At 73.1% G+C, this 115,343-nt stretch carries 91 protein-coding genes, 1 tRNA gene, 1 rRNA gene, 1 other RNA gene and 2 pseudogenes (1 of these 96 running past the window's edge); 34 read left to right on the top strand and 62 right to left on the bottom strand.

Annotation, left to right across the window (positions count from 1 at the left end; translation table 11 throughout):
- Positions 1 to 2,316, bottom strand: partial view of a transglycosylase domain-containing protein gene (locus BMW99_RS09165; RefSeq protein ID WP_075016588.1) — the 5' portion only. 51 nt of this gene lie to the left of the window's left edge; 2,316 of the gene's 2,367 nt are visible here — the first part of the coding sequence; the start codon lies at positions 2,314 to 2,316; the stop codon falls past the left edge of the window.
- A 358-nt stretch (positions 2,317 to 2,674) separates the two neighbouring features.
- Here BMW99_RS09165 and BMW99_RS09160 point away from each other — a divergent pair, with 358 nt between their 5' ends.
- From BMW99_RS09160 to BMW99_RS09150, 3 genes are all read left to right on the top strand, one after another.
- Positions 2,675 to 3,418: an ABC transporter permease gene (locus BMW99_RS09160; protein WP_075016623.1), complete on the top strand. Its 744-nt coding sequence runs from the start codon at positions 2,675 to 2,677 to the stop codon at positions 3,416 to 3,418.
- A 115-nt stretch (positions 3,419 to 3,533) separates the two neighbouring features.
- The gene (locus BMW99_RS09155) at positions 3,534 to 4,298 is read left to right on the top strand and encodes an ABC transporter permease (protein WP_079175999.1); all 765 of its coding nucleotides are present in this window, start codon (positions 3,534 to 3,536) and stop codon (positions 4,296 to 4,298) included.
- Positions 4,299 to 4,301: 3 nt separating this feature from the next.
- The gene (locus BMW99_RS09150; protein ID WP_069466458.1) at positions 4,302 to 5,297 is read left to right on the top strand and encodes an ABC transporter ATP-binding protein; all 996 of its coding nucleotides are present in this window, start codon (positions 4,302 to 4,304) and stop codon (positions 5,295 to 5,297) included.
- Positions 5,298 to 5,327: 30 nt separating this feature from the next.
- On the opposite strand, the gene rph is transcribed toward BMW99_RS09150, so the two are convergent.
- Together rph and BMW99_RS09140 are read right to left on the bottom strand one after the other, a co-directional pair.
- The gene (rph, locus tag BMW99_RS09145; RefSeq protein WP_075016587.1) at positions 5,328 to 6,053 is read right to left on the bottom strand and encodes a ribonuclease PH; all 726 of its coding nucleotides are present in this window, start codon (positions 6,051 to 6,053) and stop codon (positions 5,328 to 5,330) included.
- Positions 6,054 to 6,209: 156 nt separating this feature from the next.
- The gene (locus BMW99_RS09140; protein WP_075016586.1) at positions 6,210 to 6,443 is read right to left on the bottom strand and encodes a glucose PTS transporter subunit EIIB; all 234 of its coding nucleotides are present in this window, start codon (positions 6,441 to 6,443) and stop codon (positions 6,210 to 6,212) included.
- A 216-nt stretch (positions 6,444 to 6,659) separates the two neighbouring features.
- Between BMW99_RS09140 and BMW99_RS09135 the strand changes: the two genes are divergently transcribed.
- Complete coding sequence (locus tag BMW99_RS09135) at positions 6,660 to 7,970, top strand: PTS transporter subunit EIIC (protein ID WP_075016585.1); 1,311 nt, start codon at positions 6,660 to 6,662, stop codon at positions 7,968 to 7,970.
- Between the two features lie 175 nt (positions 7,971 to 8,145).
- The gene (locus BMW99_RS09130; protein ID WP_069464084.1) at positions 8,146 to 9,414 is read left to right on the top strand and encodes a PTS transporter subunit EIIC; all 1,269 of its coding nucleotides are present in this window, start codon (positions 8,146 to 8,148) and stop codon (positions 9,412 to 9,414) included.
- Between the two features lie 59 nt (positions 9,415 to 9,473).
- On the opposite strand, the gene BMW99_RS09125 is transcribed toward BMW99_RS09130, so the two are convergent.
- From BMW99_RS09125 to clpS, 7 genes are all read right to left on the bottom strand, one after another.
- Positions 9,474 to 10,226, bottom strand: coding sequence for an MBL fold metallo-hydrolase (locus BMW99_RS09125; protein WP_069464085.1), 753 nt, complete (start codon positions 10,224 to 10,226; stop codon positions 9,474 to 9,476).
- A 286-nt stretch (positions 10,227 to 10,512) separates the two neighbouring features.
- Entirely contained in the window at positions 10,513 to 11,463 is a 951-nt protein-coding gene (locus BMW99_RS09120) for a PLP-dependent cysteine synthase family protein (RefSeq protein ID WP_069464086.1), read from the bottom strand.
- Positions 11,463 to 11,741 carry a MoaD/ThiS family protein gene (locus BMW99_RS09115; protein ID WP_069464087.1) on the bottom strand — a complete coding sequence of 93 codons (279 nt, stop codon included), beginning with the start codon at positions 11,739 to 11,741 and terminating at the stop codon, positions 11,463 to 11,465. Before BMW99_RS09115 ends, BMW99_RS09120 begins: the two co-directional genes overlap by 1 nt.
- A gap of 365 nt (positions 11,742 to 12,106) precedes the next feature.
- Complete coding sequence (locus BMW99_RS09110) at positions 12,107 to 12,529, bottom strand: Mov34/MPN/PAD-1 family protein (protein WP_069464088.1); 423 nt, start codon at positions 12,527 to 12,529, stop codon at positions 12,107 to 12,109.
- 34 nt (positions 12,530 to 12,563) lie between these two features.
- Positions 12,564 to 14,012, bottom strand: a complete 1,449-nt coding sequence (locus BMW99_RS09105) for an amino acid permease (RefSeq protein WP_079138501.1) — start codon at positions 14,010 to 14,012, stop codon at positions 12,564 to 12,566.
- 130 nt (positions 14,013 to 14,142) lie between these two features.
- Positions 14,143 to 14,706, bottom strand: coding sequence for a DUF2017 domain-containing protein (locus BMW99_RS09100; RefSeq protein ID WP_069464089.1), 564 nt, complete (start codon positions 14,704 to 14,706; stop codon positions 14,143 to 14,145).
- A complete protein-coding gene (gene clpS, locus BMW99_RS09095; RefSeq protein ID WP_069464090.1) occupies positions 14,706 to 15,017 on the bottom strand; it encodes an ATP-dependent Clp protease adapter ClpS in 312 nt (103 codons plus the stop codon). The genes BMW99_RS09100 and clpS overlap by 1 nt, the downstream gene beginning before the upstream one ends.
- A gap of 108 nt (positions 15,018 to 15,125) precedes the next feature.
- Here clpS and BMW99_RS09090 point away from each other — a divergent pair, with 108 nt between their 5' ends.
- Both BMW99_RS09090 and BMW99_RS09085 read left to right on the top strand, forming a co-directional pair.
- Positions 15,126 to 16,460, top strand: coding sequence for a nicotinate phosphoribosyltransferase (locus tag BMW99_RS09090; RefSeq protein ID WP_075016584.1), 1,335 nt, complete (start codon positions 15,126 to 15,128; stop codon positions 16,458 to 16,460).
- A 157-nt stretch (positions 16,461 to 16,617) separates the two neighbouring features.
- The gene (locus BMW99_RS09085; protein ID WP_069464095.1) at positions 16,618 to 17,214 is read left to right on the top strand and encodes an isochorismatase family protein; all 597 of its coding nucleotides are present in this window, start codon (positions 16,618 to 16,620) and stop codon (positions 17,212 to 17,214) included.
- Between the two features lie 51 nt (positions 17,215 to 17,265).
- Here the strand turns inward: BMW99_RS09085 and BMW99_RS09080 are convergent, their stop codons facing one another.
- Together BMW99_RS09080 and BMW99_RS09075 are read right to left on the bottom strand one after the other, a co-directional pair.
- On the bottom strand, positions 17,266 to 17,583 hold the full coding sequence (locus BMW99_RS09080; protein WP_069464091.1) for a hypothetical protein: 318 nt from the start codon (positions 17,581 to 17,583) through the stop codon (positions 17,266 to 17,268).
- 99 nt (positions 17,584 to 17,682) lie between these two features.
- Positions 17,683 to 20,097, bottom strand: coding sequence for an immune inhibitor A domain-containing protein (locus tag BMW99_RS09075; RefSeq protein WP_245791314.1), 2,415 nt, complete (start codon positions 20,095 to 20,097; stop codon positions 17,683 to 17,685).
- 354 nt (positions 20,098 to 20,451) lie between these two features.
- Between BMW99_RS09075 and BMW99_RS09070 the strand changes: the two genes are divergently transcribed.
- Entirely contained in the window at positions 20,452 to 20,778 is a 327-nt protein-coding gene (locus BMW99_RS09070) for a hypothetical protein (RefSeq protein WP_069464092.1), read from the top strand.
- 62 nt (positions 20,779 to 20,840) lie between these two features.
- On the opposite strand, the gene BMW99_RS09065 is transcribed toward BMW99_RS09070, so the two are convergent.
- The 3 genes from BMW99_RS09065 to BMW99_RS09055 form a co-directional block, all read right to left on the bottom strand.
- Positions 20,841 to 21,314: an RDD family protein gene (locus BMW99_RS09065; protein WP_075016583.1), complete on the bottom strand. Its 474-nt coding sequence runs from the start codon at positions 21,312 to 21,314 to the stop codon at positions 20,841 to 20,843.
- 65 nt (positions 21,315 to 21,379) lie between these two features.
- Positions 21,380 to 22,093 carry an RDD family protein gene (locus BMW99_RS09060; RefSeq protein WP_075016582.1) on the bottom strand — a complete coding sequence of 238 codons (714 nt, stop codon included), beginning with the start codon at positions 22,091 to 22,093 and terminating at the stop codon, positions 21,380 to 21,382.
- A gap of 72 nt (positions 22,094 to 22,165) precedes the next feature.
- Positions 22,166 to 23,503 carry an RDD family protein gene (locus tag BMW99_RS09055; RefSeq protein WP_075016581.1) on the bottom strand — a complete coding sequence of 446 codons (1,338 nt, stop codon included), beginning with the start codon at positions 23,501 to 23,503 and terminating at the stop codon, positions 22,166 to 22,168.
- Between the two features lie 304 nt (positions 23,504 to 23,807).
- Between BMW99_RS09055 and BMW99_RS09050 the strand changes: the two genes are divergently transcribed.
- A complete protein-coding gene (locus BMW99_RS09050; protein ID WP_069463848.1) occupies positions 23,808 to 24,290 on the top strand; it encodes an SsgA family sporulation/cell division regulator in 483 nt (160 codons plus the stop codon).
- Positions 24,291 to 24,325: 35 nt separating this feature from the next.
- Here the strand turns inward: BMW99_RS09050 and BMW99_RS09045 are convergent, their stop codons facing one another.
- The gene (locus tag BMW99_RS09045; protein WP_069463849.1) at positions 24,326 to 25,693 is read right to left on the bottom strand and encodes an FAD-binding oxidoreductase; all 1,368 of its coding nucleotides are present in this window, start codon (positions 25,691 to 25,693) and stop codon (positions 24,326 to 24,328) included.
- A gap of 134 nt (positions 25,694 to 25,827) precedes the next feature.
- Positions 25,828 to 26,940 carry a 4-hydroxyphenylpyruvate dioxygenase gene (gene hppD, locus BMW99_RS09040; protein ID WP_069463850.1) on the bottom strand — a complete coding sequence of 371 codons (1,113 nt, stop codon included), beginning with the start codon at positions 26,938 to 26,940 and terminating at the stop codon, positions 25,828 to 25,830.
- A 122-nt stretch (positions 26,941 to 27,062) separates the two neighbouring features.
- Between hppD and BMW99_RS09035 the strand changes: the two genes are divergently transcribed.
- The 3 genes from BMW99_RS09035 (at position 27,063) to BMW99_RS09025 (ending at position 29,672) form a co-directional block, all read left to right on the top strand.
- On the top strand, positions 27,063 to 27,533 hold the full coding sequence (locus BMW99_RS09035) for an Lrp/AsnC family transcriptional regulator (protein ID WP_069463851.1): 471 nt from the start codon (positions 27,063 to 27,065) through the stop codon (positions 27,531 to 27,533).
- 164 nt (positions 27,534 to 27,697) lie between these two features.
- Positions 27,698 to 28,309: a winged helix-turn-helix domain-containing protein gene (locus tag BMW99_RS09030; protein ID WP_069463852.1), complete on the top strand. Its 612-nt coding sequence runs from the start codon at positions 27,698 to 27,700 to the stop codon at positions 28,307 to 28,309.
- A 64-nt stretch (positions 28,310 to 28,373) separates the two neighbouring features.
- Complete coding sequence (locus BMW99_RS09025; RefSeq protein ID WP_069463853.1) at positions 28,374 to 29,672, top strand: MFS transporter; 1,299 nt, start codon at positions 28,374 to 28,376, stop codon at positions 29,670 to 29,672.
- Positions 29,673 to 29,781: 109 nt separating this feature from the next.
- Here the strand turns inward: BMW99_RS09025 and BMW99_RS09020 are convergent, their stop codons facing one another.
- The 4 genes from BMW99_RS09020 to BMW99_RS09000 form a co-directional block, all read right to left on the bottom strand.
- Complete coding sequence (locus BMW99_RS09020; RefSeq protein WP_069463854.1) at positions 29,782 to 30,570, bottom strand: S16 family serine protease; 789 nt, start codon at positions 30,568 to 30,570, stop codon at positions 29,782 to 29,784.
- Between the two features lie 70 nt (positions 30,571 to 30,640).
- Entirely contained in the window at positions 30,641 to 31,477 is an 837-nt protein-coding gene (locus BMW99_RS42005) for an IclR family transcriptional regulator (RefSeq protein ID WP_245791313.1), read from the bottom strand.
- A gap of 257 nt (positions 31,478 to 31,734) precedes the next feature.
- Complete coding sequence (locus BMW99_RS09005) at positions 31,735 to 33,543, bottom strand: DEAD/DEAH box helicase (protein ID WP_407640277.1); 1,809 nt, start codon at positions 33,541 to 33,543, stop codon at positions 31,735 to 31,737.
- A 287-nt stretch (positions 33,544 to 33,830) separates the two neighbouring features.
- Positions 33,831 to 35,345: an MFS transporter gene (locus BMW99_RS09000; protein ID WP_245791312.1), complete on the bottom strand. Its 1,515-nt coding sequence runs from the start codon at positions 35,343 to 35,345 to the stop codon at positions 33,831 to 33,833.
- 198 nt (positions 35,346 to 35,543) lie between these two features.
- Here BMW99_RS09000 and BMW99_RS08995 point away from each other — a divergent pair.
- The 3 genes from BMW99_RS08995 (at position 35,544) to BMW99_RS08985 (ending at position 36,942) form a co-directional block, all read left to right on the top strand.
- Positions 35,544 to 35,618: transfer RNA gene (locus tag BMW99_RS08995), tRNA-Cys, on the top strand.
- A gap of 213 nt (positions 35,619 to 35,831) precedes the next feature.
- A complete protein-coding gene (locus BMW99_RS08990; protein ID WP_069466016.1) occupies positions 35,832 to 36,236 on the top strand; it encodes a nuclear transport factor 2 family protein in 405 nt (134 codons plus the stop codon).
- A gap of 157 nt (positions 36,237 to 36,393) precedes the next feature.
- Positions 36,394 to 36,942: an AAA family ATPase gene (locus BMW99_RS08985; RefSeq protein ID WP_069466015.1), complete on the top strand. Its 549-nt coding sequence runs from the start codon at positions 36,394 to 36,396 to the stop codon at positions 36,940 to 36,942.
- A gap of 26 nt (positions 36,943 to 36,968) precedes the next feature.
- Here BMW99_RS08985 and BMW99_RS08980 read toward each other — a convergent pair whose 3' ends face one another.
- Positions 36,969 to 37,502, bottom strand: a complete 534-nt coding sequence (locus BMW99_RS08980; protein WP_069466014.1) for a GNAT family N-acetyltransferase — start codon at positions 37,500 to 37,502, stop codon at positions 36,969 to 36,971.
- 139 nt (positions 37,503 to 37,641) lie between these two features.
- Here BMW99_RS08980 and BMW99_RS08975 point away from each other — a divergent pair, with 139 nt between their 5' ends.
- Entirely contained in the window at positions 37,642 to 38,382 is a 741-nt protein-coding gene (locus tag BMW99_RS08975; RefSeq protein ID WP_075016580.1) for an isocitrate lyase/PEP mutase family protein, read from the top strand.
- Between the two features lie 148 nt (positions 38,383 to 38,530).
- Here BMW99_RS08975 and BMW99_RS08970 read toward each other — a convergent pair whose 3' ends face one another.
- The 7 genes from BMW99_RS08970 to BMW99_RS08940 all read right to left on the bottom strand — a co-directional run bounded on the left by BMW99_RS08970 (position 38,531) and on the right by BMW99_RS08940 (position 48,400).
- Entirely contained in the window at positions 38,531 to 40,837 is a 2,307-nt protein-coding gene (locus tag BMW99_RS08970) for a xanthine dehydrogenase family protein molybdopterin-binding subunit (protein ID WP_075016579.1), read from the bottom strand.
- 73 nt (positions 40,838 to 40,910) lie between these two features.
- Positions 40,911 to 43,277, bottom strand: coding sequence for a (2Fe-2S)-binding protein (locus BMW99_RS42000; RefSeq protein WP_075016578.1), 2,367 nt, complete (start codon positions 43,275 to 43,277; stop codon positions 40,911 to 40,913).
- Entirely contained in the window at positions 43,274 to 44,146 is an 873-nt protein-coding gene (locus BMW99_RS08960) for an FAD binding domain-containing protein (protein ID WP_069464050.1), read from the bottom strand. Before BMW99_RS08960 ends, BMW99_RS42000 begins: the two co-directional genes overlap by 4 nt.
- A gap of 265 nt (positions 44,147 to 44,411) precedes the next feature.
- Positions 44,412 to 46,037, bottom strand: coding sequence for a beta-N-acetylhexosaminidase (locus tag BMW99_RS08955; protein ID WP_075016577.1), 1,626 nt, complete (start codon positions 46,035 to 46,037; stop codon positions 44,412 to 44,414).
- 128 nt (positions 46,038 to 46,165) lie between these two features.
- On the bottom strand, positions 46,166 to 47,491 hold the full coding sequence (locus tag BMW99_RS08950) for a hypothetical protein (protein WP_075016576.1): 1,326 nt from the start codon (positions 47,489 to 47,491) through the stop codon (positions 46,166 to 46,168).
- 25 nt (positions 47,492 to 47,516) lie between these two features.
- Positions 47,517 to 47,810 carry a DUF3039 domain-containing protein gene (locus BMW99_RS08945; protein WP_069466453.1) on the bottom strand — a complete coding sequence of 98 codons (294 nt, stop codon included), beginning with the start codon at positions 47,808 to 47,810 and terminating at the stop codon, positions 47,517 to 47,519.
- An 11-nt stretch (positions 47,811 to 47,821) separates the two neighbouring features.
- A complete protein-coding gene (locus BMW99_RS08940; protein WP_069466454.1) occupies positions 47,822 to 48,400 on the bottom strand; it encodes a YqgE/AlgH family protein in 579 nt (192 codons plus the stop codon).
- A gap of 170 nt (positions 48,401 to 48,570) precedes the next feature.
- Here BMW99_RS08940 and murA point away from each other — a divergent pair, with 170 nt between their 5' ends.
- Positions 48,571 to 49,959: a UDP-N-acetylglucosamine 1-carboxyvinyltransferase gene (gene murA / locus BMW99_RS08935; RefSeq protein WP_069466455.1), complete on the top strand. Its 1,389-nt coding sequence runs from the start codon at positions 48,571 to 48,573 to the stop codon at positions 49,957 to 49,959.
- Positions 49,960 to 50,054: 95 nt separating this feature from the next.
- Here murA and BMW99_RS08930 read toward each other — a convergent pair whose 3' ends face one another.
- The 6 genes from BMW99_RS08930 to BMW99_RS08905 form a co-directional block, all read right to left on the bottom strand.
- Entirely contained in the window at positions 50,055 to 50,336 is a 282-nt protein-coding gene (locus BMW99_RS08930; protein WP_069466456.1) for an HU family DNA-binding protein, read from the bottom strand.
- Between the two features lie 252 nt (positions 50,337 to 50,588).
- A complete protein-coding gene (locus BMW99_RS08925; RefSeq protein ID WP_069466457.1) occupies positions 50,589 to 52,034 on the bottom strand; it encodes an NAD-dependent malic enzyme in 1,446 nt (481 codons plus the stop codon).
- A 495-nt stretch (positions 52,035 to 52,529) separates the two neighbouring features.
- Positions 52,530 to 54,788 (bottom strand): HelD family protein, encoded by a 2,259-nt coding sequence (locus BMW99_RS08920; RefSeq protein WP_075016574.1) that lies wholly within the window; start codon positions 54,786 to 54,788, stop codon positions 52,530 to 52,532.
- 114 nt (positions 54,789 to 54,902) lie between these two features.
- Positions 54,903 to 55,481 carry a CGNR zinc finger domain-containing protein gene (locus BMW99_RS08915; RefSeq protein ID WP_075016573.1) on the bottom strand — a complete coding sequence of 193 codons (579 nt, stop codon included), beginning with the start codon at positions 55,479 to 55,481 and terminating at the stop codon, positions 54,903 to 54,905.
- A gap of 401 nt (positions 55,482 to 55,882) precedes the next feature.
- Positions 55,883 to 57,055 carry a uroporphyrinogen-III synthase gene (locus tag BMW99_RS08910; RefSeq protein ID WP_069463034.1) on the bottom strand — a complete coding sequence of 391 codons (1,173 nt, stop codon included), beginning with the start codon at positions 57,053 to 57,055 and terminating at the stop codon, positions 55,883 to 55,885.
- Between the two features lie 273 nt (positions 57,056 to 57,328).
- Positions 57,329 to 58,705 carry a nitrate/nitrite transporter gene (locus BMW99_RS08905; RefSeq protein ID WP_245791311.1) on the bottom strand — a complete coding sequence of 459 codons (1,377 nt, stop codon included), beginning with the start codon at positions 58,703 to 58,705 and terminating at the stop codon, positions 57,329 to 57,331.
- A 277-nt stretch (positions 58,706 to 58,982) separates the two neighbouring features.
- Here BMW99_RS08905 and BMW99_RS08900 point away from each other — a divergent pair.
- Positions 58,983 to 59,577 (top strand): annotated as a pseudogene (locus BMW99_RS08900) (alpha-xylosidase); the annotation flags it as partial.
- A 60-nt stretch (positions 59,578 to 59,637) separates the two neighbouring features.
- Here the strand turns inward: BMW99_RS08900 and BMW99_RS08895 are convergent.
- Positions 59,638 to 60,072 (bottom strand): ATP-binding protein, encoded by a 435-nt coding sequence (locus BMW99_RS08895; protein WP_075016572.1) that lies wholly within the window; start codon positions 60,070 to 60,072, stop codon positions 59,638 to 59,640.
- Positions 60,073 to 60,348: 276 nt separating this feature from the next.
- Between BMW99_RS08895 and BMW99_RS08890 the strand changes: the two genes are divergently transcribed.
- Positions 60,349 to 61,257: a helix-turn-helix domain-containing protein gene (locus BMW99_RS08890; protein WP_069466319.1), complete on the top strand. Its 909-nt coding sequence runs from the start codon at positions 60,349 to 60,351 to the stop codon at positions 61,255 to 61,257.
- Positions 61,176 to 61,385 carry a DUF397 domain-containing protein gene (locus BMW99_RS08885; protein ID WP_069466318.1) on the top strand — a complete coding sequence of 70 codons (210 nt, stop codon included), beginning with the start codon at positions 61,176 to 61,178 and terminating at the stop codon, positions 61,383 to 61,385. The genes BMW99_RS08890 and BMW99_RS08885 overlap by 82 nt, the downstream gene beginning before the upstream one ends.
- Positions 61,386 to 61,389: 4 nt before the next feature.
- On the opposite strand, the gene BMW99_RS08880 is transcribed toward BMW99_RS08885, so the two are convergent.
- The 7 genes from BMW99_RS08880 to ftsE form a co-directional block, all read right to left on the bottom strand.
- Positions 61,390 to 62,379 (bottom strand): hypothetical protein, encoded by a 990-nt coding sequence (locus BMW99_RS08880; RefSeq protein WP_141726390.1) that lies wholly within the window; start codon positions 62,377 to 62,379, stop codon positions 61,390 to 61,392.
- Entirely contained in the window at positions 62,376 to 63,035 is a 660-nt protein-coding gene (locus BMW99_RS08875; RefSeq protein ID WP_069466317.1) for a hypothetical protein, read from the bottom strand. Before BMW99_RS08875 ends, BMW99_RS08880 begins: the two co-directional genes overlap by 4 nt.
- Positions 63,036 to 63,358: 323 nt before the next feature.
- Positions 63,359 to 63,745: a transfer-messenger RNA gene (gene ssrA, locus BMW99_RS08870) on the bottom strand.
- A 184-nt stretch (positions 63,746 to 63,929) separates the two neighbouring features.
- Complete coding sequence (gene smpB / locus BMW99_RS08865; protein ID WP_069466316.1) at positions 63,930 to 64,409, bottom strand: SsrA-binding protein SmpB; 480 nt, start codon at positions 64,407 to 64,409, stop codon at positions 63,930 to 63,932.
- Between the two features lie 18 nt (positions 64,410 to 64,427).
- Entirely contained in the window at positions 64,428 to 65,708 is a 1,281-nt protein-coding gene (locus tag BMW99_RS08860) for a S41 family peptidase (RefSeq protein WP_069466315.1), read from the bottom strand.
- A gap of 236 nt (positions 65,709 to 65,944) precedes the next feature.
- Positions 65,945 to 66,862 (bottom strand): permease-like cell division protein FtsX, encoded by a 918-nt coding sequence (gene ftsX / locus BMW99_RS08855; RefSeq protein WP_069466314.1) that lies wholly within the window; start codon positions 66,860 to 66,862, stop codon positions 65,945 to 65,947.
- A 90-nt stretch (positions 66,863 to 66,952) separates the two neighbouring features.
- On the bottom strand, positions 66,953 to 67,642 hold the full coding sequence (gene ftsE, locus BMW99_RS08850) for a cell division ATP-binding protein FtsE (protein WP_069466313.1): 690 nt from the start codon (positions 67,640 to 67,642) through the stop codon (positions 66,953 to 66,955).
- Positions 67,643 to 67,943: 301 nt separating this feature from the next.
- Between ftsE and BMW99_RS08845 the strand changes: the two genes are divergently transcribed.
- A complete protein-coding gene (locus tag BMW99_RS08845; protein WP_075016571.1) occupies positions 67,944 to 68,144 on the top strand; it encodes a hypothetical protein in 201 nt (66 codons plus the stop codon).
- 136 nt (positions 68,145 to 68,280) lie between these two features.
- Here the strand turns inward: BMW99_RS08845 and BMW99_RS08840 are convergent, their stop codons facing one another.
- From BMW99_RS08840 to BMW99_RS08820, 5 genes and pseudogenes are all read right to left on the bottom strand, one after another.
- Complete coding sequence (locus BMW99_RS08840) at positions 68,281 to 68,466, bottom strand: hypothetical protein (RefSeq protein ID WP_075016570.1); 186 nt, start codon at positions 68,464 to 68,466, stop codon at positions 68,281 to 68,283.
- A gap of 176 nt (positions 68,467 to 68,642) precedes the next feature.
- Entirely contained in the window at positions 68,643 to 69,593 is a 951-nt protein-coding gene (locus tag BMW99_RS39985; protein ID WP_069467284.1) for an LPXTG cell wall anchor domain-containing protein, read from the bottom strand.
- A gap of 242 nt (positions 69,594 to 69,835) precedes the next feature.
- Positions 69,836 to 70,954 carry a peptide chain release factor 2 gene (gene prfB, locus BMW99_RS08830; RefSeq protein WP_069467285.1) on the bottom strand — a complete coding sequence of 373 codons (1,119 nt, stop codon included), beginning with the start codon at positions 70,952 to 70,954 and terminating at the stop codon, positions 69,836 to 69,838.
- Positions 70,955 to 72,098: 1,144 nt separating this feature from the next.
- A pseudogene (locus tag BMW99_RS41995) lies at positions 72,099 to 73,409 on the bottom strand (serine/threonine-protein kinase); the annotation flags it as partial.
- Positions 73,410 to 73,898: 489 nt separating this feature from the next.
- A complete protein-coding gene (locus tag BMW99_RS08820) occupies positions 73,899 to 75,563 on the bottom strand; it encodes a serine/threonine-protein kinase (protein WP_069466322.1) in 1,665 nt (554 codons plus the stop codon).
- 603 nt (positions 75,564 to 76,166) lie between these two features.
- Here BMW99_RS08820 and BMW99_RS08815 point away from each other — a divergent pair.
- The 8 genes from BMW99_RS08815 (at position 76,167) to BMW99_RS08780 (ending at position 90,655) form a co-directional block, all read left to right on the top strand.
- On the top strand, positions 76,167 to 79,901 hold the full coding sequence (locus tag BMW99_RS08815; protein WP_075016569.1) for an FtsK/SpoIIIE domain-containing protein: 3,735 nt from the start codon (positions 76,167 to 76,169) through the stop codon (positions 79,899 to 79,901).
- A gap of 85 nt (positions 79,902 to 79,986) precedes the next feature.
- Positions 79,987 to 80,418, top strand: coding sequence for a hypothetical protein (locus tag BMW99_RS08810; RefSeq protein WP_069465640.1), 432 nt, complete (start codon positions 79,987 to 79,989; stop codon positions 80,416 to 80,418).
- A gap of 148 nt (positions 80,419 to 80,566) precedes the next feature.
- Positions 80,567 to 82,000 (top strand): ABC transporter substrate-binding protein, encoded by a 1,434-nt coding sequence (locus BMW99_RS08805; RefSeq protein WP_079138756.1) that lies wholly within the window; start codon positions 80,567 to 80,569, stop codon positions 81,998 to 82,000.
- 6 nt (positions 82,001 to 82,006) lie between these two features.
- Positions 82,007 to 83,392 (top strand): carbohydrate ABC transporter permease, encoded by a 1,386-nt coding sequence (locus tag BMW99_RS08800; protein ID WP_079138757.1) that lies wholly within the window; start codon positions 82,007 to 82,009, stop codon positions 83,390 to 83,392.
- Positions 83,389 to 84,315 (top strand): carbohydrate ABC transporter permease, encoded by a 927-nt coding sequence (locus tag BMW99_RS08795; protein ID WP_069465642.1) that lies wholly within the window; start codon positions 83,389 to 83,391, stop codon positions 84,313 to 84,315. Before BMW99_RS08800 ends, BMW99_RS08795 begins: the two co-directional genes overlap by 4 nt.
- 300 nt (positions 84,316 to 84,615) lie before the next feature.
- Entirely contained in the window at positions 84,616 to 86,658 is a 2,043-nt protein-coding gene (locus BMW99_RS08790) for a hypothetical protein (protein WP_075016568.1), read from the top strand.
- The gene (locus BMW99_RS08785) at positions 86,646 to 88,238 is read left to right on the top strand and encodes a hypothetical protein (protein ID WP_107451609.1); all 1,593 of its coding nucleotides are present in this window, start codon (positions 86,646 to 86,648) and stop codon (positions 88,236 to 88,238) included. The genes BMW99_RS08790 and BMW99_RS08785 overlap by 13 nt, the downstream gene beginning before the upstream one ends.
- Before the next feature lie 263 nt (positions 88,239 to 88,501).
- Positions 88,502 to 90,655 carry a serine/threonine-protein kinase gene (locus BMW99_RS08780; protein WP_245791310.1) on the top strand — a complete coding sequence of 718 codons (2,154 nt, stop codon included), beginning with the start codon at positions 88,502 to 88,504 and terminating at the stop codon, positions 90,653 to 90,655.
- Positions 90,656 to 90,769: 114 nt separating this feature from the next.
- On the opposite strand, the gene BMW99_RS08775 is transcribed toward BMW99_RS08780, so the two are convergent.
- From BMW99_RS08775 to BMW99_RS08765, 3 genes are all read right to left on the bottom strand, one after another.
- On the bottom strand, positions 90,770 to 95,725 hold the full coding sequence (locus BMW99_RS08775) for an NAD-glutamate dehydrogenase (protein ID WP_069465451.1): 4,956 nt from the start codon (positions 95,723 to 95,725) through the stop codon (positions 90,770 to 90,772).
- A gap of 266 nt (positions 95,726 to 95,991) precedes the next feature.
- On the bottom strand, positions 95,992 to 96,645 hold the full coding sequence (locus BMW99_RS08770) for an HAD family hydrolase (protein ID WP_075016567.1): 654 nt from the start codon (positions 96,643 to 96,645) through the stop codon (positions 95,992 to 95,994).
- Positions 96,646 to 96,757: 112 nt separating this feature from the next.
- Positions 96,758 to 97,264, bottom strand: a complete 507-nt coding sequence (locus tag BMW99_RS08765; protein ID WP_075016621.1) for a DUF6912 family protein — start codon at positions 97,262 to 97,264, stop codon at positions 96,758 to 96,760.
- 337 nt (positions 97,265 to 97,601) lie between these two features.
- Here BMW99_RS08765 and BMW99_RS08760 point away from each other — a divergent pair, with 337 nt between their 5' ends.
- Positions 97,602 to 97,934, top strand: coding sequence for an Rv3235 family protein (locus tag BMW99_RS08760; protein ID WP_075016566.1), 333 nt, complete (start codon positions 97,602 to 97,604; stop codon positions 97,932 to 97,934).
- Positions 97,935 to 98,088: 154 nt separating this feature from the next.
- Here BMW99_RS08760 and secA read toward each other — a convergent pair whose 3' ends face one another.
- On the bottom strand, positions 98,089 to 100,890 hold the full coding sequence (gene secA / locus BMW99_RS08755) for a preprotein translocase subunit SecA (RefSeq protein ID WP_069464501.1): 2,802 nt from the start codon (positions 100,888 to 100,890) through the stop codon (positions 98,089 to 98,091).
- 172 nt (positions 100,891 to 101,062) lie between these two features.
- Here secA and BMW99_RS08750 point away from each other — a divergent pair, with 172 nt between their 5' ends.
- A complete protein-coding gene (locus tag BMW99_RS08750) occupies positions 101,063 to 101,650 on the top strand; it encodes a GNAT family N-acetyltransferase (protein WP_069464502.1) in 588 nt (195 codons plus the stop codon).
- Positions 101,651 to 101,686: 36 nt separating this feature from the next.
- Positions 101,687 to 102,904 (top strand): winged helix-turn-helix domain-containing protein, encoded by a 1,218-nt coding sequence (locus BMW99_RS08745; protein WP_079175991.1) that lies wholly within the window; start codon positions 101,687 to 101,689, stop codon positions 102,902 to 102,904.
- A 90-nt stretch (positions 102,905 to 102,994) separates the two neighbouring features.
- Here the strand turns inward: BMW99_RS08745 and BMW99_RS08740 are convergent, their stop codons facing one another.
- The 6 genes from BMW99_RS08740 to mtrA form a co-directional block, all read right to left on the bottom strand.
- A complete protein-coding gene (locus BMW99_RS08740; protein ID WP_075016564.1) occupies positions 102,995 to 103,732 on the bottom strand; it encodes a response regulator in 738 nt (245 codons plus the stop codon).
- A gap of 118 nt (positions 103,733 to 103,850) precedes the next feature.
- Complete coding sequence (gene hpf / locus BMW99_RS08735; protein ID WP_069464152.1) at positions 103,851 to 104,534, bottom strand: ribosome hibernation-promoting factor, HPF/YfiA family; 684 nt, start codon at positions 104,532 to 104,534, stop codon at positions 103,851 to 103,853.
- A 276-nt stretch (positions 104,535 to 104,810) separates the two neighbouring features.
- A complete protein-coding gene (locus BMW99_RS08730) occupies positions 104,811 to 105,521 on the bottom strand; it encodes a ComF family protein (protein WP_079138513.1) in 711 nt (236 codons plus the stop codon).
- A 182-nt stretch (positions 105,522 to 105,703) separates the two neighbouring features.
- Positions 105,704 to 107,569 (bottom strand): LpqB family beta-propeller domain-containing protein, encoded by a 1,866-nt coding sequence (locus tag BMW99_RS08725; RefSeq protein WP_245791309.1) that lies wholly within the window; start codon positions 107,567 to 107,569, stop codon positions 105,704 to 105,706.
- Complete coding sequence (mtrB, locus tag BMW99_RS08720; RefSeq protein ID WP_075016563.1) at positions 107,569 to 109,536, bottom strand: MtrAB system histidine kinase MtrB; 1,968 nt, start codon at positions 109,534 to 109,536, stop codon at positions 107,569 to 107,571. Before mtrB ends, BMW99_RS08725 begins: the two co-directional genes overlap by 1 nt.
- Before the next feature lies 1 nt (position 109,537).
- Positions 109,538 to 110,227, bottom strand: coding sequence for an MtrAB system response regulator MtrA (gene mtrA, locus BMW99_RS08715; RefSeq protein WP_069466955.1), 690 nt, complete (start codon positions 110,225 to 110,227; stop codon positions 109,538 to 109,540).
- Positions 110,228 to 110,602: 375 nt separating this feature from the next.
- Here mtrA and BMW99_RS08710 point away from each other — a divergent pair, with 375 nt between their 5' ends.
- Positions 110,603 to 110,890 (top strand): hypothetical protein, encoded by a 288-nt coding sequence (locus BMW99_RS08710; RefSeq protein ID WP_069466956.1) that lies wholly within the window; start codon positions 110,603 to 110,605, stop codon positions 110,888 to 110,890.
- Between the two features lie 85 nt (positions 110,891 to 110,975).
- On the opposite strand, the gene BMW99_RS08705 is transcribed toward BMW99_RS08710, so the two are convergent.
- From BMW99_RS08705 to mtnA, 3 genes are all read right to left on the bottom strand, one after another.
- Positions 110,976 to 111,716, bottom strand: coding sequence for a VOC family protein (locus tag BMW99_RS08705; protein WP_069466957.1), 741 nt, complete (start codon positions 111,714 to 111,716; stop codon positions 110,976 to 110,978).
- Positions 111,717 to 111,785: 69 nt separating this feature from the next.
- Positions 111,786 to 112,334 carry a GNAT family N-acetyltransferase gene (locus BMW99_RS08700; RefSeq protein WP_069466958.1) on the bottom strand — a complete coding sequence of 183 codons (549 nt, stop codon included), beginning with the start codon at positions 112,332 to 112,334 and terminating at the stop codon, positions 111,786 to 111,788.
- Between the two features lie 148 nt (positions 112,335 to 112,482).
- Positions 112,483 to 113,553 carry an S-methyl-5-thioribose-1-phosphate isomerase gene (mtnA, locus tag BMW99_RS08695; RefSeq protein ID WP_075016562.1) on the bottom strand — a complete coding sequence of 357 codons (1,071 nt, stop codon included), beginning with the start codon at positions 113,551 to 113,553 and terminating at the stop codon, positions 112,483 to 112,485.
- 92 nt (positions 113,554 to 113,645) lie between these two features.
- Here mtnA and BMW99_RS08690 point away from each other — a divergent pair, with 92 nt between their 5' ends.
- Entirely contained in the window at positions 113,646 to 115,145 is a 1,500-nt protein-coding gene (locus tag BMW99_RS08690; RefSeq protein ID WP_075016561.1) for a glycerophosphoryl diester phosphodiesterase membrane domain-containing protein, read from the top strand.
- 118 nt (positions 115,146 to 115,263) lie between these two features.
- Here the strand turns inward: BMW99_RS08690 and rrf are convergent.
- A 5S ribosomal RNA gene (gene rrf, locus BMW99_RS08685) occupies positions 115,264 to 115,343 on the bottom strand; the annotation flags it as partial.

The following is a 115,343-nucleotide window of genomic DNA, read 5'->3' as shown; positions in this document are numbered from 1 at the left end:
GGTGCCGGCGCCGCCGGAGGCGCCGGCGGCGGTCGCGTTGGGTGCGGGCGGGGCCTGGTTGCCGGTGCCGCCGCTGGTGGTGCCGGTGTCCGTGCCGCCGCTGGTGCCGCCGTTGGTTCCGGTGCCGCCGGTGCCGCCGCCCGTGCCGCCTCCGCCGGTGACGCCCCCGGCGGGCTGCAGGGTGTCGGTCGGGGTGGGGTCGCCGGTGGGCGGGGTGGTGCTGGGCGGCTGGCTGCTGGGCGGGGTGCTGCTGGGGGTCTGCGAGGTGGGCGGGCGGCTGGGGGTGGTGCCGGTGGCGGTGGGCGACTGGCCGGGCGAGCTGCTGTCCGGGGTGGTGGGTTCGTCGGTGGGCGGGGTGCCGTCGCCGTCGGTGTTCAGGGTGAAGTCCTGGACGGGGGTGCCGTTGAGTGCGGCCGCGGTGTACTGGGCCCAGACCTCGCCGGGCGGGCCGCCGCCGTTGATGCGCGACTGGTTCATGGCGTTGTAGAGCTTCTCCTGCGCGCCGGTGTCGGGGTTCATGCCGAGGATGGCGACGACGGTGGCGAGCTTGGGGGTGTAGCCGGCGAACCAGGCGGCGCGGTCCTCTTCGGCGGTGCCGGTCTTGGCGGCGGAGGGCCATCCGGAGTTCTGGGCGGCGACGGCGGTGCCCTGGGGGTCGTCGACGACGCTCCGCAGGACGGAGGTGGTGGTGTCGGCGGCGGCGCGGGGCACGGCCTGGACGGGGTCGCGCTGGGGCAGGCCGAGGTCGTTGCCGTCCTTGGTGACCTTGATCACCAGGGAGTAGGGGATCTCCCGGCCGTGGTCGGCGAGGGTGGCGTAGACCTGGGCCATGTCGAGGGGGCTGGCGCCGAACGCGCCGAGGGCCATGGCGGGGGTCTGGGGGATCTTGACGCTGTCGGGGAGGCCGAGGGAGCGCGCGGTGTCGGTGACCTTGCCGGTGCCGACGTCCTGGGCCATCTGCGCGTAGACCGCGTTGACGGACCTGTCCATCGCGTGGGTGACGTCGATGGTCGGGTAGGAGCGGTCGTCCTCGTTGGCGGGGTGGTAGCCGACGGGGCCGTCGGGGCCCTGGACCTGCCGCTTGTTGGTGCCGTCGTAGTCGGTGGACGGGGTGATGGGGTCGCCGTCCTGGGTCTGGGAATGGTGTTCGAAGGCGGAGGTGAGGACGACGGGCTTGAAGGTGGAGCCGGGCTGGTAGGTGCTGTTGGTGGCGCTGCTGACGTACTGCTTGGTGTAGTCGATGCCGCCGTAGAGGGCGACGACGTCGCCGGTGGCGGGGTCGATGGAGACGGCGCCCGCGCGGACGTAGGTGTCGGCGGTGCGGTGGCCGAGTTTGTCGTAGACGTTGTCCTGGGCGGCCTTGACGAGGGCGTCCTCCTTGGGCTTCTGGATGGTGGTGGTGATGGTGTAGCCGCCGCTGCGCAGGGAGTCGGCGTCGACGATGTGGTGGTCGGTGAGGTAGCGGTTGACGGCCTCGATGATGTAGCCGCGCTGGCCGGCCTTGCTGGCGATGGGCTTGGGTTTGCCGAGGGCGGGGAACGCGGTGGCGTGGCGTTCGGAGGCGGTGAGCCAGCCTTCCTTGACCATGCCGTCGAGGACGTAGTTCCAGCGGCCCTTGGCGGCGGCGGCGTTCTCGGGGTGGGCGGCGAGGTCGTACTCGCTGGGGGCGTTGAGGAGGGTGGCGAGGTAGGCGCCCTGGGCGGTGGTGAGGTGGGCGGCGTCCTTGCCGAAGTAGGCCTCGGCGGCGGCCTGGATGCCGTAGGCGTTGCGGCCGTAGTAGCTGGTGTTGAGGTAGCCCTCGAGGATCTGGTCCTTGGTCTCGTTGCGGTCCAGCTTGATCGCGATGAAGAACTCCTTGACCTTCCGCGACGCGGTCTGGTTCTGGTTGAGGTAGTAGTTCTTCACGTACTGCTGGGTGATGGTGGAGCCGGACTGGCGGCCCTTGCCGGTCGCGGTGTTCCAGATGGCGCGGACCATGGCCTTCGGGCTGACCGCGGACTCGTGGTAGAAGTTGCGGTCCTCCGCGGACAGGACGGCGTACTGGGCGGTCTTGGCGACGCCGCTGAGGGGGACGTTCTGCCGGTTGACGGCGCCGTCGCGGGACAGCTCGGTCTTGCCGTCGGCGTAGAGGTAGACGTTGTTCTGCGCGACGGCCGCGGCGTTCGCGTCGGGGATGGACACCAGGGCGTAGCCGACGAAGAACGCGCCGATGAGGAGCAGCAGGCCGGTGAGGACGAGGCCGGTCATCGTCCGCCAGGTGGGCAGGATGCGGCGCAGGCCGGTTCGGCCGCCTGACGGGTTCGGCGCAGCGTTCATGTCTTAGGGGACTCCTCGGCGGCCGCCGGGGTTGGCCGCGGCGGTACATGGTGGACTAATCGTTACGTACGACCGCGTACACCCACACAGTCCTCGGTCTCACCTTCTCGCATCGGGGGTCCGCCGCGGATCACCGGCGCGCATCCGTGACTCCCCTGTGACAGGTGCGCCAAACGTGCCGGGGGGAAATTCGTTGGCCGCCGGCGCGGGCCGCGCACTAGGCTGCTCGGCTCGTGTGCTCGGCGCCCTGGAGGGCCGTCCGGGCCTTCGGCGGTGGCGGCGGGAGGTGCGGGGCGAGGTGGGCGCGTTCTACGCGGCGGTGGCGGTCCGCGGTTTCCGCCGGTACGCCACGTACCGCATGGCGACGGCGGCGGGGGTGTTCACCAATTCCGTGTTCGGCCTGATCGTGTCGTACAGCTACATCGCGCTGTGGGACCAGCGGCCGCATCTGGGCGGTTACACGCAGGCGCAGGCGCTGACGTACGTGTGGGTCGGGCAGGCGCTGCTGATGACGATGGCGCTGATGGGCGGCGGGTTCGAGGACGAGCTGATGGAGCGGATCAGGTCGGGCGACATCGCGGTGGACCTGTACCGGCCGGCGGATCTGCAGGCGTGGTGGCTGTCGGCGGATCTGGGCCGGTCGGCGTTCCATCTGCTGGGGCGGGGGGTGCTGCCGATGGTGTGCGGGGCGCTGGTCTTCGATCTGGCGCTGCCGTCGGACGCGGTGACGTGGCTGCTGTTCCTGGTGGCGGTGGCGCTGGGCGCGGTGGTGAGTTTCGCGGTGCGGTTCCTGGTGGCGCTGAGCGCGTTCTGGCTGCTGGACGGGTCGGGGGTGACGCAGGTGGCGTGGCTGGCGGGCTTGTTCTTCTCGGGGATGCTGCTGCCGTTGACGGTGTTCCCGGGGTGGCTGGGGGTGGTGGCGCGGGCGCTGCCGTGGGCGGCGATGCTGCAGGTCCCGGCGGATGTGCTGCTGGGCCGGGACAGCGGGCCGTCGGCAGCGGGTGCGCTGGCGTTCCAGGCGGGCTGGGCGGTGGTGCTGCTGGGGGCGGGGCGGCTGCTGCAGACGGTGGCGGCGCGCCGGGTGGTGGTCCAGGGTGGCTGAGAGCGCGGAGCGGTGGGAGGCGGCGGACGCGGGCCCGCGCGGGGTGGGGCGGGTGCGGCGGCGGCCGGGTGCGGCGGCGTTCCAGGCGGGCTGGGCGTATCTGCTGATCGTCGGGATGTGGGTGCGCTCGACGATGGCGTACCGGTTGTCGTTCGTGATGACGGCGCTGGGGAACTTCGCGGCGACGGCGCTGGACTTCGTGACGATCGTGCTGATGTTCGCGCACGTGCGGGTGCTGGGCGGGTTCACGCTGCCGGAGGTGGCGTTCCTGTACGGCACGACGAGTACCGCGTTCGGGGTGGCGGACCTGCTGATGGGGTCGATGGACCGGCTGGGGCGGCGGGTGCGCGACGGCACGCTGGACACGTTGCTGCTGCGGCCGGTGCCGGTGCTGGCGCAGGTCGCGGCGGACCGGTTCGCGCTGCGCCGGCTGGGCCGGATCACGCAGGGTCTGCTGGTGCTGGGCTGGGCGCTGATGCGGGTGGACGTGGCGTGGACGCCGGTGAAGGTGGTGCTGCTGCCGGTGATGCTGGTGTCGGGTGCGGCGATCTTCTGTGCGGTGTTCGTGGCGGGCGGCGCGTTCCAGTTCTGGGCGTCGGACGCGTCGGAGGTGCAGAACTCGGTGACGTACGGCGGCAACACGATGCTGCAGTATCCGCCGGGGGTGTTCGCGCGGGAGCTGGTGCGGGGGGTGACGTTCGTGGTGCCGCTGGCGTTCGTGAACTGGCTGCCGGCGTTGCGCATCCTGGGTGAGCCGGATCCGCTGGGCCTGCCGGGCTGGGTGGACTTCCTGTCGCCGGTGGTGGCCTTCTGCTGCTGTGCGCTGGCCGGTGCGGCCTGGCGTGCGGGGCTTCGTTCGTATCGCAGTACAGGGAGCTGAGCGATGGGTGACGCGACGGGCGGCGCGGGGACCGTCATCGAGCTGGACGGCGTGGAGAAGGTGTTCGAGGTGCGCCGCCGGGCGGGGGCGTTGCGGCGTACCCGGCACGAGGTGCGGGCGGTGGACGGCATCTCGTTCTCGGTGCCGCGTGGCGAGGTGGTCGGCTACATCGGGCCGAACGGGGCGGGGAAGTCCACGACGATCAAGATGCTGACGGGCATCCTGAATCCGAGTGCGGGCCGGATCCGGATCGACGGGATCGATCCGACGCGGGAGCGGACGCGGCTGGCGCGGCGGATCGGGGTGGTGTTCGGGCAGCGCACGACGCTGTGGTGGGATCTGCCGCTGCGCGACTCGTACCACCTGGTGCGCCGGATGTACCGGATCGAGCCGGCGCGGTACGCCAGGAACCTGGAGGCGTGCGTGGAGCTGCTGGATCTGGGGCCGCTGCTGGACGTGCCGGTGCGGCAGCTGTCGCTGGGGCAGCGGATGCGCGGGGACATCGCGGCGGCGCTGCTGCACGATCCGGAGGTGCTGTACCTGGACGAGCCGACGATCGGCCTGGACGTGGTGAGCAAGACGAAGGTGCGGTCGTTCCTGAGGGAGGTCAACGCCGAGCGGGGTACGACGGTGCTGCTGACGACGCACGACCTGACGGACATCGAGACGCTGTGCCGTCGGGTGATGGTCATCGACCACGGGCGGCTGGTGTACGACGGGGATCTGGCGGGGCTGCACGCGGTGGGTGAGAGCGAGCGGACGCTGGTGGTGGACTTCGCCCGGGAGCTGCCGCCGGTGGAGCTGCCGGGTGCGCGCTGCGTGCGGTCGGAGGGGCCGCGGCAGTGGCTGGCGTTCCCGGCGTCGGCGAGCGCCGCGCCGCTGGTGGCCGCGCTGGCCGACCGTTTTCCGCTGGTGGACCTGTCGGTGCGGGAGCCGGCGATCGAGGACGTCATCGCCCGCATGTACGGCGCCGCGGAGGACCGCCGGTCCGGTGCGTGACCGGGCCGGCGGGTGGTGGTGGCCGGCGGGTCAGCCCTCCAGCGCCGCCTGCTGGATCGCGGTGAGGTCGGCGCAGCCCTGGACCGCGAGGTCGAGGAGGGTGTCGAGTTCGGCGCGGTCGAAGGGCTGGCCCTCGGCGGTGCCCTGGACCTCCACGAAGCGGCCGTCGCCGGTGCAGACGACGTTCATGTCGGTCTCGGCCTTGACGTCCTCCTCGTAGGCGAGGTCGAGGAGGGGCACGCCGCCGACGATGCCGACGCTGACGGCGGCGACGGTGCCGGTGAGCGGCTGGGCCTTGGCGCGGATGAGGTGGTTGTCGCGCATCCAGGCGACGGCGTCGGCCAGGGCCACGTAGGCGCCGGTGATCGCGGCGGTGCGGGTGCCGCCGTCGGCCTGCAGGACGTCGCAGTCGAGCACGATGGTGTTCTCGCCGAGCGTCTTGTAGTCGATGACGCCGCGCAGCGAGCGGCCGATGAGCCGGGAGATCTCGTGGGTGCGGCCGCCGATCTTGCCGCGGACGGATTCGCGGTCGCCGCGGTCGTTGGTGGCGCGCGGCAGCATCGCGTACTCGGCGGTGACCCAGCCCTCGCCGCTGCCCTTGCGCCATCGCGGTACGCCCTGGGTGGCGCTGGCGGTGCACAGCACGCGGGTGTCGCCGAACGACACCAGGACGGAGCCTTCGGCGTGCTTGCTCCAGCCGCGCTCGATGGTGACGGGGCGGAGCTGGTCGGGGGTGCGGCCGTCGAATCGTGACATGGGGCCGAGCCTATCCGGGTGAGGGCGGTGGCGGGCCCGGGCGGGGCGGCGGGACGCGCCGCCGGCGGGGGGAACGCGAACCGGCCGCCGTGCCCGGGGGGTGTCCCGGGTACGGCGGCCGGCTCGGAGGGTTCAGCGTGCGCTGCCCGCCGCCTCCTACATCAGGTCCTCGATGTCGGCGGCGATCGGGTCGGCGTCGGTGCCGATGACCACCTGGATCGCGTTGCCCATCTTGACGACGCCGTGGGCTCCGGCCGCCTTCAGCGCGGCCTCGTCGACGAGGCCGGGGTCCTTGACCTCGGTGCGGAGCCGGGTGATGCAGCCCTCGACCTCTTCGATGTTGTCGATTCCGCCGAGACCGGCGACGATCTTCTCAGCCTTGGTGGCCATCTGTGTGTCTCCCTGTTGCCCCTGACCCACCGGCGGGTCCGTATTGTCACGGTAACCCACGGTTGGCCCAGCTTCACGGGCGGTTGTCCGCCCGGGGGACCACCATGACGATCATGGGCGGTCCGGTCCGGGCGGGAGCGGCGGCGCCCACGCCGCCCTCAGTGGTTTAGACCACTGTAACGGACGCGGGAGCGGCCGCCACCAGGGAGGACAGCGATGAGCACGGACAGCGTGGTCGGCCCCAGCTCCGCGGCTCCCCGCAAGTCCCCGTGGTCGGTGTTCTTCCAGGGGCTGCAGAAGATGGGCCGCAGCCTCCAGCTCCCCATCGCGGTGCTGCCGGCCGCCGGCATCCTCAACCGGCTCGGCCAGGACGACGTCTTCGGCCCGACCGGGCTGGGCTGGGACCGGCTGGCGAAGGTCTTCGCGGGCGCGGGCGGCGCGCTGCTGGACGGCAGCCTCGGGCTTCCGCTGCTGTTCTGCGTGGGCGTGGCCATCGGCATGGCCAGGAAGTCCGACGGCTCGACCGCGCTGGCCGCGGTCGCCGGCTTCCTGGTCTACAACGGCGTGCTGCACGCCTTCCCCAAGGACTGCGCGGCCGGGAGCGCGTTCCAGGCGGGCGCCTGCATCGCCAAGGACAACACCGCGATCGTCGCCACGTACCAGAACCCGGGCGTCTTCGGCGGCATCGTGATGGGCCTGTCCACCGCCTACCTGTGGCAGCGCTTCCACCGCACCCGGCTCCCGGACTGGCTCGGGTTCTTCAACGGCCGCCGCCTGGTGCCGATCATCATGTCCGGGGTGGCGATCGTGTTCGCCGTGGTGTGCCTGTGGATCTGGCCCCCGATCGGCGACGGGCTGACCGCGTTCTCCAAGAAGCTGGTGGACCTCGGCTCGACCGGTTCGGGGATCTTCGGCATCGCCAACCGCGCGCTGCTCACCATCGGCCTGCACCAGTTCCTGAACACCTTCGTCTGGTTCCAGTTCGGCGACTTCACCAAGCCGGACGGCACCGTGGTGCACGGCGACATCCCGCGCTTCCTGGCCGGCGACCCCACGGCCGGCCAGTTCCAGACCGGCTTCTTCCCGATCATGATGTTCGCGCTGCCCGCCGCGGCCCTGGCCATCGCCCACACCGCCAAGCCGCACCGCCGCAAGGAGGTCTCCGGTCTGATGCTGTCGGTGGCCCTGACCTCGTTCGTCACCGGGATCACCGAGCCGATCGAGTACTCTTTCCTCTTCATCGCGCCTCTGCTGTACGCGATCCACGCGGTCCTGACCGGCGTCTCCATGGCGCTGTGCTGGGCGCTGGGGATCAAGGACGGCTTCAGCTTCTCGGCCGGGCTGATCGACTACGTCATCAACTGGAACCTGGCCACCAAGCCGTGGCTGATCCTGGTCGTGGGAGCCGGCTTCGCCGTCGTGTACTACGCGCTGTTCCGGTTCGTGATCACCGCCTTCGACCTGAAGACACCCGGGCGCGAGCCGGACGAGATCGGCGACGAGCTGGAGCGGGAGAACGTCAGGTAGTCGCCACCCGGTCCCGGTCGCGTCACGGCCGGATCACGAATCGCCACAAAGGTTGCCTGATCAGGCCGAATGTGGCGGAGGCCATACGGAATGACCCATTCCTTTACGCGGACCTGACGTGTTAAAAAGGTCTACACCACTGAGTGGTATAGACCACGGATTGGATTGTCATCTCATGAGTACGGCCACCGCCTCGGCGGCACCCGCGGCTCCCGCGAAGAAGCGGGGCTCCGGCCTGTTCCAGGGACTGCAGAAGGTCGGACGCAGCCTCCAGCTGCCGATCGCCGTCCTGCCCGCCGCAGGCATCATGGTCCGGCTCGGCGCCGACGACGTCTTCGGCAAGGACGGACTGGGCTGGGGCAAGGTCGCCACGGTCTTCGCCAACGCCGGCGGCGCCCTGACCGGCGCGCTCCCCATCCTCTTCTGCCTGGGCGTGGCCATCGGTTTCGCCAAGAAGTCGGACGGCTCCACCGCGCTCGCCGCGGTGGTCGGCTTCCTCGTCTACAGCAAGGTCCTGCAGGCGTTCCCGGTGCACGACGCGGTGATCAACACCACCGCCAACAACGGCGTCGACGTCGCGGCGGTCTACAACGACCCCGGCGTCCTCGGCGGCATCATCATGGGCCTGCTGTCGGCCGTGGTCTGGCAGCGCTTCCACCGCACCAAGCTCGTCGACTGGCTCGGCTTCTTCAACGGCCGCCGCCTGGTGCCGATCCTGATGGCCTTCGTCGGCCTGCTGGTCGGCGTCTTCTTCGGCCTGGTCTGGGAGCCGATCGGCAACGGCATCACGCACTTCGGTGACTGGATGACGGGCCTGGGCTCCGGCGGCGCGGCGATCTTCGGCGGCGTCAACCGGGCGCTGATCCCGGTCGGCATGCACCAGTTCGTCAACGCGGTGGCCTGGTTCCAGCTCGGCGACTACACCACCCCCGCCGGCACCGTGGTGCACGGCGACATCCCGCGCTTCCTGGCCGGCGACCACACCGCGGGCATGTTCCAGTCGGGCTTCTTCCCGATCATGATGTTCGGCCTGCCGGCCGCCGCCCTGGCCATGGCGCACACCGCGCGTCCCGAGCGCCGCAAGGCCGTCCTGGGCATGATGGTCTCCCTGGCGCTGACCTCGTTCGTCACCGGTGTCACCGAGCCGATCGAGTTCTCGTTCATGTTCATCGCGCCGATCCTGTACGTGATCCACGTGCTGCTGACCGCCGCGTCGATGGCCGTCACCACGGGCCTGGGCGTGCACGCCGGCTTCAACTTCTCCGCCGGCTTCATCGACTACGTGCTCAACTGGAACCACGCGACCAAGCCGTGGCTGATCATCCCGATCGGCCTGTGCTTCGCGGCGATCTACTACTTCGTGTTCCGGTTCGCGATCGTGAGGTTCAACCTCAAGACTCCCGGCCGGGAGCCCGAGGAGGAGATCGAGGACCTCACCAAGTAACGGGTGAACCAGAGAGCCCGGGACCGTCCCTGACGGTCCCGGGCTCTTCTGGCGTCCGCTCAGATCTCGTAGACCGCGCCGGCCTTGGCCAGTTCCACCGGGCCGTCGTACGCGCCCTGCGCGTCCCGCAGGCTGACCGACGGGTTGGTCCACGGCGGGATGTGGGTGAGGACCAGCCGGCCCGCCCCGGCGCGCGTCGCCGCCTGCCCGGCCTCGCGCCCGTTGAGGTGCAGGTCGGGGATGTCCTCCTTGCCGTGGGTGAAGGAGGCCTCGCACAGGAACAGGTCGGCGCCCTCGGCGAGGGTCTTCAGCGACGCGCAGGGGCCGGTGTCGCCGGAGTACGCCAGCACCGAACCGCCCTGCTCGACGCGGAAGCCGTACGCCTCCACGGGGTGGGCGACCAGGTCGGTGCTGACGGTGAACGGGCCGAGGGTGAACGACCCGGGCTTGAGGGTCCGGAAGTCGAAGACCTCGCTCATGCACTTCTCGTCCGGCACGTCGCCGTAGGCGATGCTCAGCCGCCGCTCGGTGCCGGCCGGGCCGTACACGGGGATGGCCGAGGCGGGTCCGCCGTCGTGGCGGTAGTAACGGGCCACGAAGTAGCCGCACATGTCGATGCAGTGGTCGGCGTGCAGGTGGCTGAGCAGGACGGCGTCCAGGTCGTACAGGCCGACGTGGCGCTGCAGTTCGCCGAGCGCGCCGTTGCCCATGTCGATCAGCATCCGGAAGCCGTCGGCCTCCACGAGGTAGCTGGAGCAGGCCGAGTCCGCCGACGGGAACGAACCCGAGCAGCCGACGACGGTGAGCTTCATGCCGGGAACCACCTCCGAGGGCGCGCCGCACCACCCCATTCCGGCTGGGGTGGGGGGTGGCGGGACCGTCCGCCTGTCCTGGAAGGGTAAGCGCCTCCTGTCGCCGCTGCTCCTCCGTCGTGCCCTGTTGTGGGCGGAATCACCAGGACGGGCGGGCGCCAGAACGCTCGCCCGCCCTCATTGAAACCCCGCGGCGACCGCGGCGCGAGCCGGGCCCCGATCGCGCCCGGGACCGGAGCCGGACCGGCGCCCGACCCCGACCCGGCCGCATCCGGTCAGGCCGGGTTCACGCCCACAGCTGGCCGTGCAGCGCGGCGACGGCAGCCTCGGTGGACTCCGCGGTGTAGATGCCGGTCGACAGGTACTTCCAGCCGCCGTCCGCGACGACGAACACCACGTCGGCGCGTTCCCCCGCGCGCAGCGCCTTGTTCGCCACGCCGAGCGCGGCGTGCAGCGCGGCGCCGGTCGAGATCCCGGCGAAGATGCCCTCCTGGGACAGCAGTTCACGGGTGCGGCGGACCGCGTCCTCGGAGCCGACGGAGAAGCGGGTGGTGAGCACCGTCGCGTCGTACAGCTCGGGCACGAAGCCCTCGTCGAGGTTGCGCAGCCCGTAGACGACGTCGTCGTAGCGGGGCTCGGCGGCCACGATCGCCACGCCGGGGGCCTTCTCGCGCAGGTAGCGGCCGACGCCCATGAGCGTGCCGGTGGTGCCCAGGCCCGCGACGAAGTGGGTGAGGGTCGGCAGGTCGGCGAGGATCTCCGGGCCGGTGGTGGCGTAGTGCGCGCCGGGGTTGGCGGCGTTGCCGTACTGGTAGAGCATCACCCAGTCCGGGTGTTCGGCGGCCAGTTCCTTGGCGACGCGCACCGCCGTGTTGGAGCCGCCGGCCGCCGGCGAGGAGATGATCTCGGCACCCCACATCGCGAGCAGCTCGCGCCGCTCGGAGGAGGTGTTCTCCGGCATCACGCACACGATCCGGTAGCCCTTGAGGCGGGCGGCCATCGCCAGCGAGATGCCGGTGTTGCCGGACGTGGGTTCGAGGATGGTGCAGCCGGGGGTGAGCACCCCGTCCGCCTCGGCCTGCTCGATCATGTGCAGGGCCGGGCGGTCCTTGACCGAGCCGGTGGGGTTGCGGTCCTCCAGCTTCGCCCAGACGCTCACCTCCGCGGACGGCGACAGGCGCGGGAGCCGGACCAGCGGGGTGTTGCCGACCGCGGCCAGCGGGCTGTCATAGCGCATCAGCGCGCGCCTCCGGCGACGGCGGGCAGGATCGTCACGCTGTCGCCGTCGGTGAGCTTGGTGGAGATGCCGTCGAGGAAGCGGACGTCCTCGTCGTTGAGGTAGACGTTCACGAAGCGGCGCAGCTCGCCGCCGTCGACGACGCGCTCACGCAGGCCGGCGTGCCGGCTGTCGAGGTCGGTGAAGAGCTCGTCGAGGGTGGCCCCGGCGCCCTCCACGGCCTTCTGGCCGTCGGTGTAGGTGCGGAGGATGGTCGGGATGCGGACCTCGATGGCCATGGCTGCGCTCCTGTGAGTGCGTGCGGGCGGGCGTGCGGGACGGGGTGCCGTGCGGCGGGGCGGGATGCTGCGGGACTGCGGGCGATGCGCGGTGGTGCGGGCTGCGGTGCGGTCGGCGCTGTCGTTCGGTGGTGCCGTGGTGCGGTGCTGCCGTGGCGTGGCCGGTTCCGCGCCGCGGCGGTGCGTGCCGCGGCCGGCGCGTTCAGGCGCGGGGACACGCCGCGGCCGTGCGGCGGCACAGGTCGACGTGCAGCCGCGCCACGAGCAGGGTGCCCGGCGCCTTGTCGCTCACGTCCATGAAAACCATGCGGTCATCGTATCGATTCCCCCCGGCGGCCCGAGACGGTCGTCCCAGGATCCGGGACTCAGGCGGCCGAGGCCGCGACCTCGACGGGTTCCTCGGTGACCTGGCCGTCCACGATGCGGAACGAGCGGAACTGCGGCCGGTCGCCGAACTCCTCCGCGGTGGACACCAGCACGTAGTGGGCGCCCGGCTCGTTGGCGTAGGAGATGTCGGTGCGCGAGGGGTACGCCTCGGTGGCGGTGTGCGAGTGGTAGACGATCACCGGCTCCTCGTCGCGGTCGTCCAGGTCGCGGTAGAGCCGCAGCAGGTCGGCGGAGTCGAACTCGTAGAACGTGGGCGAGCGGGCCGCGTTCAGCATCGGGACGAAGCGCTCGGGGCGGTCGCTGCCCGCCGGGCCCGCGACGATCCCGCACGCCTCGTCGGGGTGGTCGGCGCGGGCGTGCGCGACGATCTTGTCGTACAGGTCCTGGGTGATGGTCAGCATGCGGGCAACGTAACAAAGCCCGGCCGGCCGTCCCTCACAGGGCGGGCGCGTCCGCCGCCGCCCCGGGCGTGCCCGCCGCCGCGTCCGGGCCGGACGGCGCCAGGTGGGGGCGGCGGACGAACGCCGACGGGTTGCGGCGCCGCAGCCACGCGTAGCCGGCGGCCAGCGCCGCCGCCCACACCGGCGCCCCGTACAGCGAGACGCGGGCCTGGGAGTCGGCGCCGATCAGCACCACGACCAGGGCCAGGAAGGCCAGCGTGCACCAGCTGGCGGCCGCTCCCCCGGGCGCGGTGAACCACGCGGGCGCCGCCCGGCCGGCCCGCACCGCCGCCCGGTAGCGGATGTGCGCGGCCAGGATCACACCCCACGTCCACACCCCGGCGACCGTCGCGAACGCCGTGATGTAGGTGAACGCCCCTGCGGGGTCGACGTAGTTGAGCCACACGCCGAAGCCCATCACGGCGACGGAGGCGAGGATCCCGGCGGCCGGGGTGCGGCGGGCGGTCAGCCGGCCGAAGACCTTCGGGCCCTGCCCGTTGGCGGCCAGGTCGCGCAGCATCCGGCCGGTGGAGTACATGCCGGAGTTGCACGAGGACAGGGCCGCGGTGAGTACCACGAAGTTGACGATGCCGGCGCCCAGCGGGATGCCGACGCGGGCGAACGCGGCCACGAACGGGCTGACGCCGGGCCGGAAGTCGGTCCACGGCACCACGCACAGGATCACCGCGAGGGCGCCGACGTAGAACAGCGCGATCCGCCACGGCAGGGTGTTGATGGCCTTGGGCAGCGTGGTGCGCGGGTTCTGCGCCTCGCCGGCGGTGACGCCGACCAGCTCGACGGCGACGTACGCGAACATCACGATCTGCAGGGTCAGCAGCGAGCGGCCGACGCCGTGGGGGAAGAAGCCGCCCTCCCGCCACAGGTGGCCGACCGAGGCGCTGGGCCCGGCCGGGCCCAGTCCCAGGGCGAGGACACCCACGCCGATGAGGATCATCCCCAGGATCGCGGTCACCTTGATCATCGACAGCCAGAACTCGACCTCGCCGAACAGCCGCACCGAGATGAGGTTGGCGGTGAACAGGACCAGCAGGAACGCCAGGGCTGCGGTCCACTGCGGGACCTGCGGCCACCAGTAGGCGACGTAGGTGGCCGCGGCGGTCACCTCGGCCATCCCCGTCACCACCCACATCAGCCAGTACGTCCAGCCCGTGGCGAAGCCGGCGAAGGGGCCGAGGAACTCCCGTGCGTAGTCGGCGAAGGAACCGGAGACCGGGCGGTAGGTGAGCAGCTCGCCGAGCGCCCGCATGATCGCGAAGACCGCCACTCCGGCGATCGCGTACATCAGCAGCAGGCTCGGGCCGGCCTGGTGGATGGCCCGGCCGGCACCGAGGAACAGCCCGGTGCCGATGGCGCCGCCGATGGCGATCATCTGGATCTGCCGGCTGCCGAGCCCGCGCGCGTACCCCTCGTCGTCGTGCGTCATGGGCGATGCGTACCCGCGCCGGCGGCCGCCGGGCGCCGGCGTCCCCGAAGGACACCGGAAAGGCTCAGGGAAAGACCCGGGCAGACGCTCAGGAAAAGCTCAGGAAGGCCCGGGAGAGACAGGAGGGACGTCAGCCCAGCAGGCTCTCGACGAGGGACTCCTGCAGCCCGCCGAGCCACAGGTAGGCCATCACCATGGGCTTGCGCGGGTCCTCGTCGGGCAGCCGGTACAGCTCGTCGCTGTCGTCCTCGGTGACCTCCAGGCGGGTGCCGATGGTCAGCCGCAGGTCGTTGAGGCCGCCGAGCCACTGCCGGGCCTCGTCGGCGGTGAGCTTGAGGACCGGGCCGCCGGCGTCCAGCTTCCTGACCATGGCCAGCGCGTCCTCGCGCTTGCGGGCCCGCAGGTCGTTCTCGGTGAAGCGGCGGAACTCCGAGGCGTCGGCCGGCTCCTCGTACGCGTCGGGGAAGAGCCGGGCCAGCGCCGGGTCCTCCGGCGGCTTCGTCGGGCCCTCCGCGAACAGCGCGGCCAGCGGATCCGCGTCGTCGCCGGCCGGCTGCTCGCCGGGGCCGATGAGCTCCAGCAGCTGCACGGTCAGGCTGCGCAGGATGGAGATCTCGACCTCGTCGAGCGCGATGGCGGCGCCACCGCCGCGAACCGGCTCGAAGTAGCCGGCGCGGGCGCGTCGGCGGCCCATCAGCGGTCCTGCGACATGGTCGCCCACAGGCCGTAGCCGTGCATGGCCTGCACGTCGCGTTCCATTTCCTCGCGCGTGCCGCTGGAGACCACGGCCCGCCCCTTGTAGTGGACGTCCTTCATCAGTTTGGTGGCCTTGCCCTTGGAGTAGCCGAAGTACGTCTGGAAGACGTAGGTCACGTAGCTCATCAGATTGACGGGGTCGTTGTGCACCAGGGTCACCCAGGGAACGTCCGGCTCGGGAACCTGGTACGGCGCTTCGCTCGACTCCGGGCGTTCGATCTCGACAGGCGCAACACTCACGTAACCCATGCTGCCGCTCATGTGGTCCGTCGCACAAATGGCGGTCCGCGGACATCCCGCCGTGATGACCCCCAGAGAAATCGTCAGAGTGACGAGATGTGGGGTAGCATCTGCGTCATGAGCACAGCAGACCTGGGTTTGCCGGTGGACGTGCCGTCCACGGCCCTGTTCACCGACCGGTACGAGCTGACCATGCTGCAGGCCGCCCTGCGCAGTGGTGCGGCGGGCCGCCGCTCGGTCTTCGAGGCGTTCACCCGGCGGCTGCCCGACGGGCGGCGCTACGGGGTCGTGGCCGGGACCGGCCGCGTCCTGGACGCCATCGAGAACTTCCGCTTCGACGCCCCGGTACTGGACTTCCTGCGCCGCGAGGGCGTGGTCGACGAGGAGACGCTGGAGTACCTGGCCGGCTACCGCTTCACCGGCGACGTCTGGGGCTACCCCGAGGGCGAGGTCTACTTCCCCGGATCGCCGCTGCTGCGCGTCGAGGGCACCTTCGCCGAGGCGGTGGTCCTGGAGACCGTGGTGCTGTCGATCCTCAACCACGACTCGGCGATCGCCGCGGCCGCCTCCCGGATGGCGGCGGCCGCCGGCGGCCGCCCGCTGATGGAGATGGGGGCCCGGCGCACCCACGAGCTGGCCGCGGTGGCCGCCTCCCGGGCCGCCTACATCGGCGGCTTCCGCTCGTCGTCCAACCTGGCGGCCGGCTTCCGCTACGGGCTGCCGACCATCGGCACCAGCGCGCACGCGTTCACCCTGCTGCACGACACCGAGAAGGGCGCGTTCACCGCCCAGGTGGAGTCGCTGGGCCGGGACACCACGCTGCTGGTCGACACCTACGACGTGGCCACGGCGGTGCGCACCGCCGTGGAGGTCGCCGGTCCCGAGCTGGGCGCGGTCCGCATCGACTCCGGCGACCTGCTGCTCCTGGCCCACCGGGTGCGGCAGCAGCTGGACGACCTGGGCGCCGGGAAGACGAAGATCGTCGTCACCTCCGACCTGGACGAGTACGCGATCGCCTCGCTGGCCGCGGCGCCGGTCGACGCCTACGGCGTCGGCACCTCGCTGGTCACCGGCAGCGGGCACCCCACCTGCGCGATGGTCTACAAGCTGGTCGCCCGCGCCGCCTCGGACGAGCCGGACGCACCCCTGGTCCCGGTGGCGAAGAAGTCCTCGGGCGGCAAGACGAGCATCGGCGGCCGCAAGTGGGCCGCGCGCCGGCTGGACGAGGACGGCGTCGCCGAGGCGGAGGTGATCGGCAGCGGCCCGGTGCCCGAGGAGCTGCGGGACCGGCAGATGCTGGTCCCGCTGGTCAGGGGCGGCGAGATCGTCGGCCGCGAGCCGCTGGACGCGGCCCGCGCCCGGCACATCGAGGCCCGCGCGGGGCTGCCCGTGTCGGCCACCCAGCTCTCCCGCGGGGAGCCGGTCCTGCACACCGAGTACCACCTGGGATAGGGCCCGGGTCCGGTCCGGTCCGGCGGCCGCGCGGGCGGCCTTCCGGCCGGGTGGCCGGGGGCCTAGGCTCGGCCCCGAGAGGCGGGTGGAGCCCGTCGTTCCCGCCGCGGCCTCGCACCGGAGCGGCTTTCCCACCGATCACCGCCGGAAGGGCACCATGCATCGCGCACTGATCGTCGTCGACGTGCAGAACGACTTCTGCGAGGGCGGCAGCCTCCCCGTGTCCGGCGGTGCCGACGTGGCCGCCGCGATCACCGACCTGATCGGCGAGGCGTCCGGGGCCGGCGCGTACCGGCACGTGGTGGCCACCCGCGACCACCACATCGACCCGGGCGCGCACTTCTCGGCGCAGCCGGACTTCGTGCACTCCTGGCCGCGGCACTGCGTGGCCGGCACGGAGGGAGTGGGCTTCCACCCGAACTTCGCGCCCGCGGTCGCCTCCGGCGCGATCGACGCGGTCTTCGACAAGGGCGCGCACGCCGCCGCCTACAGCGGTTTCGAGGGGCGCGACGAGAACGACGAGTCGCTGGCCGGCTGGCTGCGCGACCGGGACGTCACCGAGGTGGACGTGGTGGGCATCGCCACCGACCACTGCGTGCGGGCGACCGCGCTGGACGCGGCCCGCGAGGGCTTCGCCACCCGGGTGCTGCTCGAGCTGACCGCGGGCGTCGCGCCCGGCACCACCGAGCAGGCGCTGACCGACCTGAAGGCCGCGGGCGTGGCGCTCGACGGGGAGCCGATCGTCCGGGCCTAGGGTCCGTCCGCCGCCCGGGCACGGCCGACGGGCCCAGGTGCGCCGAGGGCGTCAGGGCAGCGGGCCGGCCACCCGGCTCAGCGCCGTTATCGGGTGCCAGGGGTCGGCCGTGCGCGCGCGGTAGTCGCGCCAGATCAGGCCGTCGGGATGGTGCAGCACCGCGGTGATCTCGTCGGGCGTGGGCGGCTCGGCGTTGCCGCTGAGCCGCGCGCCGCGGAATCCGAGGTTGCTCAGCCGGGTCAGCGCCCGCTGCCGGTTCAGGGCGTGGACGACCACCCGCACGGTGTGGTCGGCGTAGCCGGGCTGCGGAAGCGCCAGGGCGACGATCACCGTGCCGCTCGGGAGCTTGGTGAAACCGCCGACGGCCATGGGGCCATCTAAGGCGCTTCGGCCGCCGCCCACCAGAGGACGACGGCCGAACGCCGGATCAACGCAGGTCGAACGGCATGTGACCTGCCAGGTGCATGATCAGCGGTGGCTCGGTCCGACCTGCACGGTCATCGTGGAGCCGTTCAGTGCCTCGTTCAGGATGGTGATCCTGGTGTTGGTGTCCGGGACCTGGACGCCGCCGGTCGGGTTGGCGCTGTCCCAGTAGTGCCCGGCGTGGTCGTCGAAGACCGGGGCGCCGGACTTGGCCGGGACCTTCGCCGCCACACCGTTGGCGTGGAGGGTGAAGCCGTCGGTCGGGTACCAGCTGAACGGGGAGTCGTACGCCTGGATGCGGTTGCGCATGAGCGAGCCGTCGGCCCACTTCTCCGCCTTGGCGTGCGCGTCCACCGGCAGGATCTGGCCGCTGCCGGGATGGATGCCGACGTTGTTGTCCGGCTGCGAGGTGTCCCACAGCCAGACCAGCAGGCCGTTCTGGTACGGGTAGTGCTCGACCCAGTCGGGCCTGGTGGTGCCGAACCCGAAGTTGTACGGGCCGGTGCGCAGCGTGGTGTCGTAGCTGACGTACTGCCGGTTCTCGGCGAGGTAGAACTCGGGGTAGTCGTTGGTGAACGACCCGCCGATCCGCGAGAAGCCCTTGGCCGTCCAGCCGTTGTCGCCGTTCTCCGCGCCGTCGCTGACCACGGTCGCGCCGTCGGCGGTCACGGTGATCGCGTCGGCCGCGAAGCCCTTCTGCGCCACGCCGCCGTCCGTCAGGTAGCGGAACCGCAGCTGGATCTGCTTGCCGGCGTACGCGTCCAGCGGGAACGTCAGGTCCTCGTAGGCGCCGGAGGTGCCGGTGAGCGCCGGCACGTCGCCGCCGTCACGCGGGAGCGACGCGCCGTTGGCGGTGCCGTCCAGCGCGGTCCAGGTGGCGCCGCCGTCGGCGGACACCTCGGTGTAGAGGAAGTCGTAGTTCTCCTCGATGTCCCACCAGCCCTTGAGCTTCAGGGACGCCGTGGTGGCACCGGAGAGGTCGACCGGGCGGGTCAGGGTGTTGGCCAGGTTGTCGCCCATGCCGCTCCACCACTGCGCGGCGCCCTCGGCCGGCGCGGCGATGGTGGTGGTGACCGCCTTGTCGGGCAGCTGCACGACCAGCGCCTGCTTGTCCTTGGTGTTGTACTCGGCGACGCCCAGCTTGGCGGTGGAGCGCGTGCCTGCCTTGGCGGTCGCGTAGTTGAGCCAGCCCAGCTGCAGCTTGTCCCAGGCGCTCATGTCGTCGGGCAGGTCACCGATGGCGTCCTTGCCGGTGCCCATCCACGAGCCGGAGGACATCAGCGACCAGAAGCCGACGCTGGACTCGCCCGCGTAGGTGGTGTCGTACTCGTCGGGCAGGCCCAGGTCGTGGCCGTACTCGTGGGCGAACACGCCCAGCCCGCCGTTCTCCGGCTGGAGGGTGTAGTCGCCGACCCAGACGCCGGTGTCGCCGATCTGCGTGCCGCCGGCCTTGTTGTCCGCCGGGCCGGTGCGGCCGGCGTCCGTGCCGTACGCGTACCAGCGGTGCGCCCACAGCGCGTCGGCGCCCTGCGCGCCGCCGCCCGCGGACTCGTCCTCGCCGGCGTGCACGATCTGGAAGTGGTCGATGTACCCGTCGGGCTCGTTGAAGTTGCCGTCGCCGTCGTAGTCGTAGCGGTCCCACTGGTCGTACTGGGACAGGTCCGCCTTGATCTGGGCGTCGGTGCGGCCCTGGGCCTTCTGGTCGGCGACGTACGCGGTCGTCGCGTCGCGGATCAGGTCCCAGGCGCTGGCGCAGGTGGACGCGCCGCAGTAGTTGGAGCCGTAACGGGCCTCGTTCCAGGGCACCTTGACCCAGGCGGCGACCTGGCCGTCCACCGAGTAGCGGCCCGAGGACTGCTTCTCGTAGTACTTCGCGAGGGACTCCTTGCCCGCCGCGTGCGAGAAGTACAGGTCCTGGAAGTGCTGCTGGTTGTAGTCGGCCTGCCAGGCGGTCGAGTTGTCGTTCGCCCGGTCCGGCGCGGCGATGGTGTTGTGCGCCGGTCCCGCCGTGCCGCCGTACTTGGTGACCGGCGGCTTCGGCCCGTCGGGGCCGTCCGGGTCGTACTGCGTGGTGCTGTCCACCGTGTCGCCGAACTCGGCGAGGATGGTGAAGATCTTGTCGGTCCGCTCCCGGCCGAGCTCGACGTACTTGCTCTTCTTGCCCTTGCCGCCGCCGAGTTGGACGACCTGGGAGCCGTCGCGCTGCTGCACGCTCGCCTCGCCGGACACCACCTGCTGCAGGGCCGCGCTGTGCTCCGCGGCCTGCTGCTTGGTGAACGGGCCCGGCAGGTCGTGCGGTTCGCCGGCCGCCGGGTCGTGCGTGGCCGCCGCCTGGCCGGCGGTACCGGCCCGGTCCGGAGCCGCGGCGTACGCACCCGCGGCGGTGACGGCGGGTACGCCGAGCACGGCTATCGCGAGGGCCAGCGCGGCGGGTTGGGTGATCCTGCGCCGATTCTTCAAGATTCCTTGACCTCCCCTTGAGGGAAGCCATTGCACCGGAGTGACGACCGAAAAACCAGATCTTGACTTGCACATGAACCTGACAGTACGTTTGCCGGTTTCCGGGTACCGGCACCCCGCTCAGCGGACGGCACCAACGGCCGTGCGCGGAGCGCGCGTTGAGGGACCGGTCACATGTGCGACCCCGTGCGCCCCCCTGTGCACCGCACCGAAGGTAAGGTGACGCTTACCGGGCATCGGGCCGGGGCATCCGAACGGTGGGAGTCAGCTCCTGAGAGCTCGTCAGTCCGTGCGTTCCCGTCAGTGCCCGCCGGTGAACCCCCGCACCGGCGTACCCCCGAGGACGGATCCCTCATGCCACGACCCACGATCGCGCAGGTCGCCTACGGTTCCCTGACCGTCGTCCTGACCACGGTGGCGCTCCTGCTGGCCACCGACGCCCGCTCCGGGGCCGCCGTCGCGGGCCTGGCCGCGGCCGGGCTCCTGGCCGGGCTGCTCATGGCGACGGCGCTGGCCCCCCGCGGCCGCCGCGCCGGCGCCGCTGCCGCGGCCACCGCCCACGTGCCGGCCGCGGACCCCACGGCCGGGCGCGAGCCGGTGGCGGCCGGGATGTCGGTGCCGCGCGCCCGCGTCTCCCCGTCCGCCGAGCGCCGGGTCACCGCGCACTCCCTGCGCCGCTGAGAGCCGCCGGCGGCCGGTTCCCGGTGCCCGGCGGCCCTCAGCGGCGCAGCCCCCCGACACGCCTACAGGGCGGCCACGACCACGGTCCTGGCCGCCTTGTCGTGCAGGCACTGCCGGTAGGGCCGGTCCCACAGGCACCACAGCGCGTTCAGCAGCCAGAACAGCGGGCCGACCAGCACCACCGTGAGCACGCCGGGCAGCGCGTAGACCGCCGCCCGGGTCCAGCCCGCGGAGCCCGGCACGTCGCCGTCGGACAGCCGCGCGGCGCGGATGCGCACCGCCATCTTTCCCAGTGTCTGCCCGCGGGCGGCCGTCATGCCGCCCTCGTACGCGAAGTACAGGACAAACATCAGGATGCCGACCAGGACCTGCCTGCCGTACGGGACGTCGTCCGGGTGCCGTACGCCGCCGCCGAGGAGCGCGCCGGACACCACCGCGTCGATCACCACCAGCACCCCGGTGTCGACCACCCGGGCCAGGAAGCGCTGCGCGGGCGTGGCGAGCGGGGCCATCCCCGCCGGTGGGTCAGCGGTCATGGCTGATGAGTAAATCAGCCGTCCGGGTGACGGTACAGGGTGCCGGCAGCCCTCCCGGCGCACCGTCAGGTCGCGTCGACCACCACGGTCTTCGCCGCCTTGTCCTGCAGGCCCTGCTTGTACGGCTTGTCGAACAGCACCGTGAGCCCGATGATCACGAACCACACGCAGCTGCAGCAGAACGCCGGCAGCCACAGGATCGCGGCGCGCACCGCGGACGCGTTCTGGGTGGGCACGTTGCCGTTCTCGAGCATCGCCGCGCGCAGGCCCATCAGCCGCTTCCCCAGCGTCTGCCCGGTGGCACGGGTCATCAGGAACTCGTACAGGAAGCCGATCCCGGCCGTGAACACCCCGCCGACCGCCGACCGCCCGGCGGTGAAGTCGTCGTTCTGCAGGCCCACCGCGGCCCAGTCCAGCAGGAACGACGGGATGAGCACGATGATGATGTCGATGATCCGGGCGAACAGCCGCCTGCCGCCCGGCGCCAGCGGCGGCATCCCCGCCAGCGGGTCCTGGCCGCCGTACGGGCCGCCCTCGTACGGGTTCTGACCGGACGGCGGCCCCTGGCCGTAGGGCCCGCCGGGACCGCCACCGTACGGGCCGCCGGAACCGCCGGGACCGCCACCGTACGGGCCGCTGTCGCCGCCGTAGGGACCCCCGCCGCCGGGAGGCGGAGCACCGTGGGGGCCCGAGTAGGGATTGCCGGGCGGCGGCTGGTTCGGGGGCTGGTTCGGCGGTTCGTTCGGGGGCTGGTCGGGGGGCGGCTGGTCGGTGCTCATGCCCCGAGTGAAACCCGGGCCCGGGACGCCCGCCCGCCGCGAGGCCCGTTCGGGGTACGGCGCGGGGGGCCGTCAGTCGCCGGCGACGAAGGTCCTGGCTGCCTTGTCGTGGAGGCCCTGCTTCCAGGGCCGGTCGAACAGGCCCCACGCGCTCGCCAGCAGGCCGACGACGGTCAGGTCGAACAGCGTGCGCGTCGCCCAGCGGCGCAGGCTCACCCCGAACCCGGGCGGCAGCTGCGAGTCGATGTCCAGCACCCTGAGCCCGACGAGTTTCTTGCCGAGGGTACGGCCCCACCTGGCGTTCGGCAGTACTTCCAGCAGCAGCCCGGCCACGAGCAGCACGCCGACGACGGCGGCCAGTTCGGCGCCTGTCGTGCCGTCCAGCAGCCACACCTTCACGGTCTCCCCGGTCAGCTTCGCCTGGTCGACCTTGTCCTTGGCGTGGTGGTAGGCCGCCGTCCCCAGCGGGACCGCGGCCGCACCGGTGAGCGCGGCGAGCAGCACACCGTCGATCACCCGGGCGGCGAACCGCCGCACCAGCCCGCCCGGCCGGTCCTGCCGCTGCGACGCCCCGAACGGGTCGCTGGGCACCGGCCGCCACGGCGGCTGCGCCAGGTCGTGCACCTGCGCGGCCCACGGAGCGGCCGGCCGCTCGGCGGCGGCGCCCTGACCGGACCGGGCCGGCTGTGCGGAGGGGCCGGCCTGCTCGGGCCACTCCTGCGGCACGGACTGCGGCTGGACCTGGTGCGGGACGGCGGGCACGGCGGGCGGCGACGGCTGCGCCGCCTGGGCGTGCTGTGCGGGCCGGGCGGACGGTGCGGAGGGCGCCGCGGAGGCGGCCTGCGCGGACCCGGCGGCGGGGGCGGCCTGCCCGGCCTGGGGCTCCTGCGCGGCGGACTGGGTGCCGCGGCCGGCGGCTGCCGCCTGCTCGGCACCCCAGGAGATGCGCGGCAGTTGCGTCCCCGGCCGGTCCATCGACGGCCACGCGGGCGCGCCGCCCTGCCCGTCCGCGGCACGCGGGTCGGGCGCGGCACCGCCCGGTGCGCCGCCCTGCGCCGGCACGCCGGGCCCGGAGTCGGACCGGGGTGCCCGCGGGTCCTCGTCGAGGAACATCGGCCCGGACTCGTCGGCGGCCCGGTCAGCGTCCGGGCGCGCGGGTGCCGCCGGCGGACCGGGCACGGAACCCGCGGCGGCGGGCCACGCGGTGGCCGCCGCGGCACCGGAGCCGCCGGCCGCCTGCTCCGGCGTGGTGTCGAGCGGCGCGGGCCGGCTGGTTCCGGGCACCCAGGCCGAACCGTTCCAGTAGCGGATGTAGTTCGGGATCGACGGGTCCGGGTAGTAGCCCGGAGCCGGGGACGGGGAGGACGGCGACGGTGAAGAACCGGAGGAGCCAGAAGGTGGTGCGCTCATGGTTCACGGTTTCCGTATCTGCTCGGCCGGGGGTGTGCGTCCACATCTACCAGACCCGCGCACGCGGCGGGCCCACCGTGCCGGACACGGCTGGGGATGACGCGGACGACGCGCCCACCGGGGCGGACGGGGCGTCGGTTCGTCCTTACCCTCATGGCCCTCCCGCTGCCCAAGGTTCGGGAAATTTGAAGCGAATCACGGCAACCCGCGTAATGGTGGGAGAGGCACGCGCTCTCTTCCAGGTGCAGGGCCCCGTGAGCGGACCGGCCCGGGGCCATCGCGCCGAGGGAAAGGACGTCGACAGATGCAGACCGTGGTGGAACGCGAACTCGAAATGCAGCTCGTGCTGTCACCGGAGCGCAGCATTCCGGTACCGGCCCGGCTCGCCTATCGCGCGGACGACCCGTACGCCGTGCACATCACCTTCCACGTGGGGTCGGACACGCCGGTGAACTGGACGTTCGCCCGCGAGCTGATCGTGGAGGGGGTGTTCCGGCCGTGCGGGCACGGCGACGTGCGGATCTGGCCGACCAAGGTCAACGGCCACAGCGTGATCTGCCTGGCGCTCAGCTCCCCGGACGGCGACGCGCTGCTGGAGGCGCCGTCGTCACCGGTGGCCGCCTGGCTGGAGCGCACGCTGCGGATCGTCGCGCCGGGCACCGAGCACGAGCAGCTCGGCATGGACGACGGGCTCAGCCGGTTGCTGGCCCCGGTCGCCGGGGACGAGTTGTGGCTGAGCGACCCGTGGACCACCGGCACCGACGACACCCCGGACGCGAGTGCGTAGCGCGGGAGGAGCGGCGCAGGGCACCGCGCGGCGGGTCAGAACAGCTTGCCGGGGTTGAGCAGTCCGAGCGGGTCGAGCACCGCCTTGATACCGCGCTGCACCTCGACCCCGGTCTCGCCCAGTTCGCGCGCCAGCCAGTCGCGCTTGAGCAGGCCGACGCCGTGCTCGCCGGTGATGGTGCCGCCGAGTTCCAGCCCCAGCGCCATGATCGCGTCGAAGGCCTCGCGGGCGCGCCGGGTCTGGTCGGGGTCGTGCGGGTCGAAGCACACCACCGGGTGGGTGTTGCCGTCGCCGGCGTGCGCGCACACCCCGATGGTCAGGGCGTGCTTCCGCGCGACCTCCGCGACACCGTCGAGCATGTCGCCGAGGCGGCCGCGCGGCACGCAGACGTCGTCGATCATCGTGGAGGGCGCCAGCCGTTCCAGCGCCGGCAGCGCCAACCGGCGTGCCTGGAGCAGGAGTTCGGACTCCGCCTGGTCCTCGGCCGGCACCACGGCGGTGGCGCCGGCGGCGGTGCACAGCGCGCCGACGGCCGCGAGGTCGGCGGCCGGGTCCGGGGTGTCGAAGGCGGCGAGCAGCAGCGCCTCGGTCGACTCCGGAAGGCCCATGCGCGCCAGCGCGTTGACCGCGCGGACGCTGGTGCCGTCCATCAGCTCCAGCAGGGACGGCGTGTGGCCGCGCGCCATGATCGAGCAGACCGCGGCGCTCGCCGCGGCGGCGGACGGGAACTCCGCGACCATCGCGAGCTGCGGCGGCGGTGCGGGCCGCAGTCCGAGCACCGCCTTGACCACGATGCCGAGGGTGCCCTCGGAGCCGACGAACAGCCGCGTCAGGTCGTAGCCGGCGACGCCCTTGGCGGTGCGCCGCCCGGTGGTCAGCAGCCGCCCGTCGGCGAGCACGACCTCCAGGCCCAGCACGTACTCCGCGGTGACGCCGTACTTCACGCAGCACAGACCGCCGGCGCCGGTGCCGATGTTCCCGCCGATGGTGCACTCCTGCCAGCTGGAGGGGTCCGGCGGGAAGCACAGGCCGTGCTCGGCGGCGGCCCGGGACAGCGCGGCGTTGACGACGCCCGGTTCGACGACCGCGGTCCGCTCGACCGGGTCGATCTCCAGGATCCGGTCCATCGCGGCCAGCGACAGCACGACACAGCCGTCCACCGCGTTGGCCCCGCCGGACAGCCCGGTCCTGGCGCCCTGCGGCACGACGGGCACGCGCAGCGCGGTCGCCGTGCGCATCACGTGGCGCACCTGGTCGGCCGTGCGGGGCAGCACCACGACGGCCGGCACGCCGGCGTCGGAGAACGCCGCCTGGTCGCGGGCGTATGCGGCGGTGACGTCGGGGTCGGTGAGGACGGCCTCGGCCGGGACGCCCTCGCGCAGCCGGGCGATCAGTTCGCGCATGCCCTCAGCCTGTCACCGCCGACCGGCGCGTGGAAGGCCGTCCGGCCGGTGCCGGGCCACGACACCCGGCGCCCGGGAGTCCGGGCCGCCGGGTGTCGGTGCGGGGCGCTCGTCGAGGTGGCGGAGCTCGGCGGTCAGAGGTTGCCGCGGCGCTCCTGCTCGCGCTCGATCGCCTCGAACAGGGCCTTGAAGTTGCCCTTGCCGAAGCCCATGGAGCCGTGCCGCTCGATCATCTCGAAGAACACCGTCGGGCGGTCCTGGACCGGCTTGGTGAAGATCTGCAGCAGGTAGCCGTCCTCGTCGCGGTCGGCCAGGATCTTCAGCTCGCGCAGGGTGTCCACCGGCACGCGGGTGTCGCCCACCCACTCGCCGAGGGTGTCGTAGTACGAGTCCGGGGTGTCCAGGAACTCCACGCCCGCGGCCCGCATCGCGCGCACGGAGGCCACGATGTCGTTGGTGGCGAGCGCGATGTGCTGCACGCCGGGGCCGCCGTAGAACTCCAGGTACTCGTCGATCTGCGACTTCTTCTTGCCCACCGCAGGCTCGTTGAGCGGGAACTTCACCTTGAGCGTGCCGTCGGCGACGACCTTGGACATCAGCGCGGAGTACTCGGTGGCGATGTCGTCGCCCACGAACTCCTTCATGTTGGTGAAGCCCATGACCTGGTTGTAGAAGCGCACCCACTCGTCCATGCGGCCGAGTTCGACGTTGCCGACGCAGTGGTCGATGGCCTGGAAGAAGCGGTGCGCCGGCGGCTCGACCAGCGGGGCGACGGCCGCGAAGCCCGGCAGGTAGGGGCCGTCGTAGCCGGATCGGTCGACCAGCGTGTGCCGGGTCTGCCCGTAGGTGGCGATCGCGGCGAGCACGACCGTGCCGTTCTCGTCCTTGAGCTCGTACGGCTCCTGGAGGCCGGTCGCGCCGTGCTCGACGGCGTACGCGTAGGCGGCGCGGGCGTCCGGCACCTCGATCGCGAGGTCGACCACGCCGTCGCCGTGCGCGGCGACGTGCTCGGCGAGGAACCGGCCGTGGTCGGTCGACGGCCTGATGACGGAGGTGAAGACGAAGCGGGCGCCGCCCGACTCCAGGACGTAGGTGGCGGTCTCACGACTGCCGGTCTCCGGCCCGGAGTACGCGACGCGGCGCATCCCGAACGCGGTGGAGTAGTAGTGCGCCGCCTGCTTCGCGTTGCCCACCGCGAACACGACGGCGTCCATGCCCTTTACCGGGAATGCATCCTTCTCAGTCATGGGAAAAGCGTCTCCCGGGGGCTCAGAGTGCGCAATAGTTCACGATTGCGCTGGACAGCTTGTCCAGTCGGCGCCACGATCATCGGGACAATCTGTGCAGTATGACCACAGGAGGCGGCGGGATGGGGATCGACGCGCTGGACGGCAGGCTGATCACCCTGCTGGACCAGGAGCCGCGGGTGGGGGTCCTGGAGGCGTCACGGCGGCTCGGCGTGGCACGCGGCACGGTCCAGGCGCGGCTCGACCGGCTCCAGGCGACCGGGGTCGTCCGGGGCTTCGGGCCGCAGGTCGACCCGGCCGCGCTCGGCTACCCCGTGACCGCGTTCGCGACCCTGGAGATCCGCCAGGGCCAGGGCCCCGACGTGCGTGCCCATCTGGCCACCGTGCCCGAGGTGCTGGAGCTGCACACCACCACCGGCGAGGGCGACATGCTGTGCCGGCTGGTCGCGCGGTCCAACGCCGATCTGCAGCGGGTCATCGACCGGGTGGTCGGCTTCGCGGGCATCGTGCGGGCGTCCACCGCGATCGTCATGGAGAACCCGGTGCCGCTGCGGATCATCCCGCTGGTCGAGCAGGCCGCGCAGGACGGGTAGGCCGCGCGGGACGCGTGGACCGTCCGGTGGCACGGTCCCGGGCCGGCGGCGGTCCCGGGCTCCCGCGGTGTTCCCACTCCCCCGGGCCGCCGCCCGTCCACAATGCAAAGGCTTTTTGCAAAGAACCCTTGCAAAGACTCTTTGCATCTTCGTACGCTGAGTCCGTGCCCGACACCCCGAAGGCCCGACCGGCCGCCCACGACGACACCGACACCCCGGCCCTGGACCCGCGCTCGCTGCGCGGCCTGGCCCATCCGCTGCGGATGCAGCTGCTCGCGATGCTGCGCGAGGACGGCCCCGCGACCGCGTCGGGGCTCGCCGCCCGGCTCGGCGAGTCCAGCGGCGCCACCAGCTACCACCTGCGCCAACTCGCCTCGTACGGCTTCGTCGAGGACGACCCGGACCGCGGCACCGCCCGTGAGCGCTGGTGGAAGGCGGTGCACCGCGGCAGCCGCGTCGAGAGCTTCGAGGAGTTCGACCGGCACCCGGACCCCGAGGTCCGCGGCGCCCTCACGACGTTCCTGCACCACCACGCGGCGAGCCACGCCGAGCAGCTCAGCACCTGGCTCGGCACCATGCAGGACTGGCCGGAGGAGTGGCGCGGCGCCTGGGACATCAGCGACTTCACGGTCCGCCTGACCCCCGAACTGGCCCGCGAACTGGGCGAGAAGGTCCACGCGCTGATCACCGGCTACCGCGACCGGGTGCCCGAGCAGACCGAGGACAGCGCGCGCGTGCGGATCCACTTCCACGCGTTCCCGCGCCGCACCGACTGACCGGGCATCCGGCACGGCCGGGCGCCCGCACCGGACACCGCACACCACTCACAGGGGGATCACCATGCCGACACCCGGCACCGACCGGCGCCCGCTGGCGCTGCTGCTGACCGCGAACGTGGTCTCGATCGCCGGCAGCATGCTCACCGTCGTCGCCATACCGTGGTTCGTCCTGGACACCACCGGGAGCCCGGCGCGGGCGGGCCTGACCGCCTTCGCCGCGACGCTGCCGGTGGTGCTCGCCGCACTGCTCGGCGGCCCGCTCATCGACCGGCTGGGGCTGGCGGTCAGCAGCGTCGCCTCGGACGCCGTGTCCGCGGTCGCGGTCGCCGCCGTGCCGCTGCTGCACATGTCCGGCCACCTGTCGTACGGCGCGCTGCTGGCCCTGGTCGCCGTCGCGGGGCTGTTCCACGCGCCGGGCGAGACCGCCCGCGAGGTGCTGATGCCGCGGCTGGCGGAACGGGCCGGCACCACGATCGCGCGGGCGTCCAGCGCCTACGAGAGCGCCTCGCGCGGCGCCCGCATGCTCGGGGCGCCGCTGGCCGGCGTGCTCATCGCGGCGGTCGGCGCGGCGGACGTGCTGCTGGTCGACGCGGCCACGTACGCCTTCTCCGCACTGCTCATCGGGTTCGGAGTGCGGGAGGGGCGGCGGCCGGCGGACGAGGCGAAGGGCGCCGGCGGGCCCGTCACGCTCGCCGGGTACGGGGCGGAGCTGCGCGAGGGCTACGCGTTCCTGCTGCGGGCCCGGCTGCTGTTCGCGGTCGTGGCGATGGTGATGGTCACCAACGCGCTGGACCAGGCGTGGTCGTCGGTGCTGCTGCCGGTGGACGCCCGGCGGCACCTCGGCGGTTCGCTCAGCGTCGGCGTGATCTCCGGGACCTTCGCCGCGGCCGCGCTCGCCGGCTCGCTGCTGTACGGGGCGTTCGGCCAGCGGCTGTCCCCACGCGCCCTGTACATCGGGGCGTTCATCGTGTGCGGCTTCCCGCGGACCGCGGTCGGCGCGTTCGTGCCGGGCCTGACCCCGATGGTGGTCACCTGCGCCGTCTGCGGGCTGGCCGCCGGGGTGCTCAACCCGATCATCGGCACCGAGATGGTCCGGCTGGTCCCGGAGCGGCTGCGCAGCCGGGTGTTCGGCGCGGTGACGTCGGGCGTGCTGGTCGCGGTGCCGCTGGGCGGGCTGCTGGGCGGCTACGTCGTGCAGTACGCCGGGCTGCGGGCCGGCATGGCCGCGGTGAGCGCGGCCTACCTGCTGACCACGCTCAGCCCGCTGGTGCTGCCCGCGTTCCGCGCCTGGGAGACGGCTCCCGTGACCTCACCCGTGCCGGCGGAACCCGCGTCCGCCTCCGCGCCCGCGTCCCGCTAGCGGCCGCGCCCGGGCCCGCCGTCCCCGGCCGCGGGCCCGGGCGCGACCGCTGCCACTGCCGCGCTCGTGGTCCTGGTCCTGGTCCTGGGTCCTGCTCCTGGTGCGCGGCTCAGCACACCGGCGTCGGCTGCCCGGCGCGCAGCGCGGACAGGGCCGACAGCGCGCCGTCGAGCGTGGTGACGGGGACCAGCTTCAGTCCGGAGGGCAGCTCGGCCTTGGCGTCCGAGCACTCGTCCTTCGGCACCAGGAAGACGGTGGCGCCGTCGCGCCGGGCGGCCTGTTCCTTCAGCGGCACGCCGCCGACCGCGCCGACCTTCCCGGACCCGTCGATCGTGCCGGTGCCGGCGATGGTGCGGCCGCCGGTGAGGTCGCCGCCGTGCCCGTCGCCGTCGATCTTGTCGATGATGCCGAGGCTGAACAGCAGGCCCGCGCTGGGCCCGCCGACGTCGGCCAGCCGCAGCGTGACGTGGACCTGGGACGGCGACAGCCCGATGTGCTTGAGCGCCGCCGTGGTGGCGTCCGCCTGCGACTGCTCCATCTGCTGCTGGTTGGCCTTCTCGATCTCCTTGACCGAGCCGCCGCTGGGGTAGACCGAGTCCCGCGGCATCGCGGCCTGGCTCTTCTTGAACCAGGCCCGCCACACGTCGATGAAGTGCACGGACGCGTTGGGCGCGGTGGCCTGGATGGTCACCAGCCGCAGCTGCCCGGTGGTGGTGCGCACCGGCACGCCGGTGACCGTGATGACCTGCGTGCCGTTGTCCGCGCCCAGCACGTTCGCGGTCAGGCCCGGCTCGACGATGGAGATCGGCAGCGGTGCGAACGCGGCCACGGCGAACAGGGCGGCCAGGACCGCGGCGCACACGGAGAGCACCACGGAACGGCGGGAGAGGTTCGGCATGGGCCAGACCCTAGTTCACCCCGGGACCCGCACTCACCTCCAGGCCCCCGCCGGGGGCCCGCCAGGCCCGTTACCGCAGGGCGTCGGCGACCTCCAGCGCCGCCTCCACGACTCGGGCCCCGACCCGCTCGGGCACGGAGTCCGCGAGCATCACCACGCCGACGCTGCCCTCCACCCCGGGCACGCCCAGCAGCGGGGCGGCGGCGCCGCTGGCCCCCGCCTCCAGCTCGCCGGAGGTGATCACGTAGCGGAGCCGGCTGACGGCGCCGCCCGCGCCCAGCACGGGGTCGCCGGGGTCCCCCGCCGGGACCGGGTCGGCGAGGGCCCTGCCGTCGGCCACCGCGGCCTCCAGGATGCGCACCGCGGGCGTGCCCAGCTGCTCCTGCTCCCCCGCCGTGTCCTCGGGCGCCGGCCCGTCCTCGGCGAAGCGCTCCCAGCTGCCGCCGTCCGCGGTCGGCTGCATGCCGCGGCCGGCCAGGATCGCCCGGCCGGCCGCGCCGCGGTCCAGCGGGTGCCGGAAGCCGGTGCGGTAGGCGACGTGGTAGTCGGTCCAGGTGGGCTCGACGACGGCGACGGCCAGCGCCTCGGTGCCGTCGACCAGCGTGAGGTGGGCGGTGGCGCCGATGTCGTCGGCCAGGGAGCGCAGCGCGGGCAGCGCGGCCTCGCGCAGCAACGGGTGCACCTGGTGGGCCAGCCCCAGCACGCCGAGCCCGACCCGGGCCCGGCCGCCGAGGTCGCGGCGCACCAGCGAGTGCTGCTCCAGCGTCGCCAGCAGCCGGTAGACCACGGTGCGGTTGACGCCGAGTTTGGCGGCCAGTTCGGTCACGGTCAGGCCGTGATCGGTGTCGGCGAGCAACTTCAGGACCCGCAGGCCCCGGTCGAGCGTTTGAGACGTCTCCGCGGTCACGACGCCCCCTCCTCGTGAAATCGGCGGCGCATCTCACGGTGGAACGCCCTGCCGGTCCCGCGGCAGTGCGCGCGGAGAGGCCACCGGTTGGTGTCGGCAAACCGGCTGCGCTCCGCGGCTGCTCTGCCACGGCGCGTGCGTGACCGGCACCGTAGCGACCGAGTACCGCTCAGCGGAAGAGGTCGTCCACAATCCGGGCGCTGTTTGACCCGACTTTGAGGTTCGGCGGCGGAGCGTTCACGGCAATCCGGCCGACATCACCGCATACGGGTGGCCCACTCCCTGACCTTCTTGATGCGCTCGCCGAGCTGCCCCGCGGTGGCCTCCGCGCTCGGCGGTCCGCCGCACACCCGGCGCAGCTCGTTGTGGATCACGCCGTGCGGTTTGCCGCTCTGGTGGTTGTACGCGGCGACCAGGGTGTTGAGTTCCTTGCGCAGTTCCAGCAGCTGGCGGTGGGTGACCACCGGGCGCCGCTCGGCGGGCAGTTCGAGCAGATCCGCCTCGTCCGCCGGTTTCTTCCTGCTGTGGGCGATCTGCCGGGCCTGCCGCTTCTGCAGCAGTATCTGCACCTGGTCGGGTTCCAGCAGGCCGGGGATGCCGAGGTAGTCCTGCTCCTCCTCGCTGCCGGGGTGCGCCTGCATGCCGAACTCGGCGCCGTCGTACAGCACCCGGTCGAAGACCGCGTCGGACTCCAGCGCCTCGAACGGCAGCATGTCGTCCTCGGTCGCCTCGTCCTCGGCCCGCTCCGCGTCGGCGAGGAGCTGGTCCTCCTCGGCGAACACGTCGTCCTCGCCGTGCTTCTTCGGCTTGTCGAGCACGTGGTCGCGCTCGACCTCCATCTCGGAGGCGAACTCCAGCAGCATCGGGATGGTCGGCAGGAACACCGACGCGGTCTCACCGCGTCGCCGCGACCGCACGAACCGGCCGACGGCCTGCGCGAAGAACAGCGGCGTCGAGATCGTCGTGGCGTACACGCCGACGGCCAGCCGCGGCACGTCGACGCCCTCGGACACCATCCGGACCGCGACCATCCAGCGGTCCTCGCTCGCGCTGAACTCCTCGATGCGCTTGGACGCCCCCGCGTCGTCGGAGAGCACCACCGTGGCCTTGTGGCCGGTGAGTTCCCTGATCTGCTTGGCATAGGCGCGGGCCGAGTCCTGGTCGGTGGCGATCACCAGGCCGCCGGCGTCCGGGATGCCCTTGCGGACCTCGGTGAGCCGCTGGTCCGCGGCCTTGAGCACGTTGGGGATCCACTCCCCCGTCGGCGCCAGCGCGGTGCGCCACGCCTGGCCGATGGCGTCCCGGGTCATCGGCTCGCCCAGCCGTGCCGACAGCTCGTCGCCGGCCTTCGTGCGCCAGCGCATGGTGCCGCTGTAGCTGAGGAAGATCACCGGGCGGACCACGCCGTCGTTCAGCGCGTTGCCGTATCCGTACGTGTAGTCGGCGGAGGAGCGGCGGATGCCGTCGTTGCCCTCCTCGTACGTCACGAACGGGATCGGGTTGGTGTCCGAGCGGAACGGCGTGCCGGTCAGCGCCAGGCGGCGGGTGGCCGGCTCGAACGCCTCCAGGCACGCCTCGCCCCAGGACTTGCTGTCGCCGGCGTGGTGGATCTCGTCGAGGATCACCAGGGTCTTGCGCTGCTCGCACCGGTTGCGGTGCAGCATCGGCCGCACGCCGACGCCCGCGTACGTCACGGCGACGCCGTGGAACTCCCGGCCCACCGGGCCCGCGCTGTAGTCCGGGTCGAGCCGGATCCCTATCCGCGCGGCGGCGTCCGCCCACTGCGTCTTGAGGTGCTCGGTCGGCGCGACGACGGTGATCTGCTGCACCAGGTGGTTGTGCAGCAGGTACGAGGCGAGGGTCAGCGCGAAGGTCGTCTTGCCGGCGCCGGGGGTGGCCACCGCCAGGAAGTCCCGTGGTTGCTGGGCCACATACGCGTCGATGGCGCCCTGCTGCCAGGCCCGCAGCTTGTTGGCCGTGCCCCAGGGGGCGCGGCCGGGGAAGGCCGGGGAGAGGTGGTGGGACGGATGCGACGGGTGCGAGGCGGCGGTAGTCACGGTCTCCACGGGGGTCGGTCACTTCGGCGGGCGCGGGCCCACCCGTACGAAAACCGCCTCAGCCTACCGGCCGCCGGGCGGCGTCCGCGGAACGACGCCGCCTGCCGCGGCCCGTGCGAGCGACATCACATCCGGGCCCTGGCGGGGCGGCCGCGGGCCCCGGGCCGGACCCGGACAGCACATCGGCCAGCACATCGGCCAGGAGATCGGCCAGGAGATCGGCCAGGAGATCGGTCGGGCCCCGGCAGGACCCGACAGACCCGCCGGACCCCGGCAGGACCCGTTCAGGACTCCGGTCAGGGCGCGGGCCGCAGGCGGCGCGCGACGCCCGCGCCCAGCAGTGCCAGCACCGCCGAGGGCACGAACACGGCCGCGAAGGCCGCCGGGTGGTGCGCCGTGGCGGCCGCCGTCACCGTCTCCGTGGCCGGGGCGAGGGAGCCGCCGCCGAGCGCGGAGAAGACGGTGCCGGCCGCGGCCACCAGCAGGACGTTGGAGAGCGAGTCGCTGACCTGGAGGGCCGCCGAGTTGGCGCCCGCGTCGCTGGGCGGCGAGACCTTCAGCAGCAGCACGCTCAGCGAGGAGATCACCAGGCCCATGCCGAGGCCGCCCACGCACCACGCCACCGCGACGATCACGGTGGGCACCGCGTGGTCCAGCGCCAGCGGCACGGCCGCGATCGCCACGGCCGACATCACCATGCCGGCCTGCACCAGCCGGTCCCGCACCGGCTCCAGGCGCGGCCGCGCCTGCACGTACGAGCCCAGCGCCCAGGTGAGGCCCCCGCCCGCCAGCGAGAGCCCGGCCAGGGTGGCCGACATCCCGCGCTCGGTGACGAGCATCAGGGGGATGAAGCTCTCCGCGGCCAGGAACGTGCCGGCCGCGATGCCGCGCATCAGCACGACCGTGGGCAGGCCGCGCACCGCGCGGAAGGTGCCGGCGGGCAGCAGCCGCACCGCGGCGGGCACCAGCAGCCCCGCGCCGGCCACCGCGGGCACGACGGACAGCGGCCGCAGGTCCTGCCCGGCGTACTGCAGCAGCACCGCGCCGGCCGCGAGGGCCACCGCGAGCCAGATGCGGCGGCCGTCCATCGGCGGGCGCGCGCCGCCGGCCGGCTCGTGGGCGGTGCGCCGCAGCGCGGGCAGCATCACCACCAGCGGCAGCAGCACCAGGACCGGGATCGCCAGGAACACCCAGCGCCAGCCGAGCTGCTCGGTGACCGTGCCGGACACCAGCGGGCCCACGATCGACGGCACGACCCATGACGCGGCGAACGCGGCCATCACCGACGGCCGCAGCCGCTCGGGATAGGCGCGGCCCACCACCACGTACAGGGCCACGATCACCAGCCCGCCGCCGAGCCCCTGCACGGCCCGCCCCAGGACGAACACGCCCATGGTGTGCGCGGTGCCGCTGACGATCAGACCGGCCGCGAACCCGGCGATGCCTGCGGTCAGCGGCGGCAGCGGGCCGCCGCGGTCGCACCACTGGCCGCTGACCACCATCGCCAGCAGCGAGGTCGTGAAGTACCCGGAGAATGCGAACGCGTACAGGCCCAGCCCGTGCAGGTCCCGCGCCGCGATGGGCATCGCCGTGCCGACGGCGGTCGCCTCGAAGGCGATCATCAGCACCACCGAGACGATGCCGAGGGTCAGCGCACGGTACGTCCGGCCCATGACGCCGGATGCGCCGTCGTCGAGGGGGCCGACGGGGCCGCCGGAGCCGAGGGGATCGCCGGAATCGCCGCCGGCACCCTCGACGCCACGTATCCGCTGGTCACCCAGCTGCCTCTGCTTGGCCCGTGCAACAGTCACCCGCCCAGGGTAAGGGGCGAACGCGATGTTCACCCCTGCCCGGCGACCGGTCCGCGTACGACTTTGGTCCTGGTCCCCGCGACCCCGATCGTGAACGCCGTATGTCAGTCCCGTGGCACCGCTCGCGCACCCGTTGACCCCACCCGCAGCCGCCCGCCATCGTTGAAGCACGCACCACGCACCACGCACCACGCGCACGGCCGTGTGCCCGAGTGGCTGAGGGGCTCGCCTGCAACGCGAGTTACACCGGTTCGAATCCGGTCACGGCCTCCACGATCCCGGTACGGGACGAGCGGCGGGTAGGCGCGCACGCGCCCGCCGCGCCTCGCCCGGCGCGGCCGGCGCCGCGTCACGGCGCGCTGCGCGGATGCCCTGTTCGAGTGGTGGGGCCGGCGACACGGGCGGGACGCCTGCACCGCTCAGCGGCCGGCGCATACCGTGACGCTGCGGACCGCAGGGTTCGCGGCCCACTCGGGAAGGCAGATCATGAGCGCGGACGCCAATCTCGCCACCGTCACGTCGGTCTACGAGGCGTTCGGACGCGGCGACGTGCAGGCCATCCTGGACGCTCTGAGCGACGACGTGAACTGGGCGACGGAGGCGGCGTCCACTGTCGTGCCCTGGTACGGCATGCGCTCGGGCAAGTCCGAGGTGAGGGCCTTCTTCGAGGATTTCGGCTCGACCATGGAGGTCGAGGAGTTCACTCCTGTGGCGTTCGCAGCGACCGGGACCGACGTGATGACCGTGGTGCGGCTGAAGGCCCGCCACCGGGTCGGCGGCCGGAGCGTTGCCATGCAGATGCACCACTGGTTCAGCTTCCGGGACGGACTCATCGCCCACCACCGCGCGACCGAGGACACGGCCCAGGTCGAGCCGCTCTTCCGTACCTGAACCGCCGGGGAGGGCCGGGGCGGCTGCATCCCTGCTCCCGTTGTGCATGATCCTGGTTACGGGGTCGTGACCGTATGGCGCAGAACGGTTGAGCGCGGCCGGTCGGGCTGGAATGCTCGTCCGTCGGACGGGGGCGTCCACCGGAAGGGGGCGGGCAATGGGAGACGTGGCACTGGAACGCGCCGTCGTGGTGATCACGGGCGTGATGGCGTCGGGCAAGTCGACGGTCGCCCAGTTGCTGGCGGAGCGGTTGCCGCGCGCGGTGCACGTGCGCGGCGACGTGTTCCGCCGGATGCTGGTGTCCGGACGGCACGACCTGGCGCCGCAGCACGACGAGGAGGCCGTGGAGCAACTGCGGCTGCGCTACCGCGTGTCGGCGTCCACCGCCGATCTGTACGCGGCGGCCGGCTGGACCGCGGTCGTGCAGGACGTGGTGCTCGGCGAGCACCTGGAGCCGTACCTGGCGGCGATCACCACCCGGCCGCTGTACCTGGTGGTGCTGGCGCCGTCGCAGGGGGCGGTCACCGAGCGCGAGGCGGGCCGGGCCAAGTCCGGGTACGGCTCGTGGACCGTCGGCGGCCTGGACAACATCCTGCGCCGGACCACGCCGCGGCTGGGCCTGTGGCTCGACAGCACCGGCCAGACCCCCGAGGAGACGGTCGACGCCATCCTCGACCGGCTCGTCGAGGCGCTCGTCAAGGGCTGAGCCGGTGCCGCGGCCGCCGGCCGTGGTCAGCTCGCGTCCGGCTGCCACTCGTCGTGCAGCAGCCCGAGCACCACCTCGTCCATCTCGCGCCCGTAGACCCAGGCGCGGCGGCGCATCAGGCCCTCCCGCTGGAAGCCGGCCCGCTCGGCCGCCGCGAGCATCGCGGCGTTGTCGGACAGCGTCTCGATCTGCAGCCGCCGCAGCCCGCGCACCGTGAAGCCGTACGTGCACAGGGCGCGCACGACGTCGCCCCCCAGCCCGCGGCCGCGGAACGACGGGCGGAGCCCCAGGCCCAGGTGGGCCGACCTGTGGTGCAGGTCGATGCTCCACAGCACCGCCATCCCGGCGAGCTCGTCCGAGGCCAACTCGACGACGGAGAAGGCCGCGAACCCGTCCGACGGTTCGCTCGTGTATCCGGCCTGCTCGGGCGTGGACGCGGGCCGCCACGGACGGCCGTCCGCACGGCTGTACCCGAGGACGTCGTTGTACATCTCCTCAAGGAGAACCGGCAGATCGCTCTCCTGCCGGGCCCGAAGCCCGACCTTCGCTCCTCGTATCATCAGGCCTTCCTAGCGGATTGGCCCACGCACGCGCACCTCAATTGGGCCAGCGGCGGGGAGGGTTCGCACCATAGGTTCAGGGCATGACGAACGCACCAGAGATTGCTTTCAGCTCGGCTCCGAAGCAGGCGGGCGCCAGGTGAGCGCCGGCGGCGGTGGCGTCGTGCGGCTGCGCGAGCTGCACCACGGGCGGGCACCCGGCGACCCGCTGGTCCTGCCCGGGCCCTGGGACGCGGCCAGCGCGCGGGTGTTCGCCGACGCCGGGTTCGAGGCGCTGGCCACGCCGAGCGCCGGCGTGGCCGCGGCGCTCGGATACGCGGACGGTGAAGGGACGCCGCCCGGGGAGATGTTCGCGGCGATCGCCCGCATCACGCGTGCGGTGGACGTGCCGGTGACGGCGGACGTCGAGGCCGGATACGGGCTGCCCGCCGCGGAGTTGGTGGAGCGGCTGCTGGAGGCGGGGGCCGTCGGGTGCAACCTGGAGGACTCGGACCCGGCGAGCCGGCGGCTCAAGGAGCCGCGGGAGCAGGCGGATCGGCTCGCGGAGGTGCGGGCGGCGGCGGGTGACGCGCTGTTCGTCAACGCGCGGATCGACACGTATCTGCGGGGCAGCGGCGACAGGACGACGGCGGCGGCGGTGGAACGCGGCGGGCTGTACGCCGCGGCCGGGGTGGACTGCGTGTACCCGATCATGGCGCCGCCGTCCCAACTGGGAACGCTCGCCGCGGAGATCGGCCTCCCCGTGAACGCCCTCTGCAAGGCGGGCGGCCCCGCGCCCGCGGAGCTCGGCGTCTTCGGCGCGACCCGCGTCACCTTCGGCGGCGGCCTCCACGCCCAATCCATGTCCACCCTCGCGGAATTCGCCTCCGCCATGCGCTGACCCGCCACCACCCCGCACGACCCCCGCCCCGGCAGGGGCGCGGGGAACGGCGCGACCAGCCACAGCGAACACGCACAACACCACCGCCCCGAAGGGGCAGTTCCGGCCACCGGCTGGTGGCCGGGACGGGAACCCTCAGCGGGAGGCGTTACGCGGGGGGTTTGACGACGGCGGCCTGGGGGCGGATGGGGAGGCGGGTGACGGGGCGGCCCGTCGCGGCCCGGACCGCCGCGGCCACGGCCGCGGGGGACGTCACGACGGGCACCGCCGAGACGGCCTTCGCCCCGAACGGCGCGACCACGTCGCGTTCCTCCACCAGCTTCACGATGCGGACGTCGGGCGCGTCGAGCGCCGTCGGCAGCGGGTAGCCCGTCAGGCTCGGGCGCTTGACGATGCCGCGCGGAGCCCTGAGGTCCTCCATGAGCGCCATGCCCACGCCCTGCGTCACCCCGGCCTCGATGCGCGCGGCGAGCTGCCGAGGGTTGAGGATCCGGCCCACGTCCTGCGCGACGGCCAGCTCCACCACCCGCACCGACCCGAGCTCGATGTCGACGTCGACCACCGCCCGCACCGCGCAGAACGTGAGGCCGACGAACGCGTCGCCCTGCCCGTTCTCGTCGAGCCGGTCCGTGGGGTGCGGCCGGCACTGCGCCGTCGCCCACAGCTCCTTGCCGTCGAGCGTCTCGGCGACCGTCGTCGACAGCACACCGTCGTACGAGGTGATCTTGCCGTCGGCGATGCTGAGCAGCTCCACGGACATGCCGAACTTCGCGGCCAGCGGCTGCAGCAGCTGCGTGCGGACCATCTTCGCGGCCCGCTCCACCGCCCCGCCGGACACCCACGTGTGGCGGCCGCGGGCGGCCGGGCCCGCGGGCGGCTGGTCGGTGTCGGACGGCAGCACCCGCACGTCCTCGACGCCGAGCACCTCCTGGACGATCTGCCGCGCGAGCGTCGTGAAGCCCTGGCCGGTGTCGACGGCCGCACAGATGACGGTGGCCTGGCCGTCGTGGACCCGGACGGTCGCCGTGGACACCTCGTCGGTGCCCTCGGCGCCCAGCACGTGCACCATGCCGAGCGCGTAGCCCACACCTCGCCGCACCGCGCCCGGTTCGCCCGCGCCGGACAGCCCGCCGGGCAGCAGCCACTGGGACTCGTCGTCGCCGTCGGGCAGCGGCGGCAGGTCGGCGTCGCGGACGGCCTTGAGGAGTTCGCCGACGGGCGCCGGGCAGGTCACGGTCTGCCCGGTGGGCAGCAGGTCGCCGGTCGCCAGCACGTTGCGCATCCGCACCTCGGCCGGTTCCAGGCCGAGTTTGGCGGCGAGCTTGTCCATCTGGCCCTCGTAGGCCGCGCACACCTGCATCGCGCCCTCGCCGCGGACGTGCCCGGACGGCGGGTTGTTGGTGCGCACCGCCCAGCCCTCGACGAACACGTGCGGCACCACGTACGGGCCGGCCGCGAAGGACACCGCGGCGGCCAGCGCGTCGGAGGACGCGTCCGCGTACGCCCCGGCGTCCAGCAGGATCTGCGCCTCGACCTTCACCAACCGCCCCTCGGCGTCGGCGTGGTGGCGGTAGCGCAGCAGGGTGGGGTGGCGGTGGGCGTGGCCGAGGAAGGACTCCTCGCGGGTGGCCACGAACTTCACCGGGCAGCCGGTCCTCAGCGCGAGCAGGCCGAGCGGGAGCTGGACGCCGGAGTCCTCGCGGTCGCCCATCGCGCCGGGCACGCCGGTGACGACGACCTTGACCCGGTCGGCCTCCAGGCCGAAGCAGGCCGCGGCGAGGTCGCGGTCGGCGTGCGGATCGGTCGACGCGACGTACAGCTCGACGCCGCCGTCCGGGCGCGGCACCGCGAGGCCCGCCTCGGCACCGATCGGCGCGGGGTCCTGGCGGCCGACGCGGTACAGGCCCTCGACGACGATCTCGCCGGTCGCGTCGGGGTCGCCGAAGCGCAGCGGGATGTGCCGGATCAGGTTGCCGTCGGGGTGCAGCGGCTCCGCGGCGAACGCCTTCTCCGGGTCGGTGACCGGCTCCAGCACCTCGTACTCGACGAGGATGGCCGCGGCGGCCAGCCGGGCGGTGTCGGGGTGGTCGGCGGCGACCGCGGCGATCGGCTCGCCGTGGTGCCGGACCATGTCGGAGGCGAAGACCGGGCGGTCGGCGACGCGCCGCCCGTGCATGGCGTCGCCCGGCACGTCCTCGTGCGTGACGACGGCCCGCACGCCGGGCATCGCGGCCGCGTCCGTGGTGTCGATGCGGGTGATCCGCGCGTGCGGGTGCGGGGAGCGCAGCACCGCGGCCCACAGCAGGCCCTCGGCCCACAGGTCGGCGGCGTACGGGTAGGTGCCCTGCGCCTTGGCGAGGGCGTCGACCGAGGGCACGGACGTCCCGATGCCGTGCGGGGCGGAGCCCGCGGCAAGGGTGTCGGTGGCGGCGTCGGTCCCGTCGATGATGCTCATCGTCCGTCTCCCGCGGGCGAGTCCATGGTCGGGCCGGTTCCGCGGCCGGGCCCGGGCGGCCGCACTCCGGCGGTCATCGCGCGCCCTCCGGTCCCGCGGGGCCGCCCTGGTGGGGGACGCGGGCCGCGCCGTCGGCGTCGGTCGCGGCCGGGTCGTCGTCGGCCGCCCGGTCGGAGACGACCTGGCGGACCGCGTCGAGCACGCCGCGGTACCCCGAGCAGCGGCAGAGGTTGCCGGACAGCGCCTGCCGCACGTCGAGGTCGGTGGGGCGGTGGTTGCCCTCGAGCAGGTCGTGGACGGTCATCGCCATGCCGGGGATGCAGAAGCCGCACTGCACGGCCCCGCACTCGGCGAGCGCCTGCTGGACGTCGGACGGGCGGCCCTCGACGGCCAGGCCCTCGACGGTGCGCACCTCGCTGCCGGCCGCGGTGGCGGCGGGCACCAGGCAGGACGCGACCAGGCGGCCGTCGACCTGCACCGAGCAGGCCCCGCACTCGCCCTGCTCGCAGCCGTCCTTGGCGCCGGCCAGCCCGAGCCGCTCGCGCAGCACGTAGAGCAGGGATTCGCCGAGCCAGGCGTCGGTGACCGGGCGTTCGGTGCCGTTGACGCGCAACGTGTAGGAGGCCAGCGGGTGTTCGCTGCGGGTCTCCTCCACCGGCTCGGGCTCGGGGTCCGGTTCGGGTGCCGCCTCGGCGTCCTCGCCGAGGAGCAGGTCGTCGGCCGGGCCCGTCCCGAGGGCCGACGGGTCGGTGCCGTCCGCGTCCTCGGCCGCCGGGTCTCCGTCGGCCGGGCCGGCGTCGTCCGCACCGCCGTCGTGGCCGGCGTGGTCGGTGTGGCCGGCCTGATCCAGACGGTCGCCCTGGCCGTCGTGGTGAAGCTCGCCGATGTGACCGTCATGGTCACCGTGGTCTGCCTGCAGGGGAATGCCGGCGTGGTCGAGCGTGTGGACGACAGCGTCGGACGGGCCGGTGCCGGCGGGGTACTCGGCGTTCTCGGGGTTCCCGGAGTTCCCGGGGTTCCCGGAGTTCCCGGAGTTCCCGGAGTTCCCGGAGTTCTCCGGGCCGTCCGCCGCTTCGGCGTCGTGGCCGGCGGGCGCGTCACCGGGCCGCGGCTCGGCCTCGGGCAGCGGCTGCTTCGCCACCCGGCGGGGTCCCGCGGGCTCCCCCGCGCCGAACCCGTCGACGGCGGCGAAACCGTCCGCCCCGAAACCGTCGGCGCCGAAGCCCTCCGTGGCGAAGCCGTCCCCGACGAGGCCGTCCACGCCGAAGCCGCCCGCGCCGAACCGGTCCGTGACGGAACTGCCGGACGGCGCAACGGACATGGCGGAGGCGTCGGAGGTGCCCGGTGTGCCGGACGTGCCGGATGCAGGGGAAGCGCCGGTCTCGGGACCGGCGTAGTCGTGCCCGCCGTCGGCTGCGCCGCGGCCCGCATGGCCCACGTCGCCGACATGGCCGACATGGCCGACACGGTCAACATGGTCAACACGGTCGCCGAGGCTGGCACGGTCGCCGAGGCCGTGGACCGTCCCGCGTCCGCCGCTGCCGCCGTCCGGGCCGTACCCGGGCGCGTGCGCGCCGCCGGGCGCGGCCGCGGTGCCGTCGTCGCCGGCGAGCCCGCCGGTGCCGTAACCGCCCGTGCCGTAGCCGTCCGTGGCGTGCGGGTCCGTGCCGTAGCCCGCGCCGGGCGCGTACGCGGACCGGGCGGTGTGCGGTTCCGCACCCGGGTGGTCCTCGCGCGGGTGCCCGTAGGAGGCGCCGTCGGCGGCCCGTTCGGCGTCCCCGGCGGGGGCCGCCCAGGCCGCGTCGGCGGCCGGGGCGTGCGCGGGCTGCCAGGGCGCCGCCTCGCCGCCCTGCGGGCCGCTGTAGGGCATGCTCCAGTGGTCGCTCTGAGCACTCTGACCGCCGTGCCCGGCCTGGCCGGTCTCGTGCGCGCCGGGCGCGGGCTGGTGCGCCTGCGGGTCGTGCGGGGCGTGACCCGGCCGGCCGTGCAGGTCCTGCGTCCGTGGGTGCTGCTCGGCCGAGGCCCGGGCCGCCTGCGCGGCGGCCGCGCCCTGCCCGAACATGCCGGCGGGGAACGACTGGGTGGTGGGCGCGGCGGGTGACGGTGCCTGGTCCCAGGACGAGGCGAACGCGCCGACCGAGTAGTCGCCGGAGTCCGCCTCCGGCTCGTCCCTGATGACCGGGATCGTCCACGTCGTCGCCGGGTCGCCGGCGGCGGGACCGGGTCCCGCCGGGCCGTGCGCGCTCAGCGGGTCCTCGCCGGGCCGCGGCTCGGGCGGCAGTTGGGCGGCGAAGGAGACGTGCATGGTCTGGTCGGGGTCGTAGTCCCCGCCGCCGGGCACGGGCTGCCAGGACCCGGAGTTGCCGTGGCCCGCGTCGTCGTGGCCTCCGTGGCCGGAACCTCCGTGCCCGGGGTTGCCAGAGTGCTGCTGGTCGGTCATGCCAGGGCCCTCCCGAGCGCTCGACGGGACAGTGCCGCCACGGTACGCCGCAGCTGCAGCGCGGCGGGCGGCAGTTCGACCCCGGGCTGGTCGGGGATGCAGGCGGCGGCGACGTACTCGCCGAAGGCGGTGCACGCCTCGTCGGCCAGGGTGCGGTCGCCGTCCCAGTCGATGAGCCCCGCGACCCACTGCTCGGCCTCCAGCGGCCGCAGCGGCACGGGCGCGACCGCGCCGACCGAGCAGCGCACCTGGCGCCTGGCCGGGTCGACGACGAGGGCGACGGACGCGATGGCGCGGCCGGGTCCGGTGCGGCCGGTGGCCTTGAGGAAGGTCTGCGGCGCGTGCAGCAGCGGGATGCGGACGAAGGCGAGCAGTTCGCCGGGCCGCATCGGGTCCATGCCCGTGAGCAGGTGGCTGATGGGCAGTTCGCGGTCGCCGTCGGGGCCCGCGAGGATCACGCTGGCCTCCAGCGCGGCGAGCACCGGCAGGGCGTCGCCGGTGGGCGCGGCGGAGGCGATGTTGCCGCCGAGCGTGCCGGCGTTGCGGATCTGCGGCGGTCCGGCCGAGCGCGCGGCGGTGGCCAGCGCGGGGATGAGCGCCGCGAAGTCGGGGCGGCCCATGCGGGCGTGGGTGAGGCCGGCGCCGAGCAGGGCTGCCCCGTCGGCGTACTGCCAGCCGCGGATCTCGCTGATGCGGCCGAGGCCGACGAGCGCGGCGGGCCGCAGCAGGCCGGCGTTGACCGCCGCCATCAGGTCGGTTCCGCCGGCGACGGGCACGGCACTGGGCATGGCGGCGAGCGCCGCCACCGCCTCGTCGAGCGAGGACGGCAGCGTGACGTTCTCCGCTGCCTGCCGTGCATACGTGCTCACGCAGCTGCCCCTTCCCGGCCTTCCTCCGTCGCGCGGTAGCCGTACCGTACGTGCTGACAGCCCGGACGTGGCAACTCTGGCACATCTTCCGGGGCGGCCGACGCGAGGGTCCACGAAGTACGGATCCGCCCGTACCGGGCTCGATCGTACGACTGCGCCCGCATCGGCCACCATGCCGGAATTGCCGCGCTTCTGGGTTCTTGCGGGGGTACGGCTTCCACCGTGCCAGCTCGCCGCGCGGCCCGGAGGGGAGTTGGGGGTCGGGTCACACGATCGGGGGCGGTCCCTCCTTGGGCCGGCCCACGACGCCGGGCCGCCGCTGCCAGGGCAGCGGGCCCTCCGGCCTGCGGTACTCCACGCCGAGGGCGTCCAGGCGGCGGTAGTGGGTGCGCATCCGGTCCTCGAAGCCGGCCCAGTCGCGCTCCCCGGGCGCCGGCAGGTCGGACCAGGCGACCTCGGCGAAGGCGGCCAGCCGCGGGAAGGCCATGTAGTCCACGACGCGGGCGGAGTCCATCACCTCGGTCCAGACGTTGGCCTGGGTGCCGATCACCCGGCGGGCCTCCTCCTCGCTGAGCGCGGCGGGAACCGGCTCGAAGCGGTAGACGTCCTCCAGGGTGCGCACGTGCGCGATGGGCACCGGCTCGTCGGGCGAGTCGGACTGCCGCCAGTCCAGGTAGACGTGGCTCTCCGGGCACATCACCACGTCGTGACCGGACTTGGCGGCGGCGATCCCGCCGGCGAAGCCGCGCCAGGACGAGACGGCCGCGCCCGGCGCCAGGCCGCCTTCCAGGATCTCGTCCCAGCCGATGAGGCGGCGGCCGCGGTCGGCGAGCCAGCGGTCGAAGTGGCGGATGATCCAGCTCTGCAGCCCGTCCTCGTCCTCGAGGTCCAGTTCCTTGATGCGGGTCTGGGCCGCGGTGGACTCGCGCCACTGGTCCTTGGGGCACTCGTCGCCGCCGACGTGGACGAACTCGCCGGGGAACAGCTCCAGCACCTCGGTGAAGACGTTCTCGTAGAAGGTCAGCATCTCGTCGCTGGGGGCCAGCACGTTGGGGTTCACGCCCCACGTGGGCAGGACGGGCAGGGCCCCGGTGTCCAGCACGTCGGCGTTGCCGAGTTCGGGGTAGGCGGCGATCGCGGCCTGGGAGTGGCCGGGCATGTCGATCTCGGGGACGACGGTGATGTGGCGCTCGGCGGCGTACGCGACGATCTCGCGGATGTCGTCCTGGGTGTAGTAGCCGCCGTGCGGGCGCTCGTCCCACAGCGTGGACTCGCGCAGGCCCACCTTGGTGCGCGCGCGCCAGGCGCCCTTGGCGGTCAGCTCGGGGTAGCGGCGGATCTCCAGCCGCCAGCCCTGGTCGTCCGTCAGGTGCAGGTGCAGCACGTTGAGCTTGTGCGCGGCCATCAGGTCGAGGTAGCGCAGCACCCCGTCCTTGGGCATGAAGTGGCGGGCCACGTCGAGCATGAAGCCGCGCCAGCCGAACCGGGGCGCGTCGCTGAGGTGGCCGCAGGGCACCTCCCAGACGCGCTCGCGCACGGGGGCCCGGCGGAACGCGTCGGGGCCCAGCATCTGGCGGAAGGTCTGGGCGCCCCAGAAGACGCCCGCGGGGTCCGCTCCGGTGATCCGCACGCCGGACGCCGGGTCGACGGTGATGCGGTACGCCTCCGGGCCGCCGGGCACGGTCTCGTCCACCGCGAGCCGGACGACGCCGTCGGCGGACGGGCCGGCGGGTGCCAGCGGCAGCCCGGTCGCGGCCCCGACGGCCGCCCGCAGCCAGCGCGCGGCGGCCTCGGCGCCGGGTCCGGCCTCCAGCGCCGTCCCGGGCGTCAGCGTGAACGTCGCGTCGGCGGCGTAAGCAGTGGAGTGACTGGGGGTGGGGATGAGATCCATGGGGGTCATCCTGCCCCTCGGCCCGTCTATTGGCATAGACCAATTCACCAACCGGACCGTCATTCCGCACGGTTGCCCCACACGGGGTCGCGGCGGCCCGCGTGGGGGAGGCGTGGGGACGGCCTGGATCAGGCCAGTTGGGCCAGGTCCCGGCGGCGCTGCGCCTGCAGGCGGCCGCCCAGCACGAGCGCCGCGGCCCAGCCGCCGACCGTCCACGCCAGGTGCGCGACGGCCAGCGCGGCCCACTGCCCGCGGGTGGCGTCGCCGCGGGTGGCCAGTGCGAGGGTGCCGCCGGACAGGGCGGCGGCCGCGCACAGGTGCAGCCGGAACAGCCCGCCGTACTGCACGATCCGGCGGGCGAGCGCACCGCCGTACCACCACGGGACCGCGGCGACGAGGAGCAGGACGGCGCCGAGGCCGGTGAGGGTGGCGAGTGAGGCGGCCCACAGCGGCCAGTGCTGGCCGTGCCAGCCGCGGTCGGCGACCAGCCCGGTGGTGAGCAGCACCGGCAGCGGCAGCGAGGCGGAGACGTGCACCGCGCTGATCCGCCACAGCCACGTGTCGCCGGCCATCTCGGTGCGGGTGGTGGCCCTGATGCCGCGCAGCCGGGCCCGCAGGGTGACTCCGGAGCGCCTGGTGCCGGCCCGCGCCACGAGGGCGATGATCACCAGTGTGACGGCGATCACGGCGCCCCCGGCGATCAGCTGCCAGGTGCCGCCGGTCTCGATCCGGTACAGCTGCGTGGCCCAGAACAGGGCCAGGCCGATGCCGCCGATCACCATGCCGCCGCGCGGGGCGGTCAGCTGGGCCGGGTCGGCGCCCAGTTCGAGGGCCCGCCGGACCACGGCGGCGTGCTCGGCGCGGTGCCGGCGCGGTATCCGGCCGGTGAGCCCGCGGCCGGAGGAGAGGGAGCGGGCCAGCGCCACCTGCGCCTCGGCCTCGTGGGGCGCGGCCGCGACCGCGCGCCGGGCCGCGGCCACGGCGTCGGGCTGCCGGCCCAGCCGCCGGTAGACGTCGGAGAGCAGCACCGACGGCTCCCAGCCGTCGGGGTCCGCACCGGAGGCGCGCAGCGCCACGGTCAGCGCGGCGTGCGCCTCGTCCAGCGACAGCAGCACGACGCCGGCCAGCACGAAGACGTCGGCGGCCTCGCCGGGCCCGGCGTGCGCCAGCGCCCAGTCGACGGCCTCGCGGGCCGCCACCGGCCGCCGCTCCTGGGTCAGCACCCAGGCGCGCAGCAGGTAGCCCGCACTGCCGTTCCGCTCGACGAAGGCGTCGCTGACCACGCGATGGGCGTCCGCGAACCGGCCCTGGGCGACGAGGGCGTGCACCCGCTCGCCGCTCCCGGCGTCGGACTCCTCCTCGGACGCGGACATGCCGAACGCGTCCGACGAGCCGAGGATGTCGTACACCTCGCGCTCGTCGAACGGGTCGAGTGGCGCGTCGTCGTCGGGCATGCCCTCAGGACCGATCGCGCCGCTGTCAGCCGTTGCCGCCCCCGCCGGACTTGTCGCCGCCCCCGCCGCCGACGGGCATGCCGTCGTAGATCTCCTTGCACATCGGGCAGACCGGGTACTTCTTCGGGTCCCGCCCGGGGACCCAGACCTTGCCGCACAGCGCGACGACGGGCGTACCGTCGAGCGCGCTCGCCATGATCTTGTCCTTCTGGACGTAGTGCGCGTAGCGCTCGTGGTCGCCGTCACCGTGGGAGAGCTGCGGAGTCGGCTCGACCAGGGTGCCGGTGCCCGTCCCGCGCTCGGGCTCGAGAGTGCTCATGACTCTCAAGCCTAATTGAGACTCGGATCGTCGGGATACGTGGCCACCATCGCCAGCTCGTTGCGCTGCCGGCGCAGCACCGAGCGCCACATCCGCTCCGGGTCCGGCGCGGACACGTCACCGGGCTCGGACTCCACCACGTACCAGGCGCCGTCGACCAGTTCCTTCTCCAGCTGGCCCGGGCCCCAGCCCGAGTAGCCGGCGAAGATCCGCAGCGAGCCGAGCTCCGCGGCCAGCAGTTCCGGCGGCGCCTCCAGGTCGACCAGGCCGATCGCGCCGTGCACCCGGCGCCAGCCCAGCACCCCGCCGCCCTCCTCGGGCCCCGGTTCGCCGGGCACCACGGCGAGGCCGAGCGCCGAGTCCAGCGACACCGGTCCGCCCTGGAAGACGACCGGCGGCACGCCGGCCAGCGCGGCCCACGGCTCCAGCACGTCGCGCACCCCGACAGGGGTGGGACGGTTGAGGACGACGCCCAGCGTGCCCTCCACGTCGTGGTCCAGCAGCAGCACCACGGCACGGTCGAAGTTGGGGTCCGCCAGCTTCGGCGTGGCGACCAGCAGTCGCCCGGTGAGCGAGGACACCTCGGTCATGGACCCATGATCCCGCATGGACGGGGCACACGGAGGGTCAACCGCGAGGGGTCGTCAGGCGCATTACCATCTCTTCGTGGTTCCCGCGCGGCAGAGCGCGCGGGGCCTGTTCCGGTTCACGGCCGCGCGCCGCCCCTTCCCGTATGACCGCTCCGACGATCGCGAGTTCCATGACCGACATCGCCGACGTACTGCTTGTCCATGGTGGGACCCCTCTTGAGGGCGAGATCCGTGTCAGAGGTGCGAAGAACCTCGTGCCGAAGGCCATGGTGGCCGCCCTGCTCGGCAGTGCGCCGAGCAGGCTGCGCAACGTCCCGGACATCAGGGACGTGCGCGTCGTGCGCGGGCTGCTGCAACTGCACGGCGTCACCGTCAGCGCCGGCGAGGAGCCGGGCGAGCTGGTGCTCGATCCGACGCGGGTGGAGAGCGCGAACGTCGCGGACATCGACGCGCACGCGGGCTCCTCGCGGATCCCGATCCTCTTCTGCGGCCCGCTTCTGCACCGCCTGGGCCACGCGTTCATCCCGGGCCTGGGCGGCTGCGACATCGGCGGCCGGCCGATCGACTTCCACTTCGACGTGCTGCGCAAGTTCGGCGCGACCATCGAGAAGCGCGACGACGGGCAGTACCTGGAGGCGCCGCGGGGGCTGCGCGGCTGCCGGATCCGGCTTCCGTATCCGTCCGTGGGCTCCACCGAACAGGTGCTGCTGACCGCGGTCCTGGCGGAAGGAGTGACGGAACTCACCAACGCGGCCGTCGAACCGGAGATCGAGGACCTGATCTGCGTTCTGCAGAAAATGGGCGCGATCATTTCCGTGGACACCGACCGCACCATCCGTATCACCGGTGTCGAGACGCTGGGCGGCTACACGCACCGCGCCCTTCCCGACCGCCTGGAGGCGGCGTCGTGGGCGAGCGCGGCCCTGGCGACCGAGGGCAACATCTACGTCCGCGGCGCCCAGCAGCGCTCGATGATGACGTTCCTGAACACCTTCAGGAAGGTCGGCGGCGCCTTCGAGATCGACGACGCGGGCATCCGCTTCTGGCACCCGGGCGGCCCGCTGAACGCCATCGCGCTGGAGACGGACGTGCACCCCGGCTTCCAGACCGACTGGCAGCAGCCGCTGGTGGTCGCGCTGACCCAGGCCTCGGGGCTGTCGATCGTGCACGAGACGGTCTACGAGTCCCGGCTGGGCTTCACCTCCGCGCTCAACCAGATGGGCGCGCACATCCAGCTCTACCGCGAGTGCCTGGGCGGCAGCGCCTGCCGGTTCGGGCAGCGCAACTTCCTCCATTCGGCGGTGGTCTCGGGCCCGACCAAGCTGCAGGGCGCCGACCTGGTCATCCCCGACCTGCGCGGCGGCTTCTCCTACCTGATCGCGGCGCTGGCGGCGCAGGGCACCTCGCGGGTGCACGGCATCGACCTGATCAACCGCGGCTACGAGAACTTCATGGCGAAGCTGGAGAGCCTCGGAGCGCACGTCGAGCTGCCGGGGCAGGACGGCGAAGCCGACGAAGCCGCGGCGGACGGCGACGCGGCGAGTGTCGCCGTGGCCTGACGGCCCCCTGGCAACGCCGAAGGGCGGCCGCCCCCTCGCGGGGAGCGGCCGCCCTTCGCCGTGTCGCTGTGACGCTGTGAGGCGCCCGGGGCTGCTTACTTGCCCTTCGCGGCTTCCTTGAGCTTGGAGCCCGCGGAGACCTTCACGCTGTAGCCGGCCGGGATCTCGATCGGCTCACCGGTCTGCGGGTTGCGGGCGGTACGGGCGGCACGGTGGGTCCGCTCGAAGGTCAGGAAGCCGGGGATGGTGACCTTCTCGTCACCCTTGGCCACGATCTCACCGACGGTCTCAGCGAACGCGGCCAGAACGGCGTCGGCGTCCTTGCGGGTCACCTCGGCGCGGTCGGCCAGCGCGGCCACCAGCTCACTGCGGTTCATATCTGTACTCCCGTGTTCTTTCTGCCATGGGGGCGTGCGGGCTCGAAGCTGTTGCCCGGTGCCGCACTGCCCAGGTGTGCATCCTGCCCCCATATATGGGGGGAAAGCCAATCCACCGCTCGCGCGAGTCGCGGAAAAACCGCGGCAGGAGGGGCTCGATGACGGATTGTCGTCCCCTCGTCGACGCTCGGAACACGATTCCGCTTCCGGCCGTCCGAGCGTGACGGGAGGGCGACGAACGGTCACCGTCGGTCAGGCCGGAACGGAGCCCCGGCCGGCGGCGGCGACGGCGGGTCCCTGGGCCCTCGCGGCGTCCCGCACGGCACCGGCCACCGCACCGGCCACCTTGTCGTTGAAGACGCTGGGAATGATGTAGTTGGGGTTCAGTTCGTGGTCCCCGACGACGCCCGCCAGGGCCCGCGCGGCGGCCAGCATCATCTCGGTGTTGACCGTCCGGGACTGGGCGTCCAGCAGGCCGCGGAAGACGCCCGGGAAGACCAGCACGTTGTTGATCTGGTTCGGGAAGTCGCTGCGTCCGGTGGCCACCACGGCGGCCGTCTCGCGGGCCACACCGGGGTCCACCTCGGGGTCGGGGTTCGCCAGCGCGAAGACGATCGCGTCATCGGCCATGCGGGCGACGTCGGTGCCGTCCAGCACGTTCGGGGCCGAGACGCCGATGAAGACGTCGGCGCCCACCACGGCCTCCTTCAGGGTGCCGGTGACGCCCTCGGGGTTGGTGTTGTCCGCGATCCAGCGCAGCGCCGGGCCGGCCTCGCCGCTCGCCAGGTCCTCGCGCCCGGCGTGCACCACGCCGTGGATGTCCGCGACCACCGCGTGCTTGACGCCCGCGGCCATCAGCAGCTTCAGGATGGCCGTGCCGGCCGCGCCCGCGCCGGACATGACGACCCGCAGCGCGTCCATCTCCTTGCCGACGCAGCGCAGCGCGTTGGTCAGCGCCGCCAGCACCACGATGGCGGTGCCGTGCTGGTCGTCGTGGAAGACCGGGATGTCCAGCGCCTCGCGCAGCCGCGCCTCGATCTCGAAGCAGCGCGGCGCGGAGATGTCCTCCAGGTTGATGCCGGCGAAGCCGGGCGCGATCGCCTTGACGATCTCCACGATCTGGTCGGGGTCCTGGGTGTCCAGGCACAGCGGCCACGCGTCGATGCCGGCGAACCGCTTGAACAGCGCCGCCTTGCCCTCCATCACCGGAAGGGCGGCCTTCGGCCCGATGTTGCCCAGGCCCAGCACCGCGGAGCCGTCCGTGACCACCGCGACGGAGTTGCGCTTGATGGTCAGCCGGCGCGCGTCCTCGGGGTTCTCCGCGATCGCCATGCACACCCGCGCCACGCCGGGCGTGTAGATCATGGACAGGTCGTCGCGGTTGCGGATGGGGTGCTTGGACTGCATCTCGATCTTGCCGCCGAGGTGCATCAGGAACGTACGGTCGGAGACCTTGCCGATGGACACGCCGTCGATGTGCCGCAGGTTGCTGACGATCTCGTCGGCGTGCGCGGTGGAACTGGCGGCCACGGTGACGTCGATGCGCAGCTTCTCGTGGCCCGACGCGGTGACGTCCAGACCGGTGACGGATCCTCCGGAGGACTCCACCGCGGTGGTGAGCTGGCTGACCGCGGTCCCGCTCGCGGGGACCTCCAGCCGCACCGTGATCGAGTACGAGACGCTTGGCGCCGTTGCCATGACGACCTTCTTCCGGTTCCTGCTGAGGGTTGTTCGTGATGCGGATCGATCGTTGCATCTACCGGCGAGTACCAGGAAACCGGCAGATGACGGAAGACTACTTCCACGATGTGAATCCTCGGCAAGGGCCCGGAAGACCCCGGGGATTGCCGTCCAGGGGAAGAGGTTCGGGGATCCGTTTGTTAGCCTGGGTACGGCACCGGCTCGATCCAAGCCCCCGGGCCCAACCTTAGGCGCTTCGAGCGCCCACTTGCCGCGAGGCGAGCATGGCGGGCCGGTGTCGCAAGCCAAGGAGGCCCCTCCCCCGGGAGGGGCCTCCGCCATGTCCCCACCGCCAGACGGCGACGCCCCCCGGGGGCACCCCGGATGCCGCCCCGCCCGGCACGGGGCCGCACCCCGGACGCCGCCCACGCCCGGGACGGGGCCGTACCCCGGACGCCGCCCACGCCCGGGACGGGGCGGCGCCCCGGATGCGCCAAGCCCGAGGGGCAGCCTCTAGTCCGCGCGGAGCAGATCCGGAACCCCGCCCGCGTCGGGCAGATCCGCCTCCCGCGCCACCACGGTGAGCCGCTGCGTCGCCCGCGTCAGCGCCACGTACAGCACCCGCAACCCCGCAGGGGACTCCTCCGCGATCTCCGCCGGGGACACCACGACCGTCGCGTCGTACTCCAGCCCCTTCGCCTCCAGGCTGCCCAGCGCGACGACCCGGTCCCCGAGTCCCGCCACCCAATCGCGGGCCTGCGCACGGCGGTTCATGGCCACCACGACGCCGACCGTGCCGTCCACCTCGGCGAGCAACCGCTCCGCGGCCGCGCGCACGTCCGCGCCCAGGTCCGCGCCGGCCACCTCGTACCGCGGTTCGACCCCGGTGGAGCGGACCGCGCGCGGCGGCTCGCTGCCCGGCATGGCCAGCGCCAGAACGGTGGACGCGACCTCCGCGATCTCCGCGGGGTTGCGGTAGTTGACGGTCAGCGTGAACCGCCGGCGCGGCCGCGTGCCGAGCGCCTCGTCGCGCGCCTGGGCCGCCTCGTCGACGTCCGACCACGAACTCTGCGCGGGGTCGCCGACGATCGTCCACGTCGCGGTCCGTCCGCGGCGGCCGACCATCCGCCACTGCATGGGCGTCAGGTCCTGCGCCTCGTCGACGATGACGTGCGTGTACTCGGTGCGTTCGCGGGCCAGCCGCTCGGCCCGCTCCCGGGCCGTCTCGCCGAGCTGCGGCATCAGCTCGTCCAGGCCGGTGAGCTGGTCCAGCGGGTCCAGCTCCCGCTTCCTCTTCTCCCGCGGTGGCGAGCCGAGCAGCGTGTCCAGCTCGTCGAGCAGCGCCACGTCGTGCACGGACGCGCCATCGCGCCGCAGCGACCTCGCGACCCGGCGCACCTCCGGCGGGGTCAGCACCCGCCGGGCCCAGCGGCCCAGCCGCCGCTCGTCGGCGAGCGAGGCGAGCACCGTGCGCGGCTCCAGCACCGGCCACCACGCGTCGAGGAACGTGGTGAACTCCGGCTCGGTCGTGATGTCCTCGTCGAAGCCCTGCCGCTCCTCCGCGGCCAGTTCCGCGTCGTCGAAGCGGCGGCCGGCCCTGCGCCACAGCGCGTCGAGCAGCAGCCGGCGGGCGCGCGGGCGCAGCAGGTTGACGGGCGTGGTGCCGCCGAGCACCTGCCGGCGCACCTCGGCCAGTTCCTGCTCGCCCAGCTCCAGGCGGCGGCCGAACGCCACGACGCGCAGCTGGGAGGGGCGGGCGGGCACGAGGTCGAGGCAGCCGCGGGCCGCGTTGCGCAGCACCTTCTGCATGCGCAGCGAGCCCTTGACGCGGGCCACCGCCGGGTCGTCGTACAGATCCGCGGTGACGCCGTCGACGAGCGAGCCGACCGCGCGGATCGCGACCTGCCCCTCCTCGCCGAGCGACGGCAGCACGCCCTCGGTGTACGCGACGAGCAGCGGGGTGGGGCTGACGCACAGGATGCCGCCGGCGTAGCGCCGCCGGTCCTGGTAGAGCAGGTACGCGGCGCGGTGCAGCGCGACCGCGGTCTTGCCGGTGCCGGGCCCGCCGGACACCTCGGTGACGGACGCGGCGGGCGCCCTGATCACCAGGTCCTGTTCGGCCTGGATGCTGGCGACGATGTCGCGCATGGAGTGTGTGCGGGCCTGGCCGAGCGCCGCCATCAGCGCGCCGTCGCCGACGACCGGCAGCCCGGTGTCCAGTTCGGGGCGCAGCAGATCGTCCTCGACGCCGAGGACGCGGCGGCCCTTGGAGCGGATCACCCGGCGCCGCACCACACGGCCCGGCGCGACGGGGGTGGAGCGGTAGAACGGCGCGGCGGCGGGCGCGCGCCAGTCGATCACCAGCGGCGCGTAGTCGGTGTCGAGCACGCCGATCCGGCCGATGTGCAGGGTCTCGGCGATCTCCGCGGTGGCGTCGGGACCGACCGCGTCGTCCGCGGGGTCGACGGACGTGAAGGCGCCGTCGGGGCCCTTCACGCCGTCCTTGCCGCGCAGCAGGTCGATCCGCCCGAACAGGAAGTCCTCGAACTCGTTGTTCAGCCGGTTGAGGCGGACGCCGGCCCGGTACACCTGCGCGTCCCGCTCCGCGAGTGCCCCGGGCGTGCCGACGTGGCCGCGCTGGGCGGCGTCGTGCATGAGGAACTCCGCCTCGGTGATCTTCTCCTCGAGGCGGTGGTACACCCGGTCCAGGTGCGCCTGTTCGGCGGCGATCTCCTGGTCGCGAACCCCCGATGATGCGGTCTGCGCGGCCACGCAGGACCCCCTTCTTTCGTGCGTCGCTCCGGGCCCGTCGGAGCAGGAGCAGCCTGCAACCGTACGCGACCTGCGGGCTTCTGCCCACCCGGCCGCGCCGCGCGGCCGGCCGCCTCAGCCCTGGACGGCGGGCGGGGCGGCGCGCCGGCGGTGCCGGGCGACGCGCTCGCGGTTGCCGCAGACCTCGCTGCTGCACCAGCGGCGGCGCCGGCCGCGGGAGGTGTCGAGGTACACCACGGTGCAGTCCTCGCCCTCGCAGGCGCGCAGCCGGGCGCGGTCGATGGGGTCGGTGAACAGGTCCACGGCGTCCCGGGCGACGGTGGCGAGCAGGGCGTCGCAGGTCGGCGGGGTGGCGAGGACGCGGGCGAGCGTGCCGTCGTCCTGACGGACGGCCGTCGGGGCGACGGGGGTGCCGCGGGCGGCGGCGTTCAGGGCGTCGACGTCGGCGGCGGCCGGGGGCTCACCGCGCAACTGGGCGGTGAGGAGGCGTTCCAGGGTGGCGCGCAGGGTGGTGAACGCGGCGGGCCAGCCGTCGCCGACGTCCAGGGGTTCCCCCCGCGGTACGAGGGCCGCGCCCGCCAGCCACTCCCGTAAGCCCGCGCGCCCCCCGAGGCGCTCCGCCGGGGGCCGCCCGGCCCGCGTGGCCACGAGGTTCAGGCACAACCTGCCGCAGTCGAACCGAAGTTCCCCCATCTCGGCCCCGCACCTCCCTCTCCTCCGCCTCCCCACAGAGTGCCTGCCCCCACCCCGCTGGACCAGACCACCCGCCCCCGCCGTTCCGTGCTGCCGTCCCGGGGTACCGCCGACCCGACCAGCCACCGCACACCGTCCCCCGGGTGGAGCCCGGGCCCGTACCGTCCCCGTCCGGGGGTGTCCCCGACGCCACCAGCCGTCGCGCGCCGTCCGGCGCGACGGACCCGGGGGCAGCACGAGCCCCGTCAGGGGCGCGGGGTCCCCAGGCCTCCGGCCGGAGGCGGGCCCCCCGGCGCCCCCGGATGGTTGCCCTCCGCCCACGCAGGGCGAACCGCCCGTCAGCGCAGGGCGAACCCCACCTGGAGGGTGACCGTCGCCCGGGCCCGGGCGGAGTGGATGACCTAGCGCGGCGCGTACTTCGCGTCGGCGTGCGGGTCGAGGGCCAGGCGGTAACCGCGCTTGACCACCGTCTGGATGAGCTTCGGAGCGCCGAGCGCCCCGCGCAGGCGGGCCATCGCCGTCTCGACGGCGTGCTCGTCCCGCCCGGAACCGGGCAGCACCCGCAGCAGGTCGCCGCGCGACACGACCCACCCCGGGCGGCGGGCCAGCGCCCGCAGCAGCGCCATCCCGGCCGGCGGCACCGGCCGCAACTCGCCGTCCACGACGGCCGCGTGGCCGCGGATCTCCAGCCGCCGCCCGGCCACCGGCAACGGCCTCACGCGGCCCGGGAGTTCGCCCGCGATGAGCTGAACGAGCGGGCCGAGCCGGAACCGTTCGGGCTGCCGCGTCGGCACGTCCCGCACCTGGAGCGGCAGCGCCGTCACCGGCCCCACGCACGCGGCCAGCACGTCCCCGCGGAACGCGCCGAGCACCTCGCCGATCTGCCCGCGCTGCTCCGCGCGTTCCAGCAGGGACGCCGCGGCCGGTGCGGACGTGAAGCTCACCGCGTCGATCGCCCGCGCCAGCACCGCGTCGAGCATCCGGTCGACGGGCCCGAGGTCCTCCGGCGGCATCCAGCGGTACACCGGCACCGCGACGACGGCGGCCCCCGCCGCCCGCAGTGACTCGGCGAACCCGGGCAGCGGCTCGCCGTGCAGCTGCACGGCGATGCGCCGGCCCTCGACGCCCTCGTCCAGCAGCCGTTCGAGCACCTCGGCCATCGACTCCGACGCGGGCGACCACGCCTCGGTGAGCCCGGCGGCGCGGACGGCCCCGCGCACCTTCGGCCCGCGGGCCAGGAGTTCGACGCCGCCGAGCCTGCGCAGCAGCGCCTCGCCGAGCCCCCACCCGTCGGCCGCCTCGATCCAGCCGCGGAAGCCGATCGCGGTGGTGGCGACCACCACGTCCGGCGCGTCGTCCAGCAACTGCCGCGTGGTGGTGAGCAGTTCCGCGTCGTCGGAGAGCGGCACGATGCGCAGCACGGGCGCCCGCAGCACCGCCGCGCCGCGCCGTTCGAGCAGTGCCGCGAGTTCGTCGGCCCGGCGGGCCGCCGTCACGCCGACGGTGAAGCCGGCGAGCGGCGGCACCGCCCCGCGGTCGCCTCCGGCGCCGGTCCTGCTGCTGTGCACCTGCATCTGGCTCTGCCCCACTCTGCTGGAGTGCTCGTGCCCGGCGGCGCCACGGGCCGCCCGTGGCCCCGACCCCGCCGCACCGGCGTCGGCACCGGCACCGGTCCCGCCTGCGGCCGCCCGCCGCACCGGCCGTGACATCCGCGCGGCGCCCCGCCGCACCGGCATCGTCCCAAGGCGGGGTGTCCGCGGCGGTTCACCGCGATTTCCCCGGTGTTACGCGGCCGGTGCGCCGGGCGGGGCTCCCGGACCTCCACGCGGGCGGCCCGCCCGGCGCCCTCACACCTCCGCGTAGGCGGCCCGCGCGGCCTGCGCGGTCTGCCCGGCGCCGCTGCGCGCGCCCGCGGGCCTGCGCAGGTATACGGCCCAGGTGACGGCGAAGCACAGCGCGTAGTACGCGAGGAACGCGACGAACGCGGGCGTCCCGGTGTGCCGGCTGAGGAAGGACTGCCGGAACGCCATGTTGATGCCGACGCCGCCGAGCGCGCCGACCGCGCCGATGAGCCCCATCGACGCGCCGGACAGCCGCCGGCCCCACGCGGCGGCCGCGTCCCCGCTGAGCCCGTTCGCCTCGGCCTTCCGGTGGAAGATGCCGGGCACCATCTTGAACGCGGACCCGTTGCCGACGCCGGTGAGGACGAACAGCGCGATGAAGCCGCCCAGGAACAGCCCCAGCGACTTCCGTTCGGAGGCGGCGAGGACGACCGCCGTGGCGGCGGCCATCCCGAGGAAGTTCCACAGGGTGATGCGGGCGCCGCCGAAGCGGTCGGCGAGCCGTCCGCCGACCGGCCGGACCAGCGATCCCAGCAGCGGCCCGATGAACGTCAGGTAGGCGGCGTGCAGCGGGGTCCGGCCGAACTGGTTCTGCAACACCAGCCCGAAGGCGAAGCTGTAGCCGATGAACGACCCGAACGTGCCGATGTACAGCACCGACATGATCCAGGTGTGCGGTTCCCTGGCCGCCGCGATCGCCGCGCCCGTGTCGTTCCTCACCGGCGCGAGGTTGTCCATGAACAGCGCGGACAGCACGGCGGCGACGACGATCAGCGGGATGTAGATCGCCAGCACGGTCCGCGGGTGCGTCGCCCCGGCCCCGGCGATCACGGCCAGTCCGACGAGCTGGATCGCGGCCACGCCGATGTTGCCGCCGCCGGCGTTGAGGCCGAGTGCCCAGCCCTTCTCCCGCAGCGGGAAGAAGGAGTTGATGTTGGTCATGGAGGAGGCGAAGTTGCCGCCGCCGACGCCGGCGAGCGCGCCGACCACGATGAGCGTGGTGTAGGAGACCCCGGGCTTGATGACGACCGCCGCGGCGATCGTCGGCACGAGCAGCATCAGGGCGCTGACGACCGTCCAGTTGCGCCCGCCGAACCGCGCCACCGCGAAGGTGTACGGCACCCGCAGCACCGCGCCGACCAGCGTCGGTGTGGCCACCAGGAAGAACTTGCCGGCCGGGTCCACGTGGTAGCCCGGCCCCATGAACAGGACCATCACCGACCACAGGCTCCACACGGAGAACCCGATGTGCTCGGACAGCACGGAGAAGGCCAGGTTGCGGACGGCGGTCCGCCGGCCGCCGCCCTCGGTCCAGAAGGTGTCGTCCTCGGGGTCCCAGTGCTCGATCCACCGGCCCCGCACGCCGCGCGTCATGTCGCTCATCACGCCTCACGCCTCCCGTCGTCGACTGTGCGGCCGACGCTAGGAACGGCGGGTTACCGGGCCCGTGGCCGGAGGTGACGTCGGCGCAACCCTTCACTCACCCGCGGCGGGCGCGCGATGTGAGACGGCTGCCTCCGCCCCGGGTGCCGCTGTGAGGGAAGCGCTTCATCTCCCGGCCGTGCCGGATATCCCTCCAGCTCCGTCCAGTTGAAGCAGCACCATTGACAGCGCTCGTACGGCCGCCTTACGTTCCCGAATCGAAGCGCTTCGACTGTCGGAGGTGCTGCGCACCTTCACCCGCCTCAGGCTGCGCCTGATGCCGTACCTCTACCAGGCCGCCTGCCAGGCCCGGGACGAGGGCGTGCCGATGATGCGCGCGATGGTCCTGGAGTTCCCCGACGACCCGGCGTGCGCGCACCTGGAACGCCAGTACATGCTGGGCGACGCGCTGCTGGTGGCCCCCGGTCTTCAGCGACGACGGCCGGGTCGGCTACTACGTGCCCGCCGGCACCTGGACGCACCTGCTGACCGGCCGGACCGTGACCGGCCCCCGCTGGGTCGAGGAGACGCACGGCTTCCACAGCCTCCCGCTGCTCGTCCGCCCCGGCACCGTCCTCCCCTGGGGCGCCGTCGACGACCGCCCGTCCTACGACTACGCCTCCGGCCTCGCCCTCCGCGTCTACCGGCCCGCCGACGCCACCACCGTCCGCTGCCCGGTCCCCGCCCCCGACGGCACGACCGCCGCGACCTTCGCGGTCACCCGCATCGGCACCGAGGTCACCGTCTCCTCCCCCGACGCCCCCGCGGGCTGGACCGCCGAACTCATCTCCGACGAGACGGACCTGCGCCTCCGCACACTCGGGACGGAGTGACGCCGAGGTCCCCTTCCAGATGCGGGCGACCGGCCCCGGGCACGGTGCCCTCCGCACGTGTCAGCGTGAGATCTCGCACCAGACGGTCTTGCCGATGCCGTGGCGGCGGGGGAGGACGCCCCACGTCGTGGCGAGGGCGGCGACGAGGGTCAGGCCGCGGCCGGACTCGTCCTCGGCAGCGGCCTGGCGGAGCACGGGGACGCCCCGGCCGGCGTCGGACACGTCCACGCGCAGGACGGTGGGGGCGAGGACGCAGCGCACCTCGATGTGGCGGCCGCGCACGTGGCCGTGGCGGACCGCGTTCGTGACGAGTTCACTCAGCAGCAGGACCGCGGTCTCAGCGGTCTCCTCCGCGAGATCCCACCGCCCGGCCTGGCTCCGGAAGCGGGCACGGGCCCGGCCGACACTGCGGGAGTGGCGCGGCAGGCGCCAGACGCAGGCGGGGAGTTCGGCCTCCCAGGGACCCCAAGTGGCTGCGGGGGGAACGGTGTTCATGGTGCGCGACTCCGGACGGCATGCGGCACGTGGCCGGTCGGACGTTCCGACGTGCCGCCATCGTCGAACCGTCACGCCCCGTCGCCCAGGGGTTCGCCGTCCCGCCCCGACGCCCGGCACACCGCCGCCCTCTCCCCCACCCGCACCCTGGCGATATCCCTGGCCAACGCTTGTCCCCAACCTCGTCGTGGGACAAGCGCGTTCACTTTCCGCGTTCCCGCTGTCACACCACGGCACTACGCTCGGTAGCGCCCACCACTTCGGGAGGACGCGGCCATGGCACCCACCCCACGCGAGCTCAAACCCGCCAGCTCCGCGGGGGACTTGTTCGGAGCGGAGCAGCGACGGCTGCGCGTCGCCGCCGGGTTGTCCCTCGACCGCCTCGCGGAGATCGTCAACTACAGCAAGTCCCATCTCCACGGCGTGGAAGTGGGGGAACGCCGCCTCCCCTTACCCCCGCTCCCGGAGAAGCTGGACGCCGCGTTCGGCACGGGGATCTTGTTCACCGGCCTGTGGCAGATCACCAAACGCGAGCGCGTTGCCGTGCGTTTCGATGCCTGCCTCGAGTTGGAGTCGCGCGCCGTCCGGATCCAGGAGTACGGCGCGAACATCGTCCCCGGCCTCCTGCAGACGGAGGCTTATATGCGTGCCCTGTTCGAGAAGAACGACGAGCTTTCGTCCTGCAGGGTCGACGAGTTGGTCGCCAAACGGCTGGCGAGACAGGAACGGCTTCACGGGGACAACCCCCCGGACCTCTGGGCCATCATCGACGAAGCGGTTCTGCAACGTGCGGTGGGCGGCGTGCACGTCATGCGCGACCAACTGGCGGCGCTGCTCCCCCTCGCCGACACACCGCGCACCACGATTCAGGTCGTCCCCTTCTCCATCGGGGGATATCCGATCATGAGCGGAAGCGCGATCCTGCTGACGCTGCCGGACAACTCCACCACGGCCTATCAGGAGGGCGCCGGCTACGGTGAGGCGATGGACGGGAAGGACTTCGTCGCCCGCCGGATGCGCGAGTACGATCGCATCAAAGCATGCGCTGCGTCGCCCTCCGACTCCGCGGCGTTGATCCAAGCGGCACTGGAGAAGTTCACCTCATGCGAACCGGCCGGCCAGCGAGCGCCCTGCTGTGGCAGAAGTCCAGCTACAGCGGCAACGAGGACGGCCACGCGTGCGTAGAGGTCGCCATCGGCGGCGCCTCCACCGTCGCGGTGCGCGACAGCAAGGACCCCGAGGGCTCCGTCCTCACCTTCACTCCGGCCGCGTGGGCGGACTTCCTGAGCGCCGTCCGCGAGGGCACCCTCTGACCGCTCAGCGGACGATCGCCTCGTTCTCGCGCACGGTGACCGTCGTGGGTGCGGCGGATTCGCCGTCGGGCAGTGCGGGGGTGGCGGCCGCGGGACCGTCCGGGTTCGCGGAAGGCGTCCAGTGCACCTTCCAGACGATGGACGTGTTCAGGGTGTAGCCGCCGTGCGGCGAGGCCCTGCGGTAGGTGACATTGCAGGGGGCGCCGTGGGTGTCCAGTCGGTACGTCCCGCCGTCGTTGGTGAGCGGGTACGTGCAGGTGGCCGGATCGGCGTCGGGCGTGCCCGCGTCGACCCGCAGCTCGTACGGTTCCGCGACCGTCGTCGCCGCGACGTGGACACCGGCTGCGCGGTTGTTCAGGCTCGCGGTCACGGTGACGCGTTGCAGCGGAAGGGTGAACGTCAACTCCGTCGCAAGGTTGACGAGTTGACTCTCCGGCGGCGGCTTCAGCGTCACCGGCGGCGCGGGCAGCACGGTGTCCGCGTACGCCAGCCCGGCGAGCGTCCTCGGGTCGATGGCCGGCTTGTCCGCCGGCGGCTTCCCCGGCGGAATCCAGGCCCAGTCGTCGATGCCCGCACACTCACCGGCCCTGCTGAGGTCTGGGACCTCCAAGGTCCACCAAGCGCCCTTGTCGCCCTGGTGATAGTTGTCCACGCCGTACTGCCTCGCCATGTCGGCGAAGGCGTTCTGGTCCGACACGTAGTGACTGTTGAGGTAGTCCTCGAACTGCTTGGGGGTGAACCTCGGTTCGTACCAGCACGCCGGTGGCGACCACTGCGCACCCTGCACCGGCGCCATCTTCGGCCCCGGCCCGTTGTAGCTGCGCTCGTAGCGCACCTCGGAGGTGATGGTCGTGGAAGGAGGCGGGGTCTTGTGGTCGGACGGCGGGGTCTTCGTGTTGCCCCACGGCCCGGCAGCACTCGGCCACGCGAGCACGAGGAGGGACGCCTCCACCGCGGCTAAGGCCAACAGCAGCCTGCTGCTCCTGGCGGTCACCGTTCGCAGCTCTTGGCTCGGTCCTGCGACTTGTAGTTCGCCATCTGCCAGGTCCCGTCCGCCGACTTCCGCATGAGAACCGTGTGGAACGTGAAATCGTCCAGGCTCGGCGCGGTCATGATGGCCTTGCCCGACTTGGTGTCCTTGCCGTGCGAGTTGCGTTCGCTCTGGCAGAAGGTGACTCCGGCGGTCGTCGCGCCCGTGACGTTGACCTTCCGGTCGTAGAAGAGAACCGTGCCGGTGATCGACTCGTGGTTGCTCTTCCCCCAGCCGATCTTGGAGGACCAGTCCTCGGCCGCCGACTCGATCACGTACCTGTGGAACTGGGTGACGGCCGGGTCCAACTTGGCGATAGCCAGGAAGATCGCCTGCAACCCGTACCCCTGGTCCCGAAGGACCGCGTCCTTGACCGCGTCCCCCGTCGTGTCCGGGTCCACGACGACCTTGACGTCCGGCGGGAAGTCGAACGTCGGCGCCCCTGGCGCCGACGTGGTGGTCGGGGGAGCCGTCGTCGCGCTGGCGCTGGGTGCCCCGGCCGGCGTGCCCGTGGTGGTCGCGGCGATCTTCTTGTCCCCGCCGCCACCGCAGGCGGTGAGGACGAGAGCGGCCGCGGCCAGCGTGCAGGCTGCTGCGGTAACGGTCGTTCGGCGTGCCATCGTGAGGCCTGTCTCCCGTGTGGACTGCGCGTCTCGGCGCCGGACTCGGCATCGCGCTCGCGACCCCGTCGCGCGGGAGACGGCCGTACGGGCGGGCGTCGGCAACGCCCCCCGTTCCGCCCCATCAGTCGTCGGCAGCCACTCATGCAACGCCCAAGTACCGTACGGTAGCCGCCGCTCACGCACCGCGTCCACGCGACTGCGCACTCATCGCAATGAGTACACAAGCGGATGGCGCCGCGCCGGACAGGTGGACGCGGCACCTACCTGCCCGGAAACGCCGAACGGCGCCCTCGCGAGAGGGCGCCGTCGGCGCATGGGATGAGTGGAGATGGCGGGAATCGAACCCGCGTCCTGTGGTGCGGAACCAGGGCTTCTCCGAGCGCAGTCCGCTGTGCTTTTCTCGGCCCCGGCAGTCACGCGGACAAGCCGCCGACGGGCCCAGCCACTGTGAGTTCTCCCGCCGTGCCCCGTGGCCGGGCTCGGCGGTTGAGTCCCCTAAATGATGCCAGGATCCGGGTCGGGAACAGCCCCGGGCTGACACTCCGCAGAGTCTTCGCTAGCTGCTAATTAGGCAGCGAGAGCGAAGGCGGAGGAATCGCGCTTGGAATTGGCGATTATTGGTTTCGGCATATGGTTTACGAGATCATTGCCGCTTCCTCGGCTCGCTTCCCCTGCTTCGACATCCCCAGTCGAAACCGATCATCCCCATGTGGTGTTTTCAAGGTGCACCACCCACGTCGGGGTGGCTGATGCCCATCGTAGTGGAAGAACGCCGACCCGTGCCAGCGCATTCCCCGCCCGGCAACCCGGGCGTCACCTGCGGCTCGGCCGATCCGCTGGGCCGATCCGCCCAGCCGAGCCCAGCCCAGCCCGGCCCGGCCCGGTCGTAGGCTAGGCGCGCTGCCGGCGCCGCGCCGAGGAGATCGCGCGGTCCGTCTCGCGGCGGTCCTGCTTCTCCCGCAGCGTCTGCCGCTTGTCGTACTCCTTCTTGCCCTTCGCGAGGGCGATCTCGACCTTCACCCGGCCGTCCTTGAAGTACAGGGCGAGCGGGATCACGGTGTGGCCCGTCTCCTGCGACTTCTGGTCGAGCTTGTCGATCTCCGCGCGGTGCAGCAGCATCTTCCGCTTACGCCGTGCGGAGTGGTTGGTCCAGGTTCCCTGGGTGTACTCGGGGATGTGCACGTTGTACAGCCACGCCTCGTTCCCCTCGAGCTGCGCGAAGCCGTCGACCAGCGACGCGCGGCCCAGACGCAGGGACTTGACCTCGGTGCCGGTGAGCACCAGGCCCGCCTCGTAGGTGTCGAGGATGTGGTAGTCGTGCCGCGCCTTCTTGTTCTGCGCGATCATCTTGCGACCGGTCTCTTTAGCCATAACCGAGCCATTCTCCCACTACGAGGGGGCTCCGAGGCCAGCGAATACCTCGCGGCTGTCGACGACGGGGTCCTGGCCGTCGGGCACCTGCACGTCGGGGGCGATGCCCTGGCCGTCGACGCTGCGGCCGTCCGGGAGGTCGTAGTGGCCCACGGTCAGCTCGGCCACCGAGCCGTCGGGGAGGGTGCTGGGCATCTGCACCGAGCCCTTGCCGAAGGTGCGGGTGCCGATCACGACCGCCCGGCCGCGGTCCTGCAGCGCCCCGGCCAGCAGTTCCGCGGCGCTCATCGTGCCCCCGTCGACCAGCACCACGAGCGGGACGTGCGTGTCGCCGCCGGGCTGCGCGTACAGGGCCCGCTGGCTGCCGTGCACGTCGTAGGTGGCGACCAGCCCGCCGTCCAGGAACGCCGACGCGACCGCGACGGCCTCGGTGACGAGCCCGCCGGAGTTGCCGCGCAGGTCCAGCAGGACGCCGCGCGGGGCGTCCCGCACGGCGGCCCGGACCTGGGCGCCGACACCGCGGGTGAACGCGTCGACCGCGACGACGGTCGGCCCGTCGGCGGGCCTGCTCACCGTGACCGCCTCCGTGGCGAGTGTGGCGCGGTGCAGCGGCACCGTCCAGCTGCGCGTACCCCGCTGCACACCGAGCGTGACCTCGCTGCCGGGGACGTTGTCGCCGCGCAGGTCCGCGACGACCTCGGTGACGGCGAGGCCGGTGCACTTCGTGGCGCCGATGGCGGTGAGGACGTCGCCGACCTCGATCCCGGCCCGCAGGGCCGGGCTGCCGTCCTGGACGCGGGCGACCTCGATGCGCCCGCCGTCGATCCGCCGCACCCACAGGCCCACGCCGACGTAGCGGCCGTCGAGCGCTTCCTGGAGGCCGGCGTACTCCTGGGCGGTGTAGAAGGAGGACCAGCGGTCGCCGCTGCGGCTGACGAGTCTCTCGACGGTCGAGGCGCCGACCGTGCCGTCCTGGATCTCCTTGGCGATCCGGCCGGTGTCGAGGGTGCCGGGGCCGCCGGTGCCGGTGGCGGTGTCCTCGTCGGGGTCCGCGCCGGGGTCCTGGGTGGCGTCACCGGTGCCGGTGCCGCCGTACTGCGTCGCGCGCGTCCTGGTGGCCTGCGAGCCGGCCGCGTCGGCGACGGGCGCGGCCTCGATGCGGGATTCGGGCCTGCGCTGCACCGGTTGGGTCAGGCTGCCGGCCGCCGCACCCGTCGCGAGCATGGTGCCGAAGACCAACGTCAGGGTGGCCCCGCGGCGCAGACGGCGGGGCGTCCCGAACAACGGCGGGCCGGACATGGCCGGAAGTCTAGGCGACAAACGGACGCGGTACGGAAAGCTTGCCGGTCTCGCATATGCCACCGCGAGCACCCGTACCGGACGTCACAGACGTACCCACGAGTCGTGCCGGGAGCCGTGGCGGCGACCTGTCCCGGCGTATCAACAAGAGCCCCGCGCACGCCGGATGAGGCGTACGCGGGGCTCTCGCGTGACGTACCGGCCGGGGCCGGATCGGCCCGTCGCCGGGCCGCGGCTCAGACCTTCAGGTAGCGGCGCAGGGCCACGAACGCGGCGAGGGCCGGCATCACGACGCCGATGAGCAGCACCAGCGGGAGCACGCCTATCACCGAGTCCCAGCCCAGGAAGGACACCAGGGGGATCTTGTCCTGGAGCTTCAGGCCCGCGTCGACCATGAAGTAGCGGCCGCCGAGCAGCATCGCGCAGGCGAGGCCGGCGCCCACCAGGCCGGCGAACGCGGCCTCCATGATGAACGGCATCTGGATGTAGAAGCTGGACGCGCCGACGAGCCGCATGATGCCGGTCTCACGCCGGCGGCTGAACGCCGAGACGCGCACGGTGTTGACGATCAGCAGCATGGCCACCGTGAGCATGAACGCCAGCACCACGTAGGCGACCGTGGTCATGCCGCCGAGGAGGTCGAAGAGGTTCTTCAGCACCTCGCGCTGGTCGGACACCGACTGCACGCCGGGGTGGCCGTTGAAGAGGCTGGCGATGATGGCGAACTTCGTCGGGTCCTTCAGCTTGACCCGGTAGTTCTCCTGCATCTGGTCCGGGGTGACCGAACTGGCCAGCGGGGAGCGCTTGAACTGCTCCTGGTAGTGCTTGTAGGCCTGTTCCGCCGACTCGTAGTAGACCTTGTCGACGATCGGCTGCGCCTTGAGCGTCTTGAGGATCTCGGCCTTCTGGTCGTCGGTGACCGCACCGCGTGCGCAGTTGGGCGTCGACGCGGCGTCGCCCTTGTTGCACATGTAGATGGTGACCTGGACCTTGTCGTACCAGTAGCCCTTCATCGAGTCGACCTGCTTGTTGGCGAGCAGGGCGCCACCGGTCAGGGCGAGCGACAGGGCGACCGAGATGACCACGGCGAAGGTCATCGTGAGGTTGCGGCGGAGACCGACGCCGATCTCGGACAGGACGAACTGGGCGCGCATGGGGTGAGGTTCCTTTCGGGGGCGGGCGCTCTACGGGCTGCTCAGCTGTTCGGCTGCGTACCGGCGGGCTCGGCCGCCGGGGCTCAGCGGCTAGTGCTGGTAGCCGTAGACACCGCGCGACTGGTCACGGACCAGCCGCCCCTTCTCCAGCTCGATGACACGCTTGCGCATCTGGTCGACGATGTTCTGGTCGTGGGTGGCCATCACCACGGTGGTACCGGTCCTGTTGATCCGGTCGAGCAGGCGCATGATGCCGACCGAGGTCTGCGGGTCCAGGTTTCCGGTGGGCTCGTCCGCGATCAGCAGCATGGGCCGGTTGACGAAGGCCCGGGCGATGGCGACGCGCTGCTGCTCACCGCCGGACAGCTCGCCCGGCATGCGGTCCTCCTTGCCGGCCAGGCCGACGAGGTCGAGCACCTCGGGGACGGTCTTCCGGATGGTGCCGCGGGGCTTGCCGATCACCTCGAGGGCGAAGGCCACGTTCTCCGCGACGGTCTTGTTGGGGAGCAGCCGGAAGTCCTGGAACACGGTGCCGAGCTGGCGCCGCATGTGCGGGACCTTCCAGTTCGACAGGCGGGCCAGGTCCTTGCCGAGAACATGGACCATGCCGGTGTCGGTGCGCTCCTCGCGCAGGATCAGCCGCAGGAAAGTGGACTTTCCCGAACCGGAGGAACCCACCAGGAAGACGAATTCCCCCTTTTCGATCTCCAGCGAGACGTCCCGGAGCGCAGGACGGTTCTGCTTGGGGTAGGTCTTGGTGACGCTGTCGAATCGGATCACGTTCGCACCAGGTTTGCGGGGTGAGCGGACAGGGGATGGGGGCGACACTACGCGAAGGTGCGGGCGCTGCGCAGTCGCCGTGGAGGGTTGGTGGCCTTGCCCACAGGGCATACCGGACAAGCCCGTCATTGGCCCCGCCCGCCCCGTGATCCGGACCCCGCGTTCCGGCTGCGGGGGGCGGCATCCACCAGAACCTGGCACAGTGGAAGCAAGGGTCTACGTCCCCCAGAGGGAGTAGAGCACAGGCCCCCGGGAACGATTCGTGAACCGGGGGCGTTCACCGGACGGAGGAGGAGATCGCATGACGTGCGACCGACTGGTGTGTGCGAACTGCGCCGGCCCGGTGAGCGAGGGCCGCTGCCCCGTGTGCCGTGCGAGCCGTGCGCGTATGCAGCAGGAGAAGCTGGAGAACCCCTGGTCCTCCATCTCCCCCGCCGCCCTGATCGCCCTCCTCGTGGCCCTCCTGGCCGTCGCCCTGGTCGTCGAACACGCCACGGCGTAACGCTCCGCGATTCATCACTCCGCGTATCCGCCCGATCGCGCCGTGCGCTTGCGCCGTCAGCGGAGCTGTGCCTTCCGTTCGGCGTCCACGACCAGCGCACCGAGTTCGCGACTCGACATCCCGAGCCTCGGCACGATCACCCCGCAGACGCCGGCGCCTGGACGCGGGCGATGTTGACGATTCCCACGACTCGCACGAGGTCGTCGAAGTCCCCCACGGCCGCTACGGGCCCGGGGTCGCCCAGTGCCCGCCGGAGCACCGCCTCGGTGACGTCGGCGCGCGGACTCTCCTCGAACGGGAACGCCGCGACCTCGGCGGCCAAATCCTGCACCTTCTCGAGGTCCCATTCGGGCCCGAAGTAGCGACGAACCGGTGCCCCATCCCCGTTCTGGTGCCCGCGCCGCCGCAGTAGGGCGGGTCGGGCAGCAGCAAGGCGGGGCCCGGACTGGATGGTCCAGGCCCCGCCTTGGGGTGTGCGAGGTGCTGCCCGGGTGGGGATCAGGCGGCGGTGTTGTCGCGGCGCGCGCCGGCGAGGCGCGGGGTGAAGCGGAAGCCGACGCCGCCCGCGATCAGGGCCGCGGCGCCGATCAGCATGAAGGTGGTGCCGTTCGAACCGGTCTCGGCGAGCTGGCTCGTGGTGGAGCCCTGCGGGACCTGCTGGGTGTTGTCGGGGCCGGGGTTGTTGTTCCCGCAGTCGACACTGTCCCCGGTCAGGGTGCAGGTGTTGTTGTTGCCACCCGAGGTCGACGAGCCACCGCTGGACGACGACGAGCCACCCGTGGACGAGGAACCACCGCTGGTGGTGGAGGAGCCCCCGCTGTTGCCGCCACTCGTGGTCGAGCCACCGGAGTTGCCGTTGGAGCCGCCGTTGGCCGACGTCCCACCGTTGTCGGAGGTCCCACCGTTGTCGGAGGTGCCGCCGTTGTCCGACGTTCCGCCGTTGTCGGACGTTCCGCCGTTGTCGGAGGTGCCGCCGTTGTCCGACGTCCCGCCGTTGTCCGACGTTCCGCCGTTGTCGGAGGTGCCGCCGTTGTCCGACGTTCCGCCGTTGTCGGACGTTCCGCCGTTGTCGGAGGTGCCGCCGTTGTCGGACGTTCCGCCGTTGTCGGAGGTGCCGCCGTTGTCCGACGTTCCGCCATTGTCGGAGGTGCCGCCGTTGTCGGACGTCCCACCGTTGTCCGACGTCCCGCCGTTGTCGGAGGAGCCACCGATGGACACGGTGCCGCCGACGGTGACGGAACCACCGTCGTCGGAACCGCCGATGGAGGTCTGGCCACCGATGGTGCCGCCGTCCGACTCGCCGTCAAGCGGCTTGACCTGCGCGCTGCTGCCGTTCGTCGTCACAGCCTGGGCTGCGCCCACGGCCGTCAGGGAGGCGCCGGCCGCGATCACCGCAGCTGCGGCGATGCGCGTCATGCGCAGCCGTGTGCTGGCTTTGGCCCTGCTCATATTCTCAAGTACCCCCAGTAGATGTCTGCTTGGGGCCGCGCCGCTGTGGAGGTGCGCCGTGCCACTGGGAGGACCGGCTTGCGCTCACCCCCGTGCGCCTACGCCTCGTTCACGCGCATGCCGCGCAACACCCTCGCGGCTTTCCCCGGGAGCGTCAAGGTCATTAAGCACACAATGCGCGAATTGCCCGACTGTGCCCGGCAGTTCTCCACATCACTGTGACATGACGGGTGCGAAAGGGCTTACGCGTCGGCCTTCTCACGGGACTTGCGCCAGCGGATGCCCGCCTCGATGAAGCCGTCGATGTCGCCGTCGAGGACGGACTGGGGGTTGCCGACCTCGTGATCGGTGCGCAGGTCCTTGACCATCTGGTACGGGTGCAGGACATACGAACGCATCTGGTTGCCCCAGGAGTTGCCGCCGTCGCTCTTGCCGAGCGAGTCCAGCAGGGCCTGCTCCTCCTGGCGGCGCCGCTCCAGCAGCTTGGCCTGGAGGACGTTCATCGCGCTGGCCTTGTTCTGGATCTGCGAGCGCTCGTTCTGGCAGGAGACCACGATGCCGGTGGGGATGTGGGTGATGCGGACCGCGGAGTCCGTGGTGTTGACGCCCTGGCCGCCGGGGCCGGACGCGCGGTACACGTCGATGCGCAGCTCGCCCTCGTCGATGTCGACGTGGTCGGACTGCTCCACGACGGGCAGCACCTCGACGCCCGCGAAGGACGTCTGGCGGCGGCCCTGGTTGTCGAAGGGGCTGATCCGCACCAGGCGGTGCGTGCCCTGCTCGACCGAGAGGGTGCCGTACGCGTACGGCGCCTTCACCACGAAGGTGGTGGACTTGATGCCGGCCTCTTCCGCGTACGAGGTCTCGTAGACCTCGGTGGAGTAGCCGTGGCGCTCGGCCCACCGCAGGTACATCCGCTGGAGCTGCTCGGCGAAGTCCGCCGCGTCCACACCGCCGGCCTCGGCCCGGATGTTGACGAGCGCCTCGCGGGCGTCGTACTCGCCGGACAGCAGGGTGCGGACCTCCATCTCGTCCAGCGCCTTGCGGACGGACTCCAGCTCGGCCTCGGCCTCGGTGCGGGTGTCCGCGTCGTTCTCGGCCTCCGCGAGTTCGAAGAGGACGGAGAGGTCGTCGATCCGGCCCCGGAGTGCCTCGACCTTGCGCAGCTCGGCCTGGAGGTGCGACAGCCGGCTGGTGACCTTCTGCGCGTTCTCCGGGTCGTCCCACAGGGAGGGGGCCGCGGCCTGCTCCTCGAGCACGGCAATGTCGCCCCTCATCCTGTCGAGGTCGAGAACGGCCTCGATCGACCCCATGGTCGAGGACAGGGACTTCAGCTCTTCGGATACATCGACGATCGCCACGCATCCAGCCTACCGGCTGGTCCGGCGGACCAGTCCCGCTGTCCACAGGCCTGGGACGGCGCGCCGCGCGAGTGGCGACTGAGGCGCCCCAACGGCCCGCGCGGGCCGACCGTGGGGCCGTCCAGGCGGGCGTGGAGCCCGTCTAGGCGGGCAGCGCGGCGGTGGACGCGGTGAGCGTGCCGCCGGATGTGAGGGCGAACACCTCCAGCGTCCGCCCGTGGGCGACGGCCCCCAGGCTGCCGGCCAGCCCGGCGGGCAGGGCGGCGGCGGGGCCGGGCGGGGAGCTCTGCATGCCGCCGGCCAGGACGTACAGGCGGTCCCCCGCGGACAGCGCCTCGGGCCGGTCGGCACTGCTGCCGGCGGAGGAAGCGGAGGACGCCGACGCGTCCAGGCCGTCGACCGGGCCGGACGGCCGCCACGCCCCGGCGGAGAACGGCAACCGCAGCACCGCGCCGTCGGCCTTGCGGACCACGAACGCGTCGAGGGTGCCGGGCGCCCGGGAGACGAGGGCCGGCGCGGAGGTGATGCGGCCGGCCGTCGGGACCAGCGCCCACGCGTTCCAGCGGGAGCCGACCAGCGAGGCCGTCACCAGGTCGCCGCCGACCCGTCCGACCAGGTCGATCCGCCCGGGCGAGGACGAGGCCGCGGCGGGCGCCGCGTCGAACCGGGTCCGCTCGTCCACCTGCGACCAGGCGCTCCAGTAACCGCTCGCGTACGTACGGCGATACAGCAGGCCGTCCGTGCCGAGCGCGAACAGGTCGATCCGGCCGGCCCTGGCCGAGACGACGGCGGGGTCGTCGGCGACGCTGATCCCGGTGAGCTTGTGCCACGCTCCGTAGCCGGAGCCGTCGTGGACGACGTACCAGACGTTCTTGTCCTCGCCGCGGGCGAAGACGTACGTGGCGCCGTCCACCTCCAGGGCGCGCGGCCCGCCGGTGAGGCGGACGCCCGCGGCCGGGGCGGCGTGCGGCGCCGACCACTGCGGCAGGGCGACGGGCGCGCCGGTGCGGCCCTGCGGTGAGGCCGCCCCGGCGGTCGGCGCGTTCGGCGTGCCCTGCGAGGTGTGGGCGGAGTCCTTGGGGGTGGCGGTGGTGGCGCCGGTCGACGGCGCGTGGTCGTCACGGGACGTGCCGGAGCCGGACTTGCCGTCCGAGCCGGCCGAGGCGATGCCCCAGCCGCCGATGCCCGCGACGGCCAGCGCGGCGGCGGCCGCGGCCGCGAAGGTGATGCGGCGCTGCCGGACCGCGTCCGAGACGGCCCGGTGCCGGGGGCTGGCCGGGCGGCCCGCGGCGGACGCCCTGAGGCCGCTCGCGGCGCCGTTGCCGTTCTTGCCGCCCTTTCCGGTCTTCCCGGTCTTGCCTCCGCGGGGCGCGTAGCCGGCCAGCTCCTCGGCGGTGGGCAGCCTGATGCTGGTGTGGGTGTCGCGGCTGGAGTCCGGCGCGGAACCCCGCACCAGCGGCACGGCGCCGCGCGGGCGGTCCTGCGCGGAGTAATCGCCGCCCGCGTCGGGCGAGTCGTGGAACGGGGGCGGCGGCAGCAGCGCGTCCTGCTCCTCGTCCTCCTCGTCCCCGTAGGGGGATTCGGCGGTCTGCCCGTCAACTCCCGGCGGCACCACGTCCAGTGCGGGAACGCCCGCGAGACCGGGCAGCAACTCGCGCAGGCGCAGGCCGAGTTCGCGGGCGGTGAGTCGGGACGCCGGGGCTTTCGCCAGGCACTGGGCGAGGATCTGCCACAGCTCGCCGGGCAGGTCGGGCAGCGGCTGCACGGTCTCGGTGACGTGCCGTCGCAGCACCGCGCCGGGGTGGCCGCCGCCGAACGGGGTGAATCCGGCGACGAGTTCGTACAGCACGGTGGCCAGCGCGTAGATGTCGACGGACGCGCGCGGCGGCAGGCCCTCGATGATCTCCGGCGCGAGGTAGTCGGGGGTCCCGATGATGCGGGTGGCCCGGGTGCGGCGCGGGGAGTCGACGAGGCGGGCGATGCCGAAGTCGGTGAGCAGGGCGGGCGGGGCGCCGCCGGGGCCGGGCACGGCGGCCGAGTCCAGCAGCACGTTCTCGGGTTTGACGTCGCGGTGGACGACACCGGCCGCGTGCGCGGCGGCCAGGCCGTCGGCGACGTCGGCGGCGATGGCGACGGCCGCTTCGGGGGTCAGGCGGTGGTCGCGCTCCAGGCGCGAGCGCAGGTCGGTGCCGCGCACCAGGTCCATGACCAGGGCGAGGTCGGTGCCGTCGACCACGAGGTCGCGGATGCCGACGATGTGCGGGTGGTCGAGCGAGAGGAGCGCGGTGCGCTCCTGCACGAACCGGCCGACGAGGTCCTGGTCGGAGGCGAGGTCCTCGCGCAGCAGCTTGATGGCGACCGGCCCTTCCGGGCCCTCGCCGAGCCACACCGTGCCCGCGGATCCCCGCCCGAGCACTTGGTGTGCGGTGTACCGGCTGCCGATCTTCCTGGCCAAGGCTTGCTCCGACTCCTCCGAAGTCCGTCGCGCTGGCGACTAGCGTTGGCGACAAAGCTACGCGGAACGGGGGCTGTTCGGGGTACCGGTGCCCAGTGAGGAAGGGTTCTGCCGGAGAAATCACCCTCCAGAAGTCGACAAATCCCCACGGTAAGGGGTCCCGTGGGGTGTCCCCCGCCCCTCGCGAGCTGTTCGCCGCGGGCGGCGGCGCGGCGCAACGGGCGCGCCCCGCGCGGCGTCCGGCCCCCTTGCGAGCCCCTCCGCCCGCGCGGGGCCAGTCCGGACGAGAAGAAGGGTGCGCCCCTTCCAAGGGCGCGGGGAACTGCGCGACGAGCCACGACTCGGCCGCAGTTCACCACCGCCCCAAAGGGGCGATCGCCGTCACCTTCGGACCAACCCGGCCGGTGGCACACACGGGGGCCCTTGATGGTGTCCCGCTGCCCGCGCAGGGCGAACCGCCGTCCGCGCGGGGCGGACCCGGGGGGAGGGTCAGGAGTGGCCGCCGCCTGAGTCACCAGTGATCGCGGAGACCTTGTCCCAAACCGTCTGCGCCCAACTGGACGTCGCGTCCCAGAGGTTGCGCGTGCTGTTGACCCAATCGGGGAGAGGGGTGGTGTACCAGACCACGACGAACACCACGATGAGGACGAGGATCACCGTGAGGCAGCCCTTGAGGCAGCCGAGGCCGGGGATCTTCACCGGGTTGGCGCTGCGCCGCGGCTCCCGCCGCGCAGGCGCCTGCTGCGGCGGCGTGGGCGCCTGGGGGCGCTCGTACCGCTGCGGCTGGCGCTGGGGCTGCCGCTGCGGCTGGGGCGCGTAACCCTGCCCCTGCCCGTACCCCTGCCCGTACCCCTGAGCCTGCCCGTGCCCCTGACCCTGCTGCTGCTGCTGCGGATAGCCGTACCCCGGGGGGTACGGCTGCTGTGCGGGCGGCGCCTGGCGCCGAGGGCGCCGCCGCAGCGGGTCGTCCTCCGGCGCGAGGTATCGCACCTCGGTCTGCTCGTTGCGGTGCCGCGCGGCGCTCAGCTGCGACTCCCAGGGGTGCGGCCCCTGGGCCTGCGGCGGCTGGGCCGGCTGCGGAGGATGAGGGGGCTGCCCCTGCTGGGCCGTCGGCAGGACCCGCGTCCGCTCCGACGGCAGCACGCTGGTGGCGGCGTTCGGGTCGTACGAGGGCGCGGGCCCGCTGCCGCCCGGCAGCACCTGCGTCCGGTCGGAGTCCGACGAGGACGTGCCCGGCACCGGCGTCGGATCGCCGTCGGGACCGAGCAGCGCGGCCACGCCCAGCGCCGCCTCGGCCTGCGCGGGGCTGGCGTGCACACCGATGCCCGACGCGACGACCCGCAGCGCCCGCGCGAGGTTCTCCGCGCTGGGCCGCTGGCCGGGCTCCTTGCGCAGGCAGCGCTCGATGACCGTCCACAGCGGCTCCGGCACGTTGCCGGGCCGGCGCGGCTGCTCGGTCAGGTGGGCCTGGAGCACCTCGATCGCACTGTCGCCGCGGAACGGCGCGCGCCCGGTCACCAGCTCGTACATGAGGACGCCGGCCCCGTACACGTCCACCGCGGACGTCTGAGGACGTCCCTGCGCGGACTCCGGCGCCACGTACGCCGGGGTGCCGACGAACTCGTGGGTGCGGGTGACGCCCGGGGAGTCGGCGAGGCGCGCGATGCCGAAGTCGGTGAGCATCGGGTGCATGCTCTCGGTGCCGTCCTCCGCCGTGGTGGTGGCGAGCAGCACGTTCGCGGGCTTCAGGTCGCGGTGGACCACGCCGTCGGCGTGGCTGGCGGCGAGCGCGTCGGCGACGGCCGCGGTCAGCAGGGACGCGGCGACGGGCGTGAAGGGGCCGTTCTCACGGAGGTAGCGGTGCAGGTCGGGACCGTCGATCAGGTCCATGACCAGCGCGAGCAGGTCGCCCTCGACCACCAGGTCGCGGACCCGGACGATGTGCGGGTGGCGCAGCCGCAGCAGCACCGAGCGCTCGCGCAGGAAGCGCATCACCACGTCGGGGTCGCTCGCGAGCTCCTCCTTGAGCACCTTGACGGCGACGGCGCTGCCGCCCCCCTCGTGCTCCGCACGCACCTGGCCGCGCCATACGGTGCCTGTGGCGCCGCGCCCAAGCGGCTCCTCCAGGAGGTATTTGCTGCCTACCGGCCGCACGTCGTGTGCTCCCTTGCGTGACCCAGCGTGATCGTGTGTGTCGGATTTACGTGGGCCGGCACCGGCCACGCCCCCGATTCTCGCTCAATTCCGGCCAAGCGTAGTGCCGCCGGAGATCCGGTCGCCCGATTCCCACATAGGACGCCGACCGGGGACGGTTGGTTGCCCGGCCGTCACGTCCGTGCCGCCCGGGCGGCTCATACGGGTGACGTCTGCCCCGGGAACGCCGCGGGCAGGCGATCGATTCCGGTCAGGGTCCCGACCGTGACCGGCGGCACTCCGCCGCAGGCCGGCCCCGCCGCGGTCGCGAACCGCGCCGAACCGGGCGGAAAACGACGGCCGCCGCAACTTCGCGGACTCCCGCGGTGCCCGAGAGCACCGGGGAACGATCCGGGCAAGATCACCCAGGGTGGTACCGGCCACATCCTGTGGGCGCCGGGTGGGAGGATGCATCCGTACGGCCGGACGGGGCACCTCACTTCCCGCCCTCCGTGCTTGAGTTGTGCGTGTAAGGGTGAACGCTTGTACGACGCGCCCGTGCGCGGCCGGGGAGGACTGCCCCGGACGCCCGCCCGGGCCCGGCGAGAAGGGACCGCGGGCGAGATGCAGATCCGGCTGACCGTCCTCGGGCCGCGCGGCGGCCGGACGAGGCTCTCCCCTGCCGGGCGCTGTGACGTGCTCATCACGGCGCCTGAGGGCACCGAGCTGGGCACCGTCGCGGGCGCGCTGGCCTCCGCGGCCGGCTCCGCGCAGCAGGGCGGACGGTCCGCGAGCACCTCGGTGGCCCTGTACGCGGGCACCCAGCGGCTCTCCCCGACGGCCGTGCTGGGCGCGCCCCCGCTGGTCGACGGCGCGCTGCTGTCGCTGCACGCCCCCGCCGAGCAGCAGGGCGACCACGGCCGCTACGGCAGGTTCGGGCAGTACGGCGCTCCGCCCGCGGAACTGGCCAGGCTGCACGTGGTGGGCGGGCCCGACGCGGGCGGCGTGCACCTGCTGCAGGGCGGCCAGGCGCGTGTCGGCCGCTCCGCGGACGCGGACGTCCCGCTCGACGACCCGGACGTCTCCCGGCTGCACTGCGAGGTCGCGGTCGGCGCGGACGGCCAGGTCACCGTCCACGACCTCGACTCCACCAACGGCACCATGCTCGACGGGGAGGCGCTCGGTCCGCGCCCGCAGCCCTTCCCGCCGGGGGCCCTGCTGCAGATCGGCGAGTCCACGCTGCGGCTGGACGCGGCACACTCCGCGGTCCCGCCCGTGCTCGCCTCGCAGCCCGACGGGGACGGGCACCTGCGCGTGTCGCTGCCGTGGCCGGCCCACACCGCCGCGCCGGCCGGTCCCGAGCCCTCCGGCGGTACGGCCGGGCACGACCGACCCCAGCACTCCACGCACTCCGCGCAGGAGAGCGGCGCAGGCAGCGAAGGCCGCGGCGGAGGTGGCGGCCGCGGCGACGACGGCGACCACGCGGGCCGGGGTGACGGCGTCGACCGTGCTGAGCGGGCGGACCAGGTCGACCACGAGGGCCGCGTGGAGGAACCGCACGCCGCGACCCGCTACGGGCTGTTCGCGCAGACCGACCCGGCCGGCGGCGTGCCCGCGGCGGGGTCGGCCGGCGGCGCGCCCGGCCTTCCGCCGATGCCCGAGGGTCCGCCGGCCTCGTACGGCGTCCCCGGGCAGCGGGCGTCGTCGGGCGCGGCCGGGTCCGCGCGGCTCACGACCGGATCGATCTCCGCCGTGCCCGGCGGCGCGCCCGCGGACCGGCTCGGCGGCGGGGCGCCGCGGGGCGGCTCCGGCGGGCAGGTCCCCGCTCCCCGGCGGGAGGCCGGCGAGACCCCGGGCGCGGGCGGCTCGCGCGCGCCGGGCGGCTCCGGCGACTCGGGCCCCGGCGCCTCACGTCCGGGCGGCCCCGGCGACCCCGGCACCCACCCGTCCCTCCCCCGCCAGGCCGCCGGATCCTCCGACGGGTTCGCCGAGACCGTGACGCACGCCGGCCGCGCGGGCTGGACGCAGGCCGCGGAAGCCGCCGCGCCGGGCACGGCCGGCGGCACGGGCGTCACCGGTGGCGCTGGTGGGACTTCCGGCCAGGACGGCGGCGAGCGGCGCAGGGCCACCGGGGAGCGCTCCCGCGGCACGCGCGCGGTCGAGGCGGGCCGGGCCAGAAGCGGCGGGCCGGTGGGCGCCATAAGCGCCTGGGCGCGGCGCCGGCTGGCCCCCGGCCGCGCCGCCGCGGACCCCGCGGACAGCGGCGAGGCCGAGGCGCTGCGCGAGCGCTGGCCGGACCCGGCGACGGTCCTGCTGACCGCGCTCGGCCCCGGGCGCCGCCTGTGGGAGCGCGACGCGGCGCACCCGGACGCGCTGACCGTCCGCCTGGGCACCGCCGAGCTCATGTCGGAGGACGGCACCCGCCGCCTCCCGTCCGTGCCGTTCACGGTCGACCTGAGGGCGCCGGAGACGGCCGCGCTGACCCTGTCCGGCCCGCGGCCGCGGATGACGGGCCTCGCGCGGGCCGTGCTCGCCCAGCTCTGCGCCCTGCACGCGCCCGCGGCCCTGGAGGTCGTGCTGCTCAGCGCCGACCGCGCGCGCAGCGCCGACCAGCGCACCGAGGAGTGGTCCTGGCTGAACTGGCTGCCGCACCTGCGCCCCGGGCACGGCCAGGACTGCCGGCTGCTGCTCGCGTACGACCGCGAGCAGGCACAGGCCCGGATAGCCGAACTGGCGCGCCGTGTGGAGGACGGGCCGCTGGGCACGTCCTGGGCGGTGGCGCCCCAGGACGCGGTGACGGCGGCGACCGCCGCGTACGAGGGACCGTTCACCCTCGTGGTGGCGGACGGCGACCCGGGTTCCGCGGCGCTGCGGGACGCCCTCGGGCGCATCGCGGTGGCCGGGCCGTCGGCGGGCGTGCACGTGCTGTGCCTGGCCGAGGCCGGGGAGCAGCCGGCGATCGGGAGCGGCGCGGTGGCCCGGCTGTCGGGCGACGTCGCCACGACCCTGCACATCGAGCGGCCCGGGCACCGGGTACCGGGCGACCGGCTGCCGCTGCCGGACGAGGTCGTGCTGGACGCGGTGTCGGCGGACTGGGCGGAGCACTTCGCGCGGGCGCTGGCCCCGCTGCGGGAGACCGACGCCGAGACACCGCGGTCCCGCAACGCGCTGCCGGCCACCGTCCGGCTGCTCGACGAGCTCGACCTGGCACTGGCCACCCCGGCGAAGATCGGCGCGCGCTGGGCGGAGGCGGCGACCGCCGCGACCGCGGCCGCCGGGGCCCGTGCGGTCCTCGGGCAGGGCGCGGCGGGCCGGGTCGCGGTCGACCTGGTCGCGGAGGGCCCGCACGCGATGGTCGGCGGTGCGCCGGGCGCGGGCAAGACGGAGCTGCTGCGGTCGCTGGCGGCGGCGCTGGCGGCGGGCGAACGCCCGGAACGGCTGGCGCTGGTGCTGGTGGACGGCGCCGGCGGCGAGCGCGGCGAGGGGCTGGCCGCGTGCGCCGACCTGCCGCATGTGGCGACGCGCCTGGTGGCCTCCGACCCGCTGCGGATGCGGGAGTTCGCGCAGGGCCTGACCGCGGAGCTGAAGCGGCGCGCGGAGGTGCTGGGCGAGCAGGACTTCGCGGCCTGGCACGCCGGGCAGGCCGTCGCGGCGGCCGCGACACAACCGGCAGGATCCGCGCACCCGTTGAGCCCTTCCGTGCGGGAGAAGCCCGCCGATGCCGACTCGGATGCGGCGGGCGGCGGGGACGACGAGCGCGACGGGGACGACGGGGACGACGGGACGGGCGCGCGGCGGGAGCGGGCCGCACAGCCCGCGATGCCGCGCCTGGTGGTGCTGGTCGACGACTTCGACGCCCTGGTCGCGCCGGGCCTCGGCAGTCCGGGCCGGCCGGCCGCGGGCAGCGTGGTGCGCGCCCTGGAGGCGGTCGCCCGGGACGGCGAACGGCTGGGCGTCCACCTCGTGGCGTCGACCGGGCGCCCGGAGCGCACGGAGGGCACCGAGGCGGACGAACGGGCCCGGCTGCGCGTCGCGTTGCGGATGCCGGACCCGGAGTCGGCGGCGCTGCTGGTGTCCGTGGAGGACCCGGCGGGCCTGGACGACGCCCTCCCCGGACGGGGGTATCTGCGCCGTCCCGGCGGCGGGGTCACGCTGTTCCAGGGCGCGCGCGTCAGCGCCCGCATCCCCCGCACCGCGACGCTGCGTCCGACCGTCGTCCCGCTGGAGTGGGAGCGGATGGGCGACCCGCCGGCCCGCCGCCAGGTCCGCGAGCTCGGCAACGGCCCCACCGACCTGGCCCTGCTGGCCAGCGCCCTCCAGCGCGCCGCCGAATCCCCGCAGGAAGACGCCCGCCGCTAGCGACGGTTCGGCGCCGCCGCCGGCACCGGCAGGTACCGGCGGCCGGCGGTGTCCACCGTGTTCGCGGTGTCAGTGGCGCGCCATCATGACCGGTGTGAACTCCGAGATGCTGATCGCCGTCTGGCGACGTGTCCTGCTTGACCCGCGCGCCTCCTGGGTGCTGTTCGCACACGGCACCTGTGTCGTCCTGACCGCCCCGGAGGGGGATCTGGGCGAGCAGGCCGTGGCGATCATGCGGACGTTCGGGCCGGTGCACGTCGGCTCCGCGGCCGGGGACTTCGGGGTGGTCGACCTCGGGACGGCCGGCGGATGGGCGGTGACCGGCGACCATCCGGACGTGCTGACCTACGTCGCGCCCGAGGAGGTCGAGGAGGCCGAGGAGGCCGAGGACCACAGAAACATCGCCGTCGGCCTGTTCGGACGCGCCAAGCGCCACCGCGACGGCACCGAACTGCGCGTCGTGCACGTCGAGGACAGGCGGGACGCGGCCCCGCCTGCGCAACTCGGCCCCGCGTAGGACGAGTCCGGGACGCGAGCCGGACGGAAACGGGTTTGAGCCAAGATCACGGCATGGTCACGATCCCTGTCACCCCGCTGTGTGCGCCCTTGCGAGCGCCGTTCACCCGGGCGTAGGACAGACGCCACGGGACTGAGGGGATGGCCAGATGCTTTCGTTAAACACGAGCAAGGACAGCACCTTCGAGACACATGCGGCGCGCCGTACCGTGCGCCGCACTACGCGCATAGCGCTTGCCGCGGTCGCGGCGTCCGCGCTCGCGCTGACCGCCGCCGCGTGCGGGGGCGGCAGCGGCGACGGCAAGAAGAGCGGGGGGAGTTCGAGTTCGCCGTCCACCTCGGCGAGCGGCAGTGGCTCCTCGCTCCAACTGCCCGACCTGCACGGCCAGAAGCTCGAGGTGGCGGCCGTGTGGACCGGCCCCGAGCAGGCCAACTTCATGAAGGTGCTCAAGGAGTTCGACAGGCGCACCGGCGCGAAGACCTCCTACGTGCCGACCGGCGACAGCCAGTCGACGTTCCTCGGCACGAAGATCGAGGGCGGTGCCCCGCCGGACGTCGCCTTCCTCGCGCAGAACGGCGTGCTCCACCAGTTCGCCGACAAGGGGTGGGTCAAGCCGCTGGGCGCCCAGGCGCAGGCGCAGCTGACCGCGAACTTCTCCCCTGGCTGGCAGAAGCTCGGCGCGTGGAAGGGCAAGCAGTACGGCATCTACGCGAAGGTCTCCAACAAGTCGCTGATCTGGTACAACGCGGCGGCGTTCGCCAACGCGGGGGCCACCGAGCCGAAGACGTGGGCGGACTTCCTGAAGACCGCGGAGACCGTCTTCGAGTCGGGCACGCCCGCCGTCTCCATCGGCGGTGCCGACGGGTGGACGCTCACCGACTGGTTCGAGAACGTCTATCTCTCGCAGGCCGGGCCGGACATGTACGACAAGCTCGCCGCGCACACCGTCAAGTGGACGGACCCGTCGGTGAAGACGGCGCTGACCACACTGGCGCAGCTGTTCGGCAACAAGGACCTCATCGCGGGCGGGCAGCAGGGCGCGCTGGCGGCCGACTTCCCGAAGTCGGTCACCCAGGTGTTCACCGGCAGCACCCCGGCCGCGATGGTCTACGAGGGCGACTTCGTCTCCGCGTTCATCTCCGGCAACACCAAGGCGAAGGTCGGCACCGACGCCAAGGTGTTCCCGTTCCCCGCGGTCGGCAGCGGCAAGGCGCCGGTGGTCAGCGGCGGCGACGTCGCGGTGGCGATGAAGGACTCCCCCGGCGCGCAGGCGCTGCTGACCTTCATCGGCTCGACGGACGCGGCCAAGATCTGGGCGCAGGGCGGCGGTTACCTGTCGCCGAACAAGTCGCTGGACCTCTCGGCGTACCCGGACGACGTGCAGCGGAACATCGCCAAGGCGCTCATCCAGTCCGGCGACGACTTCCGGTTCGACATGTCGGACCAGGCTCCGGCGGCCTTCGGCGGCACGAAGGGCCAGGGCGAGTGGAAGGACCTCCAGGACTTCCTCGCCAAGCCGTCCGACATCGCCGGAGCGCAGGCGAAGCTGGAGGCGGACGCGGCCAAGGCGTACGGGGGCTGAGGGCGGATGGCTGACGCCTCCCTGCCGGGGGCGGGGGGCGGCGGCACCGCCGCCGCCCCGGTCGCGCCGGGTCCCGTGAAGGGGCCCGGCGCGCGTCCCCGCCGCAGCATCATGGGCACGCCGCCGTGGGTGGCGGCACTGTTCCTGCTGCCCGCACTGGTCCTGCTGGGCGCGCTGGTGGTCTACCCGATCGTCTTCACCGTCCACCGCAGCCTGTACGACGCCGACGGCAGCGGTTTCGTCGGCCTGAAGAACTTCGGCACGGTCTTCAGCGACCACGGCATCCTCACCGCGGTGCGCAACAACGCGATCTGGGTGGTGGTCGCGCCGACGGTGGCGACCGCGCTGGGCCTGGTGTTCGCGGTGCTCACCGAACGGGTGCGCTGGGGAACGGCGTTCAAGCTGGTCGTCTTCATGCCGATGGCGATCTCGATGCTCGCCGCCGGCATCATCTTCCGGCTGGTGTACGACCAGGACCCGTCACGCGGGGTGGCCAACGCGGTGGTGGTGGCCGTGCACGACACGTTCACCAGCAACGCGGCCTATCCGGGCGCCCGGCCGCGGCCCAACGGCGATCTGGCGCCGACCGCCGGAGGTTCGTACACCTCGAAGTCCACGGCGTCGGTGGGCACGCCGGCCGACCTGCCGCTGGTGGGCATCCCGCAGAACAAGCTGCCGGCCGGCGCCCAGCAGGCCAGGCCCGCGGCGACGAAGCCGGACGCGGTGACCGGCACGGTGTGGCTGGACTTCCGGCCCGGCGGCACCGGCAGGCCCGGGGTGATCGATCCCGGGGAGAAGGCGCTGTCGGGGGTGCGGGTCCAGGCGGTCAAGGGCGGCAAGGTGGTGGCCTCGGCGACGTCCGGCAAGGACGGCACCTATCAGCTGCCCGGCTCCGCGGCCGGCGCCCAACTGCGGCTGCCCGCCTCGAACTTCTCCGGGAAGTACAACGGCATCGACTGGCTCGGCCCGAACCTGGTGACGCCGTCGATCATCGCCAGCTACGTGTGGATGTGGGCGGGCTTCGCGATGGTGCTCATCGCGGCGGGCCTGGCCGGCGTGCCGCGGGAACTGCTGGAGCAGGCGCGGGTGGACGGCGCCAACGAGTGGCAGGTGTTCCGCCGGATCACCGTGCCGCTGCTGGCACCCGTCCTGGTCGTCGTCATGGTCACGCTGATGATCAACGTGCTCAAGATCTTCGACCTCGTCTACATCATCGCGCCCGGCCAGACCCAGGAGAACGCCAACGTGCTGGCGCTGCAGCTGTACCTGTCGTCGTTCGGCGGCGGCAACGACCAGGGCGTCGGCAGCGCGATCGGCGTGATCCTGCTGCTGCTCGTGCTGCCGGTGATGATCGTCAACATCCGCCGGCTGCGCAGGGAGGGACGGCGATGAGCGCGGACGCGACCACCGGCGGTGCGGTCACCGCCCCCGTACCCGTGACGGCCGTCGGCGCGGGGCGGCGGCGCCGCGGTCTCGCCGGCCGCCTGGCCGAACGCGCCGGCAGCGGCGTGCTGCGGATCTTCCTGCTGGTGGTGGCGCTGTTCTGGCTGCTGCCGACGGTGGGCCTGCTGCTGTCCAGCCTCCGCTCGCCGACGGACATCACGGCGAGCGGCTGGTGGAAGGTGTTCACCTCGCCGTCGCAGCTGACCGCCGCCAACTACCACACGCTGCTGAGCAACAGCGCGATCACCGACTCGCTGTGGAACACCGTGCTGATCACCGTGCCGGCCACACTGCTGGTGGTGGTGATCGGCTCCCTGGCCGGCTACGCCTTCGCGTGGATGGACTTCCCCGGCCGGGACTGGTGGTTCCTGGTCGTGGTGGCGCTGCTCGTCGTCCCGGTGCAGGTGGCGCTGGTGCCGGTCGCGAAGCTCTTCGGCGACCTGGGCATCTTCGGGGACATCTCCGGCGTGGTGCTCTTCCACACCGCGTTCGGCCTGCCCTTCGCGATCTTCCTGCTGCGGAACTTCTTCGCGGAGATCCCCCGAGAACTGCTGGAGGCCGCGCGGCTGGACGGCGCCGGTGAGCTGCGGCTGTTCACGCGGGTGGTGATGCCGCTGGGCGGCCCGGCGATCGCCTCGCTCGGCATCTTCCAGTTCCTGTGGGTGTGGAACGACATGCTGGTGGCGCTGATCTTCACCAACAGCGACTCGCAGCCGATCACCGTGGCGCTCCAGCAGCAGGTCAGGCAGTTCGGCAACAACATCGACATCCTCGCGCCCGGCGCGTTCGTCTCGATGGTGATCCCGCTGGCGGTGTTCTTCGCGTTCCAGCGGCAGTTCGTGTCCGGCGTGATGGCCGGCGCGGTCAAGTAGGCGGCACTTCAGGCCCACCGGGCCGGCAAGGCGGGGCGGCGCAGGCCGCCCGCGCGGGACGGCGGGGGCGCCGGGGCAGCGCGGCGCCCCCGCTTTCCGCTGTCCGCCCACGCTCTGCTGCCCGCCCACGCACTGCTGCCGGCTGCCGGCGGGGCGCGGCCCTGCTTGCCGGGCGGCCGCCGCGAGGTGCGCCACTCTGCCAGGTGGTCTACGCCCCGCGCCGCCACCCGCGTGGCGGACCTGATCATGAGATGACCCTTTGGCACGCTGATTCCGCAACCGCAGGAATCAGGAGTTGTCATGACATCGCACGATCTGGCCCCGGGGTCGCGACGACCCTGGCTCACCGGCCGGGCCGGCAGCGTGCTGCTGCTGGGCGGCCGGCTGCGCGAGGCCCTGATCGTGGGTGTCCCCGCCGTGGCCGTGACGGTGCTCGGCTGGCGGCAGCGCTGGGTCGGCGACGACGGCATGATCTACACCCGCACCGTCCGCGAGATCCTGGCCGGCCACGGCCCGGTGTTCAACGTCGGCGAGCGCGCGGAGGCGTCCACCGGCGCGCTCTGGCAGTGGCTGCTCGCGGCGTGCACGTACGCCTCCGGCAAGGACCCGTCGCTCGTCGCCGTCTGGCTCGGGGTGCTGTTCACCGGCGCGGGATACGCGCTCGCCATGTCGGCCGCGCGCAGAGCCGTCCGCCCCCTGACCACCGCACCCCTGCTGCCGGTGGGGATGGCCGTGCTGCTGGCCGTCAAGGCCGACTGGGACTACGCGTCCTCAGGTCTGGAGAGCGGCCTGACCACCGGCTGGATCGCACTGGCCTGGTGGTATCTGGTGGCGGCCCGCGGAACGCAGCCGGCCGGCACGACTCCCGGCCCGCGGCGACCAGAACGGGCCCGCGCACCGGCACGTCAGCGCGGCGCGCAGGACGTGCACGCCGCCGGCCGCCTGGTCCGCGCCGCCGCCTCGGCCGGCCCCGGGACCGCTCTCGGCATCAGCGGCGGCGGCTTCCCGGGCCCCGGCGTCGCCCCCGCCGGTGCGGCCCCCGCGCGAGGCGGCGCGGAAGGCGGCGCGAACGGTGACGCGCGGGGTGCGGCAAGGAGTGGGACGACGAGTGAGGCGAGGAGCGGCGCCGGGGCCGGGGCCGGGCGCCGGCGGACGTACGCCGCCGCCGTCATCGGCCTCGGCCCGCTGGTCAGGCCCGAACTCGGCCTGGTCAGCGTCGTGTTCCTGATCGCCCTGATCGCCGTGCTGCGTCCGGGAGTGCTGCGCGGCGCCGGACTGCTCGCGGCCGCCGTCGCGCTGCCCGCCGTGTACGAGGTCTTCCGCGCCGGCTACTACGGGGTGCTCGTCCCGCTGCCGGATCTCGCCGGGGAGGCCGGCCGCGCGATGTGGGGTCGCGGCCTGGCCTACCTCACCGACTTCGCCGGCCCCTACCGGCTGTGGGTGCCGCTGGCCGTGCTCGCCGTCGTCGCCGTGCAGGCCCCCCGCCGGATGCTGCGCCCCGAACTGCTGGCCCCGCCCGTCGCCGGACTGCTGTCGTGGCTGTATGTGTGCCGGGCCGGCGGCGACGCCATGCACGGCCGGATGCTGCTGCCCGGCCTGCTGCTGCTCATGCTGCCGCTGTGCGCGGTGCCGCTCAACCGCCTGACCGGCGCGGGCGCGACGGCCGTCGCGGTCTGGGCGGTGCTGTGCGCGCTGCTGTGCCGGCCCGCCGCGACCAGCGGCGGCCTCTATCCGATCGTCGACGAGCAGCGGGCCTCCACCGTGTCGGCCGCGGGCCCGCACCCGGTCACCGAGTACGCGCACGTCCGCCAGGTCACCCCGCTGCTGCCGGCCGAACTCGCCGCCGAGAGCGCCGGCCGTCCCGTCCTGCTGCTGCAGACCCCCGCCGGCGGCAGCCGGTTCGTGTCCCTGCCGCTCGCCGCCCGCTTCCGCACCCGCCTCGCCGGCAGCTACCCGCTCCTCGGCTACAACGGCATCGTCACACCCCTCGACGCCACCTCCGTCGACCCGCTCGGCCTGGCCTATCCGCTCGCCGCCCACCAGGAGCGGGCCGCGGGCGGCACCGGCGGCCGGTCCGGCCACGGGCGGGGACTCGACCCGGCCTGGATCGTCGCCGACTACACCGACCCGGGCACGCCGCTGCCCGCCGGCTTCGACGCGCGGCGCGTGCAGGCGGCCCGGCACGCCCTGAGCTGCGGACCTCTGGCCGAACTCCAGCACTCGGTCCGGGCGCCGATGACGCCCGGGCTGTTCTGGCGGAACCTGCGCGGCTCCTGGACGCGCACCACGTTCCGCTTCCCCGCCGACCCGGTCCAGGCGGAGCGTGCGCTGTGCCGCGGCTGACCGCGGGCCGGCCGGGCCCGCCCGGGACGCCGCGCACACCGGGCGCCACGCCCGGGACGTTCGGCCCGGGGCGCCCGGTCGCGGCCCTGGGCCGGGTGCGGATCGGCGCCGCCCTGCGGCGGCACGCGCCGTACCTGGTGTGCGGCACCGGGTTCTGGCTGGTGCTGGCGATCGTGGTCTTCCACACCCCGATCGGCGGCGACTTCGGGCAGAACGCGGCCGCCGTCGCGCGGATCAGCGAGAACTGGCGCCACCCCGCGAACCCGGTCATCCGGGAACCGGGCCTCGGCAGCCCCTATTTCTCGCCGTACCTGGTGGCCCTGGGCTTCGCGGCGAAGGCCACCGGCACCGCGGCGTGGGTCGCGCTGCGCTGGAGCGGCCTGCTGAACCTGGCGGTGCTCGTCGCCGGCGTCGGCGTGTACGCGCACACGCTCAGCAGGCGCCCGCTCGCGCCGGTGTACGCGCTGGCGGCGTTCACCCTGCTGTGGGGCTGGCAGCCGGAGTTCTGGAGCGGGTTCTGCGGTCTGGCCTCGCTGTCGCAGGTCGCGCCGTACCCGAGCACGTTCGCCGTCGGCCTGACGTTCCTGCTGTGGGCGTGGACCGACCGGGTGGTGCGGCGCGGCGGCGGGTGGTGGGCGCACGCCGGGCTCGGCGCGCTCGGCGGCACGCTGCTGCTGATCCACCCGATCACCGCGCTCGCGGCGGCCAGCGGCGTGGCGGCCACCGTCGTGGCCCGGCAGCGGCGCTGGACGCGGTGGACCGCGGCGTGCTGGGGCCTCACCCTGGCCGTGGCGCTCAGCGTCGCCGCCGCCTGGCCGTACTTCGACGTGTTCGCGCTTGCCGGCGACACCACGGTGGACGCCGTGCACCGCAGGCTCTACGAGCAACTGCTGCCCTGGTACGGCCTGGCGCTCACCGGGCTGCCGGCGCTGGCCCTGCGGGCGCGGCGGGGAGGGCGGGACCCGCTGGTGCTGATGTTCGGCGCGGACTGCGCGATCGCCGGGTACGGCTGGCTCAGCGGCCACTACACCTACGGACGGGTGTTCGCGCTGCTCCTCGTCCCGTTGCAGTTCGCGCTGGCCGTGGAGCTGGCGGAGATCCCGCCGTGGACGCGGCTGCGCGCCGCGCTGGTCCCGCTGACCGCGGCGGCGCTGGGCTTCGCGTTCGTCACCCAGGTCGGATCGGTGCTGCCGCGCGCGGTGCTGCCGGCCCTCACCCGGCCCCCGACCTGGCACGACTACCGGTGGGTCGCCGACCGCGTGCCGGCCGGGGACGTGCTGCTGACCGACGGCTACGAGTCCTCGCACATCCTCCCCGCGTTCGGCGTCTACACCGTCTGGCCCGCCTGGCCCGACCCGTCGACCACCGTCACCGACCGCAACCGCCGCTCGGTCGCCGTCAGTTCGTACTTCGACCCCCACACCTCGGCAGCCGCCCGCCGAGCGGTCGTCCACCGCTACGACGTCCGCTGGCTCCTCCTCTCCCGCGGCGAACACGTCTCCTACGAAGGCACGATCGCCGCCCGCAGCCCGTCCTCCGGCGAGACACTGGTCCGCCTGCGTCCCGCCGCCTCGGCCTGAACGGAGGTGCACGGGGCGGTACTTGGGACAGGCGCGGGGCGGTCGTCCGGCCGAGGGGCAGGCGGGTCCGGCCCGCTCGGCGGCCGCGCGCGGGGTGGCGGAGCCCGCCGAACGGGGCAGGCGTCGGGCTCGGACGCACACGGGTCCGGGGCCGGAGCCTCGGCGCCGTTGCGGCCCGGCGGCGGGCATGTCACGGAACTCCGTTGGTTCGGCGACGAGTTGGGGACCATCGGGCGAGCCGTGCGGGGCGCACGGATAGCATCGTGCCCGTTCGCCTACCGGGGGGTGCCGAGATCGCCAGCCACGATGACGCCAGTCCGCTCCAGCCGCTTGGCCCGCAGGACCCGCGCGACCAGGCCGGGTACCGGCTGCTCGCCCGGATCGGCGAGGGCGGCATGGGCACCGTCTACCTCTCCCACACGCGCGGCGGCCAGCCCGTCGCGCTGAAGGTGATCAGGCGCGAGTACGCGCAGGACGAGGAGTTCCGGCGGCGGTTCCAGCAGGAGGTGCTGGCCGCGCGGCGGGTGCAGGGCTTCCACGTGGTGCCGGTCGTCGACCACGACACCACCGGCGGCCAGCCGTGGCTGGCCACCACGTACGTGCCCGGGATGCCGCTGGACGAGGCGCTGGCCCGGCACGGCCCGCTGCCCCTGCCCGCGGTGCTGCAACTCGTGGGCTGCACCGCCGAGGCGCTGCGCGCGGTGCACGCCGGCGGCGTCATCCACCGCGACCTGAAGCCCAGCAACATCCTGCTGGCGGCGAACGGGCCGTGGGTGATCGACTTCGGCATCGCGCGTGCCGCGGACTCCACGCAGATCACCCGCAGCGGCGGGCTCATCGGCACCCCGCAGTTCATGTCGCCGGAGCACGCCAACGGGCTCGACCTGACGCCGGCCAGCGACCTGTTCTCGCTGGGCCTGATCGCGGCCGTCGCGGCCACCGGCCGCCACCCGTACGGGACGGCCGGGGCGATCACCCTCGCCACGAAGATCGCCAACACCGCGATACGGCCGCCGGACCTGTCCGGCTACCCCGACGCGCTGCGCCCGCTGCTCGAACGCTGCCTGACCGCGGAACCGGCCGACCGCCCCTCCCCCGCGCAGCTCGCGGAACTGTGCGAGCAGGCGGCGGGGCGGCCGCTGCGGGAGTTCACCGGCTGGCTTCCGGCGGCCGTGGCCGCGGACATCGCCGTGCGCGAGGCGGCCGCGGCGGCGCCTCCGGAACCGGAGGGCGCGGACGGGACGGCGGCGACGGCCGGGCGGACCGGCCAGGTGGCGGGCCCGACGGTGCCGGACGTGCCGCCCACGGTCCCGGCGCCGCCGGACCGGCCACCTTCGGTGGGCGGAGCGGGCGCGGCGAGTGCGGGGGCCGCGGGAGCGGCAGCGGGTGCGGCGGGAGCGGCAGCCGGGGGCGGGGGTGCGGCCGGGGCGCCGCCGGCCCGTCCGCCCGTGGTGCCGCCCGCGGCGTCCCCGGGGACACCGCAGGGGTACGGGACCGGGCCGTCGCAGGCGTACGGGCCGGGGACGTCCTTCCAGGCGTATCCGCCCGGGCCCGCGGAGCACACGGGGTACACGGGTCCCCAGGACCCGAGTGCCCCGCCGCCGGCCGGCTGGAGCGGGCAGACGGGCCGGCCCGGACAGCCGGAACCGCCCGGTCACGACACCGCCGCTCCGAACGGCACGGCAGGTCCGAACGGCACGGCCCGCAAGGTCCTCGTCGTCGGCGGCATGGTCATCGCACTGGTGCTGGCCGTGACCCTGACCTGGGCGCTCGCCCGCCAGGGCGGCAGCAGCGGCTCGGGCGCGGACGGGCGCGACGCCGCGAGCGGCGGCACCGGCACGGCGTCCGGGCCGCGCACGACGCACCCCCCCACGCAGGCGCCTGCCACCACCGGCACGGGTGTGCCGGCCGGGGACGCGCCGACCACCCCGGCGACGCCCACCGCCACCGGCGATCCACAACTCCTCTTCCAGAACCGCAAGTTCGTGCTGCGCCCGCCTGCCTGGAACAGCGGCACGCACGTCGACCTCGACCACGCCACCGCCGCCCCCAACGCGGAGATCGGCGACACGGACGGCTACGAGATCGAGTACCAGGACTGGGGCGACAGCTCGATGCGCTTCCTGTCCACGTTCGGCAAGTCGGACGGCACGACCTACGAGGCGTGCCGCGAGGGCGTCGGCGCGGACGCGCTGCCCGGCACCATCTCGAAGGACGACCTGGACAAGGACACGTACTTCACCAAGGGCTCGGTGCTGTGCACGGTCACGACCGACGGCAACCTGGCCATGCTGCAGATCACCGGCGAGACCAAGCCCGACGACAGCGGGAGCGGAAGCGGGATGCCCGGCTACACCGCGCTGCTGACGGTGTGGCGGATGCCGGGCGGCGAGACGCCGTCCCCGGGCTCCGGCTGACCGCTCCGCCCGCCCGCGCGTGACCCGCATGACCCGCTCAGGCGAAGGGGGCGGGCCGCACACCGTACGGTGTGCGGCCCGCCCCCTTCGCTTCTCACGCGGCGCGTGCCTTGCTCAGCGGTGCGTGCGCAGCAGCGTGCGGAACGTCCGCATCGCCACCGACAGGCTCGCCAGGTCGAACTCTTCCGCGCCCTGGATCTCCTCCAGGGTCGTGCGGGCCCGGCCGACCAGCCCGGAGTTCAGCTCCTCCCACGCCTGGTAGCGCTGCTCGGGGCTCGCCCCGGGCTTCCCGGCGCCCAGCACGTCGGCGGTGAGCGCCGCGTGCGCCGCGAACAGGTCCTCGCGGATCGCCGCGCGGGCCATCGACTGCCACCGGTCGTCGCGCGGCAGCTGGATGATCCGGTCGAGCAGCTGGGTGATCTGCAGCCGGTCCGCCAGGTCGTAGTAGACCTCGGCGACGTCCAGCGGAGTGGTGCCGGCGCGGTGGGCGACGTCGACGACGTCGAGGATCGGGAACGCCGCCGAGAAGCCCGACACCTGCGTGGCCAGCTCCTCCGGGACCCCCGCCCCGGTCAGCTCGTCGTGCACCGACTGGTACCACTCCAGGTCCGCGCCCCGCAGCAGCTTCGGCAGCTGGGCCCAGACCGTGGCGACGCCCTCCGAGAAGAACTCGATGGTCTCGCCGATCTGCAGCGGCTGCATGCGGTTGTTGAGCAGCCAGCGGGTGGCGCGCTCCACCAGCCGCCGGGCGTGCAGCCGGATGCGGGTCTGCACGTCGGCGGGCACCACGTTGTCGAGGGCCTCCACCTCGTCCCAGATCGGGCCGAGGCGGAAGATGGCGCGGGCGGCGGTGTGCGCCCGCACAATCTCGTCGGTGGTGGCGCCGATCTCCTCCTTGAACCGGTGCAGGAACGTGCTGCCGCCGCTGTTGATCGAGTCGTTGACCAGCACGGTCGTGACGATCTCGCGGTGCAGCGCGTGGGTGTCGATCGCCTCGGCGAAGCGCTCCCGCAGCGGCACCGGGAAGTAGGCGTGCAGCAGCGAGCGCAGGTACGGGTCGTCGGGCAGGTCGGTCTCGATCAGCTCGGCGGCGACGGTGATCTTGGCGTAGGCGAGGATCACCGCCATCTCGGGCTGCGTGAGGCCCTGCCCCGCGGCGAACCGCTCGCGGATCTGCCGGTCGCTGGGCAGGAACTCCAGCCCCCGGTCCAGCTTGCCCTCGCGCACCAGCCGGCGGATGAACCGCTGGTGGGCGTGGAGCAGGCTGGGCGCCTGCGCCATGCTGTTGGCCAGCGCCACGTTCTGCGCGTAGTTGTTGCGCAGCACCAGGTCGCCGACCTCGTGGGTCATCTCCGCGAGGAGGGTGTTGCGCTGCTTGGTGGTCATGTCGCCGTCGGCGACCACGCTGTTGAGCAGGATCTTGATGTTGACCTCGTGGTCGGAGGCGTCCACACCGGCGCTGTTGTCGATCGCGTCGGTGTTGATCCGGCCGCCGGTGCCGTCGGGGCCGCCGGACCGCGCGAACTCGATCCGCCCGAGCTGCGTGAAGCCCAGGTTGCCGCCCTCGCCGACCACCTTGACCCGCAACTGCGACCCGTCGATGCGGATCGCGTCGTTGGCCTTGTCGCCGACGTCGGTGTGCGACTCGCTCGACGCCTTCACGTACGTGCCGATGCCGCCGTTCCACAGCAGGTCCACGGGGGCCTGCAGGATCGCCTTCATCAGCTCGGCGGGGGTGATCTTCGGCGCGGTGGACTCGATGCCGAGGGCCGCGCGGATCTGCGAGTTGATCGGGATGGCCTTGGCGGAGCGCGGGAAGACGCCGCCGCCGGAGGAGATCAGCGAGGTGTCGTAGTCCGCCCACGAGGAGCGCGGCAGCTCGAAGATCCGGCGGCGCTCGGCGTACGAGGTGGCCGCGTCGGGGTGCGGGTCGATGAAGATGTGCCGGTGGTCGAAGGCGGCCACCAGCCGGATGTGCTCCGACAGCAGCATGCCGTTGCCGAACACGTCGCCGGACATGTCGCCGATGCCGACGACGGTGAAGTCCTCTTCCTGCGTGTTGTGGCCCGTCTCGCGGAAGTGCCGCTTGACCGACTCCCACGCGCCGGACGACGTGATGGCCATCTTCTTGTGGTCGTAGCCCACCGAGCCGCCGGAGGCGAACGCGTCGCCGAGCCAGAACCCGTAGGAGACGGCGACCTCGTTGGCGATGTCGGAGAACGACGCGGTGCCCTTGTCCGCGGCGACCACCAGGTAGGTGTCGTCCTCGTCGTGCCGGACCACGTCCTTGGGCGGGACGACCTCCCCGGCCACCAGGTTGTCGGTGATGTCCAGCAGGCCGGAGATGAAGGTCTTGTACGAGGCGATGCCCTCGGCCAGCCACGCGTCGCGGTCCGCGGCCGGGTCGGGCAGCCGCTTGCCGACGAAGCCGCCCTTGGCGCCGACCGGCACGATGACGGTGTTCTTCACCATCTGTGCCTTGACCAGGCCGAGCACCTCGGTGCGGAAGTCCTCACGGCGGTCGGACCAGCGCAGGCCGCCTCGGGCGACCTTGCCGAACCGCAGGTGCACGCCCTCGACGCGCGGCGAGTACACCCAGATCTCGTACGCCGGGCGGGGCGCCGGCAGGTCCGGGATCGCCTGCGGGTCGAACTTCATCGACAGGTAGGCGTGCGGCCGGCCTTCGTCGTTGCGCTGGAAGAAGTTGGTGCGCAGCGTCGCCTTGATCAGGGTGAGGAACGACCGCAGGATGCGGTCCTCGTCGAGGCTCGCGACCTGGTCGAGGGCGCCACCCAGCTCCTCCAGGATGCCGTCGGTCAGCTCGCTGCCGGCCCGCTGGTGGTCCGGGGACAGCCGCGCCTGGAACAGGTTGACCAGCAGCCGCGTGGTGTGGACGTTGTTGCGGAGGGTGTCCTCCATGTAGTCCTGGCTGAAGGTGGAGCCGGCCTGCCGCAGGTACTTGGCGTAGGCGCGCAGCACCATCGCCTGCCGCCAGTCCAGACCGGCGCGCAGGACCAGGGAGTTGAAGCCGTCGTTCTCCGCGCGGTCGGTCCAGGTGGCGGCGAAGGCCTCCTGGAAGCGCTCGCGGGCGTCGTCCCCGAGGTCGCCGAGCGCCGGGTCCAGGCGCAGGCCGAAGTCGTACACCCAGGCGCGTGTGTTGTCGGTGCGGCGCAGCTCGTAGGGGCGCTCGTCGACCACCTCGACGCCCAGGCGCTGCAGCACCGGCAGCACCGCGGACAGCGACACGGGCGCGCCCGTGCGGTAGATCTTGAACCGGCGCTCCTCGGGCGAGGCGCCGACGGGCTCGTAGAGGCTGAGCGTGAAGTCGTCGGGGCCCAGGCTCTCGATGTGCTGGAGGTCGGCGACGGCGGCGCGCGGCGAGAAGTCGGAACGGTAGCCGTCGGGGAACGCCTCGGCGTAGCGGCGGGTCAGCTCCGCGGCACGCTCCTCGCCGCACTCGGCGGTCAGCGCCTCGATGAAGCCGTCCGTCCACGAACGGGTGGCCTCCGACAGCCGGCCCTCGATCCGCTCCACGTCGGCGTCGGTGATCACCGGCAGCGGGGTGCCGGGGTCGACCCGGATCACGAAGTGCAGCCGGGACAGCACCGACTCGGTGTTCCAGGCGGTGAAGTCGGCGCTGTGGCCGCCCAGTTCCTCCTGGAGGATGTTCGTCAGACGCAGCCGCACCGCGGTGGTGTAGCGGTCACGCGGCAGGTAGACCAGCGCGGAGAAGTAGCGCCCGTACTCGTCCTGCCGGAGGTAGAGCCGCAGCTTGCGGCGCTCCTGGAGGTACAGCACGCTCGTGACGATGGCGCGCAGCTGGTCGACGGGCGTCTGGAACAGCTCGTCGCGCGGGTAGGTCTCGAGGATCTGCAGCAGGTCGCGGCCGTCGTGGCTGTCCGGGGAGAAGCCGGCGCCGTCGAGCACCTCCTCGACCTTGCGGCGGATGACCGGCACCCGGCGCACCGACTCGGTGTAGGCGGCGGAGGAGAACAGGCCGAGGAAGCGGCGCTCCCCGATCACATTGCCCTCGGCGTCGAACTTCTTGACGCCCACGTAGTCCAGGTACGACGGGCGGTGCACGGTGGAGCGGCTGTTGGCCTTGGTGAGGATCAGCAGCTTGTGCTCGCGCGCCTTGGCCCGGGAGTCCGGCGACAGCCTGCTGAACGAGGGCGAGTTGGGGTGCCCCGGGTGGGTGCTGTCGGCGTCGGGGTGCACTGGGTCGGAACGCAGGATGCCCAGGCCGGTGCCGGGGACGGCCACCAGCACGTCCTCGTCGCCGTCGGTGCCGGGCTCGGTGATCAGCTCGTACTCGCGGTAGCCGAGGAAGGTGAAGTGGTCCTCCGACAGCCAGCGCATCAGCTCCCACGCCTCGCCGGTCTCCTGCTTCGCCAGCGGCGGCGGGGTGGCGGCCAGCTCGTCGGCGATGGACAGCGCGGCCTGGCGCATCTTCGCCCAGTCCTCGACGGACTCGCGCACGTCGGAGAGGACGCGCCGCAGGTCGGAGCTGATCTCCTTGAGGTCCGCGCGGTCCGTCTCGCGGTCGATCTCCACGTGGATCCAGGACTCGACGAACACGTCGTGCGGCAGCTGCTCCTCGTCGGGGCCGCACGCCGCGGTCCCGATGACCTCCAGCAGCTTGCCCGCGACGTCGCGGCGGACCTGGATCTGCGGGTGGACGACGACGTGGATGGCACGGTTCGCCTGGGTGAGGGCGCTGGTGACCGAGTCGACGAGGAACGGCATGTCGTCGGTGACGACCTCCACCACGGTGTGAGTGCTCTGCCAGCCGTTCTCCTCGACCGTCGGGGTGTGCACCCGGACGTTCGCGGTGCCCTGGGGGCGGTTCTCCGCGAGGCGGTAGTGCGAGACCGCGGCCCCGAAGACGTCGACCGGATCGCGGTCCACCATGTCCTCGGGAGCGGTGTGCAGGTAGTAGCACTTGAGGAACGCGGTCAGCGCCTCTGTGTCGAGGCCCTGGCCGGGAAGTCCCCCCGCCGGGCTGTTCTCACCGACCCGCGCTGCCCGCTCCAGCAGCTCGGCTTTGGCTTCGTCCAGCTTGGTCTGCATGTCCTCTGACTCCTGTCGCGCGCCATTGCGTGACGTCGGGTGATGGCACGACGTACCGCGACGCGGGGTTTCCGCTACGGGACGACGCTATGCCGGAAAAGGGGTTCGTCGCGCCCTTAAGCACGCATTCGCCCCGGGTGCACGGATCAACAGTGATCACGCCAGCAAGGCTATCGCTCCGGCCGGGGTGCCTGTCATGCGCCGACTTCGTACAAATGCACCGCACCCGTTTGGCCCGATTGGACAGAAAGCCCTGTCCCCGGGGCTCAGCCGGATATGCGTTCGGCCTGGTGGACGGCTTCGGCCAGGGAGTCGACGACGGGGACGCCGGCGGCCTCCAGCGCGGCCCTGCTGTGGGAGCCGCCGGTGTACAGGACGGCGTGCGCGCCCACGTGGGCGGCCGCCAGCGCGTCGTCGAGCGCGTCCCCGATGACCACCACCGAGCGGGGGTCGGCGATGCCGAGCGCCTGGACGTGGCGGGCCATCTGCGCGGCCTTGCCGGCGGTGGAGGAGTCGGTGCGGCCGTCGACCCGCTGGAAGTGCCCGCTGATGCCGTGGGAGGCGACGATCGGCAGCAGCCTGTCGTGCGGCGCGAGCGAGCACAGGGACTGGGTGGCCCCGGCCGCGGCGCGGGCCGCCAGCAGCTCCGCGGCGCCGTCCGCGAGCCCGCACGACTCGGCGAGCGTCCAGTAGTGCCGGTGGAACGAGGCGTCCATGACCTGCCACTCCTCGTCGGTGGGCAGCCGCCCGATGAGCCGCTCGTAGAACCGGGGCACCGGGACGCAGTACATCTCGCGGTACCGCTGAAGAGTGATCGGCGGCAGACCGATCTCGCCGAAGGAGGCGTTGGTGGCTTCGACCACCGCGTCGATGTCGTGGAAGAGGGTGCCGTTCCAGTCCCACACCAGGTGCGCGTTCACATCCCGAAAAATACCCGGCCGCGGCGACAGCCCGTCCCGAGCCTGTGGATAACTCGCCACGGCGGCCCCAGCGTGCCCCGCAGCGGGTCGCGCCCGCGGCGAAACGCGCAGGTCAGCCGATGAGGTTGGGGATCTCCTGGGTCGCGTACCAGAGCAGTTCGTGGTCCTCGGCCCCGTCGACGGTGAACTGCGCGTCGTCGTCCCCGGCGTCGGCCGCGCCGAGCGCCTCCGCCGCGGCCCGCACGTCCCGTTCCGCGTCCGCGGCGTCGACGTGCACCGCGGCCGCCTCACCGAGCGGGATCTCGCCGGCGAGCCGGACCTGGCCGAGCGTGCCGGGGTCCAGGCCGCGGTCCGGGTCGTGCCGCACCGCCGTGTCGGCCACGTCGACCGCGACCACCACGCGCCGCCGCGGGACGTCCGGGTGCAGGGCCAGATGGCGCAGCGAGGCCTGCGCGGCACGCGTCAACGCCGCGTACTCCAGCTCCTCGATGTCGTCGGAGACGTACCACTCGCGCAGGGCCGGTGTCACGGCGAAGGCGTCCAGCGGCGCGGGGCCCATGCTGCCTGCCTTGTGGGCCTCGGCGAGCGCCGCGAGGGTGGTGGGAATGTAGACGCGCATGGCGTGAAGCATACGTGCGCCACCACGCTGATAGGTGAATCTCGCGGCGCCCCGCGGCAGCGCTGCCGGTGCTTGCCCGAGCCCGCCGCGGCCCCCTACAACCGGCCTGGCAACCCGGAAATGATCTTTGGGGGTCACCGTGCACGAGACCACGACACCACCGCGGCCCCGGCCGCAGCCCCGCCCTGCCCCGGGCCCTCCCGAGGGTCCCGCTCCGGCGGGTCCCGCGGGCCGCAGGCCCACCCGCACCGGCCCGCCGGGCCGGCGCGACACCCGGCGCCCCGGCGCCCGCCCGGGGGCCGCCGTACGCCCCTCACCACGGCCCCTGCCGCCCCACGTGTGGTTCGCCGGGAGGCTGCTGGACGTACTGACCGGGCGGCAGCCGCTGACGTGCCTGGCGGGCCGTGTGCGGGACGAGGCGTACCAGCGGCTGTGGGAGCTGCACGCGGCCCGCGAGGACTGGCGGCGGCAGGTCCGCGGCCGTACCCCGTACGTGTACCGCTGCCGGTTCTTCCGGACCGCGGGCGGCGCGCTCGAAGTGACCGCGGTGGTCGCGCTGGACCAGGACGTCTTCCGCGCGCTGGCCTTCCGCCTGGAGCCGGGCGACGCCGAGTCCGGGCCGGGCTACGGGCGCCTTCGCTGGCGCTGCACGCAGGTGGCGGCCCGGTGAGGCCGCGGGCCGCCGCATGCCGCGGCCACGTGCCGCGGGCCGGGCCGGACAGGACGCGCGGGCCGGACGGGACGCGCGACGGCCCGGGGCCGGGCCGTCGTGGCCCGGCCCCGGGCCGGTGTGCGGAAGGCGGCTGCCGGGTGGCAGCCCGCGGTCACTTCTTGCGGCGGCGGCCGCCCTTGGCGGCGCGGCGGCGCTCGGCGCGGGTCAGCCCGTCGCCCTCGTCCTCCCCGGCCTCGGCGCCGGCACCGGCGAACTCGCCCTGCACCACGCCGCCTTCGCCGTCCACCGTCGGCGCGGAGAACTGCAGCCGGTCCGCCCGCTTGGGCTGGTCCAGGCCCTTGGCGCGGATCTCCGGACGCTCCTTGACCAGCGACGGCGGGGCGTCGTGGATGTCGGTGCCGGCGGCCACGGGGACCTCCTCGACCTGCTGCTCGACCTGGACCTCCAGGTTGAACAGGTAGCCGACCGACTCCTCCTTGATGCCGTCCATCATGGCCGTGAACATGTCGAAGCCCTCGCGCTGGTACTCGACCAGCGGGTCGCGCTGCGCCATGGCGCGCAGGCCGATGCCCTCCTGGAGGTAGTCCATCTCGTAGAGGTGCTCGCGCCACTTGCGGTCCAGCACCGACAGGACCACGCGCCGCTCCAGCTCGCGCATGATCTCCTCGGTGAGCTGCTTCTCGCGCGCCGCGTACTGCTCGCTGATGTCGTCCCGGACCGACTCGCTGATGAACTCGGCGGTGATGCCGGCCCGGTCGCCCGCGGCCTCCTCCAGCTCGTCGATGGTGACCGTGAGCGGGTAGAGCTGCCGGAAGGCGCCCCACAGCCGGTCCAGGTCCCAGTCCTCGGCGAAGCCCTCGCGGGTCTCCGCGTCGATGTACGCCTCGATGGTGTCGTCCATGAAGTGCTGCACCTGCTCGCGCAGGTCCTCGCCCTCCAGCACGCGGCGGCGCTCGCCGTAGATGACCTCGCGCTGCCGGTTGAGCACCTCGTCGTACTTCAGGACGTTCTTGCGGATCTCGAAGTTCTGCTGCTCGACCTGCGACTGCGCGGAGGCGATGGCGCGGGTGACCATCTTGTTCTCGATCGGGACGTCGTCCGGCACGTTGGCCATGGACATCACGCGCTCCACCATCTGCGCCTTGAACAGGCGCATCAGGTCGTCGCCCAGCGACAGGTAGAAGCGGGACTCGCCCGGGTCGCCCTGACGGCCGGAACGGCCGCGCAGCTGGTTGTCGATCCGGCGGGACTCGTGGCGCTCGGTGCCCAGCACGTACAGGCCGCCGAGGTCCTTGACCTCTTCGAACTCGGCCTTGACGGCGGCCTCGGCGCGCTCCAGCGCCTCCGGCAGCGCCTGCGCCCACTCCTCGACGTGCTCGACCGGGTCCAGGCCGCGCTGCCGCAGCTCCGCCTCGGCCAGGTCGTCGGGGTTGCCGCCGAGCTTGATGTCGGTACCGCGGCCGGCCATGTTGGTGGCGACGGTGACGGCGCCCTTGCGGCCGGCCTGCGCGACGATCGTCGCCTCACGGTCGTGCTGCTTGGCGTTGAGCACCTCGTGCGGGATGCCGCGCTTGGACAGCTGCGCCGACAGGTACTCGGACTTCTCGACGGAGACCGTGCCGACCAGGACCGGCTGGCCCTTCTCGTGCTTCTCGACGATGTCCTCGACGACGGCGGCGAACTTCGCCTCCTCCGTGCGGTAGATCAGGTCGGCGCGGTCGAGGCGGGCCACGTCGCGGTGCGTCGGGATCGGGACGACGCCGAGCTTGTAGATCTGGTGGAACTCCGCGGCCTCGGTCATCGCCGTACCGGTCATGCCGCAGAGCTTGTCGTAGAGGCGGAAGAAGTTCTGCAGGGTGATCGTCGCGAGCGTCTGGTTCTCGTCCTTGATGTCCACCCCTTCCTTCGCCTCGATCGCCTGGTGCATGCCCTCGTTGTAGCGGCGGCCCGCGAGGATACGGCCGGTGTGCTCGTCGACGATCATGACCTCGCCGTCCATGACGACGTAGTCCTTGTCGTTCTTGTAGAGCTCCTTGGCCTTGATCGCGTTGTTCAGGTAGCCGACCAGCGGGGTGTTGACCGACTCGTAGAGGTTGTCGATGCCCAGCCAGTCCTCGACCTTGGAGACGCCCGGCTCGTGGATCGCGACGGTGCGCTTCTTCTCGTCGACGTCGTAGTCGCCGGTCTCCTCCTTGCCGATGCCGCCGGCCTCACCGCGGTTCAGGCGCTTCACCAGACGGGCGAAGTCGCTGTACCACTTGGTGGCCTGGTCGGCCGGGCCGGAGATGATCAGCGGGGTACGGGCCTCGTCCACCAGGATCGAGTCGACCTCGTCGACGATCGCGAAGTTGTGGCCGCGCTGTACCAGCTCGTCCTTCGACCAGGCCATGTTGTCCCGGAGGTAGTCGAAGCCGAACTCGTTGTTGGTGCCGTAGGTGATGTCGCAGGCGTACTGCTCGCGGCGCTCGGCCGGCGTCATGTTGGCGAGGATGCAGCCGACCTCCAGGCCGAGGAAGCGGTGCACCCGGCCCATCCACTCCGAGTCGCGCTCGGCGAGGTAGTCGTTGACGGTGATCAGGTGCACGCCCTTGCCGGAGATGGCGTTGAGGTACGCGGGCAGCGTGCCGACCAGGGTCTTGCCCTCGCCGGTGCGCATCTCGGCGACGTAGCCCAGGTGCAGCGCGGCACCGCCCATGAGCTGGACGTCGTAGTGGCGCTGGCCCAGGACCCGCTTGGCGGCCTCGCGGACGGTGGCGAACGCCTCGGGCAGCAGGTCGTCGAGGGACTCGCCTTCCGCGTACCGCTCCTTGTACTCGTCGGTGAGGGCCCTCAGCTCGGCATCGGAGAGGTTGACGAAGTCCTCTTCGATGGAATTGACCTGGTCCGCGATGCGGTGCAGCTTGCGCAGGATCTTGCCTTCACCTGCACGCATGATCTTGCTGATGACGGACACGTAGGCTGGCTCCTTGCCGGTCGGGCCTGGCGCGGCTTCCGCGCTGGGCACAGCGGGGTGACGTCTAGTCCCGCTGCAACGGCCATCGTAAGCGAGGACACCATCGCCCCGGGAGGCCCGGCGGCGGCAAAACGGTTTTCCGCCCGTACGCGGGCTCGGCGATACTCCCGCCATGGAGCCGACGACCCTCACCACGGACCGACTTGTGCTGCGCCCCCTGGAGTCCGGGGACATCGACGCGGTGCTCGCCGCTTGCCAGGACCCTGACATTCCGCGCTGGACGTCGGTTCCCTCTCCGTACACGCGCGACCACGCCGCGCACTTCGTCGAGCGGATCTCCGCGGACGGCTGGCGCGAGGACTCGCTGTACAACTTCGGGGTCTTCACGCGCGACGGCGGCGCCCTCGTCGGCTCGATGGGCCTGGTCCGCCTGGAACTGCTCGCGGCCCCCACCCTTCAGGCCGAGCTCGGCTACTGGACCGCCAAGGAGCAGCGCGGCCGCGGCTACACCGTGGAGGCGGCCCGCGCGGTGTGCGCCTGGGCCTTCGAGGTCCTCGGCGTGGAGCGCCTGGAATGGTACGCCGAGGCCGGCAACGAGGGCTCGCGCGCGGTGGCCGTCAGGACCGGCTTCGTGATGGAGGGCACCATGCGCGCCAAGATCGTCCAGCAGGGCACCCGGCGGGACACCTGGTACGGCTCCCTGCTGCCGTCCGACTGGGGCCGCGAGACCGCCACGCCCTACCTCCCGCACCCTGCCTGACGGGTGTCCGCGCAGGTCAGCGGCGTCGGCGGGGGTATGTCAGTGGCCGGTCCTAGGCTGGCGGGCATGACGCTCGTGCCGCCGCCCCAGCTGTCCCTGTCCGCCGACGAAGCCCGCAGGATCGTCCTGAGGGCGCAGGGATTCCTCGGCGCTCCCGACCGGCGCGCGGGCACCCGCGGGGTGCTGCGGACGCTGGGCGCGGTGCAGCTCGACACCATCTCGGTGCTGGCCAGGTCGCACGAGCTGATCCCCTACGCGCGGCTCGGCGCGGTCGGGCGGGAGGCGGTGGAGGGCGCGTACTGGAGCGGCAACCACGCTTTCGAGTACTGGTCGCACGCCGCGTGCATCCTGCCGATCGAGGAGTGGCCGCACTTCGCGTTCCGGCGGCGGGCCCGCCGGGCGCGCGGCCACCGCTGGCACGTCCTGGCGGACGCCGAGCGCTCCATCGCCGCGGTGCTCGACCAGCTGAAGGCGCGCGGCCCCCTGACGTCGACGCAGCTCGGCGGCGCGAAGAACGGCGGACCGTGGTGGGACTGGTCGGAGACCAAGATCGCGGTCGAGTGGCTGCTGGACACCGGCGACGTGGTCTGCACCGAGCGCCGCGGCTGGAAGCGGGTCTACGACCTGGCCGAGCGGGCCGTGCCCGACGGGCTGCTGCACGACGACATCGACGACCGGGAGTGCATGCGCCGGCTGGTCGCACAGGCCGGCGCCGCGATGGGCGTGGCCACCCGCGCGGACCTCGCGGACTACCACCGGCTCAAGGGCGAGCAGGTGGCGGCGGTGATCGAGGACACCGGTCTGGTGCCGGTGGACGTGGCGGGCTGGGGCAAGCCGGCCTGGGCGGACCCGGCGGCGCTGACGGGCGAGCCGCGCGGACGGCACCGCACCACGCTGCTGTCCCCGTTCGACTCGCTGATCTGGGACCGGCCGCGCACCGAGCGGATCTTCGGCTTCACCCACCGGCTGGAGGCGTACACGCCGAAGGAGAAGCGTGTCCACGGCTACTTCGCGATGCCGCTGCTGGCCGGCGGCCGGCTGGTCGGCCGGATCGACCCGGCGCGCGAGGGCCGGACGCTGGTGGCCCGGCAGGTGTCCCTGAACGGCCCGAAGGCGGTGCAGCCGGCGGCCGACGCCCTAGCGGAGGCGGCCGGCTGGGTCGGCTGCGACGAGGTCCGGGTCGAGCGGGTGCAGCCGGAGACGCTGCGCGACCCGCTGGTGGCCGCGGTCAAGCGCACCCACGACCCGCGCTAGGCCTTCCCGCCCCGGGCCCGCGCTGGAACCTGCCGCCCCCGGCTCCGGATCCAGCCCCCGGGCCCGACCCCCGGCCCGGGCGGTCCTGCCTCAGCGGATCTCGAGGATCTTCTCGCGCATCGCGTAGACGACCGCTTCCATCCTGGAGTGCAGCTGGAGCTTCTCCAGGATGTTGCGGACGTGGTTCTTCACCGTGTTCTCGCTGATGAACAGCTCTTTCGCGATGTCCCGGTTGTTCATGCCGGTGGCGACGAGCTTGAGCACCTCGAGTTCCCGGTCGGTGAGCTTGGGCGCGGGCAGCAGCCGCCGCTCGTCGGTGCGCTGGATCATCGACTTGAACTCGGTCAGCAGCTTGGACGCCATCGACGGGCTGATCTGCGACTGGCCGTCGGCGACCGCGCGGATCGCGGTGGCCACCTCGTCCGTGGAGATCTCCTTGAGCAGGTAGCCCGTGGCCCCGGCCTTGATGGCCTCGTAGAGGTCGGCTTCCTCGTCGCTTATGGTCAGCATGATGATCTTGGCGCTGGGCGCGACCTCCTTGATGGAGGTGCACGCCTCGATGCCGCCGCGGCGCGGCATGCGCACGTCCATCAGCACGATGTCGGGCAGCAGGTCGGCCGCCTTCTCCACCGCCTCCGCGCCGTCCCCCGCCTCGCCGATGACCTGGATGTCCTCCTCCTGCGCGAGCACGATCTCCAGGCCGCGGCGGAACAGGGCGTGGTCGTCCACCACGAGCACCCTGATGGGTTCGGCGGGGGTCGGTCCCAGCGGTCCGCCGTACGGGACCGGGTCCTGCTCGCCGGCGACCCCGGGTTCGAAGTCCGGCATCAGATCCTCCCCCTCAGACCAGAGTTGGCCACTGGCCCAGCATTTCACGTCAACGCGCGCTGGTGCCCCCAGAGCCGAAGCCCGGGGGCACCATCCGCCGTCTTTCCGCCGATCGGGGTCAGCGGTGCAACGCACCGCCGGCGCCTGCCGGTTCCTCCACCGCCGTCTCGTCCGCGTTCAGGTGGATCACGCCGTAGTCATAGCCGTGCCGCCGGTAGACCACGCTCGGCTGCTTGGTGTCGCTGTCCACGAAGAGGTAGAAATCGTGCCCGACCAGCTCCATCTCGTACAGCGCCTGGTCGAGCGCCATCGGTGCTGCCACATGGGTCTTCTCCCGCACCACGAGCGGGCCTTCACCGTGCACCTCGAGCGAGCCGATCTTCGTGGTGGGCACGCTCTCCTCGGGATGGTCGGCGACGAGCGTCCCGTCGCCGTTCATCCGCGCGGCGCCGGGCACCGCTGCCCCCACGTCCGACGCCGGGATACGCGCGGCGCCACGGCGCCGGTGCCGCTTGTCGGCCGCCTTGCGCAGGATCGCCTCCAGCTTGGTGACCGCGACGTCCAGCGCTGCGTACGGGTCGGCCGCGGAGGCCTCCGCGCGAACCACGGGACCGCGGGTGTTCAGCGTGATCTCCACCCGGTCGCAGCGGTCGGCCTGCCGGGGGTTGAGCTCCTTGGACACCTCGACGTCGAGGCTGATCACCTTGCCGTCGAGCTTCTGGATCTTGTCCAGTTTCTCGGCCACGTGCTTGCGGAACCTCTCGGGCACCTCGGTCTTGCGGCCCTTGACGACGATGTCCACGCAGAACTCCGTTCCCGGATCACCCCAGTGGCCGGGGCGATCCCTTTCCTGAAGGCCGGGCCGGGCACGTGTCCCGTCCGGCGCTGCGTTAGCTGCCGCTTCACCGCCCCAGGGCTTCCGGGTGCCGCGAAGCTGCGGCTTTCACCTCCTTCTGCCCCATGGGGAAGATCAACACCCCCGGTGTTGCCTTCCCTCTTCCCCGAACATAGTCCCGGAGTGTGGATGTCGGCATCCCCAGCGACGTCATACCTCCGTTCGGATGAAACGCCCCTCTCCCTACCTGCTGCGATGGGCATCCGGGTGGACTTCCGGGTCCCTCGGGCCCGCCACCACCGCCGCCCCGACCACCCGCCCACCTGCTACGGCGACGGCCTGGGCAGCCACGGTCAGTGACGAACCCGTGGTCATCAGATCGTCCACCAGGATGACGGGAGCGGTCCGGAGGAGACGTCCGGTGCCGCCGGCGGCCACGGACATGGCTCCCGACAGGTTCGCCAGGCGCCCGGCGCCGCCCAGCGCGGTCTGGTCGGCCACCGGGCGCAGCAGCCGCAGCGCGCCGGCCGCCCGAGCCGCCATGCCGTACCGCCGCAGTTCCAGGGAGGCGGCCCTGGCCATGCGTGCGGTCGCGTCGTGGCCGCGCTGCGCCACCGCGCGCCGGGCCGAGGGCACCGGCACCAGCAGCACCGGCCCGGGCGCGCCCATCCGGCGCACCGCCCCGGCCAGGGCCGTGCCCAGCGGCCGCGCCAGGCCCAGCGCACCCCGCTCCTTGTGCGCCAGGACCACCGCCCGCACCTCGTCGCCGTACCTGCCGGCGGCCCACACCGGTGGCAGCCCGTGCGGTTCCGGCGCCGGCCGCACCCGCCGCGCCGAGGCCGCCCCGCCCAGCAACCTCTGGCACCGCTCGCACAGTTCGGTACGCGGACGTCCGCAGCCCGCGCAGTCCACCGGCAGGACCAGCCCGGTGATCTCCTGCCACCAGCCCCGCATGAGTCCACTGTGCTCGCGGACGGCAAGCGCCCGCCAGTCACCCGTTCGAGGCTGTGGACAACCCGTGTCACGTCCCTGCCAGGGCACGCACCCCGCGGAGTGCCGAGCCTTCCACCGCGCCCTCCCGCGGGACTGGACTGCAGCGCCATCCCCCGCGCCGCCGCGCGGCGCGTCTCCGCAGCTCAGCCGGGGTAGACCGGGCTGAAGCCCTTCGGCGTGATCTGCTTCCAGTTGGTGTCCGCGGGCAGCAGGTAGACGCTGCCGTTGTAGGCCGCCAGGAGCGGCCGGCTCTGGTCCTCCGACGCCGCCACCGAAGCGGCCTCGCTGACGCCCTGCAGCGCCGAGACCGCCGAACCGTCGGTGCTCATGTACTCGATCTGCTGCACCCCGGACTGGTTGGCGAGCACCACCAGGCGACTGGCACCGGCCCACGCCACCGAGGTGACGTCGTCCTCGGCCGGCAGCGTCCGCAGCCCCGTCACGGAGAACGTCGGATGGGCGGGCGTGCCCCCGCGCTGGATCCTGCCCACCTGCAGCTGCATTCCTCCGCGCTGATCGACGATCAGCGCGATCCGCACGCCGTCCGACGCGACCTTCAGCGACTCCACGCGCCCCGTCAGATCCGGCACGGTCACCGGCACGACGAGCCCCCGGCCGTCCACGACCACCTTCAGCTGCGACGGCACGTTGGTGCGGTCGGCCACCCACAGATCACCGAGCCCGTCCCAACTCGGCTGGCTCAGGCCGTTCTTGGGATCGGTGGCCTTGCTCGTCAGCACGGGGGCCGGCAGGGCGCCGGAGCCCTGCAGCGGGGCGACGACCAGCTGCCGCCCGTTGGACCGCACCCCGGCGGCGGCCTGCTCGTCACGCCGGACGGCGACCGACTCCAGGTCGGCCTTGTCCCCGCCGAACGGCCCGGACACCGGCACGCCCTGCAGCTGCGTCGACGCCGTGGCGTCCCCGGCCAGCTCCATCAGGCGGCTCGACGTGTCCGACTTGGTGTCGGACTTGATGTAGTACTGGCGGGTCGTCGACCCGACCAGGTTCGCCGGCCCGTACGCCTCGGCCTGCGAACTGGGCAGTTGGCAGGCGCTCGTGCCGTCCGCGTGCAGGATCTCCGCGGCGGACAGTTTCGCCGACGCCTGCGCCTGCACGGTCGCGAAGAGCTGCGCGGCCAGCTGCACACACCGCTGCCCGCCGAGGCGGTCCGCCTTGTGGTCCAGGCGCACCGTCAGACGCTGCGAGTCGTCGAGGGAGACGCCCTGGTCTGGGCCCGTGCCGTCCAGCCGCGCCCCGGCGGGGGCCGCGGTCTTCACCACCGGCGCCAGCCAGTCGGTGGGGCCGTCCAGCAGCGCCGTCACCGTCGACACCAGCGAGTCCGTCTGGTTGCGCAGGTAGACCGGGTCGGCCACCAGCGTCTGGTTGGCGCCCCCGCCACTGGGCCCGTCGGGGCCGAGGTCGGCGAAGTAGTACATGTTCACGGAGTGGTATATCCGCTGGAAGTCCGACTCGGACAGCGCCAGCCCGTTCGGCAGTCCGTCGATGCGCCACTCGCCGCCCTGCGCCACGAGGCTGAACGTCGCCTGGAAGCCGTCCTTGCCCGACGGCTCCTGGGCGGGCTGATAGCCGTGCTTGGTGTCCACCGCGGCGACGCGTGTGCTGGTCACCGTGACCGTCGAGAGCCCGTCCGCGTGGCCGGCGCCGACGGTCTCGGTCGGCTGTGCCAGGCCCGACACGATGGTGATCCGGCCGGACGGGTCCCAGCCGTCGACCGCGTGCTTGGTGAGGTACTTCTTCGCCGTCGAGAAGTTCGACTCACCGCTCGTCGTCGCCTCCAGGAAGCCGCTGACGATCTCTTCGGGCGTCTCCCCGGAGTGCGGCGGGATGCCGAAGACCCGCACCTGCGAGTCGGCGTCGGCCCGCTGGCCGTCCCCGACCTTGCGCACCTCTCCGCCACTGGGCATCGACGCGCAGCCCGCGACCAGCAGGGTCACGCCCAGCGGCATCAGGCCCTGCAGCAGCCGCCGCCGGCCCCCCATCGCACCCATCAGATGTCGTCCTCCCGCGCCGCTCCCTTGTGTCCCACCACGCGCGCGCCGCTGCCCGGCAGCGCCGCCGGGTCCGCGGCGGGCCGCGGCGGCCCGGCCGGCATCGGCGGGATCGCCGGCATCGGCGTGCCGCTGGCCAGGATGTCCCGCGCGGCCGTCCCGTTGTGCCCGCCGTCGGCGCCGCCGGTGCGCGGCACCGGGACCGTCGCCTGCGAGCCGTTCCTGCCGGGCAGCCCCGAGGTGGCCAGGCCGCGGTTGCGCCGCGAGTCCTCGGGCTCCAGCGGGATCGGCGAACCGCGGAGGCTGTCGCCGGCGGTCCGGGGCAGCGTCATGCGGAACTGCGAGCCGCCGCCGGGCTCACCCCACGCCTGCAGCCAGCCGCCGTGCAGGCGGGCGTCCTCCACCGCGATGGACAGGCCCAGGCCCGTGCCACCGGTGGTGCGCGCCCGTGCCGGGTCGGCCCGCCAGAAGCGGTTGAACACCCGCGTCGCCTCGCCGGGCTTGAGCCCGACACCGTAGTCGCGCACGGCGACCGCGACGGCACCGTCGGCCGTCGCCAGGCGGACCACGACGTCACGGCCATCGCCGTGCTCGATCGCGTTGACCAGCAGGTTGCGCAGCACCCGCTCGACGCGGCGCGGATCGGCCTCCGCTATCACCGGCTGGCCGTCGCCGCGGATGACGACGCGGCTGCCCTTGCGCTCCGACAGCGGCTCGGCGCCGTCCACCACGCGCCGCACCACCTCGCGCAGGTCTATCGGCTCCGCGGCCAGCTCCGCCGCGCCCGCGTCGAACCTGCTGATCTCCAGCAGGTCCGAGAGCAGCGACTCGAACCGGTCCAGCTGGTTCTGCAGCAGCTCCGCGGACCGCGCCGTCACCGGGTCGAAGTCCTCGCGTCCGTCGTGGATGACGTCCGCGGCCATCCGCACCGTGGTCAGCGGCGTCCGCAGCTCGTGCGAGACGTCCGAGACGAAACGGCGCTGCATCCGCGACAGGTCCTCCAGCTGCTGGATCTTGACCTGGAGGTTCTGCGCCATCTTGTTGAAGGACTCGCCGAGCCGCGCGATGTCGTCCTCGCCGGTGACCTGCATCCGTTCCTGCAGCCGTCCCGCGGCCAGCCGCTCGGCGATGCCGGCGGCCATCCGGACCGGCGTGACCACCTGCCGGGTGACGAGCCAGGCGATCGCGCCCAGCAGCACCACCACGAAGATGCCCGCGGTGGCCAGCGTGCCCTTGACCAGGCCGAGCGTCTTCTGCTCCTGATCGAAGGGGAAGAGGTAGTACAGCTGGTACGTCGTGCCGTTGATGTCCGTCAGCCGCTTGCCGACGGCCAGCGCCGGCTTCGGCGGGTTGCCGTCGTCGGTGTAGACCGTCGTGTACTGCTTGAGCGCGCCGGTGTGCGACTCCACCGCGTCGCTGAGCGAGTGCGGGATGCTCGCCTCCGGCAGGAGGCTCCCCGAGGCGCGCGGCCCGCGCGCGTTGACGCTGCCCTCGCCGAGCTGCTGGGCGTCGCCCGCGCCGGGACTCAGCGTCGCGATCCAGTACACGCCCTTGCCGCCGCTGGAGAACTGCTGCACCAGGTTGTTCAGCCAGGTGCCGGAGTCGACGGCGGTGCTCTGCGGGGTACCGGAACCGGACGCGCCACGGGACTGGCTGCCCTTGTCGGCCATGCTCTGGGCGATCGAGAACCCACTGACCGCCTGGTTCTCCGCGGCCTTCTCCTTCGCGTCGAGCAGGCCGTTCTTGACCTGCCCGATGACGACGAAGCCGAGCAGCAGCACCACACCGACCGACATCAGCAGGGTGAAAGCGACGACGCGCAGCTGAAGGTTCCGCCGCCACAGCCGCACCGCGGGCTGCAGCGGACGTCGTGCCCAGCGCACGCACGAGCGGATCACCGGCAGCAGTCCCTGCATGGGATCGGCCAGCCGGCTCTCCAGACGCTCACGCTCGTACGACGCGGCCATCTCAGCCGGGTCCGGCCTTGTAGCCGACACCTCGGACCGTCACGACGATCTCCGGACGCTCGGGGTCCTGCTCGACCTTCGAGCGCAGGCGCTGCACGTGCACGTTCACCAGACGGGTGTCCGCGGCATGGCGGTAGCCCCAGACCTGCTCCAGCAGGACCTCGCGCGTGAACACCTGCCACGGCTTGCGGGCCAGGGCCACGAGCAGGTCGAACTCCAGCGGTGTCAGCGCGATCGGCTGGCCCTCGCGCTTGACCGAGTGCCCGGCCACGTCGATGACGAGGTCGCCGATGGTCAGCTGCTCCGGCGTGGGCTCCTCCGCCCGCCGCAGCCGCGCACGCACCCGTGCGACCAGCTCCTTGGGCTTGAACGGCTTGATCACGTAGTCGTCGGCGCCTGATTCCAGGCCCACGACCACGTCCACCGTGTCGCTCTTCGCCGTGAGCATCACGATCGGCACGCCGGACTCCGCGCGGATCTGCCGGCATACGTCGATGCCGTCCCGTCCGGGCAGCATCAGGTCCAGCAGCACCAGATCGGGCTTGGCCTCGCGAAAAGCGGCCAGCGCCTTGTCACCGTCCGCGCAGAACGACGGCTCGAAACCCTCTCCGCGCAGCACGATGCCCAGCATCTCTGACAGCGCGGTGTCGTCGTCGACGACCAGGACACGTCCCTTCATACCGACCATCATCCCATTTGCATATCGGTTCCGGTGACCTTCCGTGATCGAGGTCACGGGACGGGGCCAATGTCCACGGTTGTCCGTGGTTGTCCAGGGCTTCCGGTGCCGCCGAATGTCAGCCAAGTCACGCTGCGGCGGCCCGCGACCCTAGATCATGCGCCAAGTATGTCGCGGTCACGCCCTCCGTGACACCCGTCCGACCCACCACGAGGCCGCGGGGGGCGGCGGACCGGCCCCCACGGAACCCCCTCACCGCCCGGCACCAGCCGCCACCACGGACGGTGTCCGGACGCGTACACGCTGCGGCCCGCAGTCCCGGCCGCCGTCGCCGGGTGCTGCCCGGGCGCTCGGTCGTCTCCTCGGGCGTAGGCCACACTGACCGCTGTGGACGAGCTGAGTCGCGCCGTCATCCTGATCTCCGTCAGCTACCTGAAGTCCGACGCCGTCCTGACGGCCGAGTTCGCCGACGCCTTCGGTACGGCCGCCGACGAGTGGCGGGCACGGGCTCGCGCCGTCCAGTCCGAGACGTTCACGGTCCCCGTCGACTGGGACGGCGGAGGGCTCGGCGAGCTGAGGGACGTCGTGAGGGCGGAGATCGCCCGGAGGCATCCGGAGCTGAGCGCGGAGGCCGCGGACGCGATCGCGGACTACTGGGCCTTCTGCAACCGCTGATCGCAAGCGGCCGCCCGGCGCCCGACCGCTGAGCGCCCGCGGCCGCTGAGCGCCCGCGACCTCCGAAGTCCCGAGAGGACGTCCCTCAGGAGGGGGCGAGGACGCAGAACTCGTGGCCCTCGGGGTCGGTGAGGCAGGTCCACGGCACGTCGCCCTGGCCGAGGTCGAGGTCGGCGGCGCCGAGCGTATGCAGCCGGGCCACCTCCGCCGCCTTGTCGTCGCCGGGGTACGGCAGCAGGTCGAGGTGGACGCGGTCCGGCACGGTCTTCTTGTCCGGCGTGCGGAGGAACTCCAGATACGGGCCGCCGCCGTGGGCGGAACGCAACGCCGCCTGATCGTCGTCCACCCGGTGCACGGTCCAGTCGGTGGCCTCGCCCCAGAACCGGGCCATCGCGCGCGGATCCGCGCAGTCGACCACCACCGCGGCGATCGGCCCCGTGTCCCGGTAGACCTCCCGGGGCTCCAGCACGCAGAACTCGTTGCCCTCCGGGTCCGCGAGGACCGTCCACGGCACGTCGCCCTGGCCGACGTCGGCGGGCGTCGCGCCCAGCACCCGGAGCCGCGCGACCAGTTCCGCCTGGTGAGCGGCGGAGGTCGTGGCGAGGTCGAGGTGGACACGGTTCTTCGTCGCCGTCTTGGCCTCCGGAACGGGAACGACGTCGACGCCGAGGACGACCGGGTCCGGCCACACCAGACGGCCGCCGGGCCCCACGTACGTGGTCGCACCCGCGGCGTAGGCGGTCCAGCCGAGCGCCTCCGCCCAGAACCGGCCGACCGCCGGACCGTCCACCGCCTTGATGTTCACCATTACGGGTCGCAGCGCCATGCCGGCGATCCTATGCACCCGCTCACGCCCGGGCCCCGAACGCGGGACGACGGCCGCAGCCGCGCGGGATCAGGCGGACGGCGTGACCGGGTGCCGCACGCCGAGCCACTGCTCCGCGCCGTAGTCCTCGAAGCGCTCGACCTCGGTGAACCCCAGCTTCTCGGCGACGCGCATCGAGGCGACGTTGGCGGTCTGGGTGGAGAGCACGACCGGCTCGCCGGGCCGCACGCGGGCCATCCAGCCGAGCGCCGCCGCGCACGCCTCGGACGCGTACCCGCGCCCCCAGGCCCGGGGCAGGAACAGGTAGCCGAGCTCGGTCTCCCCGCCCTCGGGCCGGATGTGCCCCAGCCGTTCGGGGTCGCGAGGGTCGAACGTGAGGACGCCGATCATCGATCCGTCCAGCTCGACCACCAGGACCCCGAAACGCTGCCCGGGCACGGGCGGCATCGTGCGCTCGACCTCCTCGCTCGAGCGGGAGCCACCGACGTAGGTGCCCACCTCCGGCGAGGAGAACAGCTCGACGAACGCCGCCCGGTCCCGGGGCTCGGACTCACGGAGCACGAGCCGCTCGGTCGTGATCGGGGCTGGGGGCCAGACGACGCTTCCGGGCTGAGTCATGCCGGGAACCCTACCCGGGCACGTCCAACACCCCCGTGGCTTCGCCCGAGTTCGGGGCCCCGCGCGAGGAGCGGCGCCAGGTCGCCCGACGCCCGCGCCCCACATTCGGGGGTTGGCGGCCCGAGACTCGGGGCCGCCATCGGATTGGCTACTTCTCGCGGAGTGCTGCGAGGGACTCGGCGGTGACCGGGGAGATCACCCCGTTCTCCGTCACGATCGCGGTGACGAGGTCCGGCGGGGTCACGTCGAACGCCGGGTTGTAGGCCTGCGCGCCCAGGGGGGACGGGGCCACGTCGGTGACCTCGGAGGCGGGGCGCTGCTCCACCTCGATGGAGGAGCCGTCGGGTGTCGCCAGGTCCACGGAAGTGACCGGCGCGACCACGAGGAACGGGACGCCGTGGTGTCGGGCCAGCACCGCCAGCGGATAGGTGCCCACCTTGTTCGCGACCGAGCCGTCCGCGGCGATCCGGTCCGCCCCGACCAGCACCGCGTCGACCTCGCCCGCGGCGAACAGCGAGCCGGCCGCGCTGTCCGCGAGCAGCGTGTAGGGCATCCCGGCCCGCGCGGCCTCGTACGCCGTCAGGCGCGAACCCTGGAACAGCGGCCGTGTCTCGTCCACCCACAACCGCCGCAGCTCACCGCTGCGGTGGACGGCCGACACCACCGCGAGCGCGGTCCCCTCGCCGCCCGACACGAGCGCCCCGGTATTGCAGTGCGTCAGGATCCGGTACCCGCCGCCGGGGACCAGCTCCGCCAGCAGCCGGGAGCCGTGGCCGGCCATCGCGGTGCTCGCCGCCGCGTCCTCGGCGTGCAGTGCCTTCGCCTCCGCCAGCGCCGCCGCCGGGCCGCGTTCGACTCCGGCCGCGCGGTACGCCGCTGCCGCCCGGCGCACTCCGTACCCCAGGTTCACCGCCGTCGGACGAGCCTGGGCCAGCAACTCGGCGGCCTCGTCGACGTCATAGCCGCGTGCGGCCGCAAGTGCCACGCCGTACGCGCCCGCCAGGCCGAGCACGGGGGCACCGCGGACGGCCAGCGACCGTATCGCCGCCACGAGCGCCTGGACGTCGGTGCACACCAACTCCGCCTCGTCGTGCGGAAGCCGGGTCTGGTCGAGCAGGACCAGGACGGGCCCCTCCGGGGGCTCCTCCCATCGCAGAGCGGGGACGACGCCGACGCCGTTCTGCGGCTGTACATCGGACTGTGCGAGGTGATCACCCATTCTCCCAGTCTGCCCTGACAGACCGGCTCCACGGCAGGCCGTGACACGATGGGCGGCCACACGGCACCGAGCAATACGAAGGGGCAGCCTCCATGACCACCACTCCGGGCGCGACGCCCGGATCCTCCGACTCCTCCGAGCCGGACAACGGCGACGGCCCCACGACGCCACCTCCGTCCACGTCCCCCACCGCCCCGGCCCCGGCCGCCACGGCCCCGCGCATCCCGGAGCCCAGCGCTCCCGCGGACTCCGCGCCGGCGGGCGACCAGCCGCAGGACGCGGGACCGCACGATGCGACCACGACGGACGAGCACACGGACGCCGAGCGATCGCACGACGCCGGCTCCGCGGACGAGCACACGGACGAGCACCACGCCGAGGGAACGTCCGGGCCGCAGGGTGCGGCGAGCCCGCCCGGATGGGCGCACCATCAGCCGCCGCCCGCCGCAGGTGGATGGGCCCGCTGGACGCCCCCGCCGGGCAGCCGGCCGAAGAACGTCCAGCCGCCGCGTCCGCCGCACCAGGGTGGCCCGCGCTGGGGACCCGCCGCGGGTGGACAGCCAGGCGGTCCCGCCAACGCGGGCGCGACCGGCACGCACAGCGGCTGGCAGCCCCACCAGGGCTGGGGGACACGGATTCCCGAAGCGAAGCCCGGTGTCGTCCCGTTGCGTCCGCTCGGGGCGGGGGAGATCCTCGGCGGCGCCATCGCGACGCTTCGGCTCCACTGGCCCAGGGTCATCGGCTACACCGCGGTGGTCGGCGCCGTCATCGAGGCCGCGAGCGCGCTCCTGCAGCACCGGTTCGAGAACACCAGCCGCCTGAACGACCTCGCGAACAACCCGCACGCCACCGCGAGCGACATCGCCCACGCCCTGGGCGGATCGATGCTCGCGTCCGGACTCACCCTGCTGGTCACGTTGTTCGGGTCCGTCATCGTCGCGGCCCTCATCGCCACCGTCGTCAGCCGCGCCGTCCTGGGTCGCCGGATCACGTCCGCCGAGCTGCGCGGCGACATCAGGTCGCGCCTGCCCCAACTTCTGGGGCTCGCCCTGCTGATGCCGCTGCTGCTGTGCCTGACCGTGGGCCTGGGCGCGCTGCCCGGCATCCTCATCGCGCTCCTCGGAGCCGACGGGACCGGTGCCGCACTCGGCATCCTGGGGGGCACCGCCGGCGCGGTCGTGATGATGTGGCTGTTCATCCAGCTGAGCCTGACGCCCGCCGTGTTGATGCTGGAGAAGCAGAGCGTCACCGAGGCGGTCAAGCGCTCGTGGAAGCTGGTGAGCGGCGCCTGGTGGCGCGTGCTGGGTGTCCAGCTGCTGGCCGTCCTCGTGGTCACCATCGCCACGTCGGTGGTCGAGCTGCCGTTCATACTCATCGGGGAGGCGGCGTCGGGCAACGACAGTTCGGGCTTGCTCGACTCCAGCGCTCCGCTCACGTGGACGTACCTCACGTACGTGGCTGTCGGTGGCACCATCGCCTCGGCGTTCACCCTTCCCATCACGGCCGGCACCACCACGCTGCTGTACCTGGACCAGCGCATCCGCCGTGAATCGCTGGACCTCGAACTCATCCGCGCCTCGCGCAACGGGTAAACGGATAACGGGGGCACGGGGGACGGGGAACGGGGGACGACGGGGGACAGGGGACGGGGGCAAGCCAAAAAAGCCCCCGCTCCTCGACCAAGTCGAGGAGCGGGGGCTTCTAATATTTGTTCGGCGGTGTCCTACTCTCCCACAGGGTCCCCCCTGCAGTACCATCGGCGCTGAAAGGCTTAGCTTCCGGGTTCGGAA

Source organism: Actinacidiphila rubida (genome assembly GCF_900110255.1).
Classification (GTDB): Bacteria; Actinomycetota; Actinomycetes; order Streptomycetales; family Streptomycetaceae; genus Actinacidiphila; species Actinacidiphila rubida.
The sequence above is the reverse complement of the archived record's forward strand: the minus strand, read 5'-3'. Positions and strand labels throughout refer to the sequence as shown.

Coding starts and splice junctions, on each gene's coding strand:
- BMW99_RS08890 (WP_069466319.1), top strand. CDS start 60,349: ATGGCACCCACCCCACGCGAGCTCAAACCCGCCAGCTCCGCGGGGGAC.
- BMW99_RS42000 (WP_075016578.1), bottom strand. CDS start 43,277: ATGACCGACCAGCAGCACTCTGGCAACCCCGGGCACGGAGGTTCCGGC.
- BMW99_RS09045 (WP_069463849.1), bottom strand. CDS start 25,693: ATGCGCGAACTGATCGCCCGGCTGCGCGAGGGCGTCCCGGCCGAGGCC.
- smpB (WP_069466316.1), bottom strand. CDS start 64,409: ATGGCTAAAGAGACCGGTCGCAAGATGATCGCGCAGAACAAGAAGGCG.
- BMW99_RS09070 (WP_069464092.1), top strand. CDS start 20,452: ATGCCACGACCCACGATCGCGCAGGTCGCCTACGGTTCCCTGACCGTC.
- BMW99_RS09160 (WP_075016623.1), top strand. CDS start 2,675: ATGGCGACGGCGGCGGGGGTGTTCACCAATTCCGTGTTCGGCCTGATC.
- BMW99_RS09105 (WP_079138501.1), bottom strand. CDS start 14,012: ATGACGCACGACGACGAGGGGTACGCGCGCGGGCTCGGCAGCCGGCAG.
- BMW99_RS09130 (WP_069464084.1), top strand. CDS start 8,146: ATGAGTACGGCCACCGCCTCGGCGGCACCCGCGGCTCCCGCGAAGAAG.
- BMW99_RS09080 (WP_069464091.1), bottom strand. CDS start 17,583: ATGGCCGTCGGCGGTTTCACCAAGCTCCCGAGCGGCACGGTGATCGTC.
- BMW99_RS09085 (WP_069464095.1), top strand. CDS start 16,618: ATGCATCGCGCACTGATCGTCGTCGACGTGCAGAACGACTTCTGCGAG.
- BMW99_RS08750 (WP_069464502.1), top strand. CDS start 101,063: ATGGAGCCGACGACCCTCACCACGGACCGACTTGTGCTGCGCCCCCTG.
- mtnA (WP_075016562.1), bottom strand. CDS start 113,553: ATGGGTGATCACCTCGCACAGTCCGATGTACAGCCGCAGAACGGCGTC.
- BMW99_RS08690 (WP_075016561.1), top strand. CDS start 113,646: ATGACCACCACTCCGGGCGCGACGCCCGGATCCTCCGACTCCTCCGAG.
- hppD (WP_069463850.1), bottom strand. CDS start 26,940: ATGACTGAGAAGGATGCATTCCCGGTAAAGGGCATGGACGCCGTCGTG.
- BMW99_RS08800 (WP_079138757.1), top strand. CDS start 82,007: ATGGCTGACGCCTCCCTGCCGGGGGCGGGGGGCGGCGGCACCGCCGCC.
- rph (WP_075016587.1), bottom strand. CDS start 6,053: ATGTCACGATTCGACGGCCGCACCCCCGACCAGCTCCGCCCCGTCACC.
- mtrA (WP_069466955.1), bottom strand. CDS start 110,227: ATGATGGTCGGTATGAAGGGACGTGTCCTGGTCGTCGACGACGACACC.
- BMW99_RS08945 (WP_069466453.1), bottom strand. CDS start 47,810: ATGAGCACTCTCGAGCCCGAGCGCGGGACGGGCACCGGCACCCTGGTC.
- BMW99_RS09115 (WP_069464087.1), bottom strand. CDS start 11,741: ATGGCCATCGAGGTCCGCATCCCGACCATCCTCCGCACCTACACCGAC.
- clpS (WP_069464090.1), bottom strand. CDS start 15,017: ATGGGTTACGTGAGTGTTGCGCCTGTCGAGATCGAACGCCCGGAGTCG.
- BMW99_RS08915 (WP_075016573.1), bottom strand. CDS start 55,481: ATGGGGGAACTTCGGTTCGACTGCGGCAGGTTGTGCCTGAACCTCGTG.
- BMW99_RS08765 (WP_075016621.1), bottom strand. CDS start 97,264: ATGCGCGTCTACATTCCCACCACCCTCGCGGCGCTCGCCGAGGCCCAC.
- BMW99_RS08980 (WP_069466014.1), bottom strand. CDS start 37,502: ATGATACGAGGAGCGAAGGTCGGGCTTCGGGCCCGGCAGGAGAGCGAT.
- BMW99_RS08950 (WP_075016576.1), bottom strand. CDS start 47,491: ATGCCCGACGACGACGCGCCACTCGACCCGTTCGACGAGCGCGAGGTG.
- BMW99_RS09060 (WP_075016582.1), bottom strand. CDS start 22,093: ATGAGCACCGACCAGCCGCCCCCCGACCAGCCCCCGAACGAACCGCCG.
- BMW99_RS08805 (WP_079138756.1), top strand. CDS start 80,567: ATGCTTTCGTTAAACACGAGCAAGGACAGCACCTTCGAGACACATGCG.
- BMW99_RS08895 (WP_075016572.1), bottom strand. CDS start 60,072: ATGAACACCGTTCCCCCCGCAGCCACTTGGGGTCCCTGGGAGGCCGAA.
- BMW99_RS08790 (WP_075016568.1), top strand. CDS start 84,616: ATGACATCGCACGATCTGGCCCCGGGGTCGCGACGACCCTGGCTCACC.
- BMW99_RS09125 (WP_069464085.1), bottom strand. CDS start 10,226: ATGAAGCTCACCGTCGTCGGCTGCTCGGGTTCGTTCCCGTCGGCGGAC.
- BMW99_RS39985 (WP_069467284.1), bottom strand. CDS start 69,593: ATGAGCAGGGCCAAAGCCAGCACACGGCTGCGCATGACGCGCATCGCC.
- BMW99_RS08700 (WP_069466958.1), bottom strand. CDS start 112,334: ATGACTCAGCCCGGAAGCGTCGTCTGGCCCCCAGCCCCGATCACGACC.
- BMW99_RS08845 (WP_075016571.1), top strand. CDS start 67,944: ATGACGTGCGACCGACTGGTGTGTGCGAACTGCGCCGGCCCGGTGAGC.
- murA (WP_069466455.1), top strand. CDS start 48,571: ATGACCGACATCGCCGACGTACTGCTTGTCCATGGTGGGACCCCTCTT.
- BMW99_RS08910 (WP_069463034.1), bottom strand. CDS start 57,055: ATGCAGGTGCACAGCAGCAGGACCGGCGCCGGAGGCGACCGCGGGGCG.
- BMW99_RS08940 (WP_069466454.1), bottom strand. CDS start 48,400: ATGACCGAGGTGTCCTCGCTCACCGGGCGACTGCTGGTCGCCACGCCG.
- BMW99_RS09050 (WP_069463848.1), top strand. CDS start 23,808: ATGCAGACCGTGGTGGAACGCGAACTCGAAATGCAGCTCGTGCTGTCA.
- BMW99_RS08730 (WP_079138513.1), bottom strand. CDS start 105,521: ATGCGGGGCTGGTGGCAGGAGATCACCGGGCTGGTCCTGCCGGTGGAC.
- BMW99_RS09150 (WP_069466458.1), top strand. CDS start 4,302: ATGGGTGACGCGACGGGCGGCGCGGGGACCGTCATCGAGCTGGACGGC.
- BMW99_RS09155 (WP_079175999.1), top strand. CDS start 3,534: ATGTGGGTGCGCTCGACGATGGCGTACCGGTTGTCGTTCGTGATGACG.
- BMW99_RS09055 (WP_075016581.1), bottom strand. CDS start 23,503: ATGAGCGCACCACCTTCTGGCTCCTCCGGTTCTTCACCGTCGCCGTCC.
- BMW99_RS08990 (WP_069466016.1), top strand. CDS start 35,832: ATGAGCGCGGACGCCAATCTCGCCACCGTCACGTCGGTCTACGAGGCG.
- BMW99_RS08705 (WP_069466957.1), bottom strand. CDS start 111,716: ATGGCGCTGCGACCCGTAATGGTGAACATCAAGGCGGTGGACGGTCCG.
- mtrB (WP_075016563.1), bottom strand. CDS start 109,536: ATGGCCGCGTCGTACGAGCGTGAGCGTCTGGAGAGCCGGCTGGCCGAT.
- BMW99_RS08930 (WP_069466456.1), bottom strand. CDS start 50,336: ATGAACCGCAGTGAGCTGGTGGCCGCGCTGGCCGACCGCGCCGAGGTG.
- BMW99_RS09065 (WP_075016583.1), bottom strand. CDS start 21,314: ATGACCGCTGACCCACCGGCGGGGATGGCCCCGCTCGCCACGCCCGCG.
- BMW99_RS08905 (WP_245791311.1), bottom strand. CDS start 58,705: ATGAGCGACATGACGCGCGGCGTGCGGGGCCGGTGGATCGAGCACTGG.
- BMW99_RS09140 (WP_075016586.1), bottom strand. CDS start 6,443: ATGGCCACCAAGGCTGAGAAGATCGTCGCCGGTCTCGGCGGAATCGAC.
- BMW99_RS08985 (WP_069466015.1), top strand. CDS start 36,394: ATGGGAGACGTGGCACTGGAACGCGCCGTCGTGGTGATCACGGGCGTG.
- BMW99_RS09035 (WP_069463851.1), top strand. CDS start 27,063: ATGGGGATCGACGCGCTGGACGGCAGGCTGATCACCCTGCTGGACCAG.
- BMW99_RS08860 (WP_069466315.1), bottom strand. CDS start 65,708: ATGTCCGGCCCGCCGTTGTTCGGGACGCCCCGCCGTCTGCGCCGCGGG.
- BMW99_RS08745 (WP_079175991.1), top strand. CDS start 101,687: ATGTCAGTGGCCGGTCCTAGGCTGGCGGGCATGACGCTCGTGCCGCCG.
- BMW99_RS08725 (WP_245791309.1), bottom strand. CDS start 107,569: ATGGGTGCGATGGGGGGCCGGCGGCGGCTGCTGCAGGGCCTGATGCCG.
- BMW99_RS08875 (WP_069466317.1), bottom strand. CDS start 63,035: ATGGCACGCCGAACGACCGTTACCGCAGCAGCCTGCACGCTGGCCGCG.
- BMW99_RS08970 (WP_075016579.1), bottom strand. CDS start 40,837: ATGAGCATCATCGACGGGACCGACGCCGCCACCGACACCCTTGCCGCG.
- BMW99_RS08775 (WP_069465451.1), bottom strand. CDS start 95,725: ATGCAGACCAAGCTGGACGAAGCCAAAGCCGAGCTGCTGGAGCGGGCA.
- BMW99_RS09100 (WP_069464089.1), bottom strand. CDS start 14,706: ATGGGCCGCCGACGCGCCCGCGCCGGCTACTTCGAGCCGGTTCGCGGC.
- BMW99_RS09110 (WP_069464088.1), bottom strand. CDS start 12,529: ATGCTGACCATCACCCAGGACCTGTACGACAAGATCGTCGCGCACGCC.
- ftsX (WP_069466314.1), bottom strand. CDS start 66,862: ATGCGCGCCCAGTTCGTCCTGTCCGAGATCGGCGTCGGTCTCCGCCGC.
- BMW99_RS09135 (WP_075016585.1), top strand. CDS start 6,660: ATGAGCACGGACAGCGTGGTCGGCCCCAGCTCCGCGGCTCCCCGCAAG.
- BMW99_RS09020 (WP_069463854.1), bottom strand. CDS start 30,570: ATGCCGAACCTCTCCCGCCGTTCCGTGGTGCTCTCCGTGTGCGCCGCG.
- BMW99_RS08955 (WP_075016577.1), bottom strand. CDS start 46,037: ATGGATCTCATCCCCACCCCCAGTCACTCCACTGCTTACGCCGCCGAC.
- BMW99_RS08795 (WP_069465642.1), top strand. CDS start 83,389: ATGAGCGCGGACGCGACCACCGGCGGTGCGGTCACCGCCCCCGTACCC.
- BMW99_RS08815 (WP_075016569.1), top strand. CDS start 76,167: ATGCAGATCCGGCTGACCGTCCTCGGGCCGCGCGGCGGCCGGACGAGG.
- BMW99_RS08925 (WP_069466457.1), bottom strand. CDS start 52,034: ATGGCAACGGCGCCAAGCGTCTCGTACTCGATCACGGTGCGGCTGGAG.
- BMW99_RS09025 (WP_069463853.1), top strand. CDS start 28,374: ATGCCGACACCCGGCACCGACCGGCGCCCGCTGGCGCTGCTGCTGACC.
- BMW99_RS08810 (WP_069465640.1), top strand. CDS start 79,987: ATGACCGGTGTGAACTCCGAGATGCTGATCGCCGTCTGGCGACGTGTC.
- BMW99_RS08885 (WP_069466318.1), top strand. CDS start 61,176: ATGCGAACCGGCCGGCCAGCGAGCGCCCTGCTGTGGCAGAAGTCCAGC.
- BMW99_RS09090 (WP_075016584.1), top strand. CDS start 15,126: ATGAGCACAGCAGACCTGGGTTTGCCGGTGGACGTGCCGTCCACGGCC.
- BMW99_RS08740 (WP_075016564.1), bottom strand. CDS start 103,732: ATGCCGGACTTCGAACCCGGGGTCGCCGGCGAGCAGGACCCGGTCCCG.
- BMW99_RS09120 (WP_069464086.1), bottom strand. CDS start 11,463: ATGCGCTATGACAGCCCGCTGGCCGCGGTCGGCAACACCCCGCTGGTC.